This window comes from Pseudomonas sp. DD1 (assembly GCF_044510355.1).
GTDB classification, from domain to species: domain Bacteria; phylum Pseudomonadota; class Gammaproteobacteria; order Pseudomonadales; family Pseudomonadaceae; genus Aquipseudomonas; species Aquipseudomonas shahriarae.
This window is the reverse complement of record NZ_MSAJ01000009.1, coordinates 1-114,735: the sequence shown is the minus strand read 5'-3', so window position 1 is coordinate 114,735 and position 114,735 is coordinate 1. Positions and strand designations below refer to the sequence as shown.

At 60.9% G+C, this 114,735-nt stretch carries 102 protein-coding genes, 1 tRNA gene and 1 pseudogene (1 of these 104 only partly in view); 51 read left to right on the top strand and 53 right to left on the bottom strand.

Going from position 1 to position 114,735, the window contains the following annotated elements; all coding sequences use genetic code 11:
* The 4 genes from PSFL_RS07430 to fdhA form a co-directional block, all read left to right on the top strand.
* Positions 1–1,756, top strand: the 3' portion of a protein-coding gene (locus PSFL_RS07430) for a sarcosine oxidase subunit alpha (RefSeq protein WP_397469857.1). It extends 1,262 nt beyond the left edge of the window; 1,756 of the gene's 3,018 nt are visible here — the last part of the coding sequence; its start codon lies off the left edge, out of view; the stop codon is at positions 1,754–1,756.
* A 125-nt stretch (positions 1,757–1,881) separates the two neighbouring features.
* Entirely contained in the window at positions 1,882–2,514 is a 633-nt protein-coding gene (locus PSFL_RS07425; RefSeq protein ID WP_057440271.1) for a sarcosine oxidase subunit gamma, read from the top strand.
* Positions 2,515–2,678: 164 nt separating this feature from the next.
* The gene (purU, locus tag PSFL_RS07420; RefSeq protein ID WP_057960830.1) at positions 2,679–3,536 is read left to right on the top strand and encodes a formyltetrahydrofolate deformylase; all 858 of its coding nucleotides are present in this window, start codon (positions 2,679–2,681) and stop codon (positions 3,534–3,536) included.
* Positions 3,537–3,718: 182 nt separating this feature from the next.
* Positions 3,719–4,918, top strand: a complete 1,200-nt coding sequence (gene fdhA, locus PSFL_RS07415) for a formaldehyde dehydrogenase, glutathione-independent (protein ID WP_032858631.1) — start codon at positions 3,719–3,721, stop codon at positions 4,916–4,918.
* A 72-nt stretch (positions 4,919–4,990) separates the two neighbouring features.
* Here the strand turns inward: fdhA and PSFL_RS07410 are convergent, their stop codons facing one another.
* Entirely contained in the window at positions 4,991–5,449 is a 459-nt protein-coding gene (locus tag PSFL_RS07410) for an anti-sigma factor domain-containing protein (RefSeq protein WP_057440273.1), read from the bottom strand.
* Between the two features lie 182 nt (positions 5,450–5,631).
* On the opposite strand from PSFL_RS07410, the gene PSFL_RS07405 reads away from it, so the two are divergent.
* Entirely contained in the window at positions 5,632–6,201 is a 570-nt protein-coding gene (locus PSFL_RS07405) for a DUF2780 domain-containing protein (RefSeq protein ID WP_115129163.1), read from the top strand.
* A gap of 141 nt (positions 6,202–6,342) precedes the next feature.
* Positions 6,343–6,696 (top strand): hypothetical protein, encoded by a 354-nt coding sequence (locus tag PSFL_RS07400; protein WP_057440274.1) that lies wholly within the window; start codon positions 6,343–6,345, stop codon positions 6,694–6,696.
* Positions 6,697–6,737: 41 nt separating this feature from the next.
* On the opposite strand, the gene PSFL_RS07395 is transcribed toward PSFL_RS07400, so the two are convergent.
* A complete protein-coding gene (locus PSFL_RS07395; protein WP_397469856.1) occupies positions 6,738–7,616 on the bottom strand; it encodes an acyltransferase in 879 nt (292 codons plus the stop codon).
* A 176-nt stretch (positions 7,617–7,792) separates the two neighbouring features.
* Here PSFL_RS07395 and PSFL_RS07390 point away from each other — a divergent pair, with 176 nt between their 5' ends.
* From PSFL_RS07390 to creD, 4 genes are read left to right on the top strand one after another with little or no spacing between them, the layout of a single operon-like run.
* On the top strand, positions 7,793–8,293 hold the full coding sequence (locus tag PSFL_RS07390) for an ATP-dependent zinc protease (protein WP_057440275.1): 501 nt from the start codon (positions 7,793–7,795) through the stop codon (positions 8,291–8,293).
* 58 nt (positions 8,294–8,351) lie between these two features.
* Entirely contained in the window at positions 8,352–9,029 is a 678-nt protein-coding gene (creB, locus tag PSFL_RS07385) for a two-component system response regulator CreB (RefSeq protein WP_057440276.1), read from the top strand.
* A complete protein-coding gene (creC, locus tag PSFL_RS07380) occupies positions 9,029–10,468 on the top strand; it encodes a two-component system sensor histidine kinase CreC (protein WP_397469855.1) in 1,440 nt (479 codons plus the stop codon). Before creB ends, creC begins: the two co-directional genes overlap by 1 nt.
* A 51-nt stretch (positions 10,469–10,519) precedes the next feature.
* A complete protein-coding gene (gene creD, locus PSFL_RS07375) occupies positions 10,520–11,878 on the top strand; it encodes a cell envelope integrity protein CreD (protein WP_397469854.1) in 1,359 nt (452 codons plus the stop codon).
* 170 nt (positions 11,879–12,048) lie between these two features.
* Here creD and PSFL_RS07370 read toward each other — a convergent pair whose 3' ends face one another.
* From PSFL_RS07370 to PSFL_RS07335, 8 genes are all read right to left on the bottom strand, one after another.
* Positions 12,049–12,678 carry a glutathione S-transferase gene (locus PSFL_RS07370; RefSeq protein ID WP_115129158.1) on the bottom strand — a complete coding sequence of 210 codons (630 nt, stop codon included), beginning with the start codon at positions 12,676–12,678 and terminating at the stop codon, positions 12,049–12,051.
* A gap of 259 nt (positions 12,679–12,937) precedes the next feature.
* A complete protein-coding gene (locus PSFL_RS07365; RefSeq protein WP_057960823.1) occupies positions 12,938–13,117 on the bottom strand; it encodes a hypothetical protein in 180 nt (59 codons plus the stop codon).
* On the bottom strand, positions 13,114–14,217 hold the full coding sequence (locus PSFL_RS07360) for a PepSY domain-containing protein (RefSeq protein ID WP_120734259.1): 1,104 nt from the start codon (positions 14,215–14,217) through the stop codon (positions 13,114–13,116). The genes PSFL_RS07365 and PSFL_RS07360 overlap by 4 nt, the downstream gene beginning before the upstream one ends.
* 61 nt (positions 14,218–14,278) lie before the next feature.
* Positions 14,279–16,708: a TonB-dependent siderophore receptor gene (locus tag PSFL_RS07355; RefSeq protein ID WP_397469853.1), complete on the bottom strand. Its 2,430-nt coding sequence runs from the start codon at positions 16,706–16,708 to the stop codon at positions 14,279–14,281.
* A 236-nt stretch (positions 16,709–16,944) separates the two neighbouring features.
* Positions 16,945–17,940 carry a FecR domain-containing protein gene (locus PSFL_RS07350; RefSeq protein WP_397469852.1) on the bottom strand — a complete coding sequence of 332 codons (996 nt, stop codon included), beginning with the start codon at positions 17,938–17,940 and terminating at the stop codon, positions 16,945–16,947.
* Positions 17,937–18,455 carry an RNA polymerase sigma factor gene (locus PSFL_RS07345; protein WP_273870982.1) on the bottom strand — a complete coding sequence of 173 codons (519 nt, stop codon included), beginning with the start codon at positions 18,453–18,455 and terminating at the stop codon, positions 17,937–17,939. Before PSFL_RS07345 ends, PSFL_RS07350 begins: the two co-directional genes overlap by 4 nt.
* Positions 18,456–18,659: 204 nt before the next feature.
* Entirely contained in the window at positions 18,660–19,367 is a 708-nt protein-coding gene (locus tag PSFL_RS07340) for a PolC-type DNA polymerase III (RefSeq protein ID WP_057960819.1), read from the bottom strand.
* A complete protein-coding gene (locus PSFL_RS07335; RefSeq protein ID WP_057440285.1) occupies positions 19,364–21,286 on the bottom strand; it encodes a putative nucleotidyltransferase substrate binding domain-containing protein in 1,923 nt (640 codons plus the stop codon). The genes PSFL_RS07340 and PSFL_RS07335 overlap by 4 nt, the downstream gene beginning before the upstream one ends.
* Before the next feature lie 247 nt (positions 21,287–21,533).
* Here PSFL_RS07335 and PSFL_RS07330 point away from each other — a divergent pair, with 247 nt between their 5' ends.
* Positions 21,534–21,980, top strand: a complete 447-nt coding sequence (locus PSFL_RS07330) for a response regulator (protein ID WP_057440286.1) — start codon at positions 21,534–21,536, stop codon at positions 21,978–21,980.
* A gap of 128 nt (positions 21,981–22,108) precedes the next feature.
* Complete coding sequence (locus PSFL_RS07325; RefSeq protein ID WP_057960818.1) at positions 22,109–22,495, top strand: hypothetical protein; 387 nt, start codon at positions 22,109–22,111, stop codon at positions 22,493–22,495.
* A gap of 59 nt (positions 22,496–22,554) precedes the next feature.
* Here the strand turns inward: PSFL_RS07325 and PSFL_RS07320 are convergent, their stop codons facing one another.
* Entirely contained in the window at positions 22,555–24,732 is a 2,178-nt protein-coding gene (locus PSFL_RS07320) for a malate synthase G (RefSeq protein ID WP_057960817.1), read from the bottom strand.
* Between the two features lie 520 nt (positions 24,733–25,252).
* Here PSFL_RS07320 and PSFL_RS07315 point away from each other — a divergent pair.
* Positions 25,253–25,771, top strand: a complete 519-nt coding sequence (locus tag PSFL_RS07315; protein WP_057440288.1) for a glycine cleavage system protein R — start codon at positions 25,253–25,255, stop codon at positions 25,769–25,771.
* Positions 25,772–25,993: 222 nt separating this feature from the next.
* On the opposite strand, the gene rarD is transcribed toward PSFL_RS07315, so the two are convergent.
* The 4 genes from rarD to PSFL_RS07295 form a co-directional block, all read right to left on the bottom strand.
* Positions 25,994–26,878 carry an EamA family transporter RarD gene (gene rarD, locus PSFL_RS07310; protein WP_397469851.1) on the bottom strand — a complete coding sequence of 295 codons (885 nt, stop codon included), beginning with the start codon at positions 26,876–26,878 and terminating at the stop codon, positions 25,994–25,996.
* Positions 26,879–26,993: 115 nt separating this feature from the next.
* Complete coding sequence (locus tag PSFL_RS07305; protein WP_273871908.1) at positions 26,994–27,968, bottom strand: serine/threonine protein kinase; 975 nt, start codon at positions 27,966–27,968, stop codon at positions 26,994–26,996.
* A 161-nt stretch (positions 27,969–28,129) separates the two neighbouring features.
* Complete coding sequence (locus PSFL_RS07300; RefSeq protein WP_397469850.1) at positions 28,130–28,894, bottom strand: TOBE domain-containing protein; 765 nt, start codon at positions 28,892–28,894, stop codon at positions 28,130–28,132.
* A 65-nt stretch (positions 28,895–28,959) separates the two neighbouring features.
* On the bottom strand, positions 28,960–29,697 hold the full coding sequence (locus PSFL_RS07295) for a ComF family protein (RefSeq protein WP_169960138.1): 738 nt from the start codon (positions 29,695–29,697) through the stop codon (positions 28,960–28,962).
* A 92-nt stretch (positions 29,698–29,789) separates the two neighbouring features.
* Between PSFL_RS07295 and bioB the strand changes: the two genes are divergently transcribed.
* The 10 genes from bioB (at position 29,790) to PSFL_RS07245 (ending at position 42,177) form a co-directional block, all read left to right on the top strand.
* On the top strand, positions 29,790–30,845 hold the full coding sequence (gene bioB / locus PSFL_RS07290; protein ID WP_057440290.1) for a biotin synthase BioB: 1,056 nt from the start codon (positions 29,790–29,792) through the stop codon (positions 30,843–30,845).
* Between the two features lie 94 nt (positions 30,846–30,939).
* Positions 30,940–32,118, top strand: a complete 1,179-nt coding sequence (gene bioF / locus PSFL_RS07285; RefSeq protein WP_397469849.1) for an 8-amino-7-oxononanoate synthase — start codon at positions 30,940–30,942, stop codon at positions 32,116–32,118.
* The gene (locus PSFL_RS07280) at positions 32,111–32,842 is read left to right on the top strand and encodes an alpha/beta fold hydrolase (protein WP_198800066.1); all 732 of its coding nucleotides are present in this window, start codon (positions 32,111–32,113) and stop codon (positions 32,840–32,842) included. Before bioF ends, PSFL_RS07280 begins: the two co-directional genes overlap by 8 nt.
* Positions 32,835–33,647: a malonyl-ACP O-methyltransferase BioC gene (gene bioC / locus PSFL_RS07275; RefSeq protein ID WP_057960811.1), complete on the top strand. Its 813-nt coding sequence runs from the start codon at positions 32,835–32,837 to the stop codon at positions 33,645–33,647. Before PSFL_RS07280 ends, bioC begins: the two co-directional genes overlap by 8 nt.
* A complete protein-coding gene (bioD, locus tag PSFL_RS07270; RefSeq protein WP_057440293.1) occupies positions 33,644–34,324 on the top strand; it encodes a dethiobiotin synthase in 681 nt (226 codons plus the stop codon). The genes bioC and bioD overlap by 4 nt, the downstream gene beginning before the upstream one ends.
* 105 nt (positions 34,325–34,429) lie before the next feature.
* Positions 34,430–34,711: a hypothetical protein gene (locus PSFL_RS07265; RefSeq protein ID WP_057960810.1), complete on the top strand. Its 282-nt coding sequence runs from the start codon at positions 34,430–34,432 to the stop codon at positions 34,709–34,711.
* A gap of 376 nt (positions 34,712–35,087) precedes the next feature.
* A complete protein-coding gene (locus tag PSFL_RS07260) occupies positions 35,088–36,893 on the top strand; it encodes a phenylacyl-CoA dehydrogenase (protein ID WP_057440295.1) in 1,806 nt (601 codons plus the stop codon).
* A 206-nt stretch (positions 36,894–37,099) separates the two neighbouring features.
* Entirely contained in the window at positions 37,100–38,392 is a 1,293-nt protein-coding gene (locus PSFL_RS07255; protein ID WP_057960809.1) for a diguanylate cyclase, read from the top strand.
* 90 nt (positions 38,393–38,482) lie between these two features.
* On the top strand, positions 38,483–40,267 hold the full coding sequence (locus PSFL_RS07250; protein ID WP_057960808.1) for an acyl-CoA dehydrogenase C-terminal domain-containing protein: 1,785 nt from the start codon (positions 38,483–38,485) through the stop codon (positions 40,265–40,267).
* A gap of 131 nt (positions 40,268–40,398) precedes the next feature.
* Positions 40,399–42,177 carry an acyl-CoA dehydrogenase C-terminal domain-containing protein gene (locus tag PSFL_RS07245; RefSeq protein ID WP_057960807.1) on the top strand — a complete coding sequence of 593 codons (1,779 nt, stop codon included), beginning with the start codon at positions 40,399–40,401 and terminating at the stop codon, positions 42,175–42,177.
* 227 nt (positions 42,178–42,404) lie between these two features.
* Here PSFL_RS07245 and PSFL_RS07240 read toward each other — a convergent pair whose 3' ends face one another.
* Entirely contained in the window at positions 42,405–43,325 is a 921-nt protein-coding gene (locus PSFL_RS07240; RefSeq protein ID WP_057960806.1) for a LysR family transcriptional regulator, read from the bottom strand.
* 206 nt (positions 43,326–43,531) lie between these two features.
* Between PSFL_RS07240 and PSFL_RS07235 the strand changes: the two genes are divergently transcribed.
* The 4 genes and pseudogenes from PSFL_RS07235 (at position 43,532) to PSFL_RS07220 (ending at position 45,970) form a co-directional block, all read left to right on the top strand.
* Positions 43,532–44,812 carry an aspartate aminotransferase family protein gene (locus tag PSFL_RS07235; RefSeq protein WP_397469848.1) on the top strand — a complete coding sequence of 427 codons (1,281 nt, stop codon included), beginning with the start codon at positions 43,532–43,534 and terminating at the stop codon, positions 44,810–44,812.
* Between the two features lie 234 nt (positions 44,813–45,046).
* A pseudogene (locus PSFL_RS07230) lies at positions 45,047–45,410 on the top strand (type II toxin-antitoxin system RelE/ParE family toxin).
* Positions 45,394–45,714 carry a DNA-binding transcriptional regulator gene (locus PSFL_RS07225; RefSeq protein WP_057440299.1) on the top strand — a complete coding sequence of 107 codons (321 nt, stop codon included), beginning with the start codon at positions 45,394–45,396 and terminating at the stop codon, positions 45,712–45,714. Before PSFL_RS07230 ends, PSFL_RS07225 begins: the two are co-directional and overlap by 17 nt.
* Positions 45,715–45,811: 97 nt before the next feature.
* Positions 45,812–45,970 carry a YqaE/Pmp3 family membrane protein gene (locus PSFL_RS07220; RefSeq protein ID WP_081044318.1) on the top strand — a complete coding sequence of 53 codons (159 nt, stop codon included), beginning with the start codon at positions 45,812–45,814 and terminating at the stop codon, positions 45,968–45,970.
* A 4-nt stretch (positions 45,971–45,974) separates the two neighbouring features.
* Here PSFL_RS07220 and pqqE read toward each other — a convergent pair whose 3' ends face one another.
* The 14 genes from pqqE to rpsU all read right to left on the bottom strand — a co-directional run bounded on the left by pqqE (position 45,975) and on the right by rpsU (position 63,522).
* Positions 45,975–47,105 carry a pyrroloquinoline quinone biosynthesis protein PqqE gene (gene pqqE, locus PSFL_RS07215; protein WP_233100837.1) on the bottom strand — a complete coding sequence of 377 codons (1,131 nt, stop codon included), beginning with the start codon at positions 47,103–47,105 and terminating at the stop codon, positions 45,975–45,977.
* Positions 47,098–47,373, bottom strand: a complete 276-nt coding sequence (pqqD, locus tag PSFL_RS07210) for a pyrroloquinoline quinone biosynthesis peptide chaperone PqqD (protein ID WP_032858571.1) — start codon at positions 47,371–47,373, stop codon at positions 47,098–47,100. Before pqqD ends, pqqE begins: the two co-directional genes overlap by 8 nt.
* Positions 47,370–48,122, bottom strand: coding sequence for a pyrroloquinoline-quinone synthase PqqC (gene pqqC, locus PSFL_RS07205; RefSeq protein ID WP_057960803.1), 753 nt, complete (start codon positions 48,120–48,122; stop codon positions 47,370–47,372). Before pqqC ends, pqqD begins: the two co-directional genes overlap by 4 nt.
* Positions 48,123–48,132: 10 nt before the next feature.
* Complete coding sequence (gene pqqB, locus PSFL_RS07200) at positions 48,133–49,044, bottom strand: pyrroloquinoline quinone biosynthesis protein PqqB (RefSeq protein WP_115129145.1); 912 nt, start codon at positions 49,042–49,044, stop codon at positions 48,133–48,135.
* 75 nt (positions 49,045–49,119) lie between these two features.
* Positions 49,120–49,194 (bottom strand): pyrroloquinoline quinone precursor peptide PqqA, encoded by a 75-nt coding sequence (gene pqqA, locus PSFL_RS07195; protein ID WP_003194766.1) that lies wholly within the window; start codon positions 49,192–49,194, stop codon positions 49,120–49,122.
* Between the two features lie 163 nt (positions 49,195–49,357).
* The gene (gene pqqF / locus PSFL_RS07190) at positions 49,358–51,745 is read right to left on the bottom strand and encodes a pyrroloquinoline quinone biosynthesis protein PqqF (RefSeq protein WP_397469847.1); all 2,388 of its coding nucleotides are present in this window, start codon (positions 51,743–51,745) and stop codon (positions 49,358–49,360) included.
* A 50-nt stretch (positions 51,746–51,795) separates the two neighbouring features.
* Positions 51,796–52,590 carry a carbon-nitrogen hydrolase family protein gene (locus PSFL_RS07185; RefSeq protein ID WP_057440304.1) on the bottom strand — a complete coding sequence of 265 codons (795 nt, stop codon included), beginning with the start codon at positions 52,588–52,590 and terminating at the stop codon, positions 51,796–51,798.
* 11 nt (positions 52,591–52,601) lie between these two features.
* Positions 52,602–54,293 carry an NAD(P)/FAD-dependent oxidoreductase gene (locus PSFL_RS07180; RefSeq protein WP_057960801.1) on the bottom strand — a complete coding sequence of 564 codons (1,692 nt, stop codon included), beginning with the start codon at positions 54,291–54,293 and terminating at the stop codon, positions 52,602–52,604.
* 146 nt (positions 54,294–54,439) lie between these two features.
* The gene (locus PSFL_RS07175) at positions 54,440–54,901 is read right to left on the bottom strand and encodes an Lrp/AsnC family transcriptional regulator (RefSeq protein ID WP_057440306.1); all 462 of its coding nucleotides are present in this window, start codon (positions 54,899–54,901) and stop codon (positions 54,440–54,442) included.
* 111 nt (positions 54,902–55,012) lie between these two features.
* Positions 55,013–55,089: transfer RNA gene (locus PSFL_RS07170), tRNA-Ile, on the bottom strand.
* 15 nt (positions 55,090–55,104) lie between these two features.
* A complete protein-coding gene (locus PSFL_RS07165) occupies positions 55,105–58,848 on the bottom strand; it encodes an EAL domain-containing protein (protein ID WP_397469846.1) in 3,744 nt (1,247 codons plus the stop codon).
* A gap of 124 nt (positions 58,849–58,972) precedes the next feature.
* Positions 58,973–60,823 carry an RNA polymerase sigma factor RpoD gene (rpoD, locus tag PSFL_RS07160; protein ID WP_057444304.1) on the bottom strand — a complete coding sequence of 617 codons (1,851 nt, stop codon included), beginning with the start codon at positions 60,821–60,823 and terminating at the stop codon, positions 58,973–58,975.
* Between the two features lie 67 nt (positions 60,824–60,890).
* Positions 60,891–62,861 (bottom strand): DNA primase, encoded by a 1,971-nt coding sequence (dnaG, locus tag PSFL_RS07155; RefSeq protein WP_115129134.1) that lies wholly within the window; start codon positions 62,859–62,861, stop codon positions 60,891–60,893.
* A 445-nt stretch (positions 62,862–63,306) separates the two neighbouring features.
* The gene (rpsU, locus tag PSFL_RS07150; protein WP_002551877.1) at positions 63,307–63,522 is read right to left on the bottom strand and encodes a 30S ribosomal protein S21; all 216 of its coding nucleotides are present in this window, start codon (positions 63,520–63,522) and stop codon (positions 63,307–63,309) included.
* A gap of 203 nt (positions 63,523–63,725) precedes the next feature.
* On the opposite strand from rpsU, the gene tsaD reads away from it, so the two are divergent.
* Entirely contained in the window at positions 63,726–64,751 is a 1,026-nt protein-coding gene (gene tsaD / locus PSFL_RS07145) for a tRNA (adenosine(37)-N6)-threonylcarbamoyltransferase complex transferase subunit TsaD (RefSeq protein WP_397469845.1), read from the top strand.
* Positions 64,752–64,784: 33 nt separating this feature from the next.
* Here tsaD and plsY read toward each other — a convergent pair whose 3' ends face one another.
* Positions 64,785–65,354, bottom strand: a complete 570-nt coding sequence (gene plsY, locus PSFL_RS07140) for a glycerol-3-phosphate 1-O-acyltransferase PlsY (protein WP_397469844.1) — start codon at positions 65,352–65,354, stop codon at positions 64,785–64,787.
* A 74-nt stretch (positions 65,355–65,428) separates the two neighbouring features.
* Here plsY and folB point away from each other — a divergent pair, with 74 nt between their 5' ends.
* Together folB and folK are read left to right on the top strand one after the other, a co-directional pair.
* On the top strand, positions 65,429–65,782 hold the full coding sequence (gene folB, locus PSFL_RS07135) for a dihydroneopterin aldolase (RefSeq protein WP_057440310.1): 354 nt from the start codon (positions 65,429–65,431) through the stop codon (positions 65,780–65,782).
* On the top strand, positions 65,773–66,291 hold the full coding sequence (gene folK / locus PSFL_RS07130; RefSeq protein WP_170045209.1) for a 2-amino-4-hydroxy-6-hydroxymethyldihydropteridine diphosphokinase: 519 nt from the start codon (positions 65,773–65,775) through the stop codon (positions 66,289–66,291). The genes folB and folK overlap by 10 nt, the downstream gene beginning before the upstream one ends.
* Positions 66,292–66,304: 13 nt before the next feature.
* Here the strand turns inward: folK and PSFL_RS07125 are convergent, their stop codons facing one another.
* The 11 genes from PSFL_RS07125 to PSFL_RS07075 all read right to left on the bottom strand — a co-directional run bounded on the left by PSFL_RS07125 (position 66,305) and on the right by PSFL_RS07075 (position 80,533).
* The gene (locus tag PSFL_RS07125; RefSeq protein ID WP_169960147.1) at positions 66,305–67,552 is read right to left on the bottom strand and encodes a multifunctional CCA addition/repair protein; all 1,248 of its coding nucleotides are present in this window, start codon (positions 67,550–67,552) and stop codon (positions 66,305–66,307) included.
* A gap of 63 nt (positions 67,553–67,615) precedes the next feature.
* Positions 67,616–69,178: a SpoVR family protein gene (locus PSFL_RS07120; RefSeq protein ID WP_057960791.1), complete on the bottom strand. Its 1,563-nt coding sequence runs from the start codon at positions 69,176–69,178 to the stop codon at positions 67,616–67,618.
* Positions 69,175–70,446, bottom strand: a complete 1,272-nt coding sequence (locus PSFL_RS07115; RefSeq protein ID WP_057444302.1) for a YeaH/YhbH family protein — start codon at positions 70,444–70,446, stop codon at positions 69,175–69,177. The genes PSFL_RS07120 and PSFL_RS07115 overlap by 4 nt, the downstream gene beginning before the upstream one ends.
* A 113-nt stretch (positions 70,447–70,559) precedes the next feature.
* Positions 70,560–72,482 carry a PrkA family serine protein kinase gene (locus PSFL_RS07110; RefSeq protein WP_017739508.1) on the bottom strand — a complete coding sequence of 641 codons (1,923 nt, stop codon included), beginning with the start codon at positions 72,480–72,482 and terminating at the stop codon, positions 70,560–70,562.
* Positions 72,483–72,765: 283 nt separating this feature from the next.
* On the bottom strand, positions 72,766–73,095 hold the full coding sequence (gene glpE / locus PSFL_RS07105) for a thiosulfate sulfurtransferase GlpE (protein WP_057440313.1): 330 nt from the start codon (positions 73,093–73,095) through the stop codon (positions 72,766–72,768).
* A 32-nt stretch (positions 73,096–73,127) separates the two neighbouring features.
* The gene (locus PSFL_RS07100) at positions 73,128–73,979 is read right to left on the bottom strand and encodes a symmetrical bis(5'-nucleosyl)-tetraphosphatase (protein ID WP_057960790.1); all 852 of its coding nucleotides are present in this window, start codon (positions 73,977–73,979) and stop codon (positions 73,128–73,130) included.
* Positions 73,979–74,359: a Co2+/Mg2+ efflux protein ApaG gene (apaG, locus tag PSFL_RS07095; protein ID WP_057960789.1), complete on the bottom strand. Its 381-nt coding sequence runs from the start codon at positions 74,357–74,359 to the stop codon at positions 73,979–73,981. Before apaG ends, PSFL_RS07100 begins: the two co-directional genes overlap by 1 nt.
* A gap of 277 nt (positions 74,360–74,636) precedes the next feature.
* On the bottom strand, positions 74,637–75,449 hold the full coding sequence (gene rsmA, locus PSFL_RS07090; RefSeq protein WP_057440316.1) for a 16S rRNA (adenine(1518)-N(6)/adenine(1519)-N(6))-dimethyltransferase RsmA: 813 nt from the start codon (positions 75,447–75,449) through the stop codon (positions 74,637–74,639).
* Positions 75,446–76,435, bottom strand: coding sequence for a 4-hydroxythreonine-4-phosphate dehydrogenase PdxA (gene pdxA / locus PSFL_RS07085; RefSeq protein ID WP_200655928.1), 990 nt, complete (start codon positions 76,433–76,435; stop codon positions 75,446–75,448). The genes rsmA and pdxA overlap by 4 nt, the downstream gene beginning before the upstream one ends.
* Complete coding sequence (locus tag PSFL_RS07080) at positions 76,432–77,766, bottom strand: peptidylprolyl isomerase (protein ID WP_169960149.1); 1,335 nt, start codon at positions 77,764–77,766, stop codon at positions 76,432–76,434. The genes pdxA and PSFL_RS07080 overlap by 4 nt, the downstream gene beginning before the upstream one ends.
* Positions 77,747–80,533, bottom strand: coding sequence for an LPS-assembly protein LptD (locus tag PSFL_RS07075; protein ID WP_057440319.1), 2,787 nt, complete (start codon positions 80,531–80,533; stop codon positions 77,747–77,749). Before PSFL_RS07075 ends, PSFL_RS07080 begins: the two co-directional genes overlap by 20 nt.
* A gap of 130 nt (positions 80,534–80,663) precedes the next feature.
* Between PSFL_RS07075 and PSFL_RS07070 the strand changes: the two genes are divergently transcribed.
* From PSFL_RS07070 to PSFL_RS07060, 3 genes are read left to right on the top strand one after another with little or no spacing between them, the layout of a single operon-like run.
* Entirely contained in the window at positions 80,664–81,689 is a 1,026-nt protein-coding gene (locus PSFL_RS07070) for an aminoglycoside phosphotransferase family protein (RefSeq protein ID WP_057960785.1), read from the top strand.
* The gene (gene murU, locus PSFL_RS07065) at positions 81,686–82,360 is read left to right on the top strand and encodes an N-acetylmuramate alpha-1-phosphate uridylyltransferase MurU (protein ID WP_397469843.1); all 675 of its coding nucleotides are present in this window, start codon (positions 81,686–81,688) and stop codon (positions 82,358–82,360) included. The genes PSFL_RS07070 and murU overlap by 4 nt, the downstream gene beginning before the upstream one ends.
* Position 82,361: 1 nt before the next feature.
* Entirely contained in the window at positions 82,362–83,129 is a 768-nt protein-coding gene (locus PSFL_RS07060) for a TerB family tellurite resistance protein (protein ID WP_057960783.1), read from the top strand.
* 692 nt (positions 83,130–83,821) lie between these two features.
* On the opposite strand, the gene PSFL_RS07055 is transcribed toward PSFL_RS07060, so the two are convergent.
* The gene (locus PSFL_RS07055) at positions 83,822–84,799 is read right to left on the bottom strand and encodes an alpha/beta hydrolase family protein (RefSeq protein ID WP_169960152.1); all 978 of its coding nucleotides are present in this window, start codon (positions 84,797–84,799) and stop codon (positions 83,822–83,824) included.
* 58 nt (positions 84,800–84,857) lie between these two features.
* Between PSFL_RS07055 and PSFL_RS07050 the strand changes: the two genes are divergently transcribed.
* From PSFL_RS07050 to trpE, 10 genes are all read left to right on the top strand, one after another.
* Positions 84,858–87,254 carry a PAS domain S-box protein gene (locus PSFL_RS07050; protein ID WP_057960780.1) on the top strand — a complete coding sequence of 799 codons (2,397 nt, stop codon included), beginning with the start codon at positions 84,858–84,860 and terminating at the stop codon, positions 87,252–87,254.
* A 68-nt stretch (positions 87,255–87,322) separates the two neighbouring features.
* Positions 87,323–87,952, top strand: coding sequence for a response regulator transcription factor (locus PSFL_RS07045; RefSeq protein WP_057440324.1), 630 nt, complete (start codon positions 87,323–87,325; stop codon positions 87,950–87,952).
* Between the two features lie 225 nt (positions 87,953–88,177).
* Positions 88,178–89,290, top strand: coding sequence for an ABC transporter ATP-binding protein (locus tag PSFL_RS07040; RefSeq protein WP_057440325.1), 1,113 nt, complete (start codon positions 88,178–88,180; stop codon positions 89,288–89,290).
* A 46-nt stretch (positions 89,291–89,336) separates the two neighbouring features.
* Entirely contained in the window at positions 89,337–90,377 is a 1,041-nt protein-coding gene (locus PSFL_RS07035) for an ABC transporter substrate-binding protein (RefSeq protein ID WP_057440326.1), read from the top strand.
* Between the two features lie 157 nt (positions 90,378–90,534).
* The gene (locus tag PSFL_RS07030) at positions 90,535–91,782 is read left to right on the top strand and encodes an ABC transporter permease (RefSeq protein ID WP_397469842.1); all 1,248 of its coding nucleotides are present in this window, start codon (positions 90,535–90,537) and stop codon (positions 91,780–91,782) included.
* Positions 91,783–91,794: 12 nt separating this feature from the next.
* A complete protein-coding gene (locus tag PSFL_RS07025) occupies positions 91,795–92,622 on the top strand; it encodes an ABC transporter permease (protein ID WP_029296783.1) in 828 nt (275 codons plus the stop codon).
* Between the two features lie 216 nt (positions 92,623–92,838).
* Positions 92,839–93,987: an iron-containing alcohol dehydrogenase gene (locus tag PSFL_RS07020; RefSeq protein WP_115129121.1), complete on the top strand. Its 1,149-nt coding sequence runs from the start codon at positions 92,839–92,841 to the stop codon at positions 93,985–93,987.
* A gap of 84 nt (positions 93,988–94,071) precedes the next feature.
* Positions 94,072–94,746, top strand: a complete 675-nt coding sequence (gene rpe, locus PSFL_RS07015; protein ID WP_057440329.1) for a ribulose-phosphate 3-epimerase — start codon at positions 94,072–94,074, stop codon at positions 94,744–94,746.
* A complete protein-coding gene (locus tag PSFL_RS07010; protein WP_057444298.1) occupies positions 94,743–95,561 on the top strand; it encodes a phosphoglycolate phosphatase in 819 nt (272 codons plus the stop codon). Before rpe ends, PSFL_RS07010 begins: the two co-directional genes overlap by 4 nt.
* Before the next feature lie 68 nt (positions 95,562–95,629).
* Positions 95,630–97,111, top strand: coding sequence for an anthranilate synthase component I (gene trpE / locus PSFL_RS07005; protein WP_057960776.1), 1,482 nt, complete (start codon positions 95,630–95,632; stop codon positions 97,109–97,111).
* Positions 97,112–97,263: 152 nt separating this feature from the next.
* Here trpE and estP read toward each other — a convergent pair whose 3' ends face one another.
* On the bottom strand, positions 97,264–99,186 hold the full coding sequence (gene estP / locus PSFL_RS07000; RefSeq protein ID WP_169990381.1) for an esterase EstP: 1,923 nt from the start codon (positions 99,184–99,186) through the stop codon (positions 97,264–97,266).
* 418 nt (positions 99,187–99,604) lie between these two features.
* Between estP and PSFL_RS06995 the strand changes: the two genes are divergently transcribed.
* The 4 genes from PSFL_RS06995 to PSFL_RS06980 all read left to right on the top strand — a co-directional run bounded on the left by PSFL_RS06995 (position 99,605) and on the right by PSFL_RS06980 (position 102,922).
* Positions 99,605–100,198: an aminodeoxychorismate/anthranilate synthase component II gene (locus tag PSFL_RS06995; RefSeq protein ID WP_057440330.1), complete on the top strand. Its 594-nt coding sequence runs from the start codon at positions 99,605–99,607 to the stop codon at positions 100,196–100,198.
* A gap of 9 nt (positions 100,199–100,207) precedes the next feature.
* Positions 100,208–101,257 carry an anthranilate phosphoribosyltransferase gene (gene trpD / locus PSFL_RS06990; RefSeq protein ID WP_032858515.1) on the top strand — a complete coding sequence of 350 codons (1,050 nt, stop codon included), beginning with the start codon at positions 100,208–100,210 and terminating at the stop codon, positions 101,255–101,257.
* On the top strand, positions 101,254–102,090 hold the full coding sequence (trpC, locus tag PSFL_RS06985; RefSeq protein WP_057440331.1) for an indole-3-glycerol phosphate synthase TrpC: 837 nt from the start codon (positions 101,254–101,256) through the stop codon (positions 102,088–102,090). The genes trpD and trpC overlap by 4 nt, the downstream gene beginning before the upstream one ends.
* A gap of 136 nt (positions 102,091–102,226) precedes the next feature.
* The gene (locus tag PSFL_RS06980; protein WP_057440332.1) at positions 102,227–102,922 is read left to right on the top strand and encodes a lipoyl protein ligase domain-containing protein; all 696 of its coding nucleotides are present in this window, start codon (positions 102,227–102,229) and stop codon (positions 102,920–102,922) included.
* On the opposite strand, the gene crp is transcribed toward PSFL_RS06980, so the two are convergent.
* Positions 102,919–103,563 (bottom strand): cAMP-activated global transcriptional regulator CRP, encoded by a 645-nt coding sequence (gene crp / locus PSFL_RS06975; protein WP_057440333.1) that lies wholly within the window; start codon positions 103,561–103,563, stop codon positions 102,919–102,921. The genes PSFL_RS06980 and crp overlap by 4 nt on opposite strands.
* Before the next feature lie 233 nt (positions 103,564–103,796).
* Here crp and PSFL_RS06970 point away from each other — a divergent pair, with 233 nt between their 5' ends.
* On the top strand, positions 103,797–104,219 hold the full coding sequence (locus PSFL_RS06970) for an OsmC family protein (protein WP_005792019.1): 423 nt from the start codon (positions 103,797–103,799) through the stop codon (positions 104,217–104,219).
* Between the two features lie 56 nt (positions 104,220–104,275).
* Here the strand turns inward: PSFL_RS06970 and coq7 are convergent, their stop codons facing one another.
* The 6 genes from coq7 to hemJ form a co-directional block, all read right to left on the bottom strand.
* Complete coding sequence (coq7, locus tag PSFL_RS06965; RefSeq protein ID WP_029296753.1) at positions 104,276–104,923, bottom strand: 2-polyprenyl-3-methyl-6-methoxy-1,4-benzoquinone monooxygenase; 648 nt, start codon at positions 104,921–104,923, stop codon at positions 104,276–104,278.
* Positions 104,924–105,037: 114 nt separating this feature from the next.
* Entirely contained in the window at positions 105,038–105,376 is a 339-nt protein-coding gene (locus PSFL_RS06960; RefSeq protein ID WP_032858506.1) for a histidine triad nucleotide-binding protein, read from the bottom strand.
* Positions 105,377–105,422: 46 nt separating this feature from the next.
* The gene (locus PSFL_RS06955; protein WP_057440334.1) at positions 105,423–106,208 is read right to left on the bottom strand and encodes an SDR family oxidoreductase; all 786 of its coding nucleotides are present in this window, start codon (positions 106,206–106,208) and stop codon (positions 105,423–105,425) included.
* Between the two features lie 63 nt (positions 106,209–106,271).
* A complete protein-coding gene (locus PSFL_RS06950; protein ID WP_057440335.1) occupies positions 106,272–107,234 on the bottom strand; it encodes a DUF805 domain-containing protein in 963 nt (320 codons plus the stop codon).
* A gap of 69 nt (positions 107,235–107,303) precedes the next feature.
* The gene (locus PSFL_RS06945) at positions 107,304–108,266 is read right to left on the bottom strand and encodes a nitronate monooxygenase family protein (protein WP_057440336.1); all 963 of its coding nucleotides are present in this window, start codon (positions 108,264–108,266) and stop codon (positions 107,304–107,306) included.
* Positions 108,267–108,301: 35 nt separating this feature from the next.
* Positions 108,302–108,730 (bottom strand): protoporphyrinogen oxidase HemJ, encoded by a 429-nt coding sequence (gene hemJ / locus PSFL_RS06940; protein WP_057440337.1) that lies wholly within the window; start codon positions 108,728–108,730, stop codon positions 108,302–108,304.
* Positions 108,731–108,866: 136 nt separating this feature from the next.
* Here hemJ and argC point away from each other — a divergent pair, with 136 nt between their 5' ends.
* On the top strand, positions 108,867–109,901 hold the full coding sequence (gene argC, locus PSFL_RS06935) for an N-acetyl-gamma-glutamyl-phosphate reductase (RefSeq protein WP_057440338.1): 1,035 nt from the start codon (positions 108,867–108,869) through the stop codon (positions 109,899–109,901).
* Between the two features lie 163 nt (positions 109,902–110,064).
* The gene (gene erpA / locus PSFL_RS06930) at positions 110,065–110,415 is read left to right on the top strand and encodes an iron-sulfur cluster insertion protein ErpA (RefSeq protein WP_003176443.1); all 351 of its coding nucleotides are present in this window, start codon (positions 110,065–110,067) and stop codon (positions 110,413–110,415) included.
* A gap of 68 nt (positions 110,416–110,483) precedes the next feature.
* Here the strand turns inward: erpA and PSFL_RS06925 are convergent, their stop codons facing one another.
* Positions 110,484–111,575, bottom strand: coding sequence for an anhydro-N-acetylmuramic acid kinase (locus PSFL_RS06925; RefSeq protein WP_397469841.1), 1,092 nt, complete (start codon positions 111,573–111,575; stop codon positions 110,484–110,486).
* 3 nt (positions 111,576–111,578) lie between these two features.
* A complete protein-coding gene (locus PSFL_RS06920; RefSeq protein WP_057440340.1) occupies positions 111,579–112,991 on the bottom strand; it encodes a peptidoglycan DD-metalloendopeptidase family protein in 1,413 nt (470 codons plus the stop codon).
* Between the two features lie 210 nt (positions 112,992–113,201).
* Between PSFL_RS06920 and tyrS the strand changes: the two genes are divergently transcribed.
* Positions 113,202–114,401, top strand: a complete 1,200-nt coding sequence (tyrS, locus tag PSFL_RS06915; RefSeq protein ID WP_076962201.1) for a tyrosine--tRNA ligase — start codon at positions 113,202–113,204, stop codon at positions 114,399–114,401.
* Positions 114,402–114,735: the final 334 nt, after the last annotated feature.

The following is a 114,735-nucleotide window of genomic DNA, read 5'->3' as shown; positions in this document are numbered from 1 at the left end:
CGGCGGCTATAGCCCGGTGGTGCACTTGGCTTCGCACCTGGGCGGCAAGCCGACCTGGCGTGAAGATATCCTCGGTTTTGTACCGGGCGAAGCGCCGCAGAAACGTGTGTGCGTGGGGGGGATCAACGGTGTCTACGGCTTGGATGATTCCCTGGCCGATGGCTTTGAAGGCGGCGTGCGCGCGGCCAGCGAGGCCGGGTTTGCTCCGGTGGAAGGTACGCTGCCCAAGGCCCTGACGCGCCTGGAAGAGCCGACCCTGGCCCTGTTCCAGGTGCCTCACGAAAAAGCCACTGCACGGGCGCCCAAGCAATTTGTCGACCTGCAGAACGACGTCACCGCCGCCGCCATCGAACTGGCGACCCGCGAAGGGTTCGAGTCGGTGGAGCACGTCAAGCGCTACACCGCGCTGGGCTTCGGCACCGACCAGGGCAAGCTGGGCAACGTCAACGGCCTGGCCATCGCGGCCCGCTCGCTGAACGTGACCATCCCGCAGATGGGCACCACCATGTTCCGCCCCAACTACACGCCGGTAACCTTCGGCGCGGTAGCGGGCCGGCACTGTGGGCACATCTTCGAGCCGGTGCGCTACACCGCGCTACAAGCCTGGCACGTGAAAAACGGCGCCGAGTTTGAAGATGTCGGCCAGTGGAAACGCCCGTGGTACTTCCCGCGCAACGGTGAAGACCTGCATGCGGCAGTCAAGCGCGAATGCCTGGCCGTGCGCGACAGCGTCGGCCTGCTGGACGCTTCGACTCTGGGCAAAATCGACATTCAAGGCCCGGATGCCCGCGAGTTCCTCAACCGCATCTACAGCAACGCCTGGACCAAGCTCGACGTGGGCAAGGCGCGCTACGGCCTGATGTGCAAGGAAGACGGCATGGTCTTCGACGACGGCGTGACCGCCTGCCTTGCCGACAACCACTTCCTGATGACCACCACCACTGGCGGCGCCGCCCGCGTGCTGCAGTGGCTGGAAATCTACCAGCAGACCGAATGGCCGGACCTCAAGGTGTACTTCACCTCGGTCACCGACCACTGGGCGACCATGACCTTGTCCGGGCCCAACAGCCGCAAGCTGTTGAGCGAAGTCACCGATATCGACCTGGACAAGGACGGCTTCCCGTTCATGACCTGGAAAGAAGGCTTGGTGGGCGGCGTGCCGGCGCGGGTGTTCCGCATCTCGTTTACCGGTGAGCTGTCCTATGAAGTCAACGTGCAGGCCGACTACGCCATGGGCGTGCTGGAACAGATTGTCGAGGCTGGCAAACAGTACAACCTGACCCCGTATGGCACCGAGACCATGCACGTACTGCGGGCCGAGAAGGGCTTCATTATCGTCGGCCAGGACACCGACGGCTCGATGACCCCGGACGACCTCAACATGGGCTGGTGTGTGGGCCGCACCAAACCGTTCTCGTGGATCGGCTGGCGCGGGATGAACCGCGAAGACTGCGTGCGTGAAGAGCGCAAGCAACTGGTGGGCCTGAAGCCGATTGACCCGAAAGTGTGGCTGCCTGAGGGCGCGCAGCTGGTGTTCGATCCGAAGCAGAGCATCCCGATGAAGATGGTCGGCCACGTGACCTCCAGCTATGCGCACAACTCCCTCGGCTATTCGTTTGCGATGGCGGTGGTCAAGGGCGGCTTGAAGCGTATGGGCGAGCGGGTGTTCTCACCGCAGGCGGATGGCAGTGTGATCGAAGCGGAGATTGTGTCTTCGGTGTTCTTTGACCCGAAAGGCGAGCGCCAGAACATCTGATAGACCGAGGTGCGGCCTTCGCGAGCAAGCCCGCTCCCACTGGGGAAATGCATTCCGAAATGTGGGAGCGAGCTTGCTCGCGATGGCGGCAGAAGCCGCACAACAGAATTCAAGAAAGGTGCTTTATGACCGCAGCCAATGTGTACCAACAACGCCCCACCACCGGCGCCAAGGCCGAGTCGTCGCTGCACCATGCCGACCTCGCCAGCCTGGTCGGCAAGGGGCGCAAGAACGCCGGCGTGATCGTGCGTGAAAAGAAACTCCTCGGCCACCTGACCCTGCGCGGCGATGGCCACGATGCCGCGTTCGCCGCTGGCGTGCACAAGGCCCTGGGCATCGAACTGCCGGGTGCCCTGAGCGTGATCGTCAAAGGTGAAACCAGCCTGCAATGGCTCGGCCCGGATGAATGGTTGCTGATCGTGCCGAGCGGTGAGGAATTTGCCGCCGAGCAAAACCTGCGCGCGGCCCTGGGGGATTTGCATATCCAGATCGTCAACGTCAGCGGCGGCCAGCAGATCCTCGAACTGAGCGGCCCGAACGTACGCGATGTGCTGATGAAATCCACCAGTTACGACGTGCACCCCGACAACTTCCCGGTGGGCAAGGCCGTGGGCACGGTGTTCGCCAAGTCGCAACTGGTGATCCGCCATACCGCTGAAGACACCTGGGAACTGCTGATTCGTCGCAGCTTCTCGGACTATTGGTGGTTGTGGCTGCAGGATGCCTCGGCCGAATACGGCCTGAGTGTCCAAGCCTGAGCAGATGGGCTGTTGTGGCGAGGGGGCTTGTCCCCGTTGGAGCGCGCAGCGGTCCCGGTAAGGTCACTGCAGTTTTTCTGAAAGAACCGAGTGGCTGATTTTAGGGCTGCTTCGCAGCCCAACGGGGGCAAGCCCCCTCGCCACAAAGGCCTGAGGATTCAAGTATGAGCCGCGCACCCGATACATGGATTTTGACCGCCGACTGCCCCAGCGTGCTCGGCACGGTGGACGCGGTCACCCGCTATCTGTTCGAGCAGGGCTGCTACGTCACCGAGCACCATTCGTTCGATGACCGCCTCTCCGGGCGTTTTTTTATCCGCGTGGAATTCCGCCAGCCCGACGACTTTGACGAGCAAGGTTTCCGCGATGGCCTGGCCACCCGCGGCGAAGCCTTTGGCATGATCTTCGAGCTGACGGCGCCGAACTACCGGCCAAAAGTGGTGATCATGGTGTCCAAGGCCGATCACTGCCTCAACGATCTTTTGTACCGCCAACGCATCGGCCAATTGTCGATGGACGTGGTCGCAGTGGTGTCCAACCACCCCGATCTCAAGCCATTGGCCGACTGGCACCAGATTCCTTACTACCATTTCCCCCTCGACCCCAATGACAAACCGTCCCAAGAGCGCCAGGTGTGGCAAGTGATTGAAGAGACGGGGGCCGAACTGGTGATCCTTGCGCGCTACATGCAAGTGCTGTCGCCGGAGCTGTGCCGCAAGTTGGATGGCAAGGCGATCAATATCCATCACTCGTTGCTGCCGGGGTTCAAGGGCGCCAAGCCGTATCACCAGGCATACAACAAAGGGGTGAAGTTGGTTGGCGCCACTGCGCATTACATCAATAACGACCTGGACGAAGGCCCGATCATCGCCCAGGGCGTGGAAGTGGTGGATCACAGCCACTATCCCGAGGACCTGATTGCCAAGGGGCGGGATATCGAGGGACTGACATTGGCGCGGGCGGTGGGGTACCACATTGAGCGACGGGTGTTCTTGAACGCCAATAGAACGGTGGTGCTCTGACTGACGCCATCGCAGGCAAGCCAGCTCCCACCGGGTGATATGTGAACCCTGTGGGAGCGGGCTTGCCCGCGATGAGGCCCTCACAAACAACGCAAAAACAGCATCTGTAACCCGAGCACTCAAACGCGCTGCCCATCCAAAGGGGCAACGCAGTTCCATAAAAACAACAGCGAGGTGAAAGCATGTCTGGTAATCGTGGTGTCGTGTATCTCGGCAACGGTCAGGTCGAAGTACAGAAAATCGACTATCCCAAAATGCAGGACCCCCGTGGCAGGAAGATTGAACACGGCGTTATCCTGCGCGTGGTCTCCACCAATATCTGCGGCTCCGACCAACACATGGTGCGCGGCCGTACCACCGCCCAGACCGGCCTGGTGCTCGGTCACGAAATCACCGGCGAGGTGATCGAGAAGGGCAGCGACGTCGAGAACCTGAAACTCGGCGACCTGGTGTCTGTGCCGTTCAACGTTGCTTGCGGCCGCTGCCGCTCCTGCAAGGAACAACACACCGGCGTATGCCTGACCGTCAACCCGGCCCGTGCCGGTGGTGCCTACGGCTACGTGGACATGGGCGACTGGACCGGCGGCCAGGCCGAGTACGTGCTGGTGCCCTACGCCGACTTCAACCTGCTGAAACTGCCGGATCGCGACAAGGCCATGGAGAAAATCCGTGACCTGACCTGCCTCTCCGACATCCTGCCCACCGGCTACCACGGCGCGGTCACTGCGGGCGTTGGCCCTGGCAGCACCGTGTACATCGCCGGCGCCGGTCCCGTAGGCCTGGCCGCTGCCGCTTCCGCACGCTTGCTGGGGGCGGCGGTGGTGATCATCGGTGACGTCAACCCGATCCGCCTGGCCCACGCCAAGGCCCAGGGTTTTGAAATCGCCGACCTGTCCACCGACACCCCGCTACACGAGCAAATCGCCGCGCTGCTTGGCGAGCCGGAAGTGGACAGCGCCGTTGACTGCGTGGGCTTTGAAGCCCGCGGCCATGGCCATGACGGCGTCAAGGCCGAAGCCCCGGCCACGGTGCTCAACTCACTGATGGGCGTGGTGCGTGTGGCGGGCAAGATCGGTATTCCCGGCCTGTACGTCACTGAAGATCCAGGGGCGGTGGATGCCGCCGCAAAAATGGGCAGCCTGAGCATTCGTTTCGGTCTGGGCTGGGCCAAGTCCCACAGCTTCCACACCGGCCAGACCCCGGTGATGAAGTACAACCGCCAGTTGATGCAGGCGATCATGTGGGACCGCATTAACATCGCGGAGATCGTGGGTGTGCAGGTGATCAGCCTGGACGACGCGCCGCGTGGTTATGGCGAGTTCGATGCAGGTGTGCCGAAGAAGTTTGTGATTGATCCGCACAAGCTGTTCAGCGCGGCTTAACAGCAACAACCACTCGCCAATGTGGGGGCTGTGGGAGCTGGGCCCCCACATTGGCGATTGGGTGTCTGGGGATCAGCGGATCGCCAGCGCACCCTGGTACACCATCGGGCCGGTAGGCTGCTTGCTCACCGAGCCACCCTTGGTTTCCGAACTGACCATCAATTCCACCGGCTGGCTGATAGTTTCCTGCTGACGTGGGTTGAGGCCGATGATGCCTTTGCCATCCTCCGGCAACAGGCCCAAAGACACCGGCGTGCCGCCTGCAGGCAGGGCCCACAGTTCGAGGCTGCGGTCCGGTTCCGGCGCAGTGGCCGCAATCGGCTGGACTTCCAGGTAATCCTTGTGCGCCATGATTTGCGCCGCCGGCTGTTGGGTGCTGCTGACCAGGGTCGCTGCAGACTTGACGCTGTCCTGGGTATAGAGCGCGCCGCCGATACCGGCAACCACCACCACGCAGACGCCGATGAACAGGCGCGGGCGGGTCCAGAATGAGGGCTTGTGCTCGATCACTGGGGGTTGGGACGCAGTCATAAGGCTCTTCCTGACAAGTTTTGTAGTGTGTTGATTGACCCTGTGGCTGGCGATGGGTTCCTAGTGGCAGTTTGATGGTGTCGGTTTTTGGGGCTTTTCTGAACAAATCTGTGAGCTGGAACAACCGGTGGGATGCTGGGTCAAACGGCTGCTTTAGCTCCTACATTTACGAGGTTGTCTCGATGAAGATTTCACGCGGTTTTGCCCTGTCCTGCCTCCTGACCGTGGCGGCCAGCCCGGTATTTGCAGCAGGCTTCAGCCTGGGTGATGTGGCCAACGCCGTCGCTGGCGCCCAGGGCACCAACAAGGCCGCCGCCGCTGCGCCGAGCGCACAAACCGCAGGTTTGCTGGGAGCGTTGACCAAACAGTTGAATGTCACCCCGGAGCAGGCCGTCGGTGGCACCGGTGCGATGTTGGGCCTGGCCAAGAACCAACTCAGCAGCACTGATTATTCGCAGTTGGGCAAAAGCGTGCCGGGCCTGGATAAGCTGTCGGGTGGCAACGCTTTGGGCAGCCTTGGCGCCTTGAGCGGCATGCTCGGCCAAACCGGTGGCAGCAAGACCAGCGGCCTCGATGGCCTGTTGGGGAACGTCAAGGACACCAACGATCTGAACACTGCGTTCAGCGCCTTGGGCATGGACAGCGGCATGATCGGCCAGTTTGCCCCGGTGATCCTGCAGTACCTGGGTGGCCAGGGTGCCGACAGTTCAGTACTGGGCAAGCTAGCCGGCATCTGGGGGGCGGGGAGCTGAAAAACACCTCGGTGTGAAGTCGTCCTGGGAACTGAGCGGTCGGCTCTAACCACTGATCTACACCCGGCTGGAACTCGGCCTTCTCCTCCCCCAGCGAGGGGGCTCCAGACCGGGTGTCGTTCCCTTTAAGGAGATCTTCCAATGAGCGAATCAACAATATCGCGCAATTCATTCCCGGGATTTGGCAAACCCCCGGTCGACTACAGCAAGATGACCAGGGAGGAGTTTGAGAAGGCTGCAGGCATGAAGTTCATGTCTTACGATGAAATGATCAACGGCAATAAGCCTGATTCGGAGTCGGGTAATGCCTCGGGTAAGAAGCCCGATTCGGGATCGGGTAAGACCTCTGGTCTGAAGTTCATGTCTTACGATGAAATGATCAACGGCAATAAGCCTGACTCGGAAACGGGTCGTGTCTCCGGCGGCGCGGACGCCTCCGGGAGCGTTGCCGGTGTGGGTTTTAGTGCCGGTGCCGGTGCTTCGATCAAGTTTTAAATGAACCAGCCTGCCAGGTGGCCGTCACGGGTTGCGGCGAGTCACCTGATAAGCTCATTAAGGCGCGCATCCTTCTCCAGCCAGAGCTGGTTGACCCAGTTCTGGACGCTCTGGCGAAACGCCGGATCATTCTCGTAATCCCCCTGCCACAACGCCGGATCCAGCTCGCGGGTGCGGATATCAACAATCACCCGGGGCACCGCGCCGCTGATCAAATCCCAGAACCCTGGAATCCTGTCCTGTGGGTAGACCACGGTTACGTCGAGGATCGCATCCAACTGCTCGCCCATGGCCGCCAGTACAAATGCCACGCCACCGGCCTTGGGCTTGAGCAGGCGAGTGAACGGCGAGTTCTGCTGGGCCCGCTTGGCCTCGGTAAAGCGCGTGCCTTCCAGGTAGTTGACCACCGTCACCGGCTGGCGCTTGAACAGCTCGCAGGCCTGTTTGGTGATCTTCAGGTCCTGGCCCGCCAGTTCCGGATGCTTGGCCAGGAACGCCTTGGTGTAGCGCTTCATGAACGGGTAATCCAGGGCCCACCAGGCCAGGCCCAGGAACGGCACCCAGATCAGCTCCTTTTTCAGGAAGAATTTGAAAAATGGCGTGCGCCGGTTGAGGGTCTGGATCAGCGCCGGGATATCCACCCAGGATTGATGGTTGCTGATCACCAGGTACGAGGTATCGACCCTCAGCCCGGTATCGCCGCGAATATCCCATTGGGTGGGGATACACAGGGCAAAGATCAGCTTGTCGATCTCGGCCCAGGTCTCGGCAATCCACATCACGGCCCGGGAGGCATAGTCCCGTGACCGCCCGGGCGCCACCAGCTTGAGCAGGGCGAAGACCATCAGCGGGCCGATCAGGATCAGCGTGTTGAGTAACAGCAGCAGTGTGACGAAACAGCCGGTGAGCAGGCGGCGCATAAGGAACTCTTGCAAACGGTTGGACGGGCCATCATAAGCAGCTTGAGTCTAGAGGCCAAATCGCAATTGACCTGACGAATGTTTCACTTTGTGTTGCGTATGCTGGGTAACGATCCAACTTCGGGCTGTGTTTGCAGTCTAGTATTGGCCTACTTACCTTCAAGGAAACCTCCTACGTGAAATCCCTCCTTGCCCTGTTAGCCGTGGTTGCCCTGCCCGTGATGGCCGCCGAGCCGACCCTGTACGGGCGCTACGAATATATCCAGTTGCCGGAAATCGGCGAGACCTTCAAGGCCAAGATGGACACCGGCGCGCTGACCGCCTCGCTGTCGGCCCGCGACATCCAGACCTTCACCCGCGATGGCGAGGACTGGGTGCGGTTCCGTCTCAGTGGCAAGGATGTGAGCAACAAGGTCTATGAACACAAAGTGGCGCGCATCAGCAAGATCAAGAACCGCGCCGACGAAGATGAAGACAAGGAAGACACCAGCGTGGCCAAGCGCCCGGTGGTGGAGCTGGAAATGTGCCTGGGCAACGTCAAGCGTACGGTGGAGGTCAACCTCACCGACCGCAGCAGCTTCAACTACCCGCTGCTGATCGGCGCCAAGGCTCTGCGCGAGTTCGGCGCTGCGGTGAACCCGGCCCGGCGCTACACCGCCGACAAACCTGACTGCTGATTGACGCCGCACAAGGCATGGGGCACCGTTCACCTTTAGCTCCCAGTGCTCGGACGCCATGCCCCATATCCTGATTGTCGAAGACGAAGCGGCGATAGCCGATACGCTGATTTTTGCCCTGCAGGGCGAAGGCTTCACCACCACCTGGCTGACCCTCGGCCAGGCCGCGCTGGAGCATCAGCGGCAGACCCCGGCCGATATGCTGATCCTCGACATCGGCCTGCCGGACATCAGCGGCTTTGAAACCTGCAAGCAACTGCGCCGCTTCAGCGAAGTGCCGGTGATGTTCCTCAGTGCCCGCGACGGCGAGATCGACCGCGTGGTGGGCCTGGAAATCGGCGCCGACGACTATGTGGTCAAACCCTTCAGCCCACGGGAAGTGGCGGCGCGGGTCAAGGCGATCCTCAAGCGCGTGGCGCCAGTGGCAGTGCCGGCCAGCGGCGGGCTGTTCCAGGTAGACCACGAGCGGGTGCAGATCCAGTATCGCGGCCAGTTGCTGGGCCTGACTCGCCATGAATTCCGCCTGCTCAATTGCCTGCTGGAACAGCCCGAACGGGTGTTCAGTCGCGAGCAGTTGCTGGATGCGGTCGGCGTGGCCGCCGATGCCGGCTACGAGCGCAATATCGACAGCCATATCAAAAGCCTGCGCAGCAAGCTGCGTGGCGTGGTTGCCGAGGCCGAGCCGATCCAGACCCATCGCGGCCTGGGCTACAGCTACAGCCCGAGCCACGCCTGATGCGCCTGGGGCTGCGGATTTTCCTGGTGTATGCGCTGTTTATCGGCCTGACCGGCTACTTTGTGCTCAACACCGTCATGAAGGAAATCCGCCCCGGCGTGCGTCAGTCCACTGAAGAAACCCTGGTGGACACCGCCAACCTGCTGGCGGAAATCCTGCGTGATGATGTGAAGAACGGCACCCTTGGCCAAAGCCACTGGCCCACCGTGCTCAAGGCCTACGGCGAGCGCCAGCCGGGGGCAACCATCTGGGGCCTGGCGAAAAACCAGGTCAACCACCGCATCTATGTGACGGACGCCAAGGGTGTCGTGTTGCTGGATTCCAGCGGTACGGCGGTGGGCCAGGACTACTCGAAATGGAACGATGTGTACCTGACCCTGCGCGGTGAGTACGGCGCCCGCTCGACCCGCAGCGATGCCGATGACCCGGCGTCCTCGGTGATGCACGTGGGCGCGCCGATCCGCGATAACGGGCAGATCATTGGCGTGGTCACGGTGGCCAAGCCCAACAGCTCGCTGCAGCCCTACGTCGACCGTACCGAACGCCGCCTGCTGTGGTACGGCGCCGGTCTGGTGGCGCTGGGCTTGCTGTTGGGGGCCCTGTTGTCCTGGTGGTTGAGCGCGGCGCTACGGCGCCTGACCACCTATGCCCAGGCGGTCAGCGAAGGGCGCCGCGCCGAGTTGCCGCATTATCGTGGCGGCGAGTTGGCGCAGTTATCCACCGCTGTGGAGCACATGCGCACGCAACTGGAAGGCAAGGCCTATGTCGAGCGTTATGTGCACACCCTGACCCACGAACTGAAAAGCCCATTGGCGGCGATTCGCGGCGCGGCGGAACTGTTGCAGGGGGAAATGACAGTCGCCCAGCAGCAGCGGTTCGTCGGCAATATCGCCAGTGAAAGTGCGCGCTTGCAGCAGTTGATCGAACGCCTGCTGAACCTGGCCCAGGTCGAGCAGCGCCAGGGCTTGGAGCAGCAGATTTCGGTACCGTTGGCCGCCTTGGTCGATGAGGTCCTCAAGGCACAATGCGCGCGGATCGAGCAGGCCGGGTTGCAGGTCGAACGTCTGATCGAAGCCGACGTAAAGCTGTTTGGCGAGCCGTTTCTGCTGCGCCAGGCCCTGGGCAATCTGCTGGAAAATGCCCTGGACTTCACCCCGCCCGGCGGCACGCTGCGTTTCAGCGCCCAGGTGCGGCATCATGCTGTGGATGTGCGCCTGTTCAACCAGGCCGAACCGATCCCCGAATACGCCCTGCCACGCCTGAGCGAGCGTTTCTATTCCCTGCCGCGCCCGGTCAGTGGCCGCAAAAGCACCGGCCTGGGCCTGAACTTTGTCGAAGAAGTGATGAAGCTGCACGGCGGCTCATTGCTGATTGGCAACGTGCCGGGTGGCGTGGAAGTGGTGCTGCATCTCCACACAGTCTCCACATTGCCCTCATAAATCCCCCACAGGCTGCCGCCAGACTCTCCCCATCAAAACAGGGAGAGACCCATGAACCGCAGTCTGCTATTCAAACTGGGCGCCATCGCGCTGCTGATCCTGCTATTGATGATTCCGTTGCTGATGATCAACGGCATCATCAACGAGCGCCAGGAACTGCGCGACGGCGTCGTGATGGACATTGCCCGCAGCTCCAGCTACAGCCAGCAGGTCAGCGGGCCATTGATGGTGGTGCCGTTTCGCAAGACCGTGCGTGAGTGGAAGCTCAACGAAAAACTCAACAAACGCTATGAAGTGCTCAGCGAAGAACAGGGCCGCCTGTACTTCCTGCCGGAGCAGTTCGAGCTCGATGGGCAGGTACAAACCGAACTGCGGGCGCGAGGAATCTACCAGGCGCGGCTGTTCCATGCCGACAACCGCATCAGCGGCCGCTTTGTGCTGCCGGCGCAAATGGGCATCAAGGAGGACTTTGCCGATTACAAGTTTGGCCAGGCATTTTTGGCGGTCGGTATCAGCGATATCCGCGGCATTGAAAACGCCCTGAAACTGGAGCTGGGCAGCCAACGCCTGGAGTTTGCCCCGGGCACCCAAGTGAGCTTTCTCGGCGCTGGCGTACACGTGATGTTGCCGACCCAGGACATTAAGAACCCCGCGCCGCTGGATTTTGCCTTCGACCTGCGCCTGCAGGGCACCGAACAACTGCAGATACTGCCGGTGGGCAAGACCAGCAAGGTCAAGCTGGCCTCCAACTGGCCCCATCCGAGCTTTGTCGGCAACTTCCTGCCGGCGCAGCGTGAGATCAACGACCAAGGCTTCAGCGCCAACTGGCAGACCTCGTTCTTCTCCACCAACCTTGAGGAATCGTTGTACGGCTGTGTGGTTGGCAGTCGCTGCGAGGACTTCAACGAACGCAGCTTTGGCGTGAACTTTATCGACCCGGTGGACCAGTACCTCAAGAGCGACCGCGCGATCAAATATGCGCTGCTGTTCATCGCTCTGACGTTCGCCGGTTTCTTCCTGTTTGAAGTGCTCAAAAGCCTGGCGGTGCACCCGATCCAGTATGCGTTGGTGGGGGTGGCCCTGGCGTTTTTCTACTTGCTGTTGCTGTCGTTGTCCGAGCATATCGGCTTTGCCTTGGCGTACCTGATCTCGGCCAGTGCCTGTGTGTTGTTGATCGGTTTTTACGTGTGCCATGTGCTGCGCAGCGTGGCCCATGGGCTGGGGTTTTCGACGGGGTTGGCGGCCCTGTATGGCTTGCTGTACGGGTTGTTGAGTGCCGAGGACTACGCGCTGTTGATGGGCTCGCTGTTGCTGTTCGGGCTGCTGGGTACGGTGATGGTGCTGACACGCAAACTGGACTGGTATGGGGTGGGCAAGCGTAAGGCGGCCGAGTTGGAGGAGATGCAATGATCGGGCTACGGGAGGATCAGCGGGAGAAGGCACAACTGGTGGGAAAAATTAACGCGCTGTTTCCGGAGTGGCGCGACACCTTTGTGGCTAATGGCCTTGTTGTGGCGAGGAGGCTTGCCCCCTCGCCACAACAAGCCTTGCTTGCCACCCATAACGGGTTGCTACAGGAATCAGGTCGGCGGCTGGGTCGCCAACATTGACGGCCGCTGACTGACCTCGGCGTACCAGGCGGCCAGTTTGGGATTGCTTGAACGCCACTGCAGGTCGGGGTGGCGGAAGTCCACATACGCCAGGGCGCAGGCGACGCTGATCGCGGCGATGTCGAAATGGCTGGCCAGTTCAGCGATAGCGTCCTGTTCCAATTCGGCCAGGGCGCGGCGGATTTTGTTGCGCTGCTCCTGCAGCCAGCTATCCCAGTGTTTGTCTGCCGGGCGCATGGCGGTTTCATAGCGTACCAGTACGGCCGCGTCCATGATCCCGTCGGCCATCGAGGCCAGGGTAAGGCGACGCCAGCGGGCCGAGCCGTCCCGGGGGATCAGCGGGTTGCCGACATGCTGGTGGTCGAAGTAGTCGAGGATCACCCGGCTGTCGTGCAACACATTGCCATCGGCCAGGCGCAGGGCCGGGATCTTGCCCAGCGGGTTGCCCTCGTTCAACGCGGTGATCGGGTTGACCGGCGTGACCAGCACAGTCTCCAGGACAACGCGGTCTTGCTGGCCGGTTTCGTGGAGCAGCACCAGGACTTTGCGGACAAACGGCGAGGCAGGGTTGTGGAACAAGGTCATGCTGGGCGCGAACATGGGCAATCCTCGGAAAGGGTCGGCCATAGACTAGACAGTTGCGAGGTGACTGGCGAGGGGGATCTTGGTTGTTTTTGCGGGCCTCATCGCAGGCAAGCCAGCTCCCACATTTTGATGTGTGAACACTGCCAACTGTGGCAGCTGGCTTGCCTGCGATGGCGTCCTCACGGTCGCCGCAGCAACCCCCAGACCAACCCACACACATTTTGATGTGTGAACACCGTCAACTGTGGGAGCTGGCTTGCCTGCGATAGCGCCCTCACGGCCGCCGCAGCAACCCCCAGACACCGATTGCCGCCGGGATCCCCAGCCCAACCCAGCTCAGGGAATCCCAACCCCCATCCCCCAGCAACGCCGCAAACAGTCCGGCAGCACTGAGCAGCCCGATCCCCAGCGGCACCCCGAACACCTTCCAGAAATTCGATTGCCTTGGCCTCATGACTTGGCCGCCTTGCGCCGCACCAGCCACAGGTATACGCCGCTGCCCAGCACGATGATGGTCAGCACATCCAGCACCGCCCAGAGGATTTTCATCGGCATGCCGCCATAGTCGCCAAAGTGCAGGGGCTGGGACATGCCCATGGCGTCCATGTACCACGGCCGCCCGGCCACGGCGGTGACGCTCAGGTCGCTGGCGTCGATCAGCACCGGGGTCAGCAGGTGCGAGGTCAGGTGCGTGCTGCCTTTCATAAACACTGCGTAATGGTGCTCGCTGGAAAAGCGCGTACCGGGGAACGCAATAAAGTCTGGGGTCATGCCCGGCGCGGCCTGCTCAGCAATCTTCAGCAGGTCGGTGGCCGGCGCCCGCGAGGTCAGCGGTGGCGCGTTCTTATAGGGTTCGATCATCGCGGTGAGGCTGTCACTGCGCCATGCGGCGATGATCAAGTCGGCACTGGCGCTGATCACCCCGGTGACGCCCACCACCAGGGCCCAGGTCAGGGTGACGACGCCGATCAGGTTATGCAGGTCCAGCCAGCGCAGGCGCGTGGACTTGTCCTGGCGCACCGTGGCGAACTTCAAGCGCCGCATAAAGGGCAGGTACAACACCGTGCCGGAAACAATCGCCAGCACAAACAGCACGCCCATAAAGGCCAGCAGCAACTTGCCCGGCAGGCCGGCGAACATATCCACATGCAGGCGCAGCAGGAACATCGTCAAGCCGCCATTGGCCGACGGCATCTCCACGCTTTCCCCGGTGCGCGCATCGAGCATAAAGGTGTGGGACGAATTGGGCTCGGTGCCGGCGGTGGCCGCCATGATCGCAACCACCCCGTTCTTGTCGTCCTCATCCCAGGCCAGGTACTGCATGGCTTCGCCCGGGCGATGGGCCTGGGCCTTGGCCACCAGTTGCTCAAGGTTGAGCTGCGGAGTATCGGCCGGCATCTGCTTGAGCTCGGGTTCGTTGCCCAGCAGGTGATCGATCTCGTGGTGAAAGATCAACGGCAAGCCGGTCAGCGCCAGCATCAGCAGGAACACAGTGCAGATCAGGCTGGTCCAGGTGTGGATGAAGGACCAGCGGCGGATGGTTGTGCTTTTCATTTTCTAGCCTTCAGACACACCAAAGCCGCCCACGGGGCGGCCTGGTTGTTAACTCAGCCGATTACCACTGGTAAGTGGCACTGGCGACGACGCTGCGCTGATCACCGTAGTAGCAGTAGGAGGCATCACAGGTGGAGATGTACTGCTTGTCGAACAGGTTGGTGGCGTTCAGTTTTACCGAGGCACCTTTGAGGCTGTTGTCCAGGCGGCCGAGGTCGTAATGCACCGCACCGTCGAATACGGTGTAGGCATCAGCCTTGCCTAGCCAGGTATTGCCTTGGTCGCCGTAGGTGTTGCCGGTGTAGCGGGCCCCAAAGCCGATACCGAAACCGTCGAGCACACCGTCGTGCCAGGTGTAGTCGGTCCACAGGGAGGCTTGCTGGTTGGGTATCAGTTGCAGGCGGTTGCCTTTGTAGATGCCTGTTTGCACCTCGGATTTGGCCAGGGTGTAGGCGGCGATGACCTTGAGGTTCTCGGTCACGTCAGACACCGCTTCCAGTTCCAGGCCCTTGACCTTGACTTCGCCGGCCTGGTCGGTGATCGACTCGCCAGCCGAGCCGAATCGAGTGACCAGCACGTTTTTCTGGGTCAGGTCATAGACCGCCGCGCTAAGCAGGGTATTGGAGCCAGGTGGCTGATACTTGACCCCCAGTTCCCACTGCTTGCCTTCGGTAGGTTTGTACGACTTGACCGGGTCGACGCTGGCGTTGCTCGCTGGCTGGAATGATTCGGCGTAGGACAGGTACGGTACAAAACCTGAGTCGAACACATAACTCAGTGCCGCGTTGCCACTGAAGTTCTTGCTGCGGTCGGTGTTGGTCGCGTCGCTCTTGTTGAGGTACGTGGTGCCTTGATGCACCCAGTCTTCACGGCCGCCCAGGGTCAGGCGCCATTTGTCCAGGGCCATCTGGTCTTGCACGTAGAGGCCGGTCTGGACGGTTTTTTGGTCGTAGTCGTAGTACGCATCTTTGCGCGCCGGGCGCTCAATTGGCTGCCCATAAACTGGTTTGTAGATGTTAACGGTCCCGGCGCCGCCGAAAATGGACAGATAGGAGGAATTAGTGCGCTGATGATCCAGGCCTATCAGCACAGTGTGGTTGATATTGCCGGTAGCGAAGTCGGCCTGGAAATTGTTGTCCACTGCAAACTGATCGATGTCCTCGTCCACATTGGTCGAGGAACGGCTGATGTTGCCCTCAGCATCTACCTGGGACCAGCCGTGGGCACCGACAGTCAGCTGCTGAAACGACAACTCCGACTTGGTGTAACGCAGGTTTTGCTTGAACTGCCAGGTATCGTTGAAACGATGTTCAAAGGCATAGCCCAATGCGTAATAGGTACGGTCGTAGAACTCGTAGTCCGGGTCACCCAGGTTCTTATGGTGCGAGACCTCACCCAGCGGTGATTTGATCTTGGTGCCCACGATCGGCAGGAACTGGCTGGTGGCGCCGGTATCGTCGCGAGTGAACTGCGAGAGCACGGTCAGCTTGGTATCGGGATCAATGTTCCAGGTCAGGCTGGGCGCAATGTTGTAGCGCTTGTTGTCGATGTGATCGACCTGGGTGCCGGCATCGCGCACCACGCCGCTGAGGCCATAAAGAAACTGACCTTCATCGTCAATCTTGCCGGTGCTGGCGAAGTTGATCTGGCGATAGTTGTCGCTGCCGTATTGCACCTGGATGGCATTGCTCGATTCCGCGCTGGGGCGCCGGCTGACCATATCCAGCAGACCGCCTGGCGGGGTCTGGCCGTAGACCGACGAGGCCGGGCCGCGCAGTAGGGCGAGACGATCAAGGTTCCAGGTTTCCGCTTTCGGGTTGGCGTACACACCGCGAGGCAATGGCAGGCCATCGAGGAAATGGGTGGGTTCGAAGCCACGCACACGCATCCAGTCGTATCGGGTATCACTGCCGTAGCTGGCGGACACGATTCCCGGCATGTATTTGACCGCGTCATCCAGGTTCTGAACGTTGCGGTCCAGCATTTGCTGGCGGGTGGCCACGGAAATCGAGCGGGGTGCTTCTACCAGGGCCGTATCAGTCTTGCTCCCCGCCGCCGTCCGCGTAGCAACATAACCCTCCACCGGCCCCCACGCGCTCTCGTAATTCCCCTGCCCGGTGATATTGGTCTCCGGCAGCGACACCACACCCTCTGGAATCGCCACCAGGGTGTAGGTGCCTGCGCTGCTCTGCTCCAACTGCAACCCCGTCCCACGCAGGGCCTCGCGCAGTGCGCCCGGTGCATCGAACTGGCCCTTGACCGGGGCCGAGGTCTTGCCGGCGGCCAGTGCCGGGCTGAGGGTCAGGGGGAGGCCGGCCTGGCTGGCGATCTGGTTCAGGGTGCTGGCCAATGGCGCAGCCGGCAGGTTGTAGGCGCGCACACTGGATGCCTGTTCGGCGGCGAACAGCGAGGTGCTGGTCAGCGGGGCGCTGAGGGCGATGGCCACGGCTAGCAGGCTGGGGCGCAACAAGGTGTCTAATGTGCGGGACATAGGGCGGCTCCGGAATGGAAATATTTCTCAATTGCCTAGGTGCCGGACGAGAATCAAAAAGTGATAGGGCCAAGTGAAAATAAATCTGTGAATGCTTACGCGCTCTTCGTAGCTTTTGCAGTCGGCGAAGCGATTGAGGTTGAGTGCACCGGCCACCCCGCAGCGCAGTCGGCATTCAGCGACCAGCGCCTCGGTAGCGGGGGCGCAGAGGGCTTTGTTTTCGACATTGCCTTTATTCAATTATTGCTAACGGAACCGTCTGGCACGGGCCTGGCGGCCACGTTAATCCACCACGGCGTATGTTGCTCGATCTGCACCGGCAGGGTCGGCAGCAGCGCGTTAAGCGCCAGCGTGGTGTCGTGCAGCGGGAAGCTGCCGGTGATGCGCAGGTCGGCGACGTTTTTATCCACACCCAGGTAGCCGGTGCGGTAGCGCGCCAGTTCCTCGACCACATCCCCCAGCCGCGCGTTGTCCACCACCAGCATGCCGCGGGTCCAGGCGTCGGTGCCGGGGGTTACGGCCAGCGACGGGCCGAGGCTGTTACGGCGCATCAGCACTTGCTGACCTTCCTTGAACACCTGCTCCTGGTGCAACGCCTCGGGCTGCGCCGCAACCGCCGACTGCAACACGCTGAGCCGCGTGCCGTCGTCCTCGCGCTTGACGATAAACCGCGTACCCAGGGCGCGCAGGCTGCCGTCGCGGGTCTCGACAACAAAGGGGCGCCCATCGTTGTGCCCGGTTTCGACGAAGATCTCACCTTCCTGCAGCACGATTACTCGGCGCTTTTCGTCAAAACGCACGTCAATGGCGCTGTGGGTGTTGAGGTTGATCAGGGTGCCATCTGCCAGTTTCAGCGTGCGCTGTTCACCGGTGGCGGTGCGTTGGTCGGCCAGCCAGTAGTTGATCGGCACGTAGCGCTGGCCGGCGAACACCGCCAGGCCGCAGACCAGCACCACACTGGCCAGGCCGCTGCCGAACTTGCGCACCCGTTGCCGAATGCCTTCGCGCGATTGCAGCAGCGCCGCCCGTGCCGGGCCGCTGGCCACGCTGAAGCGCTGGTCGAGCATGCCCAGTTGGCGCCAGGCGCGGGCGTGTTCTTCGCTGCTGGCCAGCCATTTGTTGAATGCTTCATGCTCCACGGCGCTGCTGTCCCCGGAGTCCAGGGACAGTTGCCAGGCAATCGCCGCATCCAGCACCCGTGCGCTGACCGGTCTGGAACTGACCTGGCTCACAACGGCTGGCCATACAGGGCGATGTAGCACTGGCGGATCCCCTGGGCCAGATATTGCCGTACCCGGGGCACCGACACGCCGAGGCGCTGGGCGATTTCGGCGTGGCCCAGGCCGTCCAGGCGGTTATAGAGGAACGCGGCGCGGGCCTTGCTGGACAGCTTGCCGAGCAGGTGGTCGATGGCTTTGAGGTCTTCGAGGATCAGGTGCTGTTCTTCCGGGGAAGGCTGTTCGCTTTCCGGGATCAGCATCAGTTCAGTGAGGTAGGCCTGCTCCAGCGCGGCGCGACGAAAGTAGTCGAACAACAGGCCCTTGGCGACAGCCACCAGAAACGCCCGGGGTTCGCGGGGTTCACGCAGTTCTTCACGGCCCAGCAGGCGCATGAAGGTGTCCTGGCTCAGGTCCTCGGCACGACTGGGGCAGGCCACGTTGCGCCGCAGCCACGCCAGCAGCCAGCCGCGATGGTCACGGTACAACGTGCCAACAAGCTCACTGTGGGGACTTTGGGCTGACGACAAGGCATCACCAATCGAGATGTTTAAACTAACGAGAATTATTCGCGATTGTGGCAGAGGTGGCGGATGGGTGCAATTGGCGTTGGTCGGGCGGGACGGATGCTGCTGAGGGGGCTTGCTCCCGTTTCAGGGCCGCTTCGCGCCCCAACGGGAGCAAGCTCCCTCGCCACAGGTTACCGATTGCCTCTATTAACTGAACGGCAGCCGTTAGAAGGAAGGGGCTTGTTTGCGACGTTTCCACTGGCTCAGGCGTTGTTGCAACGCGGCAGGGCTGTCCAGCCCTTGCTGGCGGGCACGGCTGAATAGAATCAACATCAATTCTGCGGTGGCCAGGGCATCGGCGCTGGCGTGATGGCGTTCGCCCACTTGCAGGTTGAAATGGGTAATCCAGTCATCCAGGCCGGCTTCGCGGATATGCGCCTGGGGGCACAGCATGGGCGCCAGGTCTGCCACGTCGAGGAACGGATGGGTCAGGCGATAACCCAGGCTGTCCTTGAGCGCTCGGCCAAGCATGTGCTGGTCGAATGGTGCGTGGAACGCCAGCAGCGGGCTGTCGCCGACAAAGTCCATGAAGTCCAGTAACGCTTCGGCTGGATCGCAACCGGCGGCGATCGCACTGGGGCCCAGGCCATGGATCAGCACGCTGGGGCTGAGTTTGTTGTCGGCCCGTTGCAGGGTACGTTCGAACTGCTGGGAAAAGTCGACGGCGCCGTCTTCGATCACCACCGCGCCAATCGACAGCACCTGGTCGCGATTGAGGTTCAGGCCGCTGGTTTCCAGGTCCAGTACCACCCAGCGCTGCTCGCGCAGACTGTGTTCGCCGAGTGCCTTGGGGGCAGCCAGTTGTTGCAGGCGCGCCTGTTGCTGGGCATTCAGGCCTGGCCGGGCAGGGCGCAGCCAACTGAACAGGCTCACAGCTGATACCTCAGGGCCAGGCTGCTTTGCAGGCGTTGGGCCTGGCGCAGGGACTCACGCAGGATGCGCCGGTCCAGGTGGTTGAGGCTGTCGGGGTCGACCCGGTTGGAGTAGGGCTGGTTCTCGCGGGTTTGCAACTGGTGCTGCTGCATGCGGGTTTGCTGGATAAAGTGGTAGGCCTCTTCATAGGCCGCGCCGTCCAGGCGTTCGATCACCTCTTTATCCACCAGCTGACGCAAGCGCTCCAGGGTGTTGTTGGTGGCGATGCCATTGGCCAGGGCCAGCAGGCGGGCACCGTCGACGAAGGGCGTGAGGCCCTGCACCTTGAGGTCGAGGGTGGCCTTGTCCGAGCCTTTACGCGTCAGCACGAAGTCACGGAAGCGCCCCACCGGCGGACGCTGGCGCAAGGCGTTCTCGGCCATCATCCGTTGGAACAGGCGATTGTCCGCCACTTGCTCAAGCATGCCCTGGCGCAGTTGCTCGCAGCCTTGCTCATCGCCCCACACCACCCGCAGGTCGAAATAGATGCTGGACTTGAGCAGGTTCTCTGGCGTCGCTTCGCGGATAAATGCGGCAAAGCGCCGGGCCCATTCGGCACGGGACAGGCACAGCTCGGGGTTGCCGGCCATGATATTGCCCTTGCACAGGGTGAAACCGCACAGCGCCAGGCTTTGATTGATCTGCTGCGCCAGGGGCAACAGCAGGCCACGAATCTCGGCGGCGTGGGCGGCATCGCGGGCATCGAACAGGATGCCGTTGTCCTGGTCGGTGTGCAGCGTCTGCTCACGGCGGCCTTCGCTGCCAAAACACAGCCAACTGAATGGCACGCCGGGGTCGCCCTTGTCTGCGATGCTCAGCTCGATGACCCGGCATACCGTGTGATCGTTGAGCAGGGTGATGATATGGGTGATCTGGGTCGAGGACGCGCCGTGGGCCAGCATGCGCTCCACCAATTGGCTGATCTCGCCACGGATCGCCACCAGGTTTTCCACCCGTGGTGCATTGCGGATGGTGCGTGCCAGGTGGACCAGGTCAACCCGTTGCAGGGAAAACAGATCGCGCTCGGACACCACTCCACACAGGCGCCGATCCTTGACCAGGCACACATGGGCGATATGCCGCTCGGTCATGGCAATCGCTGCGTCGAAGGCGCTGTGATCCGGGCTGAGGAAGAAGGGCGCCTGGGTCATATGCTGTTCGATGGCCTGGGTGAAATCGCTGGTGCCTTCGGCCACGACATGGCGCAGGTCACGCAGGGTGAAAATCCCCAGGGGCGCCTTGTGTTCATCGACCACCACAATGCTGCCGACCTGCTGCTCATGCATCAGCGTGACCGCCTCACGCAGCGGCGTCCGCGGGCTGCAGGTCACCGGGTGGCGCATGGCCAACTCGCCCAGGCGGGTGTTCAACGAATACTGGGTGCCGAGGGTTTCCACGGCCTTTTGCTGGACTTGCTGGTTGACCTGGTCCAACAGGCTGCTGACCCCACGCAAGGCAAAGTCGCGAAACGGCCCGGACAGGGCAAACAACTTGATAAACGCCGGCTTGTTCAATTGCAGGCAGAACGTGTCTTCGGCGGCCTTGTGCTCAGTTCGCGTCGCCCGTTCCCCCAGTAGCGCGGCCAGGGGGAAGCATTCGCCGGTGGTGATTTCGAAGGTGGTTTGCGCCGAATCCGGCCGCTCGCCGATCACCCGCCCCTGTTTGACGATGTAGAAGTGCTCCACAGGGCCTGCCGACGGTTTGAGAATGCTCTCGCCGGGGCCGTAGAAGCGCAACTGGCACTGCTCTACCAGAAACGCCAGGTGGGCGTTTTCCATCTGATTGAACGGAGGGAAGCGTTGCAGGAATTGCAGGGTGCCGTGAATGTTCTGCAATACCGCAGTTTTCCCTGCCTGGGTGAAAGCATCAGCTTTACTCATAACCATGACCGCAGTTTTTTTGTCGTTATCGTCCCTCATGGTCGACCCCCACGCGGCGGGTGCCCATTGGACGTAAGTCTAGGTAGCTATCCGGCCTTCAATGACTAGGGAAAAACCTTACATGAATATCGTCCAGACCCCGTAGAACGCCCACTAGGAAAACTATCCGACGAAGTGCACATTGTTCGCCCTTCCGGTGATGTCTGACTTCTGTGCTGGGAGATTGAGTGCAACTGCTGAGAAATATATGCCCGACCAAGATATTTTGAGCGATGCCGAGCGCGAGGCGCTAAGCGCCGTGATGCTGGAGCCTGATCTACCGCCGCAGCGGGTACTGATCGTTGATGACGATAAAGATGCCCGTGAACTGTTGGCGGAGATTCTTGGGCTGGATGGCATTCGCTGCATGACGGCAGACAGCGGCGAGGCGGCCTGGGAACTCTTGAATGCCAGCACATCCATTGGTTTGTTGATCACCGATTTGCGCATGGCGCCCAGCAACGGCCTGGAACTGATCCGCAAAGTACGCGAGTCCACCCGGGCTGCGTTGCCGATCATCATCATGTCGGGGGATGCCGAGGCACCGGACGTGATCGACGCGATGCACCTGAGCGTGGTGGACTTTTTGCTCAAGCCGATTGATAGCGTGAAGTTGGCGAAGATGGTCAAACGCGAGCTGGGGATGGCGCAGTAGGGGGGGGGTACCGTTGGTCAGTACTGTCAGATTTCACAGTATCGGCGGTTTGAGTGGCGCTTGTTTAATCGTTGGGAGGGAGCTGGTTTGGGATCAGCGCCTCTAAATGACGCGAACAGGAGTTCATTATGAGTACTGAAAAAAACAACCCGCAACACAGCGCTAATATTCACGCCTCTATCAATGGTCAGCAGGAGGTTTTTTCTCCGAATCAGTTTTTTGGTATCCCTTCCCAGGTCAGAATGGACACAGATATTACTACCCACCTGACAATTAATTACGGGCAGGACCTGAAGAACGGGACTCATACCCTGACGCATACTCAGTTTGGAATTGAATATTTAGATGCAACCGGAAGCACATTCACTCATCCAGTTGCAGGCACCATCGTTGTGAAAGTCGTCGGTAATAACCATACCGGTCAGTTGATCGGCTTGAAGGTTGACGGAACGGGCTCAGGGCAAGGCAGTAAGTTGGAGCTGTCGGGTAGTTACCTGATTGTAGTTTCAGGTTAAGCATGCAACATAAAAAAGCCCCGGTCATAGGACCGGGGCTTTTTCATTTCAATGACCAGTTACAAACCATTCTTGGCCTTGAACTCCCTACGCCGACGATGCAGCACCGGCTCGGTATAACCATTGGGCTGCTTGGTCCCTTCAATCACCAACTCCACCGCGGCCTGGAACGCGATATTGCTGTCGAAATCCGGTGCCAGCGGGCGGTACAGCGCATCACCGGCATTCTGCCGATCCACCACCGGCGCCATGCGCTTGAGGCTTTCCATGACCTGGGCTTCGCTGACCACGCCATGGCGCAGCCAGTTGGCAATGTGCTGGCTGGAAATACGCAGGGTGGCGCGGTCTTCCATCAGGCCCACATCGTTGATGTCTGGTACTTTCGAGCAACCCACACCCTGGTCGATCCAGCGCACCACATAGCCGAGGATGCCCTGGGCGTTGTTGTCCAGTTCGTTGCGGATTTCTTCCTCGGACCAGTCGGTATTCTGCGCCAGGGGGATGGTCAGGATGTCGTCCACCGACGCGCGTTCGCGCTTGGCCAGTTCGGCCTGGCGGGCGAATACATCGACCTTGTGGTAATGCAGCGCGTGCAATGCCGCGGCGGTCGGCGACGGCACCCAAGCGGTGTTGGCACCGGCCAGCGGGTGCGCGATTTTCTGCTCGAGCATGGCCGCCATCAGGTCGGGCATGGCCCACATGCCTTTACCGATCTGCGCACGGCCTTGCAGGCCGGTGCTCAGGCCGATATCGACGTTCCAGTTCTCGTAGGCGCCGATCCATTTTTCGGCCTTCATGGCAGCTTTGCGCACCATCGCGCCCGCTTCCATGGAGGTGTGGATTTCGTCGCCGGTACGGTCGAGGAAGCCGGTGTTGATAAACACCACGCGCTCGCTGGCCGCCTTGATGCAGGCCTTGAGGTTGACCGTGGTACGGCGCTCCTCGTCCATTATCCCGACCTTGAGGGTGTTGCGCGGCAGGTTCAGTACGTCTTCGATGCGGCCGAACAGCTCGTTGGTGAACGCCGCTTCTTCCGGGCCGTGCATCTTCGGTTTAACGATGTACACCGAGCCGGTGCGGCTGTTCTTGCGGCTGTTGTTGCCATTGAGGCTGTGGATCGCCGCCAGGCTGGTGATCAAGCCATCGAGGATGCCTTCGGGCACTTCATTGCCCTGGGCGTCGAGGATCGCGTCGATGGTCATCAGGTGGCCAACGTTGCGCACGAACAACAGCGAACGACCATGCAAGGTCACGGCATTACCATCGACACCGGTGTAGGTGCGGTCGGCGTTCATGGTGCGGGTGAAGGTCTTGCCGCCCTTGGCCACTTCTTCGGCCAGGTCGCCCTTCATCAGGCCGAGCCAGTTGCGGTAGATCACCACTTTGTCATCGGCATCGACGGCGGCAACGGAATCTTCGCAGTCCATGATGGTGGTCAGCGCGGCTTCCATCAGGATGTCTTTGACGCCGGCGGCGTCGGTCTGGCCGACCGGGGTGCTGGGGTCAACCTGGATTTCGAAATGCAGGCCGTTGTGCTTCAACAAGAGTGCGATGGGCTGGGCGGCGTCGCCCTGGTAGCCGATCAACTGGGCGTCGCTGCGCAGGCCGCTGTTGCTGCCGCCCTTGAGGCTGACCACCAGCTTGCCGTCGACGATCTTGTAACCGGTGGAGTCAACGTGGCTGCCGGCGGTCAGCGGTGCGGCTTCGTCGAGGAAGGCACGGGCGAAGGCGATGACTTTGTCGCCACGCACCTTGTTGTAGCCCTGGCCTTTCTCGGCGCCGTTGGCTTCGCTGATGGCGTCGGTGCCATACAGTGCGTCGTACAGCGAGCCCCAGCGCGCGTTGGAGGCGTTGAGGGCGAACCGCGCATTCATCACCGGCACCACCAGCTGCGGGCCGGCCATGCGGGCGATTTCGTCATCGACGTTTTGGGTGGTCGCCTGGAAATCCGCCGCTTCTGGCAGCAGGTAGCCGATATCTTGCAGGAAGGCTTTGTAGGCCACCGCGTCGTGGGCCTGGCCGGCATGGGTCTGGTGCCAGGTATCGATTCGCGCTTGGAAATCGTCGCGTTTGGCGAGTAGGGCTTTGTTCTTCGGTGCCAGGTCGTGGATGACCTTGTCGGCACCGGCCCAGAACTGGTCGGCGGTCAGGCCGGTACCGGGAATGGCTTCGTTGTTCACGAAGTCGAACAGGACTTTGGCGACCTGCAGGCCACCGACTTGAACGTGTTCAGTCATTGCTTGCCTCACTCTGCGGAGCTAATTCGCTTTTCAGCTTTTCAATTTACCAATGAAGCCTCTGGCCATTTAAACCACAAACCCGGCACCAGTACATGCCATCACGGCGGCTGGGTGGTTCCAATCAACGGCGCAAGGCTTGCTGACGGGGTGTTCGGGGTTACGACGGCGCCTGGGCAGACATCGACCTAACGTTATGTAGTGCGCGCCGAGGCATACTACATGATGAGTTGCGGTTGTGAAAATTAGACTAAATACGTCGTTTAGCGACCCACTTTGGTTGTACGGTCACAGCGGGGTATGGGATGTTCTCAAAAAACCAATGGATTGTTCCAGATAAATATAAAAATGGTACACGATTTGTTTTTCCTCACCGCCATGCGATCAATGTAGGAGCTGGCTTGCCTGCGATGGCCTCTACACCGCAGCACCCGCATCGCCGGCAAGCCAACTGCCACATGAGCCAACCGATACCCGTATCTGCCTATACTGGCTAATCCACAACAAGAGGGCTGTTGCCATGGACCATCTCGTACTTACCGTGATCGCCGCCGACAAACCCGGCGTGGTCGAACGTGTTGCCCACTGCATTGCCGAGCGCGGCGGCAACTGGCTGGAAAGTCGCATGGCCCATATGGCCGGGCAATTCGCCGGGATCCTGCGGGTCAGTGTGCCGATGGAAAACCGCAGTGAGCTGGTCAGCGCCCTGGAGGACCTGTCCACCCATGGCATCCGCGTGCTGGTGGGCGAGAGCAGCGGCGCGCAAGCCTCGGCGAGCAAACCGATCCTGATGACCCTGGTGGGCAATGACCGGCCGGGGATCGTGCGCGAGATCACCGCGCTGTTGAGCAAGCAAGGGGTCAACCTGGAACGCCTGAGCACCGACGTGCGTCCGGCGCCCATGAGCAGTGACCCGTTGTTTCACGCCGAGGCCGCGTTGGCGGTGCCGTCCAGCCTGGCACTGGACACGCTGCAAGCCGCCCTGGAAACCCTGGCCGATGATTTGATGGTGGAACTGCAACTGCGCAGCGAGGAATAACCGTCCACAGGGTTGTTCATCTAAATCTTGCATGGGCCTGTGGATAAGCTGTAGAGACCCGGCGCCAGGCCACGCCGGCCGTGGCGTGTAGTGTATTGAGCAAAAAACGAGCAATTTCAACGGCTTGTGCACAAACGCCGGGGATCAGGTTGTGGATAACCTTGGGGTGAAACCCTGTAAGCCACGCCGGCCGTGGTCTACAGGGTTTTGTACGTTATTTGATCAGCGTTTGCGCAGGCTCAGCCATGCATCAACGCTATACACCGCCAGCCCGGCCCAGATAAACACGAACGCCACCAGGCTGGCGGGGCTCATGTGTTCGTCGAACAACAGCACCGCTTGCAGCAGCACCAGGGTCGGCGCCAGGTACTGCAAAAAGCCCAGGGTGGTGTAGGGCAGATGCCGTGCCGCAGCGTTGAAGCAGACCAGGGGAATCAATGTCACCGGGCCTGCGGCCACCAGCCACCAGGCCTCGGAAGTACTCCAGAATGCCAGGTTGGCGCTATGGGCTGTGGGGTTGAGCAGCAGCCACGCCAGGGCAATCGGCACCAGCATCCAGGTTTCCACCACCAACCCGGGTAGCGCCTTGACTGGCGCCTGCTTGCGGATCAAGCCATAGAAACCAAAGGTCAGCGCCAGCACCAGCGACACCCACGGCAAGCTGCCGACCTGCCACACCTGTTGCGCAACGCCCACGGCGGCCAGCCCGACGGCCACCCACTGCAAGCGCCGCAGGCGTTCGCCGAGGAGCAGCATGCCCAGTAGTACGTTGACCAGCGGGTTGATGTAGTAACCCAGGCTGGCCTCCAGCATGCGCCCGCTGTTGACTGACCACACATAGCTCAGCCAGTTGCCCGCGATCAATGAGCCGCTCAACGCCAGGATCGCCAGGCGCTTGGGGTTGTCCCGCAGTTCGCGCCACCAGCCGGGGTGTTTCCACACCAGCAACAGCAAACCGCCGAACAGCGCCGACCACAGCACGCGGTGGACGATGATTTCGGCCGCCGGGACGCTGGCGATGGCTTTGAAGTAGAGCGGGAACAGGCCCCAGATGACGTAGGCACTCAGGCCCAGAATGTACCCGCGACGCGGGTTGGCGGCTTGCATGCAGAATCCTTGCTTAGGCAGCTAACAATGCCGCAATTGTAAGGATGTTTGTCAGGAAATGCGTGCTGACTTTTTGTGGCGAGGGCACAAGCCCCTCGCCACAGCGAGGCCAGTGTCAGAACAGTTTCAGGGGCTCTTCGTTGAGCGCCGACAATTGCTCGCGCAGCGCCAGCACCTGGTCCCCCCAATACCGCTCGCTGCCAAACCACGGGAAGCTGTGCGGAAATGCCGGGTCATCCCAGCGCCGTGCCAGCCACGCGCTGTAGTGCATCAGGCGCAGGGCACGTAGCGGCTCGATCAGCGCCAGTTCGCGGGGATCGAAGTCGTGGAATTCCTGGTAGCCATCCATCAGTTCCGACAGTTGCCCCAGGCATTCCTGACGATCACCAGCAAGCATCATCCACAAATCCTGCACCGCCGGGCCCATGCGACAGTCGTCGAGGTCGACGATATGGAACATCTCGTCGCGGCACATCATGTTGCCGGGGTGGCAGTCGCCATGCATGCGGATGTTCTTGTGCGGCGTGGCGTTGTACACATCTTCCACACGCTTGAGCAGGTCACGGGCCACGGATTCGTAGGCAGGCAACAGGCTCTTGGGGATGAAATTGCCTTCAAGCAGGGTGTTCAGGGAGTCGTGACCGAAGTTCTTCACGCCCAGGGCTTCGCGGTGCTCGAAAGGGCGGGTGGCGCCGACCGCATGCAAGCGCCCGAGCAACTGCCCGAGGCGGTACAGCTGATCGAGATTGCCCGGCTCCGGCGCCCGGCCACCACGACGGGGGAACAGGGTGAAACGAAAGCCCGCGTGTTCGAACAGGCTTTCACCGTTATGGATCATCGGGGCGACGACCGGGACTTCGCACTCGGCCAGTTCGAAAGTAAAGCGGTGTTCTTCGAGGATCGCCTCGTTGGTCCAGCGCTGGGGGCGATAGAACTTGGCGATCAATGGCTCGGAGTCTTCGATGCCGACCTGATAGACGCGATTTTCGTAGCTGTTGAGCGCCAATACGCGAGCATCGCTGAGGAAACCGATGCTTTCGACAGCATCGAGAACCAGGTCGGGGGTCAATGTTTCAAACGGGTGGGCCATGCGAACTCCTGCGCGCAGCAGGTCGCCGCGTCCGGCCGGGTATGGTATCGCACCGGGCCTAGGATAGGTGGCGCGTGTGCCATTGCTATCGCGGGCAAGCCCACACAATGTTTCTGTGTACACCGCTCAAATGTGGGAGCGGGCTTGCCCGCGATGAGGCCCTAAGCCGGCGTACCCAACAGCACATTGCTCGGCGCAAACTGCACCTGAACCTGCGTGCCTTCACCCGCCCCCAGCGCCTTGAGCTGCTCGGGCGCCGCCAGCGCACACAGCACCAGGCCATTGGGCAAGGCAATGCGCACCTCACTGGGGCCATCCTCTGCATCAAGAACCGCCTCGACCTGGCCGCCAAAGCAGTTAAACCCAGGCACCGGCGCCTGGTCGGCAGCGATCAGCTCCAGCCAGCCGGCCTTGATCAACGCCACCACTTCAGTGCCGATTTCCAGCTCCAGGCGCAGCGTGCTGTCGTGGGTGATCTGCGCATCGAGGGTCAAGCCGCCGGCCAGTTCCAGGCGCACCCGGTCATTGCGACCATGGCTATCCATGGCGATCACCTGGCCATGCAATTGGTTACGCGCACTGGTGCGCAGCATCAGGCGGCCCAGCAGGTTGAAGTCGCTGGCGTCTTCGGCGGCCTCCAGCACTTGGGCTTGCAGGGTTTGCAGGCGCTGATACAGGCGCAACACCCGCTCGCCCTCTGCCGAGAGTCGCGCACCGCCGCCGCCCTTGCCGCCGACGCTACGTTCGACCAGCGGTTTTTGCGCCAGGTTGTTCAGTTCATCAATGGCATCCCACGCGGCCTTGTAACTCAAACCCGCGCTTTTCGCCGCCCGGGTGATGGAGCCCTGTTCGGCGATGTGTTGCAGCAAGGCGATGCGTTGCGGGCGACGGACAATATGTTGGCTCAACAGTGATGGTAAAGGCATGGAGAACGGCTGCACACTGATTTGGAATGCACCGGACGTTGCGGGCAGGCGGCGCCAGAGTCAAGTCATGTGCCGGGCTTGGGCGTGCGCGCCAGGCAGTACACGTCGACCTGGCGCGCGCCGGCGTGTAGCAGCAGGCGGGCCAGGCTGTGGGCGGTGGCGCCGGTGGTCAGCACATCGTCCACCAGCGCCAGGTGCTGGCCGCGCACCTGTGCGTCGGGGGCCAGGGCAAACGCCTTGAGCAAGTTGCGCTGGCGTTGTTTGGCAGCCAATTGTTGCTGGGCGATGGTGTCTTGAGGGCGCAACAGCACGTGTTCATCCAAGGCCAGGTCGAGGTCTTGGCTTAGCCAGCGGGCGAGCATGGCGGCTTGGTTATAGCCGCGCTGGCGCAGGCGTTTGGCGGCCATCGGTACGGGAAGCAGGCGGTCGGGGCGGGTCAGTTCGGCGTTGTCGAAGCCGTCTTGCAGACATTGCCCCAATAGATTGGCCAACAGATGGCCCAGAGGCCATTTGCCCTGATGCTTGAAGCGGCTGATCAGGCTGTCCACCGGGAAGCCGTAGGTCCAAGGTGCGGTCACCTGATGGAACGCCGGCGGTGAGCGCTGGCATTCGCCGCAGATCAGCCCGCTCATCGGCAGCGGCAGGGCGCACACGCGGCAGCCGTCCGTCAGCCACGGCAGATCGAGTTCGCAGGCGTTGCACACCGTTGAAGGCGAGTCGGTGGCTTCATCACAGATCAAGCAGGTTTGGTTGCTTTTTGACCAGATGTAAACTTCGTGTTTGTGCCTGGGTTGACAGTGCATGAATCTTCCTTAAATATGCCGAGCATCCGTGTCGTGCCTGTGGGTATTGCCCTGCCCACAGCGCTTGCCCAAGCATAAACAAGGAATCGCCCATGAGCGCCAGCCTCACTGCCACTCTGCGTCACGACTGGTCTTTGGCCGAAGTCAAAGCCCTGTTCGTCCAGCCGTTCAATGATTTGTTGTTCCAGGCGCAGACCGTGCACCGCGCGCATTTCGATGCCAATCGGGTGCAGGTGTCGACGTTGCTGTCGATCAAAACCGGTGCCTGCCCGGAAGATTGCAAATATTGTCCGCAGTCGGGCCACTACAACACCGGCCTGGAAAAAGAAAAACTGATGGAAGTGCAGAAAGTCCTCGAAGAGGCTGCACGCGCCAAGGCCATCGGTTCGACCCGTTTCTGCATGGGTGCGGCCTGGAAGCACCCGTCGGCCAAAGACATGCCTTATGTGTTGCAGATGGTCAAAGGCGTGAAGGCCATGGGCCTGGAAACCTGCATGACCCTCGGCCGTCTCGACCAGGACCAGACCGAGGCCCTGGCCCAGGCCGGCCTCGACTACTACAACCACAACCTGGACACCTCGCCGGAGTTCTACGGCTCGATCATCACCACCCGCACCTACAGCGAGCGCCTGCAAACCCTGGCGTATGTGCGTGATTCGGGGATGAAGATCTGCTCGGGCGGCATCCTCGGCATGGGCGAATCCCTGGATGATCGCGCCAACCTGCTGATCCAACTGGCCAACCTGCCGGAGCATCCGGAGTCGGTGCCGATCAACATGCTGGTCAAGGTGGCCGGTACGCCCCTGGAAAATGCCGAGGATATCGACCCGTTCGACTTTATCCGCATGCTCGCCGTGGCGCGCATCCTGATGCCGAAATCCCACGTGCGCCTGTCCGCCGGCCGCGAGGCAATGAATGAGCAGATGCAGGCCCTGGCGTTCTTTGCCGGTGCCAACTCGATTTTCTACGGTGACAAATTGCTGACCACCGCCAACCCGCAGGCGGACAAGGACATGCAACTGTTCTCGCGCCTGGGCATCCTGCCGGAAGCCCGCGAAGAGCATGCCGATGAAGTGCACCAGGCGGCGATTGAGCAGGCGTTGGTCGAGCAGAAAAGCAGCGAGCAGTTCTACAACGCCGCCGTCTGACCCCCATCTCCCTGTTGGAGTGCAATCCAAATGTGGGCGCTGGCAAGCCAGCTCCTACAGTGGGGCGAGTTCAACCTGATCTACCGAGGCCAGCATGTCTTTCGATCTCGCCGCGCGCCTCGCTGCCCGCCGTACAGACCATCTCTATCGCCAGCGCCCACTGCTGCAAAGCCCCCAGGGGCCGCAGGTGGTGGTAGACGGCAAGCCGCTATTGGCCTTTTGCAATAACGACTACCTGGGCCTGGCCAATCATCCGCAAGTTATCGAAGCCTGGCAGGCCGGGGCTTCCCGCTGGGGCGTCGGCGGGGGGGCTTCGCACCTGGTGGTCGGCCATAGCACCCCGCATCATGAGTTGGAGGAGGCCCTGGCCGAGTTCACCGGGCGCCCGCGTGCCTTGCTGTTCACCACCGGGTATATGGCCAACCTCGGCACCGTCACCGCATTGGTGGGGCAGGGCGATACGGTGCTCGAAGACCGCCTCAACCACGCGTCCCTGCTGGATGCGGGTTTGCTCTCCGGCGCGCGATTCAATCGCTATCTGCACAACGATGCGCCCAGCCTGGCCAAGCGCCTGGAAAAAGCCAGCGGCAATACTCTGGTGGTCACCGACGGTGTGTTCAGCATGGACGGCGACCTGGCGGACCTGCCGGCGCTGGCCCGCGAAACCCGGGCCAAGGGCGCCTGGCTGATGGTGGATGACGCCCATGGCTTCGGCCCGTTGGGCGCCACGGGGGGCGGGATTGTCGAGCATTTCGGCCTGAGCCAGGAGGATGTGCCGGTGTTGGTCGGCACCCTGGGCAAGGCCTTCGGCACCGCCGGGGCGTTTGTGGCTGGCAGTGAGGAACTGATTGAAAGCCTGATCCAGTTCGCCCGCCCATACATCTACACCACCAGCCAACCGCCGGCGCTGGCCTGTGCGACCCTGAAAAGTCTGGAGCTGCTGCGCAGCGAGCACTGGCGACGCGAGCATCTGTGCACGCTGATCCGTCAGTTCCGCCAGGGCGCCGAGCAGATCGGCCTGGAGCTGATGGACAGCTTCACGCCGATCCAGCCAATCATGATTGGCGACAGTGCCCGGGCGATGCGCCTGTCTCAGATGCTGCGCGAACGCGGGATCATGGTCACGGCCATCCGCCCGCCCACGGTGCCGGCCGGCAGCGCGCGCTTGCGCGTGACCTTGACCGCCGCCCACAGCGAGGCGCAGGTACGACTATTGTTAGACGCATTGGACACGTGTTTCCGTTTGTCAGGCCGGGAGTCCGACCATGCGTGATCGACTGATATTGCTCCCCGGCTGGGGCCTGGGTGTCTCGCCGCTGGAGCCTTTGGCCGCCGCCTTGCGCGGTTTGGACGAGCACCTGCGGGTAGATATCGAACCGTTGCCGGCGCTGGCGGGCAGCGACCTTGACGAATGGCTCGACGAACTCGACGCCACCTTGCCCGATAACGCCTGGCTGGGCGGCTGGTCGTTGGGCGGGATGCTCGCCTCTGAGTTGGCGGCACGGCGTGGCGAGCGCTGCTGTGGCCTGCTGACCTTGGCCAGCAATCCATGTTTTGTGGCGCATGAGGGCTGGCCCAGCGCGATGCCGGCGCAGACTTTCGATGCATTCCTGGCCGGTTGCCATGCCGACTCGCAAGTCACCCTCAAACGTTTCGGCCTGCTGTGCGCCAAGGGCACGCAAGACCCACGGGGCATTGCGCGCTTGCTGGTCAGCAGCGCGCCGGCTACCCCCTCCAGTGTGCTGATGACCGGCCTTGAACTGCTCGCGCAACTGGATACTCGCGAGGCCTTGCAGGCCTTTCGTGGCCCGCAGTTGCATCTGTTTGCCGGCCTGGATGAGTTGGTGCCCTGTGAGGCGGCTATTGAGTTGTTGAAGTTGCTGCCAGATGTCGAAGTCGGTCTGATTGAACAGGCTGGCCACGCTTTCCTACTGGACAACCCCCACGGAGTGGCGGGGGCGATCCAGGCCTTTTTGCATGAGTGCGGTGATGACTGATTTGTCCCATCCTCCACTGCCGGGCGCCTTGCCCGACAAGCGCCAGGTCGCGGCGTCGTTTTCCAGGGCGGCGGCCAGTTATGACAGCGTGGCCGCGTTGCAGCGTGATGTGGGCGGCGAACTGCTGTCCCGTCTGCCGTCAGCCTTGCTTCCGCAGCGCTGGCTGGACCTGGGGTGCGGCACCGGGTATTTCAGCCGCGCATTAGACAGTGTGTTCCCCGAGGGCCAGGGCCTGGCGCTGGATATCGCCGAAGGCATGCTTAATCACGCCCGGCCATTGGGCGGTGCTGAGTATTTTATTGCCGGGGATGCCGAGCGCTTGCCGTTACAGGATGCAAGCTGCGAGTTGATCTTCTCCAGCCTGGCAGTGCAGTGGTGTGCCGATTTTGCCGCGGTGCTCAGTGAAGCCCGGCGCGTGCTGCAGCCTGGCGGTGTGCTGGCGTTTGCCAGCCTGTGCGTCGGCACCCTGGACGAACTGCGCGAAAGCTGGCGGGCGGCGGATGGGATGGTGCACGTCAATCGCTTCCGCCCGTTCAGTACTTATCAACAGCTGTGTGCGGACAGTGGCTTGCGTGTGGTCAGCCTGGAGCAACGTGCCCATGTGTTGCATTACCCGGATGTGCGCAGCCTGACCCACGAATTGAAAGCATTGGGCGCGCACAATCTGAACCCGGGGCGCCCCGGTGGCTTGACGGGCCGGGCACGGGTTGTTGCACTGGTGCAGGCCTACGAGCAGTTTCGCCAGACCCAGGGGCTGCCGGCAACCTATCAAGTCGTGTACGCCGTATTGGAGAAACCATTATGAGCGCCGCCTATTTCATCACCGGCACGGACACCGATGTCGGCAAGACCACCGTCGCCGCAGGCCTGCTGCATGCCGCACGGCAAGCGGGCAAGAGCACGGCTGCCGGCAAGCCGGTGGCCTCGGGCTGCGAAGTGACCTCCCGTGGCTTGCGCAACGCCGATGCCCTGGCCTTGCTGGCCGAGTGCTCGTTGCCGCTGGCTTATGCCGAGGTCAATCCACTGGCCTTCGAGCCCGCCATCGCGCCGCACCTGGCGGCCCGTGAAGCTGGTGTGGCGTTGACCGTGCAAGCGCTGCTCAAACCAATGCGGCACATCCTCGATAAACACGCGGACTTCACCTTGATCGAAGGCGCAGGCGGCTGGCGCGTGCCGCTGGCCGATCAGCATAACCTGTCCGACCTGGCCAAGGCCTTGGGGCTGCCGGTGATCCTGGTGGTGGGCGTGCGTCTGGGCTGCATCAATCATGCATTGTTGAGCGCCGAAGCCATCGCCCGGGACGGTTTACCGCTGGCGGGGTGGGTGGCCAATATCATCGACCCGAAGACCTCCCGTCTGGAAGAAAACCTCGCCACCTTGGCCGAACGCCTGCCGGCGCCCTGCCTGGGCCGAGTGCCAAGGCTCAAGCAGCCCACGGCCGAAGCAGTGGCCGGTTACCTGCAACTGGACTTGCTTGATTAGTTTTTCCTAGCGATAAGGCATTATGCCATTAGTGTTATTGACGGGCCTTTTGCCAGATTGTCTGCTTCAATAAGGGTTCACGATTTATTGCAAGGCAGGTTCGCCATGGAAATCTCTGGAAGCAGTGCGTTTTATTCAGGCCTGAGCACTATTCAGGCCGGGCAGAACCGCGTCGACCAGGCCGCCGGCAAAATCGCCAGTGCCGCCACCGGCCAGCCTTCGGATGCCCAGAATGATCGCTTGCAGGCGGTCAATCGCGGCCAGCCGACCGACTCGGCGAGCAATATGGTGGAACTGGCCGAAGGCAAGTTTCAGGTGGAGCTGGGTGCAAAAGTCGCCAAAGCTTCCGACGAAATGCTCGGCACGTTGATCGACACCTACGCTTGATCCCCCTCGCCATATGGCGGGTGCTTTTCCTGTGGCGAGCGGGCTTGCCCGCGTCGGGCTGCGCAGCAGCCCCACACCAGCAATGCAATTCATCTGATACACCGCCAGTGCCTTTCTGGGGCGCTGCGCAACCCGACGCGGGCAAGCCCGTTCGCCACAAACGCCTGATTCTCCCATCTTCCCATCGTTGAAACGCTGTGCGGCATCACGCTGCAGGCCTCGTCGCGCCTAGCGTTGACCTGCGTCATGACAAACGGCATCCGCTGGGCGCTTGACAAGGATTGGGCGTAAACGTATGTTTCAAACAACTGTTTGACCGCTACAACAAATCCACGCGGTTGTTCATTCCAGGATTCATCAGCAGAGGTTTATCGCTATGCCTGACTACAAGGCCCCCTTGCGTGATATTCGCTTCGTTCGTGACGAACTGCTCGGCTACGAAGCGCACTATCAGAGTCTGCCGGCTTGCCAGGACGCTACCCCAGACATGGTTGACGCCATTCTCGAAGAAGGCGCCAAGTTTTGTGAGCAAGTGCTGGCCCCGTTGAACCGCGTCGGTGACATCGAAGGGTGCACCTGGAGCGAGTCAGGCGTTAAAACCCCTACTGGTTTCAAAGAAGCCTACAAGCAATTCGTCGAAGGCGGCTGGCCGAGCCTGGCCCACGACGTCGCGCACGGCGGCCAAGGCCTGCCGGAATCCCTGGGCCTGGCCGTTAGCGAGATGGTCGGTGAAGCCAACTGGTCGTGGGGCATGTACCCAGGCCTGTCCCATGGCGCGATGAACACCATTTCCGAGCACGGTACCCCCGAGCAGCAGGATGCCTACCTGACCAAACTGGTCTCGGGCGAGTGGACCGGCACCATGTGCCTGACCGAACCGCACTGCGGCACCGACCTGGGCATGCTGCGCACCAAGGCCGAGCCTCAGGCCGACGGTTCCTACAAAGTCTCCGGGACCAAGATCTTCATCTCGGCCGGTGAACACGACATGGCCGATAACATCGTCCACATCGTACTGGCCCGCCTGCCGGATGCTCCGGCTGGCACCAAAGGCATTTCGCTGTTTATCGTGCCTAAGTTCCTGCCCAACGCCGATGGTTCGGTGGGTGAGCGCAACGCGGTGTCCTGTGGTTCCCTGGAACACAAGATGGGCATCCACGGCAACGCCACCTGCGTAATGAACTTCGACGCGGCCACCGGCTACCTGATTGGCCCGGCGAACAAAGGCCTGAACTGCATGTTCACCTTTATGAACACCGCTCGTCTGGGTACCGCACTGCAAGGCCTGGCCCACGCCGAGATCGGTTTCCAGGGTGGCCTGAAATATGCGCGTGACCGTCTGCAGATGCGCTCCCTGACTGGCCCGAAAGCGCCGGACAAGGCCGCTGACCCGATCATCGTGCACCCTGATGTGCGCCGCATGCTGCTGACCATGAAAGCCTTCGCCGAAGGCAACCGTGCGATGGTGTACTTCACCGCCAAGCAAGTGGATATCGTCAAATACGGCACCGACGACGAAGCCAAGAAACAGGCAGATGGCCTGCTGGCGTTCATGACCCCGATCGCCAAGGCGTTCATGACCGAAGTCGGTTTTGAGTCCGCCAACCACGGCGTACAGATCTACGGCGGCCACGGTTTCATCGCCGAGTGGGGCATGGAGCAGAACGTTCGCGACAGCCGCATTTCGATGCTGTACGAAGGCACCACGGGCATCCAGGCCCTGGACCTGCTCGGCCGTAAAGTGCTGATGACTCAGGGCGAAGCGCTCAAGGGCTTCACCAAGATCGTGCACAAGTTCTGCCAGGCCAACGAAGGCAACGCAGCGGTCAGCGAGTTTGTCGCACCGTTGGCTGCCCTGAACAAGGAATGGGGCGAGTTGACCATGAAGGTCGGCATGGCTGCCATGAAGGACCGTGAAGAAGTCGGTGCCGCGTCCGTGGACTACCTGATGTACTCCGGTTATGCCTGCCTGGCGTACTTCTGGGCCGAGATGGCGCGCCTGGCTGCTGAAAAACTGGCTGCCGGCACCAGCGAAGAAGGCTTCTACACCGCCAAGCTGCAGACTGCGCGCTTCTACTTCCAGCGCATCCTGCCGCGTACCCGCACCCACGTAGCCACCATGCTGTCGGGCGCCAACAACCTGATGGACATGAAAGAAGAGAACTTCGACCTGGGCTACTAAGCCCCGGCGGGTTCCCTGCCAAGCCGCCGCTCTTTCGGGAGCGGCGGCTTTTTTGTGGGCGCATGAAAAAACCTGAGTAGCGCGCTCAGGGATTGCGCCTGGCTGCCGTTACAGTGGTGGCAATGTGATACGGGTCACATTGAGTGTGCTTAACTGTGTTCAGTGAAGGCACTGTGCCATCTTTTTTATGGGTCGGAGCTTTACCCTTGTCGCGCGCGTCTGCTGTACGTTTCAGTCATTTCCTACCGTCGTTGCTGTTATTGCTGGCGGGGTTGTCGGCTGCTTACGTCAAGGACCTCAACGTCTTCTTCACCTCCTTGTTCAATGTCCTGCCGACCTTGGTGCTGTTGCTCGGGGGGGCCTATTGCACGGTGTACCGTCGCCAGCGTGAGCTGTTCTTGATGGTGACGGTGTATGTCGCCTACTTCCTGCTGGACACCCAGACCGATTTCTACCGCGACCATGGCCGTGTGCGCGAAGACGCCGCGGTGGTGTTCCATCTGGTGTGCCTGCTGTTGCCGATGCTCTTCAGCATTTATGCCCTGTGGCAGGAGAAAACCCACCTGTTCCGCGACTTTGTCGCACGCTGCGCGGTGCTGCTCGCCGTAGGCAGCGTGGCCCTGGGCCTGGAGCAGAGTTACCCGGGGCCGTTGCTCAACTGGCTGGCGGAAATTCGCTGGCCGGCATTGCATGGCGCGTGGATGAGCTTGATCCAACTGTCGTACCCGATGTTCCTGCTGGGCTTTGTCGCACTGGCGGCCCAGTACTGGCGCGAACCGCGGCCGTTGCATGCGGCACAGCTGGTGGGGTTGCTGGGGATGTTCTGGATGTTGCCGCAGACCTTTATCCTGCCGTTCACCCTGAACATCATGTGCAGCCAGGTGATGTTGATGATTGCTGCAGGTGTGTCCCACGAGGCCTATCAGATGGCCTTTCGCGATGAACTCACCGGCCTGCCCGGACGCCGCGCCCTCAACGAGCGTATGCAGCGCCTGGGGCGCAACTATGTGCTGGCGATGAGCGACGTCGACCACTTCAAGCGATTCAACGACACCCATGGCCACGACGTCGGTGACCAGGTGCTGCGGCTGGTCGCCAGCAAACTGTCGAAAGTCAGCGGCGGCGGCCGGGCCTATCGGTATGGCGGCGAAGAGTTTGCTGTGGTGTTTGCCGGCAAGACCCTGGATGAATGCCTGCCGCACCTGGAAGAAATCCGCGAGATCATTGCCAACTACCACATCAAGTTGCGTAACCCCGACAGCCGCCCCCAGGACGATCACCAGGGGCGCCAGCGCCGTTCGGGCACGGGGGCGAATAGTGTGTCGGTGACCGTGAGCATCGGCGTCGCCGAGCGCCAGGCCGAGCAGCGCACCCCCGAAGAAGTGCTCAAGTCCGCCGACCAGGCGCTGTACAACGCCAAGGGCGCCGGGCGCAACTGTGTGGTGGCGGCCGGCCAGAACCGCCGTGGCGCGGTGCGCATGCAGGGCGCTGCCGGTTGAGTGATGGTGGTGTATTCAGCGTCTGTACAGTGATTGTCCGGGGCTCCTGGCGGCAGTAGGTTTGAGTCATCTGCCGCCGGAGACATCACCATGCCTGCCTATAAAGCTCCCCTGCGCGACATGCGCTTTCTGATTGATCACGTGTTTGATTTCCCCGCTCACTACGCTGCCCTGGGCGCCACCGAGGCCAGCCCGGACATGGTCAGCGCGATCCTCGAAGAAGGCGCGAGGTTCTGCGAGAACGTGCTGGCGCCGTTGAACCGTCCGGGGGACGAAGAGGGCTGCCATTTCGACAATGGCGTGGTGACCACACCCAAAGGTTTCAAGGAAGCGTTCGCGCAATACGTCGAAGGCGGCTGGCACGGCCTGGCGGCGGATCCGGCCTACGGCGGGCAGGGCTTGCCGTCCTCCCTGGGCTTGGTGCTAAGCGAGATGATCGGCTCCAGCAACACCTCCTGGGGCATGTACCCCGGCTTGACCCACGGCGCCATGTCGGCGATCCACGCCCATGGCACTCAAGAGCAGAAAGACACCTACCTGACCAAGCTCACCGCCGGCCAGTGGACGGGCACCATGTGCCTGACCGAAGCCCACTGCGGCACTGACCTTGGCATCATCAAGACCCGCGCCGTGCCCCAGGCCAATGGCAGCTACGCGGTGACCGGCAGCAAGATCTTCATCTCGGCCGGCGAGCACGACATGAGTGAAAACATCATCCACCTGGTGTTGGCCAAGTTGCCGGATGCGCCTGCTGGCACCAAGGGTATTTCGCTGTTTATCGTGCCCAAGTTCCTCGCCGATAGCGGGGCGCGCAATGGCGTCAGTTGCGGCTCCATCGAGCACAAGATGGGGATCAAGGCTTCGGCCACCTGCGTGCTGAATTTCGATGGTGCCGAGGGCTATCTGATCGGCGAGGCCAATAAAGGCCTCAATTGCATGTTCACCATGATGAACCACGCGCGCCTGGGCACCGGCATGCAGGGGCTGTGCCTGGGTGAAGCGAGCTTCCAGGGCGCGATCAAGTACGCCAACGACCGCCTGCAGATGCGCGCCCTGACCGGCGCCAAGGCCCCGGACAAACCGGCGGACCCGATCATCGTGCATCCCGATGTGCGGCGCATGTTGCTGACCATGAAAGCCTTCAACGAAGGCAACCGCGCCCTGACGTACTTCACCGCGCAACTGCTGGACACCGCACACCTGAGCGACGACCCGCAGCAACGCCAGGAAGCCGAGGATTTGCTGGCGTTCCTCACCCCGATCTGCAAAGCCTTTATGACCGAGACCGGCCTGGAAGTGACCAACCACGGCATGCAGGTGTTCGGCGGCCACGGTTTTATCCGCGAGTGGGGCATGGAACAGTTGGTGCGCGATTGTCGCATCGCGCCGATCTATGAAGGCACCAACGGCATCCAGGCCCTGGATTTGCTGGGGCGTAAGGTGCTGGGCAGCCAGGGCAAGTTGCTGCGCGGCTTTACCAAAATTGTGCATAAGTTCTGTGCGGCACATGCCGAGCACCCGCAACTCAAGGCCCAGGTTGCACAGCTCAACGAGCTGAACCAGCAATGGGGCGAGTTGACCACCAAGGTCGGCATGGCCGCGATGAAAAACCCTGATGAAGTCGGCGCCGCCGCCCTGGATTATTTGATGTACAGCGGTTACATCATCCATGCCTACCTGTGGTTGCGCATGGCCCTGGTGGCCCAGGCGCAATTGGACGCGGGCAGTGGCGATGGGGATTACGCCCGGGGCAAGCTGGTGACCTGTGAGTTTTATTTCAAGCGCCTGTTGCCGCGCACCAGTGCCCATCGTGCGGCGGTGGAGGCGGGCAGTGATTGCCTGATGAGTTTGCCGGCCGAATTGTTCGCCTTATAACTGTTGGCGTGACTGTAAAATACCAATTGGTCACAAGCAGACCCTATGTGTCACAAAAGTTGTTCGGTTACACTCTGGGTCTGTGAAACCGATCCTACCGAATCACTTTTAACGTTCTCACGAGGTTTGCCATGGCTGACTACAAAGCGCCGCTGCGCGATATGCGCTTCGTCCTCAACGAAGTATTCGAGGTTGCCAAGCTGTGGGCGCAATTGCCGGCCCTGGCCGAGACCGTGGATGCTGAAACCGTCGAGGCGATCCTTGAGGAGGCCGGTAAAGTCACCGCCAAGACCATCGCCCCGTTGAGCCGGAATGGCGACGAGGAAGGTTGCCGTTGGGACAACGGCGTGGTCACCACCCCGGCCGGGTTCCCCGAGGCCTACAAGACCTACGCCGAAGGCGGCTGGGTGGGCGTTGGTGGCGATCCTGCCTACGGCGGCATGGGCATGCCCAAGGCGGTCTCGGCCCAGGTCGAAGAGATGATCAACTCCTCGGGCCTGGCGTTTGGCCTGTACCCGATGCTGACGTCCGGCGCCTGCGTGTCGATCAACACCCACGCCAGTGACGAACTGAAAGCCACTTATCTGCCGAATATGTACTCGGGTGTGTGGGCCGGTTCCATGTGCCTGACCGAGCCCCATGCCGGTACCGACCTGGGGATTATTCGTACCAAGGCCGAGCCGCAGGCGGACGGTTCCTACAAGGTCAGCGGCACCAAGATCTTTATCACCGGTGGCGAACACGACCTCACCGAAAACATCATCCACCTGGTGCTGGCCAAGCTGCCGGACGCCCCGGCCGGACCGAAGGGCATCTCGTTGTTCCTGGTGCCCAAGTTCATGGTAAATGCCGATGGCAGCCTGGGCGCGCGCAACCCGGTGACCTGTGGCTCGATCGAGCACAAGATGGGGATCCAGGCCTCTGCGACCTGCGTAATGAACTTCGACGAAGCCGTTGGCTACCTGGTTGGCGAGCCGAACCGTGGCCTGGCGGCGATGTTCACCATGATGAACTATGAGCGCCTGGGGGTCGGTATCCAGGGCCTGGCGACCGGTGAGCGCTCTTACCAGAACGCGGTCGAATATGCGCGTGACCGCCTGCAAAGCCGCTCGCCGACCGGCCCCAAGGCCAAGGACAAGATCGCCGACCCGATCATCAACCACCCTGACGTGCGTCGCATGTTGCTGACCATGAAGGCCGCGAACGAAGGCGGCCGGGCGTTCTCCACTTACGTGGCGATGCAACTGGACACCGCCAAGTTCAGCGAAGACGCCGCGACCCGCAAGCGCGCAGATGACCTGGTGGCGCTGCTGACCCCGGTTTCCAAGGCGTTCCTCACCGACCTGGGCCTGGAAACCACCGTGCACGGCCAGCAGATTTTCGGCGGTCATGGCTATATTCGCGAGTGGGGTCAGGAGCAGTTGGTGCGGGATGTGCGCATCACTCAGATCTACGAAGGCACTAACGGCATCCAGGCGCTGGACTTGATGGGGCGCAAGATCGTTGGCAGCGGCGGGGCGTTCTACACCCTGTTCGCCGATGAGATCCGCCATTTCATCGCCACTGCCAACAGTGACCTGGCCGAGTTCATTCAGCCGCTGAGTGCTGCGGTGGACGAACTCGACACCTTGACTGCCTGGGTCTTGGACCGCGCCAAGAGCAACCCGAATGAAATCGGTGCGGCCTCGGTGGAGTATCTGCACGCCTTTGGCTACATGGCCTACGCCTACATGTGGGCGCTGATGGCCAAGGCCGCCTTGGGCAAAGAGGCCGAGGAGGACTTCTACGCCAGCAAACTGGGGACGGCGCGCTTCTACTTTGCCCGCCTGCTGCCGCGTATCCACTCTTTGAGTGCTTCGGTGAAGGCCGGCAGTGAATCGCTGTTCCTGCTGGACGAAGCGCAGTTCTAAGCCGAAGAGGGCGTGTAAGCATTCTCTTACATGACGTGCTGCTAATCGTCCTCTATCGCCAGATTGGATCCACAGCTAATCTACTTCACATGGACGTCGCGCAGGAAGCGCAAAGCAACAACAGGGACACGTAGGATTCTGCCAGGATGGCGGAGTGAAATGGATGTCAGGGAAACAGTCTGCAAAGCCCCGCTTCGGCGGGGTTTTCTTATTGCCCGCGAAAAAGTTCAGGCCAGCCCGTCTACCGTGGCCGTCGGCCCATGTGGACCATTCATCACGTCTTCGAGCAAGGTGCGCAGCAATGCCAACGTTGCCTGCTGACGTTGTACATCCCGGCACACCAACCCCACCTTCAGCGGCACCCGTGGCTCACTCAAGGGCTTCCATAGCAGCGCCTGGCTGCTGTGTTCGTCCTGTGATCGGCCGGGCAGTACCGTCGCCAGTTTGGTATGGGGCAGGCTGTCGAGAATCCCCACCATAGTGTTCAGCTCGGCTTGCACCTGGGGCCGACGTCCCAGGTTCGCCAGTTGCGCTTGCCAGATCTGCCTGACCTGGAACTCTTCGCCCAACAACAGCATGGGCAACTCCGCCGCCTGCTTGAGGGAGACCTTCTTGAATTCACGCAAGGGATGGTCGGCCGGGATGACCACTTTCAGTTCATCTTCATACAGCAGCACACCGTGCAAACCGGGCTGGCGTGCCGGCAGGTAGCTGATGCCAATGTCCAGCGAGCCATTGAGCAGGCGGCGTTCGATCTCAAGGCCCGTCAGCTCGTAGATCTGCACCACCAGGTGCGGCTGGGCCTTGCGTACCCGCTCCAGCATCTGCGGCACCAGGCTGGTATGCACGGTTTGCAGCACGCCGATGGCCAGGGTGCGCAGCGCCTGGCCCTTGAAATGCCGCAGGGCCTCGACGGCTTGCTGCATACCATCGAGCAGCGGCAGGGCGTGGTTGTACAAGGTGTGGGCGGCCAGGGTTGGCAACAGGCGTTTGCTGCTGCGTTCGAACAGGCTCACATCCAGGTGCTGCTCCAACTGGCGGATCTGCTGCGACAGCGCCGGCTGGGAGATCGACAGGCGCTCGGCAGCCCGGCCTACATGGCCCTCTTCGTACACCGCGACGAAATAACGCAGTTGCTTGAAATCCATAAGTAACGCTTATCGAAAAAGCTGGAAAATCGAAATGGCTGTACGCCCCCAAGGCGCCTAGTCTAGCGCCTATTCACAAGGCTTACAGGGCCAGAAAGCGCGATGAATACCGTTTACAGCGATGGTGTTTACATAGGCAAGGCAAAAAACGACTTGCCGGGCTTCCGTCAATCGAGGGTTGCCAACAGCCTGCGGGGTGTGCAGGCATGAATCTGTTCAACCTGCGCCGCCCGGCACCGAGTCTGGATGACCTGTTACTGGACGCGAAAAAACCGATGCTGCGCGATGAGCTTTCCAGCCAATCCCTGATGCCCACCGTGGCCCGTCCGCCACAGGTTTTCGTACGCGGCCAGGGCTCCTGGCTGTGGGACAGTGAAGACCGTGCCTACCTGGACTTTACCCAGGGCGGCGCAGCCAACAGTCTCGGCCATAGCCCCTCGGTACTGGTGCGTGCGCTGGCTGACCAGGCGCAAGCGCTGCTCAACCCTGGCATCGGGCTGCACAACCGCAGCCAACTGAACCTGGTGGACCGCCTGTGCCACAGCACCGGTAGCGACCAGGCCTACCTGCTCAACAGCGGTGCAGAAGCCTGCGAAGCGGCCATCAAGTTGGCGCGCAAGTGGGGCCAACTGCATCGTGGCGGCGCCTACCGCATCATCACCGCCAGCAACGCTTGTCACGGCCGCAGCCTGGCGACACTGGCGGCCTCGGCAGGTGCTGGCGACAATCGTTTCGAGCCGCAACTGCCGGGCTTCTGCCACGTACCGTTCAACGATCTGCCGGCCTTGCATGCCGCCGTTGATGCGCAAACCGTGGCGATCATGCTGGAGCCGATCCAGAGCGACGCCGGCGTCGTTCCGGCCACCGAGCATTACCTCAAGGGGGTGGATCGGCTGTGCCGGGAGCTGGGGATCCTGCTGATCCTCGACGAAGTGCAGACAGGGATTGGGCGTTGCGGCACCTTGCTGGCGGAACAGCGCTACGGTGTGCGCGCCGATATCGTCGCCCTGGGTAAAGGCCTTGGGGGCGGAGTGCCATTGGCGGCGTTGCTGGCCCGTGGCAAAGCCTGTTGTTTTGAACTGGGTGAGCTCGAAGGCACCCATCATGGCAATGCGCTGATGGCTGCGGCCGGCGTCGCCGTGCTCGATAGCGTGTTGGGGCACGGCTTCCTCGAACACGTACGTGATACCGCGCAGTACCTGGGCGAAGGCCTGGCCCGTGTTGCTCACCGCTATGGACAGGGCGAACTGCGAGGCCAGGGCCTGTTGTGGGGCCTGACCTTATCGGATGATTCGGCAGATGCCGTGGTAAAGGCGGCACTGTATGAAGGCTTGATCCTCAATGCCCCACAACCCGACTGCCTGCGCTTTACCCCGGCGCTGACGCTAAGCAAGAGCAATATTGACGAAATGCTACTGCGTCTGACCCGTGCGTTTTCACGCGTGCACACCGCCCAACTGCAATGCCGCAAGGGCATCGCTGTTTAACCCTTATTCCTGAACCGTCTCGCGTTATACGCGGCGCCTCCAGCCTGATTTTTTTGGCTGGGGGCGTTTTTTTGTGTGTCATTTTTGGATTGAAAAGGAGGCTTGAGATCCGTCGAAAAAAATGGCTTTTTTGCGGGCGCCGGCAGGGAGTGCCGGTAGGGGGCTGAGATTTTTGTGCGTGCCCTATTTTTAATGTCTACCACTGGGTGGTATGTTTGTGGGGAAGGGATGCCTATAAAGCTCAGACTGTTCAAAAGCCGGCATTTTGCTGATGCCGCCAGCAAAGCCTGGACCTGCGATTCGGAATTGGGGGAGGCATTTGGCGAAATGCTCAGGGGCCAGGCGGATAACTTGGGCGGTGGAGTCTGGAAGAAACTCCTCAATCACAACCGGCATCGTTCCATCGTTTTGGCAAAGGGCAGGCATTACTGGGTTTATCAGTTTCTGTTCGCCAAGCAAGATCAAAGCAATATCAGCCACAAGGAATTGGCTGGGTTTAGGGCATTGGCAAAGGCCTAAAGGCTTAAACGAAATACAGATCCAGCAATTACTGGATCTCAGGGAGTTTGTGGAGATAGATCATGCGCAAAAAATATGAAACTGAAGCGCTGGAGTCCATTCACCAATCGGCCAGCGCGCTGCATTCGATTGGCGCCATCAGCAAGACCACCCTTCGGCAGTTCGATGAGCTATGCATTGCACCTGTGCCGGCGCAGATACCTGCCGCCCAGATCAAGCAGCTGCGCGAACGTAGCCATGTCAGCCAGCCGGTGTTCGCCCGCTACCTGAACACCAGCGCCTCGACAGTCAAGCAATGGGAATCCGGCGAGAAGCAACCCAGTGGTATGGCGCTCAAGCTATTGAGTATTGTGCAAAAGCACGGGTTGGACATCCTCGCCTGAGGAGGATGGCCCGGTGCCAGATTCCACTGAACCCTCACGCGCGGCCAGGGTCGATTAGCTGTACGGCTCACACGAGCCGATTTTTTGGAGCTGACCCATGGACTTCATTCGTATCATCATCGCCATTCTGTTGCCGCCCTTGGGTGTGTTCCTGCAAGTGGGCTTCGCCGGCGCATTCTGGCTGAATCTCCTGTTGACCCTGTGCGGCTACATCCCAGGTATCGTGCATGCGGTGTACATCATCGCCAAGCGCTGAGCCGTCAGCCTTTGGCGATCAGCCGTGAGTTTCGCTCATTGCGAAAAGCCAATTGCTCGATGGTCTGCGTGGCGTGCTCGGCTTCGAGGCGGGCATTAAGGATGATGCCGTGATCGGCAGACTTGCTGCACACCGGGTCGGCGTTGCTGGCGTCACCGGTCAGCATGAACGCCTGGCAGCGGCAGCCGCCGAAGTCCTTTTCTTTCTCGTCGCACGAGCGGCACGGCTCGGGCATCCAGTCGTAGCCGCGAAAACGGTTGAAGCCAAACGAGTCGTACCAGATGTGCTGCATGCTGTGGTCGCGCACATTGGGAAACTGTACCGGCATCTGTCGGGCGCCATGACAAGGTAGGGCGGTGCCGTCTGGCGTTACTGTCAGAAAGATACTGCCCCAGCCATTCATGCAGGCCTTCGGGCGTTCTTCGTAGTAGTCCGGTGTGACAAAGATCAGCTTGCACGGATGATCTTGCGCTTCCAGCTTGGCGCGGTATTCGTTGGTGATGCGCTCGGCGCGGGTCAGTTGTTCCTGGGTAGGTAGCAGGCCGACGCGGTTGAGCTGGGCCCAGCCATAGAACTGGCAGGTGGCAAGCTCGACAAAATCCGCCTCAAGGGCGATACACAGCTCGATGATGCGGTCGATCTTGTCGATATTGTGTCGATGAGTGACGAAGTTCAGCACCATCGGATAACCATGGGCTTTCACTGCCCGGGCCATTTCCAGCTTCTGCGCGAAGGCCTTTTTGGAGCCAGCCAGCAGGTTGTTCACCTGTTCGTCGCTGGCCTGGAAGCTGATCTGGATATGGTCCAGGCCGGCCTTTTTGAAGTCGCTGATCTTCTGCTCGGTCAGGCCGATGCCGGAGGTGATCAGGTTGGTATAGAACCCCAGCTTGCGGGCTTCACTGATCAGCTCGGCGAGGTCCTGGCGCACCAGCGGCTCACCTCCGGAAAACCCCAATTGCGCCGCGCCCATTTCCCGGGCCTCGCGAAACACCTTGATCCATTGTTCGGTGCTCAACTCCTTGCCCTGCTCGGCGAAGTCCAGCGGGTTGGAGCAATACGGGCATTGCAGCGGGCAGCGATAGGTCAGCTCGGCGAGCAACCAGAGCGGCAGGCCAATCTCGGGCTTGTCAGGCAAGTTCGATCCAGTGTTCTGCACGTGCGACCTCCATGAATTGCTCGATGTCTTCACCGAGTTCGGGCACGCCGGGGAATTGCTGCTCCAGCTCGCCAATGATGGCCGCCACACTGCGCTCACCGTCGATCAAGCCACCAATCAACGCGGCACTGTCGTTGAGTTTGATCATGCCTTCGGGGTACAGCAACACATGGCCCTTTTGCGCCGGCTCGTACTGGTAGCGATAGCCCTGGCGCCACGTCGGTTTTTTGCTGCGGTCGAAACTCATAGGGTGATCCCTTTATGCCAGACCCGCTGCGCGGTCACGCTGTGATAGGGCGGGCGGTTCAGTTCGTAGGCCATGCTCATGGCATCGAGCATGCTCCAAAGGATGTCCAGTTTGAACTGGAGAATCTCCAGCATCCGCTCCTGGCCGGCGCGGGTGGTGTAGTGCGTAAGCGTGATCGCCAGCCCGTGTTCAACATCGCGCCGGGCCTGGCCCAGGCGGGTGCGGAAGTATTCGTAGCCGGCAGGGTCGATCCACGGGTAATGCTGGGGCCAGCTATCGAGGCGCGATTGGTGGATCTGCGGGGCGAACAGCTCGGTCAGCGAGCTGCTGGCGGCTTCCTGCCAACTGGCCCGGCGGGCGAAATTGACGTAGGCATCCACGGCAAAGCGCACGCCGGGCAGCACCAGTTCCTGGGAGCGCAGTTGATCCGGGTCCAGGCCCACTGCCTGGCCCAGGCGCAGCCAGGCTTCGATGCCGCCGTCTTCGCCGGGGGCGCCGTCATGGTCGAGCAAACGCTGGATCCACTCGCGGCGGATTTCCCGGTCCGGGCAGTTGGCCAGGATCGCGGCGTCCTTCAGTGGGATATTCACCTGGTAGTAGAAGCGGTTGGCGACCCAGCCCTGGATCTGCTCGCGGGTGGCCCGGCCTTCATACATCGCCACGTGGTAGGGATGGTGGATATGGTAGAAGGCACCCTTGGCCCGCAAGGCCTGTTCAAACTCGGCGGGGTTCAGCGGTGTATCGGTCATTGGGGCTCTCCTACAGTTCAATGCTCATGCCGTCGTAGGCTACTTCTACATTGCGCCGGGCCAACTCGGCGCGCTCGGGCGAGTCTTCGTCGAGGATCGGGTTGGTGTTGTTGATGTGGATAAGCACCTTGCGCTGCTGGGGCAGTTGCTCCAGGACCTCTAGCATGCCGCCGGGGCCGTTCTGTGCCAGGTGGCCCATTTCGCGGCCGGTGCGGGTGCCGACGCCACGGCGCTGCATTTCATCGTCATCCCACATCGTGCCGTCCACCAGCAGGCAGTCGCTGCCGGCCATGATTTCCAGTAGCGGCGCGTCCACTTTGCCCAGGCCCGGGGCATAGAACAGTTTGCCGCCGGTACGCAGGTCTTCGACGATCAGGCCGATATTGTCACCGGGGTGCGGGTCGAACCGATGGGGCGAGTAGGGCGGTGCGGCACTGCGCAGGGGCAGCGGGGTGAAGCGCAGGTTGGGGCAGGCGGGAATGATGAAGCTGGCATCCAACTCGATGCGTTGCCAATCCAGGCCGCCATTCCAATGGGTCAGCATGGTGAACAGCGGGAAACCGGTGCTCAGGTCTTCATGGACCATGTCGGTACACCACACCTGGTGCGGGCAGCCTTCGCGCAAGCTGAGCAGGCCGGTGGTGTGGTCGATCTGGCTGTCCATCAAGATGATTGCGCTGATCCCGGTATCACGCAGTGCGCGGCCGGGTTGCATCGGTGCAAAGCCCTGCAATTGGGCGCGGATATCCGGCGAAGCGTTGCACAGCACCCAGTTCACGCCGTCATCGGAGAGGGCGATGGACGATTGGGTGCGCGCCTGGGCCCGCAGGCTGCCGTCGCGAAAGCCGGCGCAGTTCACACAGTTACAGTTCCACTGCGGGAAGCCACCACCGGCGGCTGAACCTAGAATCTGGACAAACATCGCCGCTCCTTCACACAAGACTCAAAATAAAAACGCCCCGGCGAGCCGAGGCGTTGCATTGCAATACAAAAGCAATCAGCGGCTGGCGAAGTACATGGTGACTTCAAAACCGATACGCAGATCAGTGTAAGCAGGTTTGGACCAAGTCATATTCATACTCCTACGAAGGGATGGGACGTTTACTACCAAGTAATACATATAGTCCACCTCCTGACGGAGATGTTCAGATGTGTGTGGGAATATTACCCATTTCTCGCCGAGCTAGCGCTGTCTTGGCAGAAAAAGCCTGTTGCAGCATCGGCAACGATTAGCTTCATTGCTGCCAGTAATCGCCCACCGCCGCACCATTGGCCAGGCACTGCCAGCCGCCGGCGGCTTGCTTGAGTTGCTGCGCCGCATCGACGAGGTTCTGACGGTTGCGGGCCTGGATCAACTGTTGCAGTTGCTCAAGATAGTCTGCGCCATGCCCCGCCAAATGCGCCTGCCAGAGCAACTCGGCGGCTTGGGCGTTGGGCAGTGTCTGTGGCGAGAACTGCTGGGCCAGGGTGGTGTTGCCCAAGTCGTCGTTCCCCTTGATCAAGGCTGGCAGTTGCGTGAGGAAGGCCTGGATGTGTTCGAGCAGGCCCGCAAGCGCGACATTGGGCGACTGCACGCCAAACAGCAGGCCGGTTTGCCCATTGAACTGTCGGATGCCACTGAATACTGCGTAGCCCACTTGCAACTCGACACGTAGGCGTTGGTAAAACGGGACCTGCGCCAGGTGAGCGAGCAACCGCCAGTCGGCTTCGTCTGCGAGGGATTGGCTGGGGGCCGGGCAAAACAGCAGCAAGGCGGCTTCGACGCCATCGGTTGTGACGGTTTGCCAGCGATGTTGGCCGTTGATGGGCAGGGCTTTGTGTTCACTGTCGGTGCAGTGTCCGGGTAGGCGTGCCGCCGCATTTTTGATCGCCATTTCGCACGCAGCCGGTAGGCCAATGCCCAAGCCTTGCCAGCGAGCGGTGGCCCACCGGTCAGGTAGCGCGTTGCCGTTAGCGGTGTCGGCAAAACAGGTCGGTAGTACCTTGAGCAGTTCGCGAATGGCCATCTGCGGCGCCGGGCAGGCGAGTGCGTTGTGCCAAAGGTTGGCAGCGGGCTGGGTCAGGTCCCGTGCCAGTTGCTCGACGATGGCCGGCATCGGTTCATGCAGCCCGCTCATTTTCAGCAGCCAGTCATTGCCTACGGCTTCGAAGGATAATTCCACTCCGGCCTGACGGGCGTTGGTCCGAAGTGTTTGCAGGCTGTTGTCCAGGCAATGCATGGGCGAATCCAACTGCCAGCGCAGGTAAAGGGCGCCTTCGTCGCTATCGGCAGGCAATGCTTGGCTGAACGACAGGCCTGGCAGTTCGCGCCGGCCACGGGAGCGGTCTTGGGCAAAGGTACGCAAGCCGCGATGGGCGCTGGTCTGGCCACGAATCAGTCCGGGACGTTGTTCCTGGGGGGCCCGTTGCAGGAATGGATTGCTCGGCGGCAGTTGCCAGGCCTGTTGCGCGGGCGTCGGTTGCAGCGTATTCAGCATGGCCTTGAGGGCCTGGCAGTGGGGCTCTGAAAGTTGCGCCTCGAAGTGTTCACTGTCCTGGCGCGCCAGAGCCAGGGCACCACGGACTTGTCGCTGGTGGTCGACCAGCAGGGCGTACTCTTCACGCAGCGCCGTCCAGTCGCTGTGAGCGAAAAAGCCCAGCCAGTCGTTTAACAGTGCTTCGATGGCCGGGGCCTGTTGTGAACCCTTTGGCCCCAGGTTGAATTCGATATCCAGCAGCGCCTGCCCGGCGAATTGGTACAGCACCTTGGCATGTAGCGCGCTTGCCCATTCCCGGCTTTTTAGCTCGGCGAGCAAACCGCCGGCCGCTTCGGCATTCAGCCAGGTGCAGAGGAACTCCAGGGCTTCACGGGGTGCATTACAGGCGATGAGGTGGTGCAGATGCTGTTTGTCGAGGTGTTGATAGCGATGTTGATCGCCGTCCATCAATGCCGGTGGCGCCTGCTGCGGGCGTAGGTGGCCTGAGGGCAGGCTGTCGGCAAAGCACTGGGCCAGGGCTTGCAGCTCCTCGAGCGACTGTGGGCCGGCAAGGCTCAAGGTCATTTGCCCGGCTTGATAGAAGTCTTGATAAAACCCGCGCAACCCTTGTTGGAAATCCTCCTGTGGCACCGGCAGGCTGTCGCGATTACCCGCATGAAACCCCCGCAGCGGATGCCCGCTAGCCAGGCCTTCAACTATCGCGACTTGATGCTGTGCCTCGGCATCCTGGGACCAGGCGACAAACTCCGCCTGTAACACCTCACGCTCGCGCAGTTGTTCGTCCATGGCCAGGCGTGGGTGGGCGAGCATATCGCCCAGGCGCTGCAGCGCGTCGCCAAACACCGGGGTGGGCACTTCAAAGAAGAAGTCGGTGGTGCGCTCGCGAGTACTGGCGTTGACCTGCCCGCCGTGGCGCTGCACGTAAGCCATCAAACCGTCGGGTGCAGGAAAAGCCTCGGTGCCGAGAAACAACAGGTGCTCGAGAAAATGTGCCAGCCCTGGCCAGGCCAACGGCGCGTCATGGCTGCCAGCCGCTACCCGCAAGGCTGCTGCACAGCGCTTGAGGCGTGGGGCATGACGCAGGGAAACCCGCAGGCCATTGGCCAGGGTCAGTTGTAAATAATGAGGGTGGGCCGGCACAGGCATGAGCACTTCCAGAACGTAGGAAGTGCCTATGCTAGCGCAAAGCGCGGTGGTCAGTGCTTGTGCAGCGCTGCGTATAGCTCGGGGCGCCGGTCTGCCAGGTAGTGATTGGCCGCTTGCGCGTCGCGCATCGCCTGGCGGTCGAGGGTGGCGACGATCAGCGCTTCATCCAGGCCGGCCTGGGCGACACGTTGGCCATTCGGCGCCGCGATGCTGCTTTGCCCGCAATACTGGATCTGGTCCTCATGCCCGCAATAGTTGGCGTAGGCCACATAGCACTGGTTTTCAAAGGCCCGTGCCCGCACGGTGACATCGGCGACGAAGTCGAAGGGCACCATGTTGGCCGTCGGTACCAGGATCAACTCGGCGCCGGCCAGGGCCAGGCGCCGGGTGTTTTCCGGGAACTCCAGGTCGTAGCAGATGAGGAATCCCAGCTTCCAGCCGTTCAACTCGACGATAGGGAATTCGTCGCCGCCGGCGCTGAACATCGAGTGATCGAGATCACCGAACAAGTGCGTCTTGCGGTAGTTGCACAGGCGCTGGCCATTGGCGTCGATCAGTTGCACGGCATTGTAGATCTGCCCATCTTCGGCCCGCTCCGGGTAGCCGTACAGAATTGCCAGGCCCGCGTTCTGCGCCAGTTCGGCAATGGTTTGTGCCGATGGCCCATCTTGGGCTTCGGCCAGCGCGCCGACTGCTTCAACACCGATGTTGTAGCCGGTGAGGAACATCTCCGGCAGCACCAGCACATCTGCATCGGACGCCTCGTGGGCGACGCTATGCAGGCGCTTGAGATTGCCGGCCACATCCAGCGGCAATGGCGGGCATTGGTACAGGGCGACACGCATGGCTTGACTCCTTATTCGGCCAGGGCGATAGGGCCGATCTCGTCGAATACATCCCCAGGCCCTGGGTTTTGCGGGTGGGTACTGCCACCGAAGTGGGTCATGATGCCCCAAACCGCGTTCAGCGAGGTCTGCACTGCGCCTTCGACCCAGGCTGGGGTCCAGGATACGTCGTCGCCGGCAATGAAAATCCCGCGCTGCTCGGCCGGCATATCCTTTTGCATGAAGTGCGCGTACATGCGCTGGTTATAGCGGTAGTGGCCCGGCAGCGCGCCCTTGAACGCGCCGAGGAAGTGCGGGTCGGCCTCCCAGGAGACGGTGATCGGGTCGCCGATGATCCGCGCCTTGAGGTCGACTTTCGGGTAGATCTTTTTCAACGCATCGAGGGCCAGCTTCACCCGTTTATCAATGGGCTGCGGCAGCATTTTCAGGGCGTCGCTCATCCACGAGTAGGACAGGCAAATAACCCCCGGCTTGTCGTCGCCGTTGTCGAACAGATAGGTGCCACGGGTCAGGCGGTCGGTGAGGGTCATGCTCATCAGGTCGCGGCCGGTTTCCGGGTCTTTGTCCTTCCAGAAAGGCCGATCGACCATGACAAAGGTTTTCGACGACTGCATATAGCGCGTGCGATCCAGAGCCATCCACATTTTTTGCGAGAACAGGCTTTCGTCGCATTCGATCTGAGTGGTCAGCAGCCAGCTCTGGCAGGTGGTCAGCACGGCGGCGTATTCCCGGGTGTCGCCGTAATTGTCGGTGACCGCGAAACGCCCGTCGGCAGCATGGGCAATGCGCTTGACCCCAGCCCGGGGCGCGCCATGGTGCAGGGAGCTGAGGCTGGTACCGGCTGGCCAATGGGCGCAACGCTCCGGCACGTGGCGCCAGATCCCCATGGGCACCTGCGCCACGCCACCGACCACCAGGTGCTGGTGGTCGTCGCAATTGGTCATCACCACCCGGAAGATTTCCAGCATCGAGTTGGGGAAGTCCGAGTCCCAGCCACCGGTGCCGAAACCTACCTGGCCGAACACCTCGCGGTGATGGAACGACAGCTTGGCGAACGCCTTGGACGTGGCGACGAAGTCGTAGAAGGTGCGGTCATCCCACAGCGGCACCAGGGTGTTCCACAGCTCTTTGAGCCGTGGTACATCGCGGTCGCGAATGGCTTGCTGGATATCGCTGAACTGCGAACCGGCCTCCAGGGCGTCGGCCCAGGCGTCAGCCACTTCCTGGAACAGCGCAGGAAGGTCGGCGAGTTTCTGTGCGTAATGGGTCTGGCCTTCCAGGTCGATCACGGTACTGCCGGAAGCCGGGGTCAACGGGTTGGGGAAGGGCTTGGTTTCCAGGCCCAGCTTATCCACATAGTGGTAGAACGCCGTCGACGACACCGGGAAACGCATGCCGCCCAGTTCGGCGATGATGCCTTCGGCTCCTTCAAACGCCTGGGAGCGCAGGCGCCCGCCCATTTTCGAGGCTTCATACACCACCGGCTTGAGACCGAGCTTCATCAGCTCGTAGGCGGCCACCAGCCCGGCAATACCCGCGCCGACAATCGCCACTTCGGCGCCGTGGTTGGCGGCAGGAATACTGCCCAGCCCGGCCGGGTGTTCGATCCAGTCATCGAAGGCGAACGGGAAGTCCGGACCAAAGATGGTGATAGGTTTTTTACCGTCTGCAGGGTGACGATTGTTCTTGTGAGTGGCGTTCATGGCTGACCTTGCTGGCAACTCCGCGGGGCACGACCCGTGAAGTATAGGAAAAGATGGCAGCCATTCTAGGGAGCGTAGCGCTCGTTAATAAGACGCAATGTGTCGTCGGTTTGATTTGTTTTTAGTCGAAGTGACGAAGCTGGCGGTCAGATTGGCTGGCCGCGATCCAATTTGCTGCTGAGGATGATCGAGGTGGTGGTCTTTTCTACCCCATCGACACTGCCGATCTGGTCCAGCAGTTGATCCAACTGCTCCGGCGAATCGGTGCGCAGCCAGGCTACATAGTCAAACTCACCACTGACCGCACACAACTGCTGGACCTGAGCCATGGCACTGAGTCGGCGCAGCACTTCCTTGCCGGAACGCGGTTGCACCGTGATCCCCACATACGCCTGCAGCCCCCCATCCACCACCCGCTGGCCAAGGCGCACGCCATAACCGGTAATCACCTGAGTCTTTTCCAGACGCGCCAGGCGCGAGGTCACCGTGGTGCGGGCAATCCCCAATTGCCGAGCAAGCATTGCCACGCTTTCACGGGCGTTGAGCTGCAAGGCGGCGATTAGTTGGCGGTCGATTTCATCGAGAACGGGAGGGCGGGTGGCGGACAAGATGGGCTCCGGCGTGGGCGGCAATGGGGGAGCATGTTACAGGCTCATGGCCAGTGGTGCTTGGGGGGACCGCTAGAAACGCGAAAGCCGCGCAGTGCGCGGCTTTGAGTATGGTGGGCCCAGTAGGACTCGAACCTACGACCAAGGGATTATGAGTCCCCTGCTCTAACCAACTGAGCTATAGGCCCTCAGTAGGTCGCGGATTATAACGATGGTTTCTCCACTGTGCTATCCGAAAAATCCGAATGGGTCATGTGAAGGAAGGTCGCGGCGAATATGTCGGGGGGCAGGGGCAGGCTGACGATGTAGCCTTGCATTTGTTCGCAGCCTTCGTCAGTGAGGAAGGCCTGTTGGGCGAGGGTTTCTACGCCTTCGGCGATGATGGTGAATTGCATGCTGTGACCCAGGGCGATGATGGCGCGCACGATGGCGGCGTCGTGGGGGTCATCGGGCAGGCCGCGGACGAAGGACTGGTCGATTTTCAGGAAGTCCAGGGGCAGGCGCTTGAGGTAGCTTAAGGATGAATAGCCGGTGCCGAAGTCGTCGATGGCCAGCTGTACGCCCAGGCGCTTGAGTTTATGCAGCACTTCCAGGGCTTCTTCGGCCTGGCTCATGATGAAGTTTTCGGTGATTTCCAGTTGCAGGCAACCGGGCTCCAGGTGGTTGTCCCGGAGCAGTTGCTCGATGCGCCCCAGCAGGTTGGGATGGCGCAGTTGGGCACCGGCGAGGTTGACGGAGAGTGGGCCAAAGTAGTCATAGGACTTGCGCCACTGGTGCAGTTGTCGGCAAGCCTGTTCCAGGACCCAGTCGCCGATTTGCAGGATCATGCCGTTTTCTTCGGCCAGGGCGATGAAGTGTTCGGGAGGCACGTCGCCGAAGGTCGGGTGGCGCCAGCGGATCAGGGCTTCGGCGCCGATCAGTTGTTGGGTTTCCAGGCTCAGCTTGGGTTGGTAATACAGAAACAGTTCTTCGCGCTCTAAGGCGCGCCGCAGTTCGTGTTCGAGGGCGACGCGCTCGTTGGCCTGGGCGGTGAGGTCCTGGGTGTAGCGCTCGACCCGGTTGCGGCCCTTGGCTTTGGAGCGGTACATGGCGGCATCGGCGTTTTTGACCAGGGTGGCAACGTCGATGCCGTCCTGGGGATAGAAGCTGGTGCCGATGCTGGCGCTGATAAAGAACTCGTGCTCGCCCGCCTGGAAGGGCGGGGTGAAGCAGGCCAGCAGTTTATTGGCCAGGTGCTGGGCGTCGCTGGCTTGTTGCAGGCCGGGCAGCAGGATGATGAATTCGTCACCGCCCAGGCGGGCCACGGTGTCGATATCGCGTAACTGCTCCTTGAGGCGCACGGCAATGTCCTTGAGCAGCAGGTCGCCAATCGGGTGGCCGAGGCTGTCGTTGATGTGTTTGAAACGGTCGAGGTCGAGAAACAGCACCGCACCCTGGCTGCCGGTTTCCTGTTGGTTATTGAGGGCGGCCTGCAGGCGATTCTCAAACAGAGTGCGGTTGGGCAGGCCGGTGAGCGGGTCGTGGTGCGCCTGGTAGTCAAGCCGTGCCTGGGCGTGCTTGAGGCTGGAGATATCGGCAAATACCGCCACGAAGTGGGTGATCGACTGGTCGTGATTGCGCACGGCGCTGATGGTCAGCCAACTGGGATACAACTCGCCGTTCTTGCGGCGGTTGGAGATCTCGCCTTGCCAGTGGCCGTTGGCGGTCAATTGATGCCACATCGCCGCGTAGAAGGCGCTGTCGTGCAGGCCGGAAGCCAGCAGGCGTGGGGTGTGGCCCAGGGCTTCGGCTTCGCTGTAGCCAGTGATTTCGCTGAAGGCGCGGTTGACGGCGCTGATGTTCTGCCGGGTGTCGGTGATCAATACGCCTTCGGCGGTACTTTCGAAAACTGTTGCAGCCTGTTGCAGTTTTTCCTGCATCAACTGGCGTTCGGTAATGTCGCGGGCGATGGTCAGCATGCAATCGTCATCCCCGATGGGCAGTGGGCGGCTGGACACCTCGCACAAGCGAATCTGCCCGTCACTGCGTCGGATATGGCAGACGAAATCACGCACCAGGCCGTCGCGCTGCAGCAGCTCGAGCATGTGCTTGCGTTCGTTCAAGTCCACCCAGATGCCCAGGTCCAGGGTCGATTGGTCCAGGGACATCGCACTGTTGAACCCGGTGATACGGCTAAAGCCTTCATTGACTTCCAGCAGCAGGCCATCACTCTGGCGAGTCAGTAACAAGCCGTCCGGCGAGGCGTGGAAGGCCTTGGCGAACTTCTCTTCGGTAGTCTGCAGCAGTTGCTGGGTTTCCTTCAGTTGGGTGATATCCCGCACCACCACTACCAAGGCTGCGGTGGTATCGAGCTGGAAGGGTTCGGCAGAAATCAGCCCGGTAAACGCCTGGCCGTTGCTGCGCAGGAACGGCATCTCCAGGTTACGGATACTGGTGCTCTGCACGCGCTTGAGCAGGTTGGGCCCCACACCCTGGATACCCCAGATGTTCAGCTCGGTAGCGGTCTTGCCAATGACGTCTGCGGCGCTCAGGCCAATCTGGTCCTCGAATGCCTTGTTGACCTCCAGCAGACAGCCATCGGACAGGCGGGCGATTACCAGGATGTCCGGGCACTGCTGGAACACCGAGGCGAACTTCTCCTGCGAGAGCCGCAACGCTTCCTCGGTGCGCTTGGCCTCGCTGATATCAATCATCAGGCCACGCAGAACCGGCTCATGCCCATACTTGATCAGGCTGACAATGTCCCTGACCCACAGGCAGCGGTCGTCAGCGGTGATCACCCGGTAATCAATGCTGTGGTCGCGGTTGGCGCGGGTTTCCTGCTTGCAGAAGCTGTCGGCGCGGGTCAGGTCGGCGGGGTGAATGATGTTGCGCCAGAAGCCGGGGATCAGCCAGTGAGCCCGTGGATAGCCCAGTAGTTCTTCGGCGTGGGGTGACACGTAGCTGTAGGTGAAATCGTTGATGTCAGCTTCCCAGGCTATGGCGGAGAGGCTCTCTACCAGCCCGCGGTAATGGTATTCGCTGCTGCGCAGTTTTTGCTCCAGGGCTACCCGGCGGGAAATTTCCGAACTGAGCCGGCGGTTGATCCGAATGACGATGGCCAGCACGGTACTCAACAGCAGCACGGCAGGCAGGCCGTAGAGCAGCAAGTCGGCCCAGAACGCCCGGTGATCAATGACATTGCCGACCCAGTGCTCCTGGATCTCGTTAATTTCGCTGGGGCTGAGGTCGGCGAGCACTTTATCCAGAATGCCAATCAGCAGTTTTTTCTCTCGAGGCACGCCCATTGCCAGTTGGTAGCGATAGGGCGTTTCGCCACTGACATACAAGCCGTCGAGCTTGAGCTGGCGCAGGCTCCAGACGCTGGAGGCGAGGTCGCCGACGACGGCGTCCACCTCATCGGTGGCCAGGGCCTGCAACGTCGAGCTGACGTTGGGCATCGCCACCAGGTTCAGGTCGGGATGGTGGGTGCGCAGCAATTCGTGGGGGGCATAGTTCTCCACCACGGCGATCTTCAGGCCATACAGGTCCTTGAGGGAGCGGGGCTGGGCACCGCCTTCATGGGCGAGAATGACGATGGGGAAGTCGAGGTAAGGCCGGGAAAATGCGAGGAAGCCCTGGCGCTCCGGGGTGGACATGATGCCCGGCAACAGGTCGAGCTGGTTGTTCCGCGCCTGCTCCAGCAATGCGCTCCAGTTGGCCGGTTCTATCAGCTTGATCTTGATGCCCAGGCGTTCCTGGAGCAGCCGCACATAGTCAGCGGCCAGGCCCTGATAGCGACCTTCTTCATCGCGATATTCAAACGGCGGCCACGAGGCATCAACGCCCAGGCGCAACTCTGGGTGGTCCGCCAACCAGCCATGCTCTTCATCTGTGAGAGTCAACGCGCCAGCCGTCGCGGTCCAGGTCAGCAGCGACAGCAGTAGCACGGTCGGCAGTCTGGGCATAACGGTCTCGTTATGGCACGGGGAATATTTCGAGTGTAGACGGGCATTGCGAGGGGGAGTGACGCGGGGAGGATTTAATCTGCACAAAGCAAAACCCCCAGGCCTGGGCCTGGGGGTTTTGTGATCACTCGTCGAGGAAGGAGCGCAAATGCTCGCTTCTCGTCGGGTGGCGCAACTTGCGCAGCGCCTTGGCTTCGATCTGACGGATCCGCTCGCGGGTCACGTCAAACTGCTTACCGACTTCCTCAAGGGTGTGGTCGGTATTCATGTCGATGCCGAAACGCATGCGCAGTACCTTGGCTTCACGGGCAGTGAGGCCGGACAGTACGTCGCGCGTCGCTTCTTTAAGGCTCTCAACGGTGGCGACATCGATTGGCGACTGCATGGTCGAGTCTTCGATGAAGTCACCCAGATGGGAGTCTTCGTCATCACCGATCGGGGTTTCCATGGAGATCGGCTCTTTAGCGATCTTCAATACCTTGCGGATTTTATCCTCAGGCATTTCCATGCGTTCGCCCAGCTCTTCCGGGGTCGGTTCACGACCCATTTCCTGCAACATCTGCCGGGAAATACGGTTGAGCTTGTTGATGGTCTCGATCATGTGCACCGGAATACGGATGGTGCGGGCCTGGTCGGCGATCGAGCGAGTGATCGCCTGACGGATCCACCAGGTGGCATAAGTCGAGAACTTGTAGCCGCGACGGTATTCGAACTTGTCCACAGCCTTCATCAAGCCGATGTTGCCTTCCTGGATCAGGTCGAGGAATTGCAGGCCACGGTTGGTGTACTTCTTGGCGATGGAGATCACCAGACGCAAGTTCGCTTCAACCATCTCTTTCTTCGCACGGCGGGCCTTGGCCTCGCCGATCGACATGCGACGGTTGATGTCCTTGATCTCGGCAATCGTCAGACCGGTTTCGGTCTGCAGTGCAGTCAGCTTCTGCTGGCAACGAACGATGTCGGCCTGGAAGCGACCAATGGCTTCAGCGTATTTGCTTTTGCCCTTGGCCAGTGCGTCGGTCCAGCTTTCGTCAACTTCATTGCCCGGGAACTGGCGCAGGAAGTCAGCACGCGGCATGCGCGCATCACGGACACAGAGCTGCATGATCGCACGCTCTTGTGCACGCAGACGCTCAAGGGCGCTACGAACCCGCTCAACCAGGCCTTCGAATTGCTTCGGTACCAGTTTGATCGGCATGAACAGCTCAGCCAGGGCCAGCAGTTCGGCGGTTGCCTGCTTGCTGCCACGACCATGCTTCTTCAGGGCCTTGCGCGCCAGTTCCATCTGATCGGAGACCGCGCCAAAGCGCTGGGCTGCGATGATGGGATCCGGACCGCTTTCGACTTCTTCGTCGTCGTCGGTGCTGGCTTCAGCTTCGTCGTCGTCGGTTTCGTCGTCCGCTTTCACGGCTTTCGGGTCGACAGGCGGCGGTATTTCGGCAGCCGGCGGAGTAATGCCGTCGTCCGGGTCGATATAACCGCTCAGGACGTCGGACAGGCGGCCACCCTCGGTGGTCACACGAGTGTACTCGGACAGAATATGGTCAACCGTGCCTGGGAAGTGCGCAATTGCGCCCATCACTTCACGGATGCCTTCCTCGATACGTTTGGCGATTTCGATTTCGCCTTCCCGTGTCAGGAGCTCTACCGTACCCATTTCGCGCATATACATGCGCACAGGGTCAGTCGTGCGACCGATGTCGGTCTCCACTGCTGCCAACGCGGCGGCTGCTTCTTCAGCGGCTGCTTCGTCGGTATCAGAGTCGGCCAACATAAGGGCGTCCGCATCCGGAGCACTCTCGTGTACGGGGATCCCCATGTCGTTAATCATGCGGATGATGTCTTCCACCTGCTCAGGATCTGAAATATCCTCAGGCAGGTGGTCATTGACCTCTGCGTAAGTCAGATACTTCTGCTCACGACCCAGGAGGATCAAATCTTTGATACGAGACTGCTGTTGCGCTTTTCCGGACATAACACCCTATCCACTGAAGGTCTTGGCGGGCAAAAAACAAGCCGAGGATTATACCCGAGCTATGACCTCACACGCCAGCTGAGGTCGGGTTTGATGCGGAAACATTCTGTTTTAAGAGGTCGCGCATCTGTTTTGCTATCTGAATTTGCTCTTCAGCCGACAATCCCGGCTGCCTTGCTCTCTTGATGAGTTCATCGAGGGTCTGCGTGTGCTGGCCCGCGGATAACCTAGTAATGGTGTCTAAAAACTGTTGTTCAAGGTTATCGCCGTCAATTAGCCACTCCTTTTCCGCGAGAGCCTTCAACAAGCGGCCTTGTTCCGTGCCGTGCCAGCGAGCCATAAGCTGAATAGAGTTTAGCTTAGGATTTTTCTGTACGGCCTCGATCAGGGCAATTAGCACCTGGGCATAGGTGTTGCTTTCGTTGGCAAAATGTTCGGCGCTTTCCACTTTTCCCGCCAGTTGCGGATGGTGGATCAGGGTGCGCAGGGCAATCAGTGTCGGCGCCTCCACGGCCACCGGCGTGCGCGGGGCGTAGGCCTCGTCGCGATCGCCGCGCTTGCCGTTTTTGCTCCAGGGCTTCTTGTCCCATTTCTTGCCGCCGGCGCCGGGTTTCTTCGGCGTCCAGTCCTGTTGAGGCACAAAGGCTTCTTGGGGCTGGTGGAAGTCAGCGTAGTCCGGCATGGCATCGTAGTCGAAGCCCGGGTCATAGGCCGGTGGCGCGTCCTGGGGCGCGCTGTGCACCAGCTGGCTGACCGCTTCGCCGCTCAGGCCGGTGATTTCCAGCAGGCGCTGGCGCATCAGGGCCTTGAGGTTGGCGCCGGGCACCTTGTCGATCAGCGGTGCCGCGAGGGTGGCCATGTGGGCCTTGCCTTCGAGGGAGCGCGGATCGGCTTCTTCGGTCAATTGCTGGAAAAAATAATCGGCCAGCGGCTGTGCGTGCTGGTGGATGCGCGCGCGAAACGCGTCGGTGCCTTCGGAGCGCACCAGGGTGTCCGGGTCTTCGCCTTCGGGCAGGAACAGGAAGCGTGCGCGGCGGCCATCCTGCAGGCTCGACAGGGTGGCCTCGAGGGCACGCCATGCCGCATTGCGCCCGGCCTGGTCGCCGTCGAAACAGAACAATACGCTGGGCACCACACGAAACAGGCGCTTCATGTGCTCTTCGCTGGTGGCGGTGCCGAGGGTCGCGACGGCATTGCGCAGGCCTTGCTGGGCCAGGGCGATCACGTCCATATAGCCTTCAACCACGATGATTTCATCGAGGTTGCGGTTGTTTTTGCGCGCTTCAAACAGGCCGTAGAGTTCCTGGCCCTTGTGAAAAACCGGGGTTTCCGGGGAGTTCAGGTATTTGGGCTTGTCGTCACCCAGTACTCGGCCGCCGAAGGCGATGATGCGGCCACGGCTGTCGCGGATCGGGAACATCACCCGGTCGCGGAAACGGTCATAGCGCTTGCCGGTCTCGGCGTTTTCCACCAGGAGGCCGGCGTCGATCATGGCTTTTTGCTGCAGGGTGTCGCTGCTCAGGTGCTTGTACAGGTTGTCCCAGCCCGGCGGGGCGAAGCCCAGGCCGAAGTCGCGGGCGATTTCCCCGGTCAGGCCGCGGCCCTTGAGGTAGTCCACGGCGGCCTTGCGCTGCGGATGGCTTTTCAGGGCCTGGCGGTAGAACTCGGCGGCGGCGGTGAGCAACGGGTACAACGGCGAGTCGGTGGGCTGGCGTGGTTTGTGCGGCCGGCCACTTTCTTCGCGGGGGATTTCCATGCCGGCGGCTTTGGCCAGTTCCTCGACGGCCTGGGGGAAATCCAGGTTGTCGTGGTCCATGATAAAGCCGAGGGCATTGCCGCCCGCGCCGCAGCCGAAGCAGTAGTAGAACTGCTTGTCGGGGCTGACGCTGAACGATGGGGTCTTTTCTTTGTGGAATGGGCAGCAGGCCGTGTAGTTCTTGCCGGCCTTTTTCATTTGCACGCGTGAGCTGACAACATCGACGATGTCGGTGCGGTTCAGAAGGTCGTCAATAAAGCTCTGGGGAATTAGCCCGGCCATGGCGTTCTCGTCATCACTGCGTGTAAATGAGAGCCCGTGACGCACTCAAGACGCGCATGTTGGCGGCTTGATCATCAAATGTCTGTTTGGGCTGTCAGGAAGTGTATCTGTCGAGTGTTCACTGACGGTAGTTCCAATCAGTCTTCGACGTGTTTGAAAGTGTTGCCCTGGAGTCCGGTCGCGGCCAGTGCGGCCTCGGGAGCTCATCATGGGGCACAGTCGACCTATTGATCGCCTGCTTGGAAAATAAGTGTGCTCGTCAGTAGCCTTGATAGGCTCGTCAGAAGAGACGCGCACCGCTGGCAAAAGAGCCAGTCCTGACGTGTGAAGCTTTGTCTCGGTCGCATGTGCGGCGTCGACGGTGAAGCATCAAGCGATATCCGCAAATGCCAACAGCCCGGCTGAGGGCCGGGCTTGGCAGAAGCTTGCTACGAACGTCTGTGTATTAGTACAGACGAACGGCGCGGCGCTGCTCGCGCTGAACTTTCTTGGCGTGACGCTTAACAGCGGCTGCTGCTTTGCGCTTACGCTCAGAAGTTGGCTTCTCATAAAATTCGCGGCTACGAACTTCAGCCAGAACACCGGCTTTTTCGCAGGAGCGCTTGAAACGACGCAGAGCTACGTCGAAGGGTTCGTTCTCTTTTACTTTGACGGCTGGCATCCAGAGCTACCTTCTTTCATTACCGGGAATCAACGTTCTCGTCGCAAAAAATTCGCGGCTGAGGTCGTCGGTTTTTAAGGGTTGCGGATGTTAACCCCTCATTGCCCGGAATGCAAAGCCTCTGATCGAAAACCGCTAGTCGGGAGGGGAAGTGGCGACTATTATGCGCGCCTTCGAATTCAGCCTCTACAAGGCGCAAACCCATGTTAGTACTGGGCTTAGAAACCTCCTGCGACGAGACCGGCGTCGCGCTTTACGACAGTGAACGCGGGCTTTTGGCCGATGCGCTGTTCAGTCAGATCGACCTGCACCGGGCCTACGGCGGCGTGGTGCCCGAGCTTGCCAGCCGGGATCACGTCAAACGCATGCTGCCACTGATTCGTCAGGTGTTGGACGAGGCCGGTTGCGTCGCCACCGAGATTGATGCCATCGCCTATACCGCCGGCCCGGGATTGGTCGGGGCCCTGCTGGTTGGGGCCTCCTGCGCCCAGGCGCTGGCGTTTGCCTGGGGTATTCCAGCCCTCGGCGTGCACCATATGGAAGGCCATTTACTGGCGCCGATGCTGGAAGAAAACCCGCCTGGGTTCCCGTTCGTCGCTTTGTTGGTTTCCGGTGGCCATACGCAGCTGGTTCAGGTCGATGCAATCGGCCAGTACACGCTTCTGGGGGAGACCCTGGACGATGCTGCCGGCGAGGCTTTCGACAAGACCGCCAAGATGATGAACCTCAATTATCCCGGTGGTCCGGAAATCGCGCGTCTGGCGGAAAAAGGCGTGGCCGGGCGCTATACCTTCCCGCGCCCGATGTGTGATCGCCCTGGCCTGATGTTCAGCTTCAGTGGCTTGAAAACCTTTGCCTTGAACACCTGGCAGCAAAGCGTCAGCGCCGGGGACGACAGCGAGCAAGCCCGTTGCGACATCTCTCTGGCGTTCCAGCAGGCGGTGGTGGAGACTTTGACCATCAAGTGCAAGCGTGCCTTGAAACAGGCCGGTATGAAGCGCCTGGTCATTGCAGGCGGCGTCAGCGCCAACAAGGCCTTGCGTCTGTCATTGGAAAAAATGCTCGGCGACCTCTATGGCGAGGTGTTTTACGCTCGCCCCGAGTTCTGCACCGACAACGGCGCGATGATCGCCTTCGCCGGTTGCCAGCGGTTGCAGGCTGGGCAGCATGAAAGCCTGGCCATCAGCGTGCAGGCGCGTTGGCCGATGGAGCAATTGCCGCCGTTGTGATCGACGAACATGAGGCGGGTTCAGCCGGCGTATTTAAAAATGCCGTTCGCGCCCGGCAAACAGGTCGCGTAAATTGCCGCGATGGCGCCATACAATCAGCAGGGTGAGTACGCTCATCGGTAGCAGGGCCGCCGGCTCCTGCCAGGCCAGCAATGGCAGGGTCAGGGGCGTGGCGATCAATGCGGCAAGGGAGCTGGTGCGGGTCAGGTAGAACGTCAGCAGCCAGGCGACCACCGCTAGCAGGGCTGCCGGTGGGTAGATCCCCAGCAGCATGCCGGCCGCCGTCGCGACGCCCTTGCCACCGCGAAAGCGAAAGTACAGCGGGAACAGATGGCCGAGGACGGCGCATACACCGATCCAGGCTTGTTGTTGCAGGGAGAGGCCGGCGAGATCGGCGATCAGTACGGGCAAAAGGCCTTTGCACACGTCGCCAAGCAGCGTGAGTACGGCGAGCTTCTTGCCGGCCAGGCGCAACATATTGGTGGCGCCGGCATTGCCTGAGCCACTCATTCGCGGGTCGGGATTTCCCGTCAGGCGGCTGAGCAAGATGGCAAAGGACAGCGAGCCGAGCAGGTAGGCGAGGGTCGCCAGTAACCAAGACATGCTAACTATTCCGGGCGAGGACGCCTTGATTCTAACGGGGCATTGCGCCCTTGTCGTGCTGTGGAGAAGAGTGCTTGGACAGAGTGTTTATCGAAGGCCTGGAAGTTGACACCGTAATCGGGGCCTACGACTGGGAGCGCGGTATCCGTCAGTGCCTGCGCCTGGACCTGAGTTTCGCCTGGGACAATCGCCCCGCCGCAGCCGGTGATGACCTGACCCTGGCCCTCGATTACGCCAGTGTTTGCACACGCATCCAGGCGTTTGCCGAGCAGGCGCAGTTCCAACTGGTGGAAACGTTCGCCGAGCGCCTGGCGCAAGTCTTGATGGAGGAGTTCCAGATCCCCTGGCTGCACCTCAAGTTGACCAAGCCCGGTGCCGTCCCGGCCGCCAAGGGCGTGGGCGTGGAGATCGAGCGCGGATGTCGCTAACTCAGGTTTACCTTGGTCTTGGCAGTAATATCGAGCGCGAGCCCCATTTGCAGGCGGGGCTTGAGGCGTTAGATGGCTTTTTGACCGATATGCGTTGTTCCGCCGTGTTCGAAAGCCAGCCGGTGGGGATCAAGAGTGGGCCGTTTTTCAACCTGGTGGTGTCGGCGTATACCGATCTGTCGTTGCTGGAGTTGGACCGCCGGTTGAAGGTCATCGAGGCTGACAATGGCCGTTACGCGCCGGATCGCAAGGGCTTGCCCCTGGATATTGATGTGCTGCTGTATGGCGACCTGACAGGGAATTTCGATGGGCTGGTGTTGCCGCGCGCAGAGATCCTGAAGAACGCCTTTGTGCTGTGGCCGCTGTCGTTGATGGCGCCGGAGCGTGTGCATCCTGAAGTGGGCAAGACATTTGCCGTGCTGTGGCGGGATGCACAGATTGAGCAGGTGCTGGCCCCGGTTGCCTTCAAATGGCGCGACCGGCAACTGACTCCGGACGCTCTTCTGTAGGCGCGGGCAAGCACTAGGCGTCCCCCCGCTCCTGCAGTGAATGGTGTTCTTTGTAGGCTTTCAGGGCCTTGAGCCGCTCACGCTTGAGAGCCTCACCCAGTTCCGGGCCCTTGAAGCCTTTCTCCAGCAATGGCGCCACCGCCACCCCCCGTGCTACCCGCGCAGCACCGCGTAAATAATCCGCCTGTGGATAACTTCGCTGCTCAAGGCCCTTGCGGCCCCGTGCGTCCATTTCGCAGGCGACAACAAACTCTTCAAAACGCTGTGGTCGGCGGAACACGTCAAAACTCTGCAGCAACTCCAGCAGGGTCGAGGCTTTCAGCTCCAGGGCGCGATGGCCGTGGGTGTGATACTCGCCAACCAAAAGTGCCAGTTCCTGGCAATCCTTCGGTACTTTGAAGCGTTCGTTGACCGCTCTGATCAGCTTCAGGCCCCGCTGCTCGTGAGCAATATGCCGGGGCAACTTATCCACAGGGGTCAGGCCCTTGCCCAGATCATGCAGCAGGCAAGCCCAGCGCACAGTCAAGGGGTGGGCGTGGAGGGCTGCCTGTTCCAGCACGCTCAGGGTATGGATGCCGGTATCAATTTCCGGATGGTGGGCTTCGGGTTGGGGGACACCGAATAGCGCGTCCACTTCCGGCAGCAAGGTTTTCAGGGCGTGGCAGTCGCGCAGCACCTGGATAAACACCTGGGGTTGATCTTCCATCAGCGCCCGGGAAATTTCCTTCCAGCTGCGCTCCGGGGTCAGGGCATCCAGTTCGCCAGAGTCACTGAGTTGGCGCATCAGTTCCAGGGTTTCGGGGGCGACAGTGAAACCGAGGCTGGCATAACGTGCGGCAAACCGTGCCACCCGCAACACACGTAAGGGATCTTCGGCGAACGCCGGGGAAACGTGGCGCAACACTCGGGCTTGCAGATCGCGTTGGCCATGATAGGGATCGGTCAGGTTGCCGTCGTCGTCTTCAGCCATGGCGTTGATGGTCAGGTCGCGACGGATCAAGTCTTGTTCGAGGGTGACTTCAGGGCTGGCATGAAACACAAATCCGCCATACCCCCGGCCGCTCTTGCGCTCGGTACGGGCGAGGGCGTACTCCTCGTTGTTTTTCGGGTCCAGGAACACCGGAAAATCAGCGCCTACAGGCCGATAGCCCAGGGCGAGCATTTCTTCGGTGGTGGCGCCTACGACGACCCGATCGACATCGGTAACGGGAATGCCCAGCAAGCGATCACGTACCGCTCCGCCGACTTTGTAGATTTGCATGAAAAAGCCTCCATTAGCCCTACAGGATAACGCCTGTGCCAGGCCAATGGAGGCATTGCTGCATCAAAGGTGAACCACGGCCAGGTCCAGGCGGCCGTAGTCGTTGTCGTTGTGTTCGTTGCGCGGCGGAACATGGTGGGTTTTCATGATCTGGTCGCCTTGCAGCGTCTCCAGATGGATATCAAAACCCCATAGCCGGTGCAGGTGCTTGAGCACTTCATCCGTGGATTCGCCCAGGGGTTTGCGGTCGTGCTGCTGGTGGCGCAGGGTCAGGGAGCGGTCGCCGCGCATATCGATGCTGTAGATCTGCACGTTGGGCTCGCGGTTGCCCAGGTTGTACTGGGCCGCCAGGGTCTCGCGGATGGTGCGGTAACCGGCTTCGTCGTGAATGGCAGGTACCAGCAGGTCGTCCTTGAGGTCGTCATCCATAATGCTGAACAGCTTGAGATCACGAATCACCTGGGGCGACAGGTACTGCAGGATAAAGCTCTCATCCTTGAAGCTGCTCATGGCGAACTTGAGGGTCGATAACCAGTCGCTGCCGGCGATCTCCGGGAACCAGCGGCGATCTTCCTCGGTCGGGTGTTCGCACATGCGCCGGATATCCCGGTACATGGCAAAGCCCAGGGCATAAGGGTTGATGCCGCTGTAGTAGGGGCTGTCGAAGCCTGGCTGGAAGACCACGCTGGTATGGGAGGTGAGGAACTCCATCATGAAACCGTCGGTCACCAGCCCTTCGTCGTAGAGGTCGTTTATCAGGGTGTAATGCCAGAACGTAGCCCAGCCTTCGTTCATCACCTGGGTCTGGCGCTGGGGGTAGAAATACTGGGCGATCTTGCGCACGATCCGCACGATCTCCCGTTGCCACGGCTCCAGCAACGGGGCGTGCTTTTCCAGGAAGTACAGGATGTTTTCCTGGGGTTCGCTGGGGAAGCGTGCATTGTCTTTGTCGCTGTTCTTGTCGGCGCGCTTGGGGATGGTGCGCCACAAGTCGTTGATCTGCTTTTGCAGATGCTCTTCACGGTCCTTCTGCCGCAGCCGTTCCTCTTCGGCGGAAATGGGGTAAGGGCGTTTGTAGCGGTCTACCCCGTAGTTCATCAAGGCATGGCAGGAGTCGAGCAGGTCTTCCACGGCGTCGATCCCGTGGCGCTCCTCGCATTGCATGATGTACTGCTTGGCGAACACCAGGTAATCAATGATCGAACTGGCGTCGGTCCAGGTGCGGAACAGATAGTTGCCCTTGAAGAAACTGTTGTGGCCGTAGCACGCATGGGCCACCACCAGTGCCTGCATGCAGATGGTGTTTTCTTCCATCAGGTAGGCGATGCACGGGTCGGAGTTGATCACGATTTCGTAGGCCAGGCCCATCTGGCCGCGGCTGTAGGACTTCTCGGTGCTGAGGAAGTGCTTGCCGTAGGACCAATGGTGATAGCCCAGGGGCATGCCCACCGAGGCATACGCGTCCATCATCTGTTCGGCGGTGATCACTTCGATCTGGTTGGGATAGGTATCCAGGGCATAACCGGCCGCAATGCGGCTGATTTCCCGGTCATAGGCCTGGATCAGTTCGAAGGTCCATTCGGACCCCGTGGAAATGGGTTGGCGCTTATGCTCTTTGGCGGTCATGTCACTAACCTGCGCTGGAAGAGTTCACGGAAGACCGGATAGATATCGCCGGCCGAGACCAGTTGTTGCTGGGCGAAGGTATCGGCGAAGGCTTCACCGATGCGCTCGTATTCAAACCACAGGGCCTGGTGCTCGCGGGGGGTAATCTCCACATAAGTGTAGTACTGCACGAACGGCATGATCTGGTTGATCAGGATGTCGCGGCAGATGGGCGAGTCGTCGTTCCAGTTGTCGCCGTCGGAAGCCTGGGCCGCGTAGATGTTCCATTCGTTGGCTGGGTAGCGCTCAGCCATGATTTCCTGCATCAGTTTCAGCGCACTGGACACGATGGTGCCGCCGGTCTCCCGCGAATAGAAAAACTCTTCTTCGTCGACCTCGCGGGCGCTGGTGTGATGGCGGATAAACACCACGTCGATCTTGTCGTAGTTACGCTTGAGAAACAGGTACAGCAGAATAAAGAAGCGCTTGGCGATGTCCTTGGTCGCCTGGGTCATGGAGCCGGAAACGTCCATCAGGCAGAACATCACCGCCTTGGAGCTGGGGTTGGGTTGCTTGACCAGCAGGTTGTATTTCAAGTCGAAGGTGTCGAGGAACGGCACGCGGTGGATACGCGCGCTGAGTTTCTCGATTTCTGCTTCTATTTCCTGGATATCGCCGAAGTTGTCCGGCTCTTCGCGCTTCAAGCGCGCCAATTCTTCCTTGGCTTCCCTCAGTTTGGCGCGGCTGCTGCCAGACAGGGCGATACGCCGTGCATGGGCCGAACGCAGGGTGCGGATGATATTGATGCGCGAGGGGTTGCCCTCGTTGCTGATACCGGCGCGCACGGTCTTGAAGGTGTCAGTGCCGGTCAGGTTGCGCTTGACCAGGTTGGGCAGCTCCAGGTCCTCGAACATGAATTCGAGGAATTCCTCCTGGGTAATCTGGAACACGAACTCATCCATGCCTTCGCCGGAGTTGCCGGCCTTGCCTGGGCCTTTGCCGCCGCCACCGCCCTGAGGGCGCTGGATATGCTCGCCAGTGGTGAATTCCTTGTTTCCCGGATGAACCACGGTCTGTTTGCCGCCGCGGCCGTGATGCAGCACCGGTTCGTCGATGTCTCGGCCGGGAATGCTGATCTGCTCGCCGTGCTCCATATCGGTAATGGAGCGGCGACTCACCGCCTCTTCGACGGCCTTTTTGATGTGGTCACGGTAACGCCGCAGGAACCGCTGGCGGTTTACCGTGCTCTTGTTCTTGCCATTGAGGCGTCGGTCGATCACATAGCTCATAGGGAGCCCTCCGGGCAGCTTCACGTTACAAGCTTCAAGCCGAGAGCTGGAAGCTTAGAGACAAGCGGTCAGCTGCCAGGCCAGGGGCCCGGCAGCGCACGCCTGTCGCTGCCTTACTGCGATTTGCGCACCCGCAGGTACCACTCGGAGAGCAGCCGTACCTGTTTGTCGGTGTAGCCGCGCTCGACCATTCGTGTGACGAAGTCGTTGTGTTTTTGCTGGTCCTCCTTGCTGGCCTTGGCGTTGAAGCTGATGACCGGCAGCAGATCCTCGGTGTTGGAGAACATTTTCTTCTCGATGACCACCCGCAGCTTCTCGTAGCTGAGCCAGGTCGGGTTCTTGCCGTTGTTGTTGGCCCGGGCGCGCAGTACGAAGTTGACGATTTCGTTGCGGAAATCCTTCGGATTGCTGATGCCGGCCGGTTTTTCGATCTTCTCCAGCTCTTCGTTGAGGGCTACGCGGTTGAGGATCTCGCCGGTTTCGGGGTCGCGGTATTCCTGATCCTGGATCCAGAAGTCGGCGTACAGCACATAGCGGTCGAAGATGTTCTGGCCGTATTCGCTGTAGGACTCCAGGTAGGCGGTCTGGATCTCCTTGCCGATGAACTCGATATAGCGCGGCGCCAGGTACTCTTTGAGGAAGCGCAGGTAACGCTCGCGGGTTTCAGCCTGGAACTGCTCCTGTTCGATCTGCTGCTCCAGTACATAGAGCAGGTGTACCGGGTTGGCGGCGATCTCATGGGGGTCGAAGTTGAAGACCTTGGACAGGATCTTGAAGGCGAAGCGGGTCGACAGGCCATTCATGCCCTCATCGACGCCCGCCGTGTCGCGGTATTCCTGGATCGACTTGGCCTTGGGATCGGTGTCCTTGAGGTTCTCCCCGTCGTAGACGCGCATTTTCGAGTAGATATTCGAGTTTTCCGGCTCCTTGAGACGCGAGAGCACCGTGAACTGGGCGAGCATCTTCAGGGTGTCTGGCGCGCAATGGGCCTTGGCCAGGGAACTGTTGAACAGCAATTTGTCGTAGATCTTGATTTCATCGCTGACCCGCAGGCAGTACGGCACCTTGACGATATAGATCCGGTCGATGAAGGCTTCGTTGTTCTTGTTGTTGCGGAAGGTGTGCCACTCCGATTCGTTGGAGTGGGCCAGCAGGATGCCAGTGAACGGAATCGCCCCGAGGCCTTCGGTACTGTTGTAGTTGCCTTCCTGGGTGGCGGTGAGCAGTGGGTGCAGCACCTTGATCGGCGCCTTGAACATCTCCACGAACTCCATCAGGCCCTGGTTGGCCCGGCACAGTGCGCCCGAGTAGCTGTAGGCATCGGCGTCGTTCTGCGGGAATTCCTCCAGCTTGCGGATATCCACCTTGCCCACCAGCGCGGAAATATCCTGGTTGTTTTCATCCCCCGGTTCGGTCTTGGCGACGCCGATCTGGTTGAGAATCGACGGATAGAGCTTCACCACCCGGAACTGGCTGATATCGCCGCCGAACTCGGCCAGGCGCTTGGTGGCCCAGGGCGACATGATGGTGTTGAGATAGCGCCGTGGGATGCCGAAGTCTTCTTCGAGAATCGCGCCATCTTCTGTGGCGTTGAACAGGCCCAGGGGCGATTCGAACACCGGAGAGCCCTTGATCGCGTAGAAGGGCACCTTTTCGATCAGTTGCTTGAGTTTTTCGGCCAGGGAAGATTTACCGCCGCCCACGGGGCCGAGCAGGTAGAGAATCTGTTTCTTCTCTTCCAGGCCCTGGGCGGCATGGCGGAAGTAGGAGACGATCTGGTCGATGCATTCTTCCATGCCATGGAAGTCTTCAAAGGCCGGGTAGCGGCGGATCACCTTGTTGGAGAATATTCGCGACAGCCGCGAGTTGTTGGAGGTGTCTACCAGCTCCGGTTCGCCAATCGCCAGTAGCAGGCGCTCGGCGGCAGACGCATAGGTGCTGCGGTCCTTTTTGCACAGCTCAAGATACTCCTGCAGCGTGAGTTCTTCCTGCTGGGTGGACTCGAAGCGTTGTTGGAAGTGGCTAAAAATACTCATGACGTCGTCACCTCGCTCGATACGTGGAGCCGACGCCGGATCAATCAGTCGATGCTGGCAGCCAGTGGCGTTTGCCGTGGCCATTTCCCCCCAGAACACCCTGAAACGCTACCGATGACCCGCACGCCGGTGTACCGGCTCTCCCCTGTTTTGGATGGCCTGCGCTTAATGATAGTTGGGAATCCGGGAGGTCAAGGCGAGATGCCTAATTAGTTTGGGTGCGCCGTTTCTCAGAAACGGCGCGAGCCCAAGCGTCACGCGGGGTAGCGGGGTTTGAAAAAAATTATTGCGAATTGCCTGTGGCAGTTTCCGCAGGATACGTCGTACGCCACAGCTCAAAGCCGCCGTCCAGGCTGTAGACATCGGAGAACCCCTGGCTGACCAGATAGGCCGCCGCGCTCTGGCTGGAATTGCCGTGATAGCAGGCCACGATCACTGGCGCGTCGAGGTCGGCGGCGCGGATGAAATCGGCAATGTTGTGGTTGTCCAGGTGCTGTGCGCCCTTGATGTGGTTCAGGGCGTAAGTCTGTGGATCACGGATATCCACCACCACGGCGCCTTGCTCACGCAGGGCCTGGGCTTGTTCGGGAGGGATACGTTTGAATTCGCTCATGGCGGGCTCCTTGGGCGGGCGGCAAGCGGCGTTTAGCGCTTGGCGGCAGCCGGCAGTGTAACGGGAAGGGGGGATTCACACTGGCAGCTCAGGCGCTCGCCGGTGTCGATGTTCATCAGGGTCATGGCTCCGCCCCAGACACACCCGGTGTCGAGGGCAAATACCCCGGGCTCGTCGCAGTGACCTTCAAGGGCGGCCCAGTGACCGAAGATGATCTTCGTTTCGCGGGTCTTGCGCTCCTTGTGGGTAAACCAGGGCTTGTAGCCGGGCAGGGCGGTTTCGGCGCCTTCCTTGCTCTTGAGGTCGAGTTTGCCTTCGGCGGTGCAAAAGCGCATGCGCGTGAAGTAGTTGGTAATGACCCGTAGGCGGGCAACGCCGGTCAGATCGTTATCCCACTTCACTGGCTCATTGCCGTACATGCCGTCCAGGTAGGTGGCGAACAGCGTGTCATCGGCCAGGGCGGTTTCAACCTCGGCAGCACATTTAAGGGCTTTTTTCAGGCTCCACTGCGGTGGTATGCCGGCATGCACCAGGACGGTATTGCGGCCCTCGTCGTAGTGCACGAGCTTTTGCCGGCGCAGCCAGTCCAGCAACTCGGCGCGATCCGGAGCTTCGAGGATTTCGCGCAGGGTATCGCCCTTTTTCAGGCGCTCGATGTTATTGCCGACCGCCAGCAGGTGCAGGTCATGGTTGCCCAGTACGCACACCAGGGCGTCGCGCATGCCATAAAGAAAGCGCAGGGTTTCCAGGGATTGCGGGCCACGGTTGACCAGATCGCCCACCAGCCACAGACGATCTTGGGCTGGGTCGAAGGCTACACGGTCAAGCAGGCATTTGAGCGGCTCCAGGCAGCCTTGCAGGTCGCCGACAGCATAGGTTGCCATCAGTGCAGGGCTCCCGGTACCGCCAGGCGGAAGGGGGCGATGATGGCGTCGAAGTGTTTGCCGTCTTCGGCAAGCATCTGATAGCTGCCTTGCATCGTGCCGACCTTGGAGGTCATTACGGTGCCGCTGCTGTAGGTGTGGCTGGCGCCGCTGTCGATCAGTGGCTGTTGGCCGATGACACCCGCACCGCGCACTTCCTCGACATGGCCGTCGCCGTCGGTGATGACCCAATGGCGCGACAGCAGCTTGGCGGCCACCTGGCCGTTGTTCTTCACCGTGACGGTGTAGGCAAAGGCAAAGCGGTTCTGTTCAGGTTGCGATTGTTCCGCCAGGAAGCGGGTGACGACGCTGACGTCGATCTGATAGCGAGGATCGGACATGCAAGAGGCCTTAAGAGCAAAAGCGGAGGACAGCAGATGCGGATCAGTCTAGGCCATGAGGAGGGCACTAGGCCAGACATGTGTCTGGCTTGGTAAACGATGCCGTCCTGGCAGATGACGAAGCGCTACCAGTGTCGCGCGGCGCAAATGTGGGAGCTGGCAAGCCCGCACACATTGGAACTGCGGCTGGCGCTGGGAGTGGGGCCAGCAAAAACAAGTGTGGGAGCTGGCAAGCCTACTCCCACATGTGGATCGCGTTGCAGCAAGCCTCTGCGGCTTATTCCGCCGTCGGCGCTGGCTGGATAGCTAGCTGGTCCGCCAGGCGTACAAACGCGGCCAGGTCCAACTGCTCCGGGCGCAGGCTGCCGTCGACACCGGCGGCTTCGATCTCGGCGTTGCTCAGCAATGCCTTGAGTGTATTGCGCAGGGTCTTGCGGCGCTGGTTGAACGCTTCACGCACTACCCGCTCCAGCAGGCGATGATCCTTGGCCGGATGAGGAAGGACCGCGTGGGGCACCAGACGCACAATCGCCGAATCGACTTTCGGCGGTGGATTGAACGCGCCCGGCCCAACATTGAACAGGTGCTCGACCCGGCAGTGGTACTGGACCATGATCGACAGGCGACCCCAGTCACCGCCGCCAGGGCCGGCGGCCAAGCGCTCGACCACTTCCTTCTGCAACATGAAATGCATGTCGCGGATGATCCCTGCGTTGTTCAGCAGGTGAAAGATCAGTGGCGTGGAGATGTTGTACGGCAAGTTGCCGACCACGCGCAGGCTGTTGGGGGCGGCATTGAGGCTGGTGAAGTCAAACTTCAGCGCGTCGCCCTGGTGCAGGTTGAAGTTGGGCATGCCAGCGAATTGCTGGTTGAGGATCGGGATCAGGTCCTTGTCCAGCTCAACCACATCCAGTTGGCCGCCGCTATTGAGCAGGCCCTGGGTCAGTGCGCCCTGGCCCGGGCCGATTTCCAGCAGGCGGTCTTCGGGCTTGGCATGGATGGAGCGCAGGATGCGGTCGATAACGCCGGCATCGTGCAGGAAGTTTTGCCCGAAGCGCTTGCGCGCCCGGTGTTGGTAATGCTCGGTCATATACGGGTCTCGGCCATCTGATAGGCGGTTTCCAGGGCCACGTGCAGGCTGCCGGTATCGATCTTGCCGCTGCCCGCCAGGTCCAGGGCGGTGCCATGGTCGACGGAGGTGCGGATGATCGGCAGGCCCAGGGTCACGTTGACTGCGGCGCCGAAACCTTTGTATTTCAGCACGGGCAGCCCCTGGTCATGGTACATCGCCAGCACTGCATCGCAGTGCTCCAGATATTTGGGGGTAAACAGAGTGTCCGCAGGCAATGGGCCGCGCAGGTCCATGCCGTCTTGGCGCAGGCGCTCTAGTGTCGGTTCGATAATGTCGATTTCTTCATGGCCCAGGTGGCCGCCTTCACCCGCGTGGGGGTTGAGGCCGCATACCAGGATTCGCGGCTGGGCGATGCCGAATTTTTGTTGCAGGTCAGCGTGCAGGATGCGCGTTACACGCTCCAGGCGCTCGGGGGTAATGGCATCGGCAATCTGGCGCAAGGGCAGGTGAGTGGTCACCAGTGCCACGCGCAGGCCGCGGGTTGCCAGCATCATCACCACTTGTTCGGTGTGGGTCAGTTCTGCGAGAAACTCGGTATGCCCGGAAAAGGCGATGCCGGCTTCGTTGATCACGCCTTTATGCACGGGCGCGGTGATCATCCCGGCGAAGTCGCCGTCGATGCAGCCTTGTCCGGCCCGGGTCAGAGTCTCCAGGACGAAGGCGGCGTTGGCCTTGTCCAGTTGCCCGGCGACTACCTTGGCCTGCAGCGGGGTGTCCCACACGTACACGCTATTGGCAGGTGCCGGCTGGTCGGGCCAGTTGCCCGGCGAAACGGGCAGCAAGTCGACAGCCACGCCCAGTTGCGCGGCCCGCTCAAGGAGCAGGTCGCGGCTGGTAATGGCAATCAGGGGGTAAGGCTGGGCTTGCGCGGCGAGCAGCAGGCACAGGTCTGGACCTATGCCGGCCGGCTCGCCGGGTGTCAATGCGAAACGCTGGGGTTTCACTGGACTGCCTGGTCGGTGCCTGTTGTGTCGGCGCCAGGAAGCTTGTTTTCCACGTAGGCTTCGTCACGGATCTGACGCAGCCAGGTTTGCAGCTCTTCGTCGTATTTGCGGTTCCGCAGTACGGTCAGTGCTTGCTGCTCACGGGCCTGGCTGGTGTTGTCGGTGGCGCGGCGGCCAAGGACTTCCAGGACATGCCAACCGTATTGGGTCTTGAACGGCTTGGACAGCACGCCTTGGGGCGTATCGTTCATGACTTGCTGGAACTCGGGTACCAGGGCTCGTGGGTCGATCCAGTTCAGGTCGCCGCCGTTAAGGGCAGAACCCGGGTCTTCCGAAAAGCTTTTGGCCAGGGTGGCGAAGTCTTCACCGCCTTCGATGCGCTCATAGATCTTTTGCGCCAGTTCCTTGGTTTGAGCCTCGGTGCGGATTTCGCTTGGCTTGACCAGGATATGGCGAACATGCACTTCGTCTTTCAACGAAGTTTCACCGCCGCGGCGTTCCAGCAATTTCAGAATGATGAAGCCGCCAGGGGTGCGCGCAGGTTGGGTGATGCCACCTACTTCCATGGCGCTCAGCTCACGGTCAAACGGCGGTGGCAATTGAGCAGCTTTACGCCAGCCCATGTCGCCGCCTTCGAGAGCGTTGTCGCTGCCGGACTGGGCGATTGCCATCTGGGCAAAGTCGGCACCGGCCTTGAGACGGTCATAGATCGCCTGGGTCTTGGCCGCTGCGGCATTGAGTTGCTCGGCGTTGGCGCTGTCCGGTGTCGGGATCAGGATATTGGCCAGGTGCAGTTCTTCGGAGAGCTGCATCTTGCCCAGGTCCGAGGCCAGGAAGTTCTTCACTTCCTGCTCCGATACCTGCACACGTTCGGCCACACGGCGCTGACGCACACGGCTGATGATCATTTCGCGGCGGATCTGGTCACGGGCGTCCTCATAGGACAAACCGTCACGGGCCAGGGCCGCACGAAACTGATCAATGCTCATGTTGTTGCGTTGAGCGATGGTGCCGACGGCCTGGTTCAGTTCTTCGTCGGTGATGCGGATGCCGGAGCGGTCGCCAATCTGCAATTGCAGGTTTTCGACGATCAGGCGTTCCAGCACCTGCTGGTCCAGGACGCTGGTCGGCGGCACGCCACCACCACGCTTGGCGATGGTTTGCTGAACTTCCTTGACCCGTTGGTCCAGTTGGCTCTGCATGATCACGTCGTTATCGACGATGGCCACCACCTTGTCCAGCGGTTGCACTGCAGCGTGTGCCGCTGCAGTACCCAGGAACAGCGCGCCCAGCATCAGCGGGCGCAGACAATCAGAAAGCTTGATCTTCACGTTCACGATAACCTTGGATGCCTTTGTCGAGGAAGCTCTCTACCTTGGCGCCAGTCAGGCCGCCGAGTCCTTTGAGGACGATTTGGAGGAAGAGCCCGTGGTCGCCTTTTTCGTTCTGCGGGGCGATCTGGGTGTATTCGTCGTTGGAAACCCAATAACGGTTGATCACGCGCAGTTTCCAGCAGCAGTTGTCGTATTCGAAGCCACCAAAGGCTTCCAGGGTACGGTTGCGTGCATAGTCATACTGCCATCGGGTGATCAGGTTCCATTGTGGAACGATCGGCCACATCATCGAGAAATCGTGTTGCTGGATTTTGTAGTAATCCTTCTCGAAACCTGGTTGCCCTTCAGTGCCGTAATCACCACCAAACTGCCACTTACCGGTCAACTGGTTGTAGACAACCTGGTCGTTACGATAGCGATAGCCAACGTTGATAACCTTGTTCGGGTTGTCTTCCGGCTGGTAGTGGAACATCGCGCTGCCGGAGCGGGCGGCGTGACTTTCAGTATCCCAGTTGTAATCGGCAGTGGCGCGCCAGTCGCGGTTAAAGCGGAACTCGTAGTCCAGAGCGATTGGTGAGACGTCCGACTGCGAGTCGGCGCGGTCGGCGGCAACGATGCCAGGCAGTTGGACCTCGCGGTCCTTGAAATACAGCGCCTGGCCGATGGCAACACGTTGACGCTCGAAACCGTTCTCTTCGATCCAGCGGCTGGTCAGGCCAAGCGACAGTTTATTTTCGTCGCCGATCCGGTCAGTGCCCGAGAAGCGGTTGTCGCGGAACAGCGAGTTGTAGTTGAACGTGGTTTCGCTGCTATCGAACACCGGGATATCGGACTGGTCTTTCTCTGGAACATAGAGATAGAACAGGCGCGGTTCCAGGGTCTGGGTGTAGTCCTTGCCAAACCACTGGGTGCTGCGGTCAAAGAACAGCCCGCTATCGACACTGGCGATTGGAATGGCGCGATCTTGCGAACTCTTGAACTTCTGGCCCGCATCAATCATTTGCTGCTTGCCAGCGCCGTCGAGATCAAGATCGTACTTGGTGTAGGCGTACTTGAGCTTTGGCGTGATGAAACCGTAACTCGAACTCATCGGCAACGATACGCTTGGAGCCGCGTTCAAGCGCGTGCCGTTTGCACGGGTTAGCCCTCTCACGTAGGTGTCCAGACGTGGTTCGCCGTTGGGGAGCGGACCTCCATCTTTATTGAAGATATTGCCAGTCCTCAAATCCCGATCAAACCGGACAGCCTCGGCGTCATAAGCAAAGTACAGCCCACCAGGACGGTAAGGCAGTGCACCATTGATGGTTAACTGCGGCAACCGGTTGTACGGAGTGATCTGGGAGATCGTCGCCAGCTCGTAGGCTTGCAAATTCAACTGAGCGGTATAGGTATCGCCGCGATAGCTGGCAGCACCTTGCTGGTTGACGAACTCACGAGACTCAACGCCAATCTGATTGGACTTCAGATCCTGGAAGTAGAACGGATCGCTGATCTTGGTGTAGTCGATCTGAGTCAACAGCCGCGAATCCAACCCGCCCTTATGCTGCCAATTGAGCATATAGCGGGTTTTGTTGTAGTCGCTCTGCTTCTTCCGCTCGTCGCTGTCATCGTTCAGGTACGCGCCGCCGAACTGACCTTCGCTGGACTTGGTGAGGTAGCGGAATTCGCCTTCCATCAACATGCCGCGCTTGGTCATGTATTGCGGGTACAACGTGGCATCGTAATTCGGTGCCAGGTTGAAGTAGTACGGTGTCACCAGCGTGAAGCCACTTTCCCCACCCGAGCTGAAGCTCGGCGGCAGGAAGCCGGACTGACGACGATCGTCAATCGGGAAGTAGATGTACGGGGTGTACAGGATCGGGATGTTCTTGACCCGCAACGTCGCGTTGGTCGCCGTACCGAAGCCGGTGGCCGGGTTCAACGTGATGTTGTTACCGCGCAGCTGCCAGGCATTGCTGTCTGGCTCGCAGGTGGTGTAGGTACCGTCCTTGAGGCGGATGATCGCGTTTTCGGCACGCTTGGCGTACAGCGCGTTACCGCGGATGCGCGACTTGTGCATTACGTACTCGGCGTTGTCGATCTGCGCGGCGCCGGTGTCCAGTTGGACCTGGGCATGGTCGCCGACGATCAGCGCGCCATTGTCGCGCATGCGCACATTGCCGTTCAGCTCGCCACGGTTCTCGGCCTGGTACAGGCTGGCCTCTTCGGCCTCGACCTGCATGCTGCCCTGACGCATGACCACGTCACCGGCCAGGGTGGCGACCTGGGTGTCCTGCTCGTAACGAGAGGCCTTGGCACCGATGAAGGTCGGTGCGTCGCTCTTGTCCGTCTTGTCGTTCATGCCAGGACGGAGCGGCTCGACGTACGCACCGGCGCAATAAGGACCGGTTTCGGCCAGTTGCGCAGCAGTGAGTTTCTCCCGAGGGACCCAGTCCAGGTGGCTGTAGTCAGCGCTGCGCGAACGCAGGCCACGGCCCTTGGATTCGGTGACCAGCTTGGTCTGCGGCACGGCTTCGGCACCAGCAGCTTCGCCTTGCGGCGTGCCGTTGGCCGAGCTGACGGCACTGCCGTCATGCACCGGGCGCGGTGGTAAAGGGGCTGCGCTGGCTTTCGGCGCGCAATCCCAGGCACCCGAAGCAGAGACTGAGCAGTCATACTGTTCCGCGGCGACCACGAATGAGGTGGCGAAGGGTTGCATGGCCAGCAGACTGCCGGTTACCAGCAACGGAAATTTTCTACGAAACGCGGGGGATTTCAATGCCATCTTATTAGTCCGGGCTTCCTGCGTGCCATCTGCCCGCGGTGTGGGCCGCACGCCTCTCGATGGTCTGAAAAAGATGCGTGATAATAAAGCATGACCCGCTTGACGGCTAGCGCCGTCGGAGACCCTTGTAATGCCCGACCAAGATCTACGTTTGCAACACCTGAAAGTCTGGCTCGATCAGCAGTTACCCGAGCTTTTCCATGCCCAGGGATGGGGGGCCGTACCCCCGGCTACATTGACTGCGGCCAGCAGCGACGCGAGTTTCAGACGGTACTTCCGTTGGCAGGGCGAAGGTCGCACATTGATCGTGATGGATGCCCCACCCCCCCAGGAAAACTGCAAACCTTTCGTCGATATCGCGAGAATGTTGGCGAAATCGGGAATAAATGTTCCGCAAATTTATGCAGAAGATCTCTCCCAAGGCTTTCTTTTGCTCAACGACCTGGGCAAAAACACCTATCTGGATGTGATTGACGGTGAAAATGCCGATCAATTGTTTGCCGAAGCCATCGACGCGCTGCTGGCTTTCCAGCAATTGCCGATGGACGCCGGGTTGCCCAGCTACGACGTGCCATTGTTGCGCCGTGAATTGGAGTTGTTCCCCGAATGGTACGTGCGCCGGCATCTGGGCATTGAGTTCGACGAGCAGCAGTTGGCTCAATGGCAGCGGGTCAGCCAATTGCTGATCGACAGCGCCCTGGCCCAGCCCAAGGTCCTGGTGCATCGCGACTATATGCCGCGCAACCTGATGATCAGCGTGCCGAACCCTGGCGTGCTGGATTTCCAGGATGCGGTCTACGGCCCCGTGACCTACGACATCACCTGCCTGTTCAAGGACGCCTTCCTCAGTTGGCCCCAGGCGCGGGTGCGCGAATGGCAGCGTGGTTATTGGGAGCGTGCTGGCCAATTGGGCATCCCGGTGCAGGCGGACTTTGAAGATTTCCTGCGCGCCAGCGACTTGATGGGGGTGCAGCGTCACCTCAAGGTCATCGGTATCTTTGCGCGTATCTGCCACCGTGATGGCAAACCGCGCTACCTGGCGGACGTGCCGCGCTTCTTTGCCTATATAGACGCGGTGCTGGCTGATCGGCCGGAACTGGCCGACCTGGGCGAGTTGCTGGCCAGCCTGCGCCAACCTGCCGAGGCCCACGTATGAAGGCGATGATCCTGGCGGCCGGCAAGGGCGAGCGGATGCGTCCGCTCACCCTGCACACCCCAAAACCGTTGGCCCAGGCCGGTGGCAAGCGCCTGATCGAGTACCACCTGGAGGCGCTGGCGAAAGCGGGATTCACCGATATCGTCATCAACCATGCCTGGCTGGGCCAGCAAATCGAGAGTTATCTGGGAGACGGCGCGCAGTACGGCGTGCGTATCCAGTATTCGCCAGAGGGCGAGCCCCTGGAAACTGGTGGCGGAATCTTCCAGGCCTTGCCCTTGCTGGGGGAGGAGCCGTTCCTGGTGGTCAATGGCGATATCTGGACTGACTACGACTTTGTCCGCCTCAAGCAGCCCTTGAGCGGCTTGGCGCACTTGGTCATGGTCGATAACCCGCCTCATCACCCCAGTGGTGGCGATTTCTATATCAAGGATGGTTTGCTTCATGATGCAGCGCCCGGTGCCGATAACCTGACCTTCAGTGGCATTTCGGTGCTGCACCCCAAGCTGTTCGCGGGTTGCAGTGCCGGTGCCTTCAAGCTGGCGCCCTTGCTGCGCACGGCGATGGCTCAAGGCTTGGTCTCGGGGGAACACATGGATGGACGCTGGATTGACGTCGGTACGCTGGAGCGCCTGGCGCAGGTTGAAAGTCTGCTGACCGTGGGCCAGTAAGATGTTGTGGCCTGGGACTCTGATCGGCGCCGGGGCGGGTTTTGCCATCGCCAGCATTCCGGGGGCCATGTTGGGTGGGTTGCTGGGGCAGGCACTGGATCGGCGCCTGCAATTGCACAGTTGGGCCCAACTGCGCGAACGCCTGGGCGGCCGGCCGGCGCTGCGCAATGACGAACTGCTGTTTGTCCTGCTGGGCCGCCTGGCCAAGAGTAATGGGCGGGTGGTGGACGGCCATATCCAGCAGGCGCGGGTGGAGATGCGCTCGCTGGACATGAGCGAGCCGGCCCAGCGCCGGGCGATTGCCGCGTTCAACCGAGGCAAGTCGGGGACCGACCGCGTGCGCAGTTACCTGCGCGTGCTCAAGGTGCAGCCCCATGCGGCGGAAGGCGTGCTGCGCGCCTGCTGGCGCATGGTCTGGGCCGACGGCAAGGCCAGCCCCGCTGAGCGCGAGCTGATCGAGCTATGGGGCAAATGGCTGGGGTGGACGCCGCAACAACTCCAGGCACTGGCCCATGACTATGAGCCGGAACGCAAGCCTCTGGTCACCCGCGGTAGCACCTATCAAGAGGCCCTGCGGATTCTCGGGGTGACCGGCACGACAGAGCCTGCGGTCATCAAACGTGCCTATCGACGGCTGCTCAGTCGGCACCACCCGGACAAGATTGCCGGCACTGGCGCCAGCCCCGCTCAAGTGCGCGAGGCCACGGAGCGCACCCGAGAGCTGCATAGTGCCTACACGATCATTCGCGAGCAGCGGGATTTCCGCTGACCCGACCGCCTGTGGCGAGCGTGCTTGCCAAAAGTGTCCACCCTGTCCCCGCACACCCGTCAACCATGTGCCCGGCCCGTAAAAAAAGAGCCCCAAAGTAACCAAGGGCTCCTGACATCGGAGGCCGGGTACCCACCACTCGGCACCTCGTCTAGTCTCGATGTGCCTGCGATCCAGCAGTGATTCGGGGGGGGCGCCGAGATGGCGGTCTATCAGTCGATAGATGTATTGGCCGAGATATCTCTATCGCAGGCAAGCCAGCTCCCACAGGGGAATGCAGCTTCGCAGCTCTGGCTCTGCTTTTGCTCTGCTTTTGATCTGGCTTTTGATCTTGATCTCAGGCGCCCCGTTAAACCACGCTGGCCGCAGGCAGGTATTGCGCAGTGGGCACCCCGGCAGGGATGCCGGGGTAGCCGCGACACGGCCATGGATGGCCGATCGCGGCGGGCCCACGGAGCAATGCCTGACTGCGGGCATGCCGAGCCTAGGCGAGGCACCGAGTGGTGGGGCAAGAGCGTTTTGCTTACTTTGGCGCTTCTCCAAAGTGAGCCGCCGTAAGGGCGGAACCCTAAGTGGCCATGACCGCAGCAACGGATATGTACACAAACCCAACGCGGGCAAGCCCGCTCGCCACAACCACAACCACAACCACAACCACAACCACAACCACAGACGGGGCGGGGCAGTTGGGCTCAGCTACCGCTGCTTTGCGGGCTCAACCAGCCGCGAATCCGCCGGTACAACTGTTCCTGGGCCGCTGCGCTATTCCCAGGAATAGTCTTCAACGACACCTGCTTGTAGTTGTCATTCTTCAGCCGCTTGCTCGCCTGGCTGCGCTCCAGCGCCATTTTGCTGGCCAGGGCGTTGTCCTGATAGAAGACATCGGCGGTCGCCAGCTTCAATGTCGGGGTCAGCTGTTGCAGATCCGGTTGACGGCCCACCGGCGACTGCGCCGCGACCATGATGAACTTTTGCACCTGGGCCGGTTGTTTTTCGCTCAGGTAGCGCGCAGCCCACCAGGCCCCAGTCCCGTGCCCCAGCAGCACCACGCTGCGGGCGTTCTGGGTCTGGGCATAGGCGACGGCTGCGTCGATGCGGGCGAAGATCCGTGTCGCGTCGGTCTTGTCCTGCTCATCCACGCCAGGGACCACGGCCGGGTCGGTGCCCTCGGCTTCGGCGCTGGCCGCCTGTTCGATGGGCTTGGGCGCGGCAGTGCTGGCATCTTTGCTGCTGCTGTCGACGGCTGCATCGGGAGCCTGGATCACCCGCGGCGGCAGGGTATCGACGCTCAGGTCGGGCAGCGACAGGCTCAGGCTGCTCCAGGCGGCATCCGGCAGCTTCTGGCGCAAAGGCCCGATGGCTTGCGGCCAGTCAGCCGTTTCTCCGGCGCCGGGGACGATAATCACCACACCCTGCGGTTCAGGGCTGTTCGCCGGTTTCCACAGCGCCAGGAACGACTCGTCGCCGGCCTGCAATTGTTGCTGCTCGTGGGGCGGCAGTTGTCGCTCCAGGGCCTGGGCTTCCTCCTGGCTACGCTCTGGCAGAGGCTGGCGTTCTGGTGGTTTTTCGGCGGCCGCCGGCGCGGTGTCAGCCGCCTGCACGCAAAAGGTGCTGGTAAACAGCAGCGACAGGCACAATGCTGGCAGTGTCGAACGGTGAAGCAGGGGCATAGTGGAATCCCGGCCAGAAGTGATCCCGGCAGCCTAATGGGTTGGATGTGAGATGTGAATGATGAATTTTCGCTGTCTGCTGGTTATCGGCTATCTGTGCTTGCCCTTGATGGTGAATGCCGCGCCTGCGTCTGTGGTGCCGCCTGCGGTGCTCAACCCGCAGCAGCGCGAGTGGTTGGCGCAGCACCCGCAACTGCGGGTCGGGGTGGTGTTGCAGGCGCCTTACGCGCAATACGACCGGCGCCTGCAGCGCTTGTCCGGAGCCAATGTCGAGCTGATGCAGGCGCTGGCCAAGGCGCTGAATATCGAGCTGACCTGGCGCAACTTCCCCACGCAGGAACAGTTGGAGGATGCCTTGCGCGAGGATGCGGTCGACCTCGCCCCAGGTCTGCTACAAACCCCTGCCGGCCTGCGCCTGTGGCAGTTTTCCGACCCGTATATGCGCGTGCCCCAGCACATTGTTGGCATTCGCGACGGCAGCGGCACTGTGGACCTGGAAAAACTCGATGAACAGTCCCGGGTCGCCGTGCGCATGCCCAGCGGCGTGGCGGATTACCTGCGCAGCAATTACCCCAGGCTGAACCTGCAAGGTGTGCCCCTGGAGCGCCAGGCCTTGCAGCTATTGGTCAGCCAGCAGGCGCGCTATGCGGTAGTCGATGAGGCGCAGTTGAGCCGCTTGTCGATCGAGCCCGAGTTCGCCGGTTTGGCCGTGGTCGGCGATATTGGATTGCCGCAACTGTTGCGGGTGGCCACCCGGCGTGACTGGCCAGCCCTGGCAGAGATTGTCGAGAGCGGCCTGCGCGCCATTCCTGCCCGTGAGCTGGAGCAATTGCATGCCCGCTGGCTGCAACCCAAATACCCACGCCTGTCGGAATCACCGGGATTCTGGCAAAACCTCAGCCTGCTGCTGGGCCTGCTGTTGCTCGCGTGCCTGACGGTTGCCTTGTGGCAGCGTCGGCAAAAACATGCCCTGGAACACCAGTTGCTGGCCACGCGTGAGGAAAGCGCTGCCCGTGCGGCGGGCGCCGAAGCATTGCGTCTGACCCAGTTTTCGATTGATCAAAGTACCGTGGGTATCCTCTGGGTCAATTGGGACAGCCATGTGCGCTACGCCAACGTCGCCGCCGAAACCATGCTCGGTTACGCCCCGGGAGCGTTGATCGAGCGCCCGCTGATCGAGTTCGAACCCAATCTGAGCATGGACCGCTGGCTGAACCTGTGGAAGCGCGCCCGGGCCAGTGAAGACGGGCCGCAGAGCTTCGCCACCCAGTGCCTGCGCGCGGATGGCAGCCTGTTGCCCACGGATGTGTCCTTGAGTTTCCTGCGCTTTGCCGGTGGCGAATACCTGGTGGTGTACCTCAACGACGTCACCGAGCGCCGCCGGGCCTTGGCCGCGTTGCAGGAAAGTGAAGCGCGCCTGCAAGGCATCGCCGCCAATGTGCCAGGGCTGGTGTTTCGCCTGGAGCGTCTGCCGTTGAGCGCCGCCATCGACTTTGCCTATATCAGCGAAGGCAGTGAGCGCCTGGTGGGCTATTCGCCGTCCGTGCTCAGCCACCGCGATGTGGGGATTCGCAGCTTGGTCCACCCGGATGATCGCGCCAGTTACCACCAGACCCAGGACCAGGCCATCGACACCGAGAGCAACTGGTCGTGGCAGGGCCGCATCCTGACCCGCCAGGGCGAGCAGCGCTGGGCCGAGATCAAGGCGGTCACCCGGCGTCTGGACGATGGGGCGGTGGTCTGGGACGGGATCGTCTGGGACATCAGCGACAGCAAACGCATTGAGCTGGAATTGGACGCCTCGCGGGCGCAACTGCGCGAACTCTCGGCGCACCTGGAAACCGTGCGTGAGGAAGAGAAGGCGCGGATCGCCCGCGAAGTTCACGATGAGCTGGGGCAGATGCTCACGGTGTTGAAGCTGGAAACCTCCATGTGCGAGTTGGCCTACGCCCAGTTGGACCCAGGCCTGCACGAGCGCCTGAACAGCATGAAGCGCCTGATCGCTCAACTGTTCCAATTGGTCCGTGATGTGGCCACGGCGTTGCGCCCGCCGATTCTCGACGCCGGGATCGCCTCGGCCATCGAGTGGCAGGCCCGGCGGTTTGAGGCGCGCACACAGATTCCGTGCCTGGTGCAGGTGCCGGACAACCTCCCGGCCCTGAGTGACGCCAAGGCCATTGGCCTGTTCCGTATCCTGCAGGAGGCGCTGACCAACGTCATGCGCCATGCCCAGGCGCATACGGTGGAGTTGACCCTGGTGGTGGAGGGCGCCAATCTGCGGTTGACCATCAGTGATGATGGCGCAGGCTTCGTCCCTGCGCCGGGGCGCCCGGTGTCGTTTGGTTTGGTGGGCATGCGCGAGCGGGTGCTGATCATGGGCGGGCAGTTGACCCTCGACAGCGAACTGGGGGAGGGCACCACCCTGAGCGTTACGGTGCCGTTGGATTCGCCATAGATCCCTTGTGGGCTTGCTCGCACATTTTGAATGTCGGCGTTTAATCGCTATAGAGAGAGGAAATTGCCGTGATCCGCGTATTGGTAGCCGAAGACCACACCATCGTCCGTGAAGGCATCAAGCAGTTGATCGGCCTGGCCAAGGACCTGCTGGTGGTGGGCGAGGCGGGCAACGGCGAACAGCTGTTGGAAGCCTTGCGTCACACGCCCTGCGAGGTGGTGCTGCTGGATATCTCCATGCCCGGGGTCAACGGCCTGGAGGCGATTGCGCGGATCCGCGCGCTGAACAACCCGCCGGCCATCCTGGTGCTGTCGATGCATGACGAGGCACAAATGGCCGCCCGGGCGCTGAAGGTCGGTGCGGCTGGGTATGCCACCAAGGACAGCGATCCTGCGCTGTTGTTGACGGCAATCCGCAAAGTCGCCGCGGGCGGGCGCTATATCGACCCGGACCTGGCGGACCGCATGGTGTTTGAGGTCGGCCTCACCGATGCCCGGCCCTTGCATTCGCTGTTGTCCGAGCGCGAGTTCTCGGTGTTCGAGCGTTTGGCCCAGGGCGCCAACGTCAACGATATCGCCCAGCAACTGGCCCTGAGCAGCAAGACCATCAGCACCCATAAGGCGCGGTTGATGCAAAAACTCAACATCAGCTCCCTGGCCGAGCTGGTGAAGTACGCGATGGAGCACAAGCTCCTATAGGGGCGTGTCTATTTGCGACATCGCTCAAACCCCCGGAAGCCCGTGCTTGCAGCTTGTCGCTTGAAGCTTGCTGCGCAACTGTCCCTTGCCCGCCATCCGTGTAGGGCGATCCCTACCCCGAACCTTCCATCCTGCTGATGCCAATCTCTCCTGCGCCCCGATTTCCGGGGGCTTGCGCCTGGACTACGCTAGCTCTACAGCAGTCCAAAACACAAAGGTGCGGGTATGAGCGAGGCGGATTCAAATGATGTGCTGGTCAGCTTTCGTGGTGTGCAGAAGAGCTACGACGGCGAGAACCTGATCGTCAAAGACCTCAACCTGGACATTCGCAAGGGCGAATTCCTCACCCTGCTGGGCCCGTCCGGTTCGGGCAAGACCACCAGCCTGATGATGCTCGCCGGCTTCGAAACGCCGACCGCCGGGGAGATCCTGCTGGCCGGGCGTTCGATCAACAATGTGCCGCCGCACAAGCGCGACATTGGCATGGTGTTCCAGAACTATGCGCTGTTCCCGCACATGACGGTGGCTGAGAACCTGGCGTTCCCCCTGACGGTGCGGGGCTTGAGCAAGACCGATGTCAGCGAACGGGTCAAGCGCGTGCTGAGCATGGTCCAGCTCGACGCCTTCGCCCAGCGCTACCCGGCGCAGCTCTCCGGCGGCCAGCAGCAACGGGTGGCCCTGGCTCGCGCCCTGGTGTTCGAGCCGCAGCTGGTGCTGATGGACGAACCCCTCGGTGCCCTCGATAAACAGCTGCGTGAACACATGCAGATGGAGATCAAGCACCTGCACCAGCGCCTCGGCGTGACCGTGGTTTACGTGACCCACGACCAGGGTGAAGCGCTGACCATGTCCGACCGGGTAGCGGTGTTCCACCAGGGCGAGATCCAGCAGATCGCACCGCCGCGCACTTTGTATGAAGAGCCAAAAAACACCTTCGTCGCCAATTTCATCGGCGAGAACAACCGTCTTAACGGCCGCCTGCACAGCCACACCGGCGAGCGGTGCGTGGTTGAGCTGGCGCGCGGCGAGAAGGTCGAGGCGCTGGCGGTGAATGTCGGGCAGATCGGTGGCCCGGTGACGCTGTCGGTGCGCCCGGAGCGGGTCAGCCTCAACGGTTCCAGCGAAAGCTGCAGCAACCGCTTCTCGGGCCGGGTGGCCGAATTTATCTATCTGGGCGACCACGTGCGCGTGCGCCTGGAAGTCTGCGGCAAGGCCGATTTCTTTGTGAAACAACCGATCGCCGAGCTGGATCCGGCGCTGACGGTCGGCGATGTGGTTCCGATTGGCTGGCAAGTCGAGCACGTTCGCGCACTCGACCCACTTCTAGAGGCGAATTGATCGCCCCCTTGGCTTCATCCAACCCTGCACGTGGAGAGAACAATAAATGTTGAGATCCCTGAAATTGACCGCCCTGGCCATCGGCCTGGCGAGTGCTTCACAGGTCATGGCAGGTCCGGACCTGACGGTGGTGTCGTTTGGCGGCGCGAACAAGGCGGCCCAGGTCAAGGCTTTCTATGCCCCGTGGGAAAGCGCGGGCAACGGCAAGATCATCGCTGGCGAGTACAACGGCGAGATGGCCAAGGTCAAAGCCATGGTCGACACCAAGAGCGTGTCCTGGGACCTGGTGGAAGTCGAGTCGCCGGAACTGTCCCGTGGCTGTGACGAGGACATGTTCGAGCCGTTGGATCCGAAGCTGTTCGGCAACCCTGACGACTATGTGAAAGGCGCGATCCAGCCCTGTGGCGTGGGTTTCTTCGTGTGGTCCACGGTGATGGCGTACAACGCCGACAAACTGAAAACGGCCCCAACCAGTTGGGCGGACTTCTGGGACACCAAAAATTTCCCCGGCAAGCGCGGTTTGCGCAAGGGGGCCAAGTACACCCTGGAATTCGCCCTGATGGCCGACGGTGTAGCGCCCAAGGACGTGTACAAAGTGCTGGCCGGCAAGGACGGCCAGGACCGCGCCTTCAAGAAACTCGATGAGCTCAAACCGTCGATCCAGTGGTGGGAGGCCGGCGCCCAGCCGCCGCAGTACCTGGCCTCGGGTGACGTGGTGATGAGCTCGGCCTATAACGGCCGGATCGCCGCCGTGCAGAAAGAGAGCAACCTGAAAGTGGTGTGGAACGGCGGTATCTACGATTTCGACGCCTGGGCAATCCCCAAGGGCCTGGGCAAGGAGCGCGCCGAGGCGGCGAAGAAATTTATCGCCTTCTCCGTTGCACCGCAGCAACAGAAAATCTACTCGGAAAACATCGCCTACGGCCCGGCCAATACCCAAGCCGTGCCGCTGCTGGCCAAGGACATCCTCAAGGATATGCCGACTACTCCGGAAAACATCGCCAACCAGGTGCAGATTGATGTGAGCTTCTGGGCGGATAACGGTGAGCAACTGGAGCAGCGCTTCAATTCCTGGGCTGCCAAGTAACAAGCCCCACCGCTTAACCCCTGTGGGAGCTGGCTTGCCTGCGATGGCAGCACCTCGGTAGACCCGACACACCGAGGTGCTGCCATCGCGGGCAAGCCCGGCTCCCACAAGGGGGCCTTTCACACGGGTTTCAACTGTAGATTTTCCGGAGTTTGCCATGGCCATCGCCGTTCCCTCGAACGAGGTCACCACCCCCAGCTTGAAGCAGCGCCTGGCGCGTGCCGAGCGGCTTAACCGCTGGAAGGCCCAGGCCTTGATCGCGCCGCTGGTGGTGTTTTTGCTGCTGGTGTTCCTGGTGCCCATCGTTGCGCTGTTGTACAAAAGCGTCGGTAACCCGGAAGTGGTCGCTGGCCTGCCGCGTACCGTGGTGGCGGTGACCGCCTGGGATGGTCGTGGCCTGCCCGGCGAGTCGGTGTACCAGGCTGTCAGCGAGGACCTGGGTGAAGCCCGGAAAAACCAGACCCTGGGCGATTTGTCCAAGCGCCTGAACATGGAGCTGGCGGGTTATCGCAGCCTGTTGACCAAAACCGCGCGGGCGCTGCCGTTCAGCGAAGTGCCGGCCTCTTATAAAGAAGCGCTGGAAAACCTCGACGAACGCTGGGGCGACCCCGCGTACTGGCAGGCCATCCGGCGCAACACCAGCAGCCTCACGCCTTATTACCTGCTGGCGGCGGTCGATCATCGGATCGACGACCTCGGCGAAGTCGCGCCGGCCACGCCGGACCAGGCGATTTACCTCGATATCTTCGCCCGCACCTTCTGGATGGGCCTGGTGATTACCCTGTGCTGCCTGCTGCTGGCCTATCCGCTGGCGTACCTGCTGGCCAACCTGCCGGCGCGGCAAAGCAACCTGTTGATGATCCTCGTGCTGCTGCCCTTCTGGACCTCGGTGCTGGTGCGCGTGGCCGCCTGGATTGTGCTGCTGCAGTCCGGCGGGCTGATCAACGGCGCGCTGATGGGCCTGGGCATCATTGATAAGCCTCTGGAGTTGGTGTTCAACCGGCTGGGGGTCTACATCTCCATGGTGCATATCCTGCTGCCGTTCATGATTCTGCCGATCTACAGCGTGATGAAGGGCATTTCACCGACCTATATGCGTGCGGCGATCTCTTTGGGTTGTCATCCATTCGCCAGTTTCTGGCGGGTGTACTTCCCACAGACTTATGCGGGTGTGGGCGCCGGTTGCCTGCTGGTGTTTATCCTGGCGATTGGCTACTACATCACCCCGGCCTTGCTGGGCAGCCCGAACGACCAGATGGTCAGCTACTTCGTGGCGTTCTACACCAACACCAGCATCAACTGGGGCATGGCGACTGCGCTGGGCGGCTTGCTGCTGCTGGCGACCGTGGTGCTGTACCTGATCTACAACTGGCTGGTGGGCGCCAGCCGCCTGCGCCTGAGCTGAGGAGCGCCTGAAATGTCCAGCAGTCCTTATATGTCACCCATCGAGCGGGTGTGGTTCTACAGCTTGCGGATCCTCTGCGGCCTGATCCTGTTGTTCCTGATCCTGCCGGTGCTGGTGATCATCCCGCTGTCGTTCAACTCCGGGAGTTTCCTGGTGTACCCGCTGCAGGGGTTTTCGCTGCACTGGTACCAGGACTTCTTTGCCTCGGCGGAATGGATGCGCGCCTTGAAGAACAGCATCATCGTCGCCCCGGCGGCCACGGTGCTGGCGATGGTGTTTGGCACGTTGGCTGCTATTGGCCTGACCCGTGGCCACTTCCCCGGCAAGGCGCTGGTGATGGCCCTGGTGATTTCGCCGATGGTGGTACCGGTGGTGATTATCGGCGTGGCGAGTTACTTGTTCTTTGCCCCGCTGGGGCTGGGCAACAGTTTCTTTTCGCTGATCGTGGTGCATGCGGTGCTGGGCGTGCCCTTTGTGATCATCACCGTGTCGGCGACCTTGCAGGGCTTCAACCACAACCTGGTGCGAGCCGCGGCCAGCCTGGGGGCGTCGCCGTTGACCGCGTTTCGCCGGGTGACGCTGCCGCTGATTGCGCCGGGCGTCATTTCCGGGGCGCTTTTTGCCTTTGCCACGTCGTTCGATGAGGTGGTGGTGACGCTGTTCCTCGCCGGGCCCGAGCAGGCCACCTTGCCTCGGCAGATGTTCAGCGGCATCCGCGAAAACCTCAGCCCGACCATTGCCGCAGCGGCGACCTTGCTGATTGCCTTCTCGGTGGTGCTGTTGCTGACCCTGGAGTGGCTGCGTGGGCGCAGCGAAAAACTGCGTACGGCGCAGGTCTGACTGCTGAAACCCGATCACCTGTGGGAGCTGGCTTGCCTGCGATGGCCTCGACTCGGTACACCTGATGCACCGAGTCGAGGCCATCGCAGGCGAGCCAGCTCCTACATTGACCGGGCCCGCTTTGAATGACCCAACCATTCAGCCGCTGAATGGCAGACAACCCGCATTCCCCAGCTATTCTTGTGCCAGCCCACCAATTTATAAGAGGCCGCGCACATGAGTACCTCCTCATTCAAGATCGCCCACAAATTGCTCACCGGCCCAGGCGCCATCGAGCAATTGGCCGCCGAGCTGACCCGGCTGGATATCGACAACCCGTTGATCGTCACCGATGCTGCGCTGGTCAAGTCCGGCACGGTGCAACTGGCATTGGCGCAGTTGGGTGATCGGCCTTACGAGATCTTCGACCGGGTGCTGCCCGACCCGGAGATCGCCATCGTCGAAGACTGCATGCAGGCCTACCGCGAAGGCGGGCATGACGGCCTGATCGGCGTGGGCGGTGGCAGTGCCATTGATATCGCCAAGAGCGTCGCCGCCTATGCCGGTTATCACGGTGCACTCGAGGATTTGTTCGGTGTGGACCAGGTGCCGCGCAAAGGCCCGCCGCTGATTGCCATTCCCACCACGGCCGGCACGGGGTCGGAAGTGACCAATGTGGCGATTCTGTCGGACAAGGCCGCGCAATTGAAAAAAGGCATCGTCAGCGACTACCTGCTGCCGGATGTTGCGCTGATCAGCCCGCAAATGACCCTGACCTGCCCGCGCAGTGTTACGGCTGCCAGTGGTGTGGATGCCCTGGTGCATGCCATCGAGTCCTATCTGTCCCTGAACGCCTCGCCAATCACCGATGCCCTGGCCATTGGCGCGATCAAGTTAATTGCCAACGCCTTGCCCAAGGCCTACGCCAATCCGGCCAACCTGCAGGCGCGTGACGATATGGCCACGGCCAGCCTGATGGCCGGCATGGCCTTCGGCAATGCCGGGGTGGGGGCGGTGCATGCGCTGGCCTACCCGTTGGGCGGGCGTTTCAATATTGCCCACGGGGTGAGCAACGCGTTGCTGCTGCCCTATGTGATGCACTGGAACAAGCTGGCCTGTGTCGAGCGCATGCAGGATATCGCCCAGGCCATGGGGGTGAATATCACGGGCTTGAGCGTCAACGATGCAGCGGACCAGGCGGTGGAGGCCATGACGCGACTGTGTGCCGCAGTGGAGATCCCTTGCGGCTTGCGCAGCTTCGGCGTGCCAGAGGAGGCGATCCCGGCCATGGCCGTAGAAGCCGCGGGAATCGAGCGCCTGATGCGCAACAATCCGCGCAAGCTCAGTGCGGCGGATATCGAGAAAATCTACCGCGCCGCGTACTAGTCATTGAGTCAGGTCACGGTGCGCGCAACAAAGCATGAGGTATACAATGCGCGCCATCGTGATTTAGCTCAGAAAAGGTGCGTCATGCAGCCCTTCGTAATTGCTCCATCGATTCTCTCCGCCGACTTCGCCCGCCTGGGCGAGGAAGTGGACAACGTGTTGGCCGCCGGTGCCGACTTCGTGCACTTCGATGTCATGGACAACCACTATGTGCCGAACCTGACCATCGGCCCGATGGTTTGCGCCGCGCTGCGCAAGTACGGCGTGACCGCGCCGATTGACGTGCACCTGATGGTCAGCCCGGTGGACCGCATCATCGGCGACTTCATCGAAGCCGGTGCGACCTACATCACCTTCCACCCGGAAGCCACGCTGCATGTCGACCGCTCCCTGCAACTGATCCGCGAAGGCGGCTGCAAGGCTGGCCTGGTGTTCAACCCGGCGACCCCGCTGGACACCCTCAAGTACGTGATGGACAAGGTAGACATGGTCTTGCTGATGAGCGTCAACCCGGGTTTTGGCGGGCAGAAGTTCATTCCCGGTACCCTCGACAAGCTGCGTGAGGCCCGTGCGCTGATTGACGCCTCTGGCCGCGATATCCGCCTGGAGATCGATGGTGGGGTCAACGTCAACAACATCCGTGATATCGCGGCGGCGGGCGCCGACACCTTCGTCGCCGGCTCGGCGATCTTCAACACCCCTGACTACCAGGCCGTGATTGCCAAGATGCGTGAAGAACTGGCGCTGGCGCGTCCATGAGCGGTTTTGAGCAGCTGTTCCCCGGTAAATTGCCGCGGCTGGTGATGTTCGATCTGGACGGCACCCTGGTCGATTCGGTGCCGGACCTGACGGCTGCGGTGGATCACATGTTGCTCAAGCTGGGGCGCAAGCCTGCCGGTATCGAATCGGTACGCGAGTGGGTCGGCAACGGCGTGCAGATGCTGGTGCGCCGTGCGCTGGCCAATCACATTGATGCCGAAGGTGTCGATGAGGTGGAGGCCGAGCACGCGCTGGAACTGTTCAACGCGGCCTACGAAGACGGCCACGAACTGACCGTGGTTTACCCCGGCGTGCGCGACACCCTCAAGTGGCTGCATAAGCAGGGCGTGGAAATGGCCCTGATCACCAACAAGCCGGAACGCTTCGTCGCGCCGCTTCTGGACCAGATGAAGATCGGCCGGTATTTCCGCTGGATCATCGGCGGCGATACCCTGCCGCAGAAAAAACCGGATCCGGCGGCGCTGTTCTTTGTGATGAAAATGGCCAATATCCCGGCGTCCCAGTCGCTGTTTGTCGGCGATTCGCGCAGCGATGTGCTGGCGGCGAAAGCGGCGGGGGTCAAGTGTGTGGCCTTAAGCTATGGCTACAACCATGGCCGGCCGATTGCCGAAGAGTCGCCGGCGCTGGTCATTGATGACCTGCGACTGCTAATCCCCGGTTGCTTGGGAGCGGGCGCTGAGATAACGTTGCCCGACGCTGTCCCATCCCCTTCTGGAAATCCCATCGTGGTGGTCACTCGCAAACTCTGGATGAAAGTCATCAAGGCCCTGGCCCGCTGGCGTTGGCGCGCCTGACTGATCCTGGCCGCGCTGCGGCACGTTTGCATACCTGACTGTTAGACCCTCACGCCACGAGGCACCCCATGATCCGCGAAGAATTCCTGCGTTTGGCCGCTGCCGGCTACAACCGCATCCCCATGGCCCGGGAAACCCTGGCCGACTTCGATACGCCGCTGTCGATCTACCTGAAACTGGCCGACGAGCCCAATTCCTATCTGCTGGAATCGGTGCAGGGCGGCGAAAAGTGGGGCCGTTACTCGATCATCGGCCTGCCGTGCCGCACGGTCCTGCGGGTGCATGACCATCACGTCAGCATCACCCATGATGGCGTCGAGATCGAAAGCCACGATGTGCAAGACCCGCTGGCCTTCGTCGAAGCCTTCAAGGCGCGCTACAACGTGCCAACCATTGCTGGTTTGCCGCGTTTCAATGGCGGCCTGGTGGGGTATTTCGGCTACGACTGCGTGCGTTACGTGGAGCAACGCCTGGGCAAATGCCCGAACCCCGACCCGTTGGGTGTGCCGGACATCCTGCTGATGGTTTCCGACGCGGTGGTGGTGTTCGACAACCTGGCCGGCAAGATGCACGCGATTGTGCTCGCCGACCCGACCCAGGCCGATGCGTTCGAGCAAGGCCAGGCCAGCCTCGAAGCGCTGCTGGACAAGCTGCGCCAGCCGATCACCCCGCGTCGCGGCCTGGACCTCAGCCGTCCGCCGGCGGCCGATCCGGTGTTTCGCTCCAGCTTTACCCAGGATGACTACGAGCGCGCGGTCGATACCATCAAGCAATACATCCTCGCCGGTGACTGCATGCAAGTGGTGCCGTCGCAACGGATGTCCATCGACTTCAAGGCGGCGCCCATCGACTTGTACCGGGCGCTGCGCTGCTTCAACCCGACGCCGTACATGTACTTCTTCAACTTTGGCGACTTCCACGTAGTGGGCAGCTCGCCGGAAGTGCTGGTGCGCGTCGAAGACAACCTGATCACCGTGCGCCCGATTGCCGGCACGCGCCCCCGTGGCGCGACCGAAGAGGCCGACCTGGCACTTGAAGAAGACCTGCTGTCCGACGACAAGGAAATCGCCGAGCACTTGATGCTCATCGACCTGGGGCGTAACGACACCGGACGCGTTTCGGAAATCGGCTCGGTGAAGCTCACCGAGAAGATGGTGATCGAGCGTTATTCCAACGTGATGCACATTGTGTCCAACGTCACCGGCGAGCTGAAGGCCGGCCTGACGGCGATGGACGCGCTGCGCGCAATTCTGCCGGCGGGCACCTTGTCCGGCGCCCCGAAGATTCGTGCGATGGAAATCATCGACGAGCTGGAGCCGGTCAAGCGTGGGGTCTACGGCGGCGCCGTGGGTTATTTCGCGTGGAATGGCAACATGGACACGGCCATTGCGATCCGCACGGCGGTGATCAAGGACGGCGAACTGCATGTGCAGGCGGGCGGCGGGATTGTCGCCGACTCGGTGCCGGCCCTTGAGTGGGAAGAAACCCTGAACAAGCGCCGGGCGATGTTCCGTGCGGTGGCATTGGCCGAGCAGACCCCGCAGGACTGACGGTCGATCCCGAGCTAAATGTGGGGTTGGGCTTGTGTGGGAGCGGGCTTGCCCGCGATGGCGGTCTGCCAGTCACCGATGCAGTGACTGAACCACCGCTATCGCGGGCAAGCCCGCTCCCACATGGGTTTTATGTTGTTTTTAAGGCCGTATTAGAAATCCAGGCTCACTCCGACACTGACCCCTTGCTGGGTCAGGCTGTCATCCTTCCTCACGTTGTACGCCGCGCGCAGTGCCAACTCCTGGGTGAGCTTGTGGCTGACCCCGAGACTCAAGCGATCCGAATTGCTGCGAGGGGTGTAGCCGTCGAGTTCGAAGCCGATCCCCTGCACGCTGTTGAGCGAAATATTCACCTTTTGGGTGTCATTTTCGAACTCATGCTCGTGAGCCACTTCGCCAAAAACCTGGGTTTGCGGGGTGACGCGGTAGCTGCCCTGCAGGCCAACGCCCAGGCGTTTGGAGTCGCGTTGCTGGTCGGCAAAGGTCAGCGCGGTGGAGCGGCTGCCTTTTTCCGAGTAGCCATCGACTTCGATTCGCGCATAGTCGGCGCTGATGAACGGCGACAGGTGCCAATCGCTGCCGACCCCGGCAATGTCGTAGCCCACGCGGCCGCTCAAGGCCCAGAGCCAGCCGTCGGTGTCACCTTTTTCTGAGCCTTCGCTGACGCCCAGGGCGAACTTGCGCTTGAGGCTGTCGAAGTCCAGCCGGCCGCCGGTCAGCGCGGCATCGGCCCACCAGTGATTGTGCTGATACTGCGCGAACGCGCTGCCCATGTAGCTGTTGAGCTTGTAGTCCGAGTCGCTGGCGCCGGCTTCGAGTGTCTGGCGATACAGCCCGGCCGCGACACCTACGCGCCAGCTGTCGTCGAGACGATAGCTGCCGCCGACATTCAGGTTGTAGCCACTGCCGTCGCCACTGGCCGAGCTGCCTTGACCGTCGAAGTCCAGGCGCTGACCACCACCGGCGACAATTGCGCGCCATTGGCCGACGGCTTGCCAGTTGCCGTTGTCTGCCTGCCACTGGTTACGCAGCTCATCCTGATGGGCGCGCAGGGTGCCTTGGGCCATTTCTGGCAGCAGGCTCAGCTCCCAGGGGGCGGCGAGTAGCGAGTAGGCATAGTCGGCGATCAAGCGTTGCCCGGCGACGGTGGGGTGGACCGAGTCGTTGTAGATCAGCTTGGTCGGGTCCGGCTGGGTGCCGCCGATGCCATACGTCGGGTTGGCGGTGCAACTGTTGCCAGTGAAGCAGGTGCCGGTAAGGTTCTGCCCGGTCGCCAGGCCAAATCGGCCCGGGTCGGCGAAGGTTTCCTGCAACAGCAGTGGAATATTCAATGGGATGATCTGGGCGTCGATCTGCGACAGGCGCTGTACCAGTGCCTGGTTGAAAATAGTGCTCAGGGCGGACGTCCCAGCCTGCTGCGGCGTGCCGTTGATGGCGGGTGTCAGGCCCAGGTCGGGCAGCATCCACACCATGATGTAGCGCGCACCGGCTTGTTGCAGAGCCTGGGCGCTGTCGGCCAGGCGCCCGCCTGCGGCAACGGCTTGGCCTGGACTGAGGACGCGCTGTTGCAGGAAGTCATTACCGCCACCGGACAGAAAATACAGCGCGTTGGGGTCGGCCCGCCCACCGTTTGCCGGCAGATAACCCTGGCGACTGCGTAAAACAGTGCCCGCGCCCGCATTGCCGGGGGGGATCGCCGTGTCGGAGACTGAGGTGATGGAATCCAGGATGTTGTCGGTACGGTAGCCACCGACCGCCCAGTTATTGCCGTCAGGCAAGCCTTGCGCGGCGCGAACCGGCGAGGTGGAGGCGTTCAGATCGTTTGGCGCTACACCCAGTTTGGAGCCCAGCAGGGTCGATGAAACCAGGCCGTAGTCACCCTGGAATGTGGGGCCGGTACGGTTGGTAAAACGCAGGGTGGCACCGGACACACCATCGGGGAACTGGCCGGCGTCCGCCAGGCTATCGCCAAAAACCACCATGGTTGAATAAGGTGACGGTGCTGCAAACGCCTGCGCGCAGGCCAGTGCCAGGAGGCATCCGGCAAGGGGCGCAACAAAAGATGGTCTGAGCATAGGGATTCCATATGATTGTTTTTGTATCGGAAGTGAAACACTAGCAATGTAGAGGGAGTTTTCTGTGAGGAAAATCGTTTTTTCTTACAAAACCTTCGTCATGCCCCCCGTATTTGCTGCTCTATATTGCACCGCTGGCGAGGCTACGTTACTGTGCGGGAACGTATGAATGAGACCCTCCCCGTGTTGATCATCAGCAAACTCTTGATGCGAGTAGTCAAGGCACACGCCCGTTGGCGTTGGCGCGCCTGAATTTTCTCTGCCGGCCCGGCCGGACCTGTACCGATTTGCCTTCTTCACCCTTTGTTCGACGCCCCTTGCCGGCTGACCCTGGCAACCGGAACGTGCGTCTGGCAGCGGGTCACGCTCCTGGAAGGCGGTCATTCGAAATCAGTGAATTCAAGAGGTTTGAACCCACATGTTGCTGATGATTGATAACTACGACTCCTTTACCTACAACGTTGTGCAATATCTGGGCGAGCTCGGTGCCGAGGTCAAGGTGGTGCGCAACGATGAAATGACGGTGGCGCAGATTGCTGCCCTGAACCCGGAGCGTATCGTGGTTTCCCCAGGCCCCTGCACGCCGACCGAGGCGGGTATCTCCCTGGAAGCCATCCGGTTTTTCGCCGGCAAGCTGCCGATTCTCGGGGTTTGCCTGGGCCACCAGTCCATCGGCCAGGCATTTGGCGGCGACGTGGTGCGTGCCCGCCAGGTGATGCACGGCAAGACCAGCCCGGTGTTCCATAATGATCAAGGTGTGTTCCAGGGCTTGAACCTGCCGGTGACGGTGACTCGTTACCACTCACTGGTGGTCAAGCGCGAGACCTTGCCCGAATGCCTGGAACTGACGGCCTGGACCCAGCTGGAAGACGGCTCGGTCGACGAGATCATGGGCCTGCGGCACAAGACACTGAATGTCGAAGGGGTGCAGTTTCACCCTGAATCAATTCTGACCGAGCAGGGCTACGAGCTGTTCGCCAACTTTCTCAAGCAGAGCGGCGGCACGCGCTAAGGACTTTCCATGGATATCAAGACTGCCCTGAGCCGTATCGTCGGCCATCTGGACCTGAGCACCGCTGAAATGAGCGATGTCATGCGCGAAATCATGACCGGCCAATGCACCGATGCGCAGATTGGCGCCTTTATGATGGCCATGCGCATGAAGAGCGAGAGCATCGACGAAATCGTCGGCGCCGTCTCGGTGATGCGTGAACTGGCGGACAAGGTCGAACTCAAGACCCTCGACGGCGTGGTCGATGTGGTCGGCACCGGCGGTGACGGTGCGAATATTTTCAACGTTTCGACGGCATCATCCTTTGTCGTAGCCGCTGCCGGCTGCACCGTGGCCAAGCACGGCAACCGCGCGGTATCGGGCAAGAGCGGCAGTGCCGATCTGCTGGAAGCGGCCGGGATCTACCTGAACCTGACCCCGGTGCAGGTGGCGCGCTGCATCGACAACGTCGGTATCGGCTTTATGTTTGCCCAGTCCCACCATGGGGCGATGAAACACGCCGCGGGCCCGCGCAAGGACCTTGGCCTGCGTACCCTGTTCAACATGCTTGGCCCGCTTACGAATCCGGCCGGTGTGAAGCATCAGGTGGTGGGCGTGTTCAGCCAGGCGCTGTGCCGGCCATTGGCCGAAGTCCTGCAGCGCCTGGGCAGCAAACACGTGCTAGTGGTGCACTCCAAGGATGGCCTGGACGAATTCAGCCTGGCGGCCCCAACCTTTGTGGCCGAGCTGAAGAACGATCAGGTCACCGAATATTGGGTCGAGCCAGAAGACCTCGGTATGAAGAGCCAGAGCCTGCATGGCCTGGCGGTAGAAAGCCCGGCGGCGTCCCTTGAATTGATTCGCGATGCCCTGGGGCGTCGCAAGACCGAGAACGGTCAGAAAGCGGCAGAGATGATTGTTCTGAATGCTGGCGCGGCACTTTATGCAGCCGATCACGCCTATAGTCTTACAGAAGGTGTCGCCTTGGCCCACGATGCGCTGCATACGGGTCTGGCTCGCGAAAAGCTCGAAGAGCTGGGAGCATTCACGGCCGTATTCAAGATGGAGAATGAAGGATGAGCGTGCCAACAGTTCTGGAAAACATCCTCGCCCGCAAAGTTGAAGAAGTGGCCGAACGCCGCGCACGGGTGAGCCTGGCCGAGTTGGAAAACCTGGCAAAAAGCGCCGATGCACCCCGCGGCTTTGCCAATGCCCTGATCACCCAGGCCAGGCTCAAGCAGCCAGCGGTGATCGCCGAGATCAAAAAGGCCTCGCCGAGCAAAGGCGTGATCCGCGAGAACTTCGTGCCGGCAGAGATTGCTGCCAGCTATGAGAAGGGCGGGGCAACTTGCCTTTCGGTGTTGACCGATATCGACTACTTCCAGGGTTCCGACGCTTACCTGCAACAAGCCCGCGCCGCGTGCAAGTTGCCGGTGATCCGCAAGGACTTCATGATCGACCCGTACCAGATCGTCGAGGCCCGGGCGTTGGGCGCGGATTGCGTGCTGCTGATCGTTTCGGCGCTGGACGACGTGCAGATGGCCGAGTTGGCGGCGGTTGCCAAAGGCGTGGGCCTGGATGTGCTGGTCGAGGTCCATGACGGTGACGAACTGGAGCGCGCGCTGAAAACCCTCGACACACGACTGGTTGGGGTCAACAACCGCAACCTGCACACCTTTGACGTCAACCTGGAAACCACCCTGGACCTGCTGCCGCGCATTCCTCGTGACCGCCTGGTGATTACCGAGAGCGGGATCGTCAATCGTGCGGATGTGGAGTTGATGGAAATCAGCGACGTGTATTCGTTCCTGGTCGGCGAGACCTTTATGCGTGCGGAGAATCCAGGGGCGGAGTTGCAGCGCCTGTTTTTCCCGGAGCGTGGTCTACCGATCAGTGGTTCGACACTGGATTGATGTGAAACGCGGACACTGTGGGAGCTGGCTTGCCTGCGATAGCATCACCTCGGTGCAACAGAGACACCGAGGCGGCAGCATCGCCGGCAAGCCAGCTCCCACATTTTTTGTGTTTATTCAGAAAGGCAGGTGTTCGATGATCCAACCCGTAGCGATGACCGTTGAAGCAGGCCTTGCCGCCGAGCAGGACTTGCTGGCCGCCGTCTGCGCGGGTGAACAATCCTTCGGCCTGCTGTTCTGGCAGCCCAGCGACCAGGCACTGGTGATGCCTCGCCGTCTGAGTCGTCTGCCCGCCTTTGACGCGGCCAGTCAGGTATCGGCCGCCCACGGTTGGCCGGTGTTGCTGCGGGAAACAGGGGGGGAGCCAGTGCCGCAGTCTGCGGCGACGGTGAATATCGCACTGGTCTACGCGCCACCCCGTAGCGAGGGCGACCAGGGCCGCATCGAGACCGGCTACCTGCGCCTGTGCCAGCCCATTTGCGACTTGCTGACCGAGTTGGGCGGCGATGCCTCTGTGGGCGAAATCGACGGGGCCTTTTGCGATGGCCGCTATAACGTCAATCTCAACGGACGCAAGATGGTCGGTACTGCCCAGCGCTGGCGCCAGAGTGGCGGGCGCCCGGTAGGCCTGGTGCATGGCGCATTGTTGCTGGAGAACCATCGTGAGGAACTGATTGCAGCGGTCAATCGCTTCAATCAGGCGTGCGGCCTCGAGCAGCGGGTGCGTGCCGACAGCCATATCGCCTTGCATGAAGCCTTTGCTGCGCCGGATGCCATCAGCCGCCTCGACGGTTTATACCGGCAGATGCTGGCACAGGTGTTTGCGTACTAGCGAGTGCCGAACACCACCATCGTCTTGCCTTTGACGTGCACCAGGTTGCGCTCTTCCAGATCCTTGAGCACTCGACCGACCATCTCCCGTGAGCAACCGACAATCCGGCCGATTTCCTGGCGCGTAACCTTGATTTGCATGCCGTCTGGATGGGTCATGGCATCCGGCTGCTTGCACAGTTCCAGCAAGCAGCGGGCGACGCGCCCGGTGACGTCGAAGAACGCCAGGTCACCGACTTTGCGCGTGGTGTTGCGCAAGCGCTGGGCAATCTGGCCGCTCAGGGCATAAAGGATGTCCGGATCTTGTTGGGCCAGTTCGCGAAATTTCGCATAGCTGATTTCTGCGACCTCACACTCAATCTTCGCCCGCACCCAGGCGCTGCGCTCCTGTTCTTTCCCCGCTTGTTCAAACAGGCCCAGCTCACCGAAGAAATCACCGGTATTGAGATAGGCGATGATCATTTCGCGACCGTCGTCATCCTCGATCAGGATCGTGACCGAACCTTTGATAATGAAAAACAGGGTTTCCGAGCGTTCCCCGGCGCAGATGATGTTCTGCTTGGCCGGATAGCGTTGCCTCTGACAATGGGTCAGTAACTTATCGAGGTTCTTGATCTTGGGTATGGGGGTAATAGCAACCATGGTTGTATCCCGAAAAGACTGCACGGTGTGGTTGGGCTGGTATTTTTATAGAGCGGATCCATCCGGAGGATGGCAATGCGCCATAGATTTGGCGTCAGCTTAACAGACACATTCTGACTCGATCAGGGAATTTACCTATCAAAGTCTGCTGTTGAACGTATTTGGGCAGAACACTGCGCTTGCGGGGGCCTGTGATAAGCTGGCGCCCCTTTTTTAGCAGTGGAGTCTGGGCGATGAAGGCACGCATCCAATGGGCGGGCGAAGCCATGTTCCTCGGTGAGTCGGGCAGTGGCCATGTGGTGGTCATGGATGGCCCGCCGGAAGCCGGTGGCCGCAATCTGGGTGTACGGCCCATGGAAATGCTCCTGCTCGGCGTGGGTGGTTGCAGCAACTTCGATGTGGTCAGCATCTTGAAGAAGTCGCGCCAGGCGGTGGAAAGCTGCGAAGCCTTTTTGGAAGCCGAGCGCGCGACTGAAGACCCGAAGGTGTTCACCAAGATCCATATGCATTTTGTGGTCAAGGGGCGTGCGCTGAAGGAAGCGCAGGTCAAGCGGGCCATCGAGCTGTCGGCGGAGAAGTACTGCTCGGCCTCGATCATGCTCGGCGCGGCAGGTGTGGCCATTACCCATGATTACGAGATCATTGAGTTGGGCTGATCGCAGGATCTTCTGACAAAAAGAAAGGGCGCTTTGCAAGCGCCCTTTTTTGCAGCTCAGATTCGGTAGGTGCTCTTGGTCATGACCTTGGCCATCAGGCTCATGCCAAACCTCACCGGCGCCGGGAAGCGGAAACCGCCGGCATCCAGCGCACTTTCTGCGTGGTGTTCTTCGTCGATACGCATCTGCTCAAGAATCGCCCGGGACTTTTCATCCTCGGCCGGTAGTTGCTCCAGGTGCTCATCCAGGTGTTTGCACACCTGATGTTCGGTCGCGGCGACAAAACCCAGGCTGACCTTGTCGCTGATCAAGCCGGCAGCGGCGCCGATGCCAAACGACAGGCCATAAAACAGTGGGTTGAGCACACTGGGGTGGCTGCCCAATTGGCGGATACGTTGTTCACACCAGGCCAAGTGGTCGATTTCTTCCTCAGCCGCGTGCTCCATGGCCGCGCGTACTTGCGGCAGCTTGGCGGTCAGGGCCTGGCCCTGGTAGAGCGCCTGGGCACAGACTTCGCCGGTATGGTTGATGCGCATCAGGCCGGCGACATGACGGGTATCCGTTTCGCTCATTTGTGCTTCGGGTTGCACGATGGCAGGTGACGGGCGATACGGCTGGCCGCTGAAGGGCAGCAGTGTGCGCATGGCTGTGTCGGCCTGCAGCAACAGTCGGTCAATCGGCGAGTAGTGACGTTGGGTAGTCATGCTGACCTCCGGGAAAAATCTCGGCGGTCAGTTTACCGCAAGAGAGGGGCGTGCGTTTGCGCTGGGTCATGCTTCTTGCAGGAGCCGGCAAGCCGGCTCCTGCAATGGCGGGTTTCAGCCGGGTGGCCAGTTCATCTGGCGTTGACCCAGTACATGCATATGAATGTGATAGACGGTCTGGCCGCCATCTTCATTGCAGTTCATCACCACGCGAAAGCCTTTTTCACAGCCTTGTTCCACGGCCAGGCGCTGGGCGGTGAACAGGATGTGTCCAGCCAGGCCCTTGTCTTCTTCCGTCAGGTCGTTGAGGGTGCGGATCGGCTTTTTCGGAATCACCAGGAAATGCACGGGGGCCATTGGCGCAATATCGTGGAAGGCCAGGACCTGGTCATCCTCGTAGATAATCCTCGCGGGTATTTCTCTGTTGATGATCTTGGTGAACAGAGTATCCACAGCTGTTTCTCCATTATGAAAGTGCAGGGTGAGTGTACCCAGCAGGTCAACGCGGGCAATAGGCCTTGTTGATCGCGCCGGCAATCTTGCGGGTCAACCAGCGTGGGCTCAAGCGTGGGCTGAACGCCAGCCAGCGGTTACGGCGACCGGGAACAATGATCGCTTTGTTCTTTGCCAGGGCTCGTACGGTGTGCAGCGCCACTTCTTCCGGGCTCATCAGCTGCTGACGGTCCAGCTTGGCGGTGTCCATCTGTGCGGTGCCGAAGAAGGCAGTGCGGGTCGGGCCGGGACAGAGCACTGAGACCTTGATACCACAGCTTTTCAGCTCTTCGCGCAGACCTTCGGAGAAGTGCAGTACATAGGCCTTGCTGGCGTAGTAGGTACTCATCCATGGCCCCGGCTGGAAGGCCGCGACGGAGGCGACGTTAAGAATCTGCCCACCACCGTGCAAGGCCATGGAGTTACCCAGCGCATGGCACAGGCGGGTCAGGGCGAGGATGTTGACTTCGATCAGGTCCTGCTCGGTCATCCAGTCCTGGGCCAGGAATGGGCCGCTGGTGCCAATACCGGCACAGTTGACCAGCAAGTCGATCTGCCGCTCGCCTTCTTCCAGCTCCAGCAGGAACCCGGACAGGCGCAGTGGCTCGCCCAGGTCACAGGCGCGGAACAGCACCTCGACGCCAAAACGTTGGGTCAGCTCTATGGCAATACTTTCCAACTGATCACGCTGGCGGGCCACCAGAATCAAGCTGCGGCCGCGACGGGCCAGTGCTTCGGCCAAGGCCAGGCCGATGCCACTGGAGGCACCGGTGATCAGAGCGTAACGGGTCATGCATTTCTCCATCGCAACGCCACCGCGCCTGCGACAGATGCGTCACAGGCGTGGGGCGTTTCTTCATTCTTGCGGAGAGTCTACAGGTTCGGCCGCATCGTCAGCACTTTGCACATCTTCTTCACCGGCTATGACGCTCTGGTCAGCTTCTTCATCGGTGGACATGGAGCTGCTTTCGTAGCCACTGTCCACGCTGGTTTCGAGCTGGTCCAGGTAACCGCCCATGGCCAGCATCACTGCGGCGGCGAATATCAATGGGAGCATCGCCAGCCACAGGGTGGCCAGGACCTTTACTGCGGTCGAGTTGCGTGGCGGTGGTGCACCATATTGGTTGGCGCCTGCATTGCCGGGCAGCACGATCAACAGGATCGGGAAAATGCTGCCCACGATCGGCACCAGGTTCAGGAACCATAACCAGCCGGACCAGCCCAGGTCATGCAGGCGCTGCACGGTGATCAGGACGCTCATCCACACCGATGCCACGAGCAAGACCAGACCAAGCAGTGAACCAATGATGATCGCCGCAGTGGGCGATGCCGCGGCAATACCCACGCCCACGGTGAACAAGGCGCCCACGATGGCGAACAGCGCCAGGCTCAGGACCAGGGTCCAGGCCAGGAAACGCAGGCGCCCGATACGGCCGTTGACGGTGAACACGTTGAGGGTGGAAAACTCTGGAAGGTCATCCCCCACGGCTGCGCGCGGTGGTGCATACGGCGAGGTGGCCGGGCGCGAAAAATCGGAGGCGCCGGAGTCGGTCTCGTGGGTTTCAGCCAGGTTGAAAGCCACAGGCTGTTCAGCTTCGATGCGCGCATCCACCCCGGCGTTTTTCAGGGCGGCCAGGTAGGTTTCGGCATCGGGGCGAGACAGGTCGCGCTTGAGGGCGACTGGACGCCCGGTGAAGAGCTTTTCGATCGCCTCGACTTCGCTTTTGAACAATTCGGCCAGGTTCAGCTTGGCGGTGGTGCTTTCGACACCCGGGAGCAAGGCTCCATCAAACACAATCTTGAAACGGTTGTCGCTCATGCAGGCATCCTTGTCACTTTTCAGGGGGGTAATGCTGGCCTGCCTCATTCGGCAGGCCAGGCGGGTGGGTCAGCGCGGCCAGCGCAATTGTGCTGCGTGCTCGCGCGCCTTGCGGTATTCGGCATCAAGGCGGGCAACCAGTTCATCGACACTGGGTAAATCGTCAATCTCACCGACGCCTTGGCCGGCGGACCATACGGTCTTCCAGGCTTTGGCCTCGTCGCTGAGTGGTTTGAGCTTGGAGCCAAAGTTGACTTCGCCTTTGCCTTGCAGGGCGGCGAGGTCGAAACCGGCGTTTTCCAGGCTCTGGCGCATAAAGCTTGCAGGCACGCCGGACACCGCCGGAGTGTGCACGATATCGGCTGCGCGCGATGTGAGCAGCATCTCTTTATAGGCATCGGGGGCGTGGCTTTCGGTGGTGGCGATAAAGCGCGTGCCGAAATACGCGAGATCAGCCCCGAGCAATTGCGCGGCGAGGATTTCGTGCCCATGGTTCAGGCAGCCGGCCAGCAACAGGGTCTTGTCGAAGAACTGGCGAATTTCGGCGACCAGCGAAAACGGGCTCCAAGTGCCGGCGTGGCCACCAGCCCCTGCCGCCACCGCGATCAGCCCATCGACCCCGGCTTCGGCGGCCTTTTCGGCGTGGCGCCGAGTGGTGACGTCGTGGAACACCAGGCCGCCGTAGCTGTGTACGGCGTCTACCAATTCCTTGACCGCGCCCAGGCTGGTGATAACGATCGGCACCTTGTGCTCGACGCAAATCGCCAGGTCAGCCTCAAGGCGTGGGTTGCTGTGGTGCACGATCAGGTTGACCGCGTAGGGCGCAGGGTTGTCCAGCAGCGCCAGGCCCGCTTCGATTTCTTCCAGCCAGGCCTTGAAGCCACTGCTTTCACGCTGGTTGAGTGCCGGAAAGCTCCCGACCACGCCATTGCGGCAGCACGCCAGGACCAGTTGCGGATTGGAAATCAGGAACATCGGCGCAGCCACCACGGGCAGGCGCAGACGTTGTTCAAGCAAAGCGGGCAGCGACATTGGAAGTACCCCGGATTAAGTGCGGCTAAGTAGAGTTAGAACGGCTTGACGACGACCAAAATTACAATAGCCAGCAATATCAGAACCGGCACTTCATTGAACCAGCGATAAAAGACATGGCTGCGGGTGTTTTCGCCACGGGCAAAACGTTTTACCTGAGCGCCACACATATGGTGGTAACCGATCAGGATCACCACCAGGGTCAGCTTGGCGTGCATCCAGCCACCCTGGCTGAAGATGCTCGGGTTAAGGCTGATCAACCAGATGCCGAATACCAGCGTGGCGATCATCGACGGCAGCATGATGCCCTTGTACAGCTTGCGCTCCATGATGCAGAAGCGTTCCTGGCTGACGGCATCCTGGCTTTGTGCGTGGTAGACGAACAGGCGCGGCAGGTAAAACAGCCCGGCAAACCAGCAGACAATGCTGACGATATGGAAGGCTTTGAGCCATAGATAAAGCATTTTTAGTTATTCCCAGGTTCACGGTAACTGGAGATAGTAGAGGTTAGAGCGTGCGTACGTCACCTTGACGGTTGTCGCAGAACGATACGGCCCCTATTATCGACGGCTTTCCAGTGGGTTCGTTGAGGGCAGGTTTATGGTCAAGGTCGGTATCGTCGGCGGCACGGGTTACACCGGTGTCGAATTGCTGCGTCTGTTGGCTCAGCATCCGCAAGCTGAGGTAGTGGTCATTACCTCCCGATCCGAGGCCGGCCTGGCCGTTGCCGATATGTACCCCAACCTGCGTGGCCATTACGACGGCCTGGCGTTCAGCGTTCCGGATATCAAGACCCTGGGCGCCTGCGATGTGGTGTTTTTCGCGACCCCCCACGGTGTTGCCCATGCGTTGGCCGGCGAGCTGCTGGCCGCCGGGACCAAGGTCATTGACCTCTCGGCGGACTTCCGTTTGCAGGATGCCGATGAGTGGGCCAAGTGGTACGGTCAGCCCCATGGTGCTCCAGAGCTGCTTGAAGAGGCGGTGTACGGCTTGCCAGAGGTTAATCGTGAGCAGATCAAGCAGGCGCGTCTGATCGCCGTGCCGGGTTGCTATCCGACGGCTACGCAGCTGGGTTTCCTACCGCTGCTGGAAGCTGGTCTGGCGGACGCCTCGCGCCTGATTGCCGACTGCAAGTCGGGCGTCAGCGGCGCTGGTCGCGGTGCAGCAGTAGGCTCCTTGTACTCCGAGACCTCGGAAAGCATGAAGGCGTATGCCGTAAAGGGGCATCGCCATCTGCCGGAAATTCGCCAGGGGCTGCGGCGTGCGGCGGGCAGTGACGTCGGTCTGACGTTCGTGCCGCACCTGACCCCGATGATCCGTGGGATTCACTCGACACTGTATGCAACGGTCGTGGATCGCTCGGTGGATCTGCAGGCATTGTTTGAAAAGCGTTATGCCAATGAGCCGTTCGTCGATGTAATGCCTGCCGGTAGTCACCCGGAAACCCGCAGCGTGCGCGGTGCCAACGTGTGCCGGATTGCCGTGCATCGTCCGCAGGATGGCGACTTGGTGGTGGTGCTGTCGGTTATCGATAATCTGGTCAAGGGCGCGTCGGGCCAGGCTGTGCAGAACATGAACATCTTGTTCGGCCTTGATGAGAAGCTCGGCTTGTCCCACGCCGGCATGCTGCCTTAAGGCGTTGGCTGCTGTGCAAAAGGCCCGTTGATCGGGCCTTTCGTGTTTTTAAGGGGCGCCGGGCAGATTGATATACCGTAACAATAGTTGACCGCTTTTCTAGGAGAAGCGGATAATGGCGGTCATCACGCATATGGCGGCGCTACGCCGGGAGATTATCAGCATGAGCGTTGAATCCTTCACCCCCACGGCTTTGCAATTCACCCACGGTGCTGCGCACAAGGTGAAGAGCCTGGTCGATGAAGAGGGTAATGATCGCTTGAAGCTGCGCGTATTCGTTACGGGCGGCGGTTGTTCAGGGTTTCAGTATGGCTTCACCTTCGATGAAGATGTGGCTGACGACGACACCATTGTCGAGCGCGAAGGCGTAAGCCTGGTTGTGGATCCGATGAGCTTCCAGTACTTGGCAGGTGCCGAGGTGGACTACCAGGAAGGTTTGGAAGGCTCACGCTTTGTGATCAAGAACCCGAATGCCACCACGACGTGTGGTTGCGGTTCGTCTTTCTCGATCTGATCAGTAGCGGATTAAGCAAAACGCCGCTTGGCTCTTATGGGGCCAAGCGGCGTTTTGCTATCTGCGTTTCAGGCGGGGTAGATCGCGCCAAGTACACGAAGGCCGCGGGCGCCTGTCACGCTTGGACGGTTGGCGGCGATACCTTCCAGGCAGCAATGGGCCAGCCAGGCGAAGGCCATGGCTTCCACCCAGTCGGGGTCTACACCGTGGGTGGCGGTGCTGCTGACACGGGTGGTCGGTAGCATGGCGGCGAGGCGGTTCATCAGCGTCGAGTTATGGGCGCCGCCGCCACACACCAGCAGGGTTTCGGTTTGCGGCTGTGCAGTTTTCAACGACTCGACGATGGTCTGTGCGGTCAGTTCCAGCAGCGTGGCGTGGATATCCTGGGCATTGAATGATGGTAGTCGACCGAGGTGGTGTTCCAGCCAAGGCAGGTTGAAGACTTCGCGCCCAGTGCTTTTCGGCCCCTTGGTCAGGAAGAAGGGGTCGCTGAGCAAAGCGTTAAGCAACTGTGGCTCGACCTTTCCCGTCGCGGCCCATTGGCCGTCGCGGTCAAAGTTTTCGCCTCGTTGCTGGTGAATCCAGGCGTCGAGCAGAACGTTGCCCGGGCCGCAGTCAAAACCCGCTACGGGTTTGCCGGTCTCGATCAGGCTCAGATTGCTGAAACCGCCGACATTCAGTACTGCGCGGTTGCCAGTAGCCTCGCCGAACAGCGCTTCGTGAAAGGCGGGCACCAGTGGTGCGCCCTGGCCGCCGGCGGCTACATCGCGGCTGCGAAAGTCGCTGACGACGGTTATTCCGGTCAGTTCGGTCAGTAGGGCGGGGTTGCCAATCTGCACGGTGAAACCGCGGGCGGGCTCGTGGCGAATGGTCTGCCCATGGCTGCCAATCGCACGGATGTCGTGGTGAGTGAGTTGCTGCTGCTCAAGCACGGCATGAATGCCCTGGGCTGCGAGCGTTACCCAGCTTTGCTGGGCAATCGCCGAGCGTGCAATTTCATCCGGGCCACTGGCGCAAAGGCCCAGCAGCTCGGCGCGCAGGGATTCAGGCATGGGGATGTAATGTGTGGCGATCAACTTGACCGCCGTATCTTGCTCGATCAGCGCTATGTCCAGGCCATCAAGGCTGGTCCCGGACATGACACCTATATAGAGCGCCATCGCTTAGCGCTTCGCCGAAGCCAGCATGGTGGCGCGTTCCTGGTCCATGCGTGCCATCAGCGGTTGGCTTTGCTGAAGGAAGCGTGCGCGCTCGGCCTTGGCGATCGGGTCGGCCATCGGCAGCTTCTGGCCCAGGGGGTCGACGTGCACGCCGTTGACCTGGAACTCATAGTGCAGGTGCGGGCCGGTGGACAGGCCGGTGGTGCCGATATAGCCAATCACTTGGCCTTGTTTGACGTTGCCACCGGTCTTCACGCCTTTGGCAAAGCCTTGCATATGCCCATAAAGCGTACGGTAGCTGTTGCCGTGCTGGATGATAACGGTGTTGCCGTAGCCGCCACGGCGCCCGGCCAGCAGCACCTTGCCGTCGCCGGCAGCTTTGATCGGCGTGCCGCGCGGTGCTGCATAGTCCACGCCTTTGTGGGCGCGGATTTTGTTCAGAATTGGATGCTTGCGACCCATGGAGAAACGCGAGCTAATACGGGCGAAGTCAACTGGAGTACGGATGAAGGCCTTGCGCATGCTATTGCCGTCGGCGGTGTAGTAGCTGCTATTGCCCTGTTTGTTTGTGTAACGCACGGCAGTGTAGGTCTTGCCGCGGTTGGTGAAGCGCGCCGAGAGGATATTGCCGGTGCCGACAACCTTGCCGTTAGCCACCTTTTGCTCGTAGATCACATCGAATTCGTCACCCTGGCGAATGTCCTGAGCGAAGTCGATGTCGTAGCCAAATACGCTGGCCATGTCCATGGTCATGCTATGGGACAGGCCTGCGCGAGCTGCCGACTGGGACAGCGAGCTATTGATCACGCCATGAATGTAGGCGGAGCGCATCACCGGCTTGGTGGTCACGCGATTGAAGGCAAAGCCCTTGGCGCCCCGGGTCAGGGTGATGCTTTCGAGGTCGTTGAGATTGGTGTGCAGGGTGGTCAGTTGGCCTTCAGGATTCAGTTCGAACTCAAGCTTCTGGCCACGCTTGAGCTGGGTGAATTGCTTGGCTTGCTTATCGCTGGCCAGCACATCGCTAACGGTGGTGGCGGGTAGTCCGACCTTTTCGAATAACGTCGACAGCGTATCGCCTTTGGCCACGATCACTTCGCGATGCTCGGGGCCTTTCGCTACCTGGGCTGCAGGCGCTGCCTGAGCGGTTTGTTTGGTGTCGTCTGCGCTTTCTTCAATCTGCGCAAATGGTGACTCTGCGCTCGCGGTTGTGGCTTGTTGTGCGTCAGAAGCGTCTTGATCTTGTGTCAGTTGTTCAACCGGACTCTCCAAGTCAAGACTCAGGGTCGTTCGTTTGGCTTCTACGTCGCTGGAAGGGAATACCAGGAGTGCCAGGCTGAGAAGGGCGGCGATACCACTTGCGGCGAGCAGGTGGGTCTTCGGGTAAAGCGGTGGCGCTTTAGACGGTTCAGTGGTCATAGGTAATTTTGACTTTGAAAAGGTGAAATGGAAAAGATGAATGACATGATGAAGATGAAATAACTGTATAAAATATAACCAAATCATCTGTGGCGCAAGCTTGCGAATGCCGGGCTCGCCGAATGGTGTCCGTTTGCAGGGCAAAACTTGTAATTAGTCCCTGATCTTGTATGGTTGGTTCCCTTTGAATCTGAGCCTTGCGGGTCTGTTATGAAGTCGGTTGAAGAGCAGCTAGCGCTGATCAAACGTGGTGCGGAAGAACTGTTGGTTGAGGCCGAGCTGATTGAAAAGCTCAAGCGTGGCCAACCCCTGCGTATTAAGGCCGGCTTTGATCCGACGGCACCGGATCTGCACCTGGGTCACACCGTGCTTATTAATAAGCTGCGCCAGTTCCAGGAGTTGGGGCATCAGGTGATCTTCCTTATAGGTGATTTCACCGGGATGATCGGTGATCCGAGTGGTAAGAGTGCCACCCGCCCGCCGCTGACCCGTGAGCAGGTTCTTGATAATGCCGAGACCTACAAGACCCAGGTCTTCAAGATTCTCGATCCTGCCAAGACCGAAGTGGCGTTCAACTCCACCTGGATGGATCAGATGGGGCCGGCGGATTTCATTCGCCTGACATCCCAGTACACCGTTGCGCGGATGCTTGAGCGTGATGACTTCGATAAGCGCTACTCCACCAATCAGCCTATTGCGATACACGAGTTCCTATACCCGTTGGTTCAAGGGTATGACTCGGTAGCGTTGCGGGCGGACGTTGAGCTGGGCGGTACTGATCAGAAGTTCAACCTGTTGATGGGGCGTGAGCTGCAGCGTGCGTATGGCCAGGAGGCTCAGTGCATTCTGACTATGCCGTTGCTGGAAGGCTTGGATGGCGTCAAGAAGATGTCCAAGTCACTGGGCAACTACGTCGGTATCCAGGAAGCGCCGGGGGTGATGTACGGCAAGTTGGTTTCTATCCCTGATGCGCTGATGTGGCGTTATTTCGAGCTGTTGAGCTTCCGCTCAATGGATGAGATCAACGCGTTGCGTGCTGACGTGGAGGCGGGTGCGAATCCTCGGGACGTCAAGATCAAGCTGGCGGAAGAGATTGTTGCGCGTTTCCATGGCGAGGAGGCTGCGGCCAGTGCTCACCGTGCGGCGGGCAATCGTATGAAGGATGGCGAGCTGCCGGATGATCTGCCTGAGATCGAATTGACTGCTGGTGAGGCGATGCCGATTGCGGCCGTCCTTAATAAGGCAGGCCTGGTGAAGAACTCGGCGGTTGCACGTGACCTTCTGGGTTCCGGTGGTGTGCGTATAGATGGTGAGGTTGTCGATCGCACCTTTATATACGAGCTGGGCGCGACCCACGTTTGCCAGGCCGGCAAGAAGGCATTTGCGCGTATTACGCTTAAATCCGAATAAACCTGAAATTAACTGTTGACGGCGATTTATATCTGTCTATAATTCGCCCCACTTCCGGTGCAGTCGAAACGGAAAACTCCTTGGTAAACAAAGAGTTACGCAGAATTCGACAGCGAGTTGCTTCAGTTCATCGAAGCCCAGAAGGAGTTGGTAGAGCGGTGTTGTTTGGCTCTATTAGCGTTTCGATCCTCTCGGTCGAAAGCGGAAAAAAAGAGGTGTTGACAGCAGCGTGTAACGCTGTAGAATTCGCCTCCCGCTAACGAGAGATCGGAAGCGCAAGTGGTTGAAGTTGTTGAGGAAATCCTCGAAAACTTCTGAAAATAATCACTTGACA

Bases quoted from the DNA above. Each gene is read 5' to 3' on its own strand.
- PSFL_RS07320 (WP_057960817.1), bottom strand. From the start codon at position 24,732: ATGACTGAACACGTTCAAGTCGGTGGCCTGCAGGTCGCCAAAGTCCTG.
- PSFL_RS07030 (WP_397469842.1), top strand. From the start codon at position 90,535: ATGGCCATCGCCGTTCCCTCGAACGAGGTCACCACCCCCAGCTTGAAG.
- PSFL_RS07330 (WP_057440286.1), top strand. From the start codon at position 21,534: ATGCCCGACCAAGATATTTTGAGCGATGCCGAGCGCGAGGCGCTAAGC.
- trpC (WP_057440331.1), top strand. From the start codon at position 101,254: ATGAGCGTGCCAACAGTTCTGGAAAACATCCTCGCCCGCAAAGTTGAA.
- PSFL_RS07020 (WP_115129121.1), top strand. From the start codon at position 92,839: ATGAGTACCTCCTCATTCAAGATCGCCCACAAATTGCTCACCGGCCCA.
- PSFL_RS07225 (WP_057440299.1), top strand. From the start codon at position 45,394: ATGCGCAAAAAATATGAAACTGAAGCGCTGGAGTCCATTCACCAATCG.
- creB (WP_057440276.1), top strand. From the start codon at position 8,352: ATGCCCCATATCCTGATTGTCGAAGACGAAGCGGCGATAGCCGATACG.
- PSFL_RS07235 (WP_397469848.1), top strand. From the start codon at position 43,532: ATGAATCTGTTCAACCTGCGCCGCCCGGCACCGAGTCTGGATGACCTG.
- bioC (WP_057960811.1), top strand. From the start codon at position 32,835: ATGACTGATTTGTCCCATCCTCCACTGCCGGGCGCCTTGCCCGACAAG.
- PSFL_RS07325 (WP_057960818.1), top strand. From the start codon at position 22,109: ATGAGTACTGAAAAAAACAACCCGCAACACAGCGCTAATATTCACGCC.
- tyrS (WP_076962201.1), top strand. From the start codon at position 113,202: ATGAAGTCGGTTGAAGAGCAGCTAGCGCTGATCAAACGTGGTGCGGAA.
- rpoD (WP_057444304.1), bottom strand. From the start codon at position 60,823: ATGTCCGGAAAAGCGCAACAGCAGTCTCGTATCAAAGATTTGATCCTC.
- rarD (WP_397469851.1), bottom strand. From the start codon at position 26,878: ATGCAAGCCGCCAACCCGCGTCGCGGGTACATTCTGGGCCTGAGTGCC.
- rsmA (WP_057440316.1), bottom strand. From the start codon at position 75,449: ATGACCGAGCATTACCAACACCGGGCGCGCAAGCGCTTCGGGCAAAAC.
- purU (WP_057960830.1), top strand. From the start codon at position 2,679: ATGAGCCGCGCACCCGATACATGGATTTTGACCGCCGACTGCCCCAGC.
- folK (WP_170045209.1), top strand. From the start codon at position 65,773: ATGTCGCTAACTCAGGTTTACCTTGGTCTTGGCAGTAATATCGAGCGC.
- PSFL_RS07250 (WP_057960808.1), top strand. From the start codon at position 38,483: ATGCCTGCCTATAAAGCTCCCCTGCGCGACATGCGCTTTCTGATTGAT.
- trpE (WP_057960776.1), top strand. From the start codon at position 95,630: ATGATCCGCGAAGAATTCCTGCGTTTGGCCGCTGCCGGCTACAACCGC.
- PSFL_RS07075 (WP_057440319.1), bottom strand. From the start codon at position 80,533: ATGGCATTGAAATCCCCCGCGTTTCGTAGAAAATTTCCGTTGCTGGTA.
- bioD (WP_057440293.1), top strand. From the start codon at position 33,644: ATGAGCGCCGCCTATTTCATCACCGGCACGGACACCGATGTCGGCAAG.
- PSFL_RS06950 (WP_057440335.1), bottom strand. From the start codon at position 107,234: ATGAGCGACAACCGTTTCAAGATTGTGTTTGATGGAGCCTTGCTCCCG.
- murU (WP_397469843.1), top strand. From the start codon at position 81,686: ATGAAGGCGATGATCCTGGCGGCCGGCAAGGGCGAGCGGATGCGTCCG.
- PSFL_RS06980 (WP_057440332.1), top strand. From the start codon at position 102,227: ATGATCCAACCCGTAGCGATGACCGTTGAAGCAGGCCTTGCCGCCGAG.
- PSFL_RS07245 (WP_057960807.1), top strand. From the start codon at position 40,399: ATGGCTGACTACAAAGCGCCGCTGCGCGATATGCGCTTCGTCCTCAAC.
- PSFL_RS07365 (WP_057960823.1), bottom strand. From the start codon at position 13,117: ATGAGGCCAAGGCAATCGAATTTCTGGAAGGTGTTCGGGGTGCCGCTG.
- glpE (WP_057440313.1), bottom strand. From the start codon at position 73,095: ATGAGCGAATTCAAACGTATCCCTCCCGAACAAGCCCAGGCCCTGCGT.
- PSFL_RS07035 (WP_057440326.1), top strand. From the start codon at position 89,337: ATGTTGAGATCCCTGAAATTGACCGCCCTGGCCATCGGCCTGGCGAGT.
- bioB (WP_057440290.1), top strand. From the start codon at position 29,790: ATGAGCGCCAGCCTCACTGCCACTCTGCGTCACGACTGGTCTTTGGCC.
- plsY (WP_397469844.1), bottom strand. From the start codon at position 65,354: ATGTCTTGGTTACTGGCGACCCTCGCCTACCTGCTCGGCTCGCTGTCC.
- PSFL_RS07315 (WP_057440288.1), top strand. From the start codon at position 25,253: ATGGACCATCTCGTACTTACCGTGATCGCCGCCGACAAACCCGGCGTG.
- PSFL_RS07360 (WP_120734259.1), bottom strand. From the start codon at position 14,217: ATGAAAAGCACAACCATCCGCCGCTGGTCCTTCATCCACACCTGGACC.
- trpD (WP_032858515.1), top strand. From the start codon at position 100,208: ATGGATATCAAGACTGCCCTGAGCCGTATCGTCGGCCATCTGGACCTG.
- PSFL_RS07300 (WP_397469850.1), bottom strand. From the start codon at position 28,894: ATGCCTTTACCATCACTGTTGAGCCAACATATTGTCCGTCGCCCGCAA.
- PSFL_RS07010 (WP_057444298.1), top strand. From the start codon at position 94,743: ATGAGCGGTTTTGAGCAGCTGTTCCCCGGTAAATTGCCGCGGCTGGTG.
- PSFL_RS07050 (WP_057960780.1), top strand. From the start codon at position 84,858: ATGATGAATTTTCGCTGTCTGCTGGTTATCGGCTATCTGTGCTTGCCC.
- PSFL_RS06920 (WP_057440340.1), bottom strand. From the start codon at position 112,991: ATGACCACTGAACCGTCTAAAGCGCCACCGCTTTACCCGAAGACCCAC.
- pqqC (WP_057960803.1), bottom strand. From the start codon at position 48,122: ATGACCGATACACCGCTGAACCCCGCCGAGTTTGAACAGGCCTTGCGG.
- PSFL_RS07305 (WP_273871908.1), bottom strand. From the start codon at position 27,968: ATGGCCCACCCGTTTGAAACATTGACCCCCGACCTGGTTCTCGATGCT.
- PSFL_RS06970 (WP_005792019.1), top strand. From the start codon at position 103,797: ATGAAGGCACGCATCCAATGGGCGGGCGAAGCCATGTTCCTCGGTGAG.
- PSFL_RS07120 (WP_057960791.1), bottom strand. From the start codon at position 69,178: ATGACCGCCAAAGAGCATAAGCGCCAACCCATTTCCACGGGGTCCGAA.
- PSFL_RS07220 (WP_081044318.1), top strand. From the start codon at position 45,812: ATGGACTTCATTCGTATCATCATCGCCATTCTGTTGCCGCCCTTGGGT.
- pqqF (WP_397469847.1), bottom strand. From the start codon at position 51,745: ATGCCTGTGCCGGCCCACCCTCATTATTTACAACTGACCCTGGCCAAT.
- PSFL_RS07100 (WP_057960790.1), bottom strand. From the start codon at position 73,979: ATGGCAACCTATGCTGTCGGCGACCTGCAAGGCTGCCTGGAGCCGCTC.
- PSFL_RS07335 (WP_057440285.1), bottom strand. From the start codon at position 21,286: ATGAGTAAAGCTGATGCTTTCACCCAGGCAGGGAAAACTGCGGTATTG.
- PSFL_RS07240 (WP_057960806.1), bottom strand. From the start codon at position 43,325: ATGGATTTCAAGCAACTGCGTTATTTCGTCGCGGTGTACGAAGAGGGC.
- PSFL_RS07405 (WP_115129163.1), top strand. From the start codon at position 5,632: ATGAAGATTTCACGCGGTTTTGCCCTGTCCTGCCTCCTGACCGTGGCG.
- creC (WP_397469855.1), top strand. From the start codon at position 9,029: ATGCGCCTGGGGCTGCGGATTTTCCTGGTGTATGCGCTGTTTATCGGC.
- PSFL_RS07355 (WP_397469853.1), bottom strand. From the start codon at position 16,708: ATGTCCCGCACATTAGACACCTTGTTGCGCCCCAGCCTGCTAGCCGTG.
- erpA (WP_003176443.1), top strand. From the start codon at position 110,065: ATGAGCGTTGAATCCTTCACCCCCACGGCTTTGCAATTCACCCACGGT.
- rpe (WP_057440329.1), top strand. From the start codon at position 94,072: ATGCAGCCCTTCGTAATTGCTCCATCGATTCTCTCCGCCGACTTCGCC.
- PSFL_RS06995 (WP_057440330.1), top strand. From the start codon at position 99,605: ATGTTGCTGATGATTGATAACTACGACTCCTTTACCTACAACGTTGTG.
- fdhA (WP_032858631.1), top strand. From the start codon at position 3,719: ATGTCTGGTAATCGTGGTGTCGTGTATCTCGGCAACGGTCAGGTCGAA.
- PSFL_RS07180 (WP_057960801.1), bottom strand. From the start codon at position 54,293: ATGAACGCCACTCACAAGAACAATCGTCACCCTGCAGACGGTAAAAAA.
- PSFL_RS07280 (WP_198800066.1), top strand. From the start codon at position 32,111: ATGCGTGATCGACTGATATTGCTCCCCGGCTGGGGCCTGGGTGTCTCG.
- PSFL_RS07410 (WP_057440273.1), bottom strand. From the start codon at position 5,449: ATGACTGCGTCCCAACCCCCAGTGATCGAGCACAAGCCCTCATTCTGG.
- bioF (WP_397469849.1), top strand. From the start codon at position 30,940: ATGTCTTTCGATCTCGCCGCGCGCCTCGCTGCCCGCCGTACAGACCAT.
- PSFL_RS07110 (WP_017739508.1), bottom strand. From the start codon at position 72,482: ATGAGTATTTTTAGCCACTTCCAACAACGCTTCGAGTCCACCCAGCAG.
- PSFL_RS07265 (WP_057960810.1), top strand. From the start codon at position 34,430: ATGGAAATCTCTGGAAGCAGTGCGTTTTATTCAGGCCTGAGCACTATT.
- PSFL_RS07040 (WP_057440325.1), top strand. From the start codon at position 88,178: ATGAGCGAGGCGGATTCAAATGATGTGCTGGTCAGCTTTCGTGGTGTG.
- PSFL_RS07055 (WP_169960152.1), bottom strand. From the start codon at position 84,799: ATGCCCCTGCTTCACCGTTCGACACTGCCAGCATTGTGCCTGTCGCTG.
- PSFL_RS07025 (WP_029296783.1), top strand. From the start codon at position 91,795: ATGTCCAGCAGTCCTTATATGTCACCCATCGAGCGGGTGTGGTTCTAC.
- estP (WP_169990381.1), bottom strand. From the start codon at position 99,186: ATGCTCAGACCATCTTTTGTTGCGCCCCTTGCCGGATGCCTCCTGGCA.
- PSFL_RS06955 (WP_057440334.1), bottom strand. From the start codon at position 106,208: ATGACCCGTTACGCTCTGATCACCGGTGCCTCCAGTGGCATCGGCCTG.
- PSFL_RS07070 (WP_057960785.1), top strand. From the start codon at position 80,664: ATGCCCGACCAAGATCTACGTTTGCAACACCTGAAAGTCTGGCTCGAT.
- PSFL_RS07395 (WP_397469856.1), bottom strand. From the start codon at position 7,616: ATGCGCCGCCTGCTCACCGGCTGTTTCGTCACACTGCTGCTGTTACTC.
- PSFL_RS07370 (WP_115129158.1), bottom strand. From the start codon at position 12,678: ATGTTCGCGCCCAGCATGACCTTGTTCCACAACCCTGCCTCGCCGTTT.
- PSFL_RS06925 (WP_397469841.1), bottom strand. From the start codon at position 111,575: ATGGCGCTCTATATAGGTGTCATGTCCGGGACCAGCCTTGATGGCCTG.
- PSFL_RS07185 (WP_057440304.1), bottom strand. From the start codon at position 52,590: ATGCGTGTCGCCCTGTACCAATGCCCGCCATTGCCGCTGGATGTGGCC.
- creD (WP_397469854.1), top strand. From the start codon at position 10,520: ATGAACCGCAGTCTGCTATTCAAACTGGGCGCCATCGCGCTGCTGATC.
- PSFL_RS06945 (WP_057440336.1), bottom strand. From the start codon at position 108,266: ATGTCGCTGCCCGCTTTGCTTGAACAACGTCTGCGCCTGCCCGTGGTG.
- pqqD (WP_032858571.1), bottom strand. From the start codon at position 47,373: ATGAGTTTCGACCGCAGCAAAAAACCGACGTGGCGCCAGGGCTATCGC.
- PSFL_RS07425 (WP_057440271.1), top strand. From the start codon at position 1,882: ATGACCGCAGCCAATGTGTACCAACAACGCCCCACCACCGGCGCCAAG.
- tsaD (WP_397469845.1), top strand. From the start codon at position 63,726: ATGTTAGTACTGGGCTTAGAAACCTCCTGCGACGAGACCGGCGTCGCG.
- rpsU (WP_002551877.1), bottom strand. From the start codon at position 63,522: ATGCCAGCCGTCAAAGTAAAAGAGAACGAACCCTTCGACGTAGCTCTG.
- PSFL_RS07115 (WP_057444302.1), bottom strand. From the start codon at position 70,446: ATGAGCTATGTGATCGACCGACGCCTCAATGGCAAGAACAAGAGCACG.
- argC (WP_057440338.1), top strand. From the start codon at position 108,867: ATGGTCAAGGTCGGTATCGTCGGCGGCACGGGTTACACCGGTGTCGAA.
- PSFL_RS07125 (WP_169960147.1), bottom strand. From the start codon at position 67,552: ATGCAAATCTACAAAGTCGGCGGAGCGGTACGTGATCGCTTGCTGGGC.
- PSFL_RS07260 (WP_057440295.1), top strand. From the start codon at position 35,088: ATGCCTGACTACAAGGCCCCCTTGCGTGATATTCGCTTCGTTCGTGAC.
- PSFL_RS07400 (WP_057440274.1), top strand. From the start codon at position 6,343: ATGAGCGAATCAACAATATCGCGCAATTCATTCCCGGGATTTGGCAAA.
- PSFL_RS07060 (WP_057960783.1), top strand. From the start codon at position 82,362: ATGTTGTGGCCTGGGACTCTGATCGGCGCCGGGGCGGGTTTTGCCATC.
- PSFL_RS07165 (WP_397469846.1), bottom strand. From the start codon at position 58,848: ATGCCCAGACTGCCGACCGTGCTACTGCTGTCGCTGCTGACCTGGACC.
- coq7 (WP_029296753.1), bottom strand. From the start codon at position 104,923: ATGACTACCCAACGTCACTACTCGCCGATTGACCGACTGTTGCTGCAG.
- pqqB (WP_115129145.1), bottom strand. From the start codon at position 49,044: ATGTTTGTCCAGATTCTAGGTTCAGCCGCCGGTGGTGGCTTCCCGCAG.
- dnaG (WP_115129134.1), bottom strand. From the start codon at position 62,861: ATGGCCGGGCTAATTCCCCAGAGCTTTATTGACGACCTTCTGAACCGC.
- crp (WP_057440333.1), bottom strand. From the start codon at position 103,563: ATGGTTGCTATTACCCCCATACCCAAGATCAAGAACCTCGATAAGTTA.
- PSFL_RS07295 (WP_169960138.1), bottom strand. From the start codon at position 29,697: ATGCACTGTCAACCCAGGCACAAACACGAAGTTTACATCTGGTCAAAA.
- hemJ (WP_057440337.1), bottom strand. From the start codon at position 108,730: ATGCTTTATCTATGGCTCAAAGCCTTCCATATCGTCAGCATTGTCTGC.
- apaG (WP_057960789.1), bottom strand. From the start codon at position 74,359: ATGTCCGATCCTCGCTATCAGATCGACGTCAGCGTCGTCACCCGCTTC.